This window comes from Acinetobacter sp. 25-47-122, assembly GCF_056779695.1.
On sequence record NZ_JBWYIJ010000009.1, the window covers coordinates 56,031 to 168,039 of the forward strand.

Here is a 112,009-nt window from a genome sequence, read left to right on the forward strand (position 1 = left end):
CTTGCGTAATACGTCCATCTGCCATCATTTCTCTAAAGACTTCACATACATCCCCACCACCCTTACCTATGCTTAAAACTAGATCTGTTAGCGCCGTATCTCTACATTCGGGAATCTGAGGAAGATCAATTGAGACCTTTCCGTGTTCAGCATTAAATGCTTGCAAAATTCTGCAATCCCCTGTGATCGCGATTAACTTTGAAGCTTCGACCAGCGTTAGATGATGTGTTTCCGTATTTGGATTGACTTTACTGTTCAGCACAGCAGGACTTTTAATACCAAGGCGTGGCGCAAGTGCATTTGCTCCGCCTGGATAATCGTGAACTGTGTTATATGCAGCATCAGTGATGTTCATTCGTATTCCCTTTGAACGTGTTTTTAGGCAGATGCTTTATTACTATTTTGGTTGTTTACTTCATTTCTAGGAATCAACCCAAAATGTTGCAAAATCTCGGTTTCAGATACTTGACCATTACTTGCTTGAGCCAAAGATTTTCTAAGATTTTTTCTTGGCTCTTTATAGCCATAAAGTAAGTGTGTTTTTAAATAACCCACTGTAGTACCAGCATTTTTTGCATAGATCTCTAAATCACTAGGATTTAATTCATTAATAAAATCTCTAAAATTCATAGATTGACCCTCTCATATGAACTCAAATATTACCTTTTAGGTAATGTAAATACAACCTTTTTTCTTGTTTACCTTTTTGGTGATAAATCTACAATTAGTAAATGTGTCTCGTCACACAGAAATAGGAATACTATGGACAGCAAATCAATCAGATACAAAAACACTCGCATCCTTGTTGATCAAGTCGGCGGAGTATCCAGTTTTGCTGAGAAAATTGGTAAAGGACAATCTCAAACCAGTCAGTTCGCAGGTACAAATCCTATAAAAGGAATTGGTAATAAGGTTGCTCGTGAAATCGAAGATGCATTCGATAAACCACATGGTTGGTTAGACATTCCGCATGTAGATGAAAAAGCAATATTAGAACCAAATATTTCTTCCCCAATCCCTATCGCTGGTCGCCTAGTTCCAGTTATTTCGTGGGTACAAGCAGGAACTTGGACTTCAGTCGAATCTGTACCAAATGGCACACAATTTGAAGAATGGTTGCCCCCTAATCCTAAGTGTGGAAAGAATGGGTATGGATTGGAAGTCGTTGGTGAATCCATGATGCCAGACTTCAGACCAGGCGATAAGATTTATGTAAATCCTGATTTTCAACCGGCGGATTTGAGAACAGGTGATCTTGTGATCGTTTCCTGTGAAGGTGATGCTGAAGCGACGTTTAAAAAATTAATACTAGAAAGTGGCAATGTTTACCTACAACCTTTAAACCCTCACTGGCCTGAACAAACAATCGCTTTAGTTGATGGGTGTAAGTTAGTCGGTAAAGTTGTTGGGTTGTACAGGGATGTTTAAACGTTGAGTTACTGTTGGCTTGGGGGATATTAGATGTGCAAACGATAGAAATCAATTCCCACAAGATCAGCTATGTGCTTTATCAGCACAACCTTCTGACAGTGGGACTTCAGACGGGTGAAAGATTTCTGTATCGCCTGATTGAATCTAGCACATTTGTTAAATTTATGGATTCGGCCGATAAAGACAGATTTTATAAAACAGAAATTGAAGCGAATAAAAAGTTTAAGCGTATTCAGCTTTTTATTTAATTAAAAAAACCGCTATATACGGCTTGGGTTTTATAATAATGGAGATGGGGTATGCTTAAAGTTCTTTCCGAGAACTCTTATCAAGCAACACTTGCAGAAATTGATTTGGGTCAAATTGGAGCTACTAAAAAAGCGAGCATTCTTTGGGAGGATGGGGTCGCAAGAAGCAGCTATGTAAAAGTTTATCAGCCAGAAGAGCGTTGCAGAAAACTTTGCAATGAGGCGATTGGGTTTATACTTGGCAATAGCCTGGGCTTGTTGCAACCCACCCAAGCTGCATTAATGCCAATTCCCGAATTCATAAAACCTGAATTTGACTTGATTTCAGATATTTACTCAGAAAATCAAGTGTGGGCTTGGGTCACAACAGAGTGTGGAAATTCTCTAAAAGCTCAATTTCGAATTAAGTCCACCCCCCTCCCTCATGAAAAAGAAAAAAATAATATATTTCTTTATGAATGCTTAAATTTTCTAGCCAAAAAGGAAGGCTTGCCGCCCATAATTGCATTTGATGACTATATTGCGAACAACGATAGAAATATTGGAAATCTAGTTATTGACCTGGATGGATCGATTGGGATTATTGACCATGGTGAAGTGTTAGGGAGGATTGATTGGCTGGAATATTTGTCATATCTTTATGATGATGAATATTTTGACAATGTTCTTTTAAAGATTGTGGATGACTTCTCTCCTTCTAAGTTCCAAATACGAGGGGCTTCGGTTTTAGCTAGCAAAGAGCACACCTCTGCTTATAAAAATTCTAAAGATGATTTGGAATACTGGTTGCGAGTACTTTTGCAGCTTAGTAAAAAAGATACGTTATTCCAAGAAAAGTGCTTGGCACGTCTGTTAAAATATTTATCAGTCAGAAGCTTAGAGCCTTCTGAATCATTTGCACAAAGAATAGGATTGGTGGCTTAAATGAATAATCCTAGTTTAAATCAATTAATAAAAAGTGTTACCAACCATCATGTTAATGGTGAGTGGATGGTGATCCAATGGACTCCCAATATTACTACTCGTGAATCATTTAATCTTGGTGTTGCGATCGATGCTGATGGGGCAAAATTTATAAAAACCATAGATCAGGATAACTTTTCAAGATTTGCTTGCATGTTTGGTGAGGATATTCTAGATCACGTTAAAAAAATAACTAAAATTGCAGAGTTAGCTTTTAATAATAATATATACGATCTATCAGATCAGATACGCTTTGATAGACGTGGCCCAATTAAGGGTATTAATGGTGCTTCACTGGTTGAACATCTTTTTGAATTAACTGTACCATTAGGTAGACCTAAACTCCCTTCAAAGCGAGTTAATTCTGGATTTTCGGCTATTAATTTACAAAGCTTAAGCAACAACATAATTGATGAGCTTAAGTTCCAAAATGGATTAAATTACTCCGAAATAGTAGCTCAAAATTCAAATATCACTATTAATGATAAATCCATTTATATGCCTTTAAGACCTAAAAACAAGAGGATTGTGGGCAATTGGGCCTCTGTAGTATACGCGGATATTAAAAGAGTTAAGACGGATTATTTGCAAGCTTTAAATGACCTTAGAACAGTTTCTAGCAGCTTAGATAGAGCACCTGCCTTATTCATTCTCAAACCAACACAAGAGAATTTTAATAAATTATCTCAGGCGCGAAAAGATGCGTGGGATGAGGCTGTAGACAAGCTTGATAGCTCTCTCAAACCTCAGGGGATTGAGCTTTTTTCCAGAAGCTCTTCAGCTGAATTAGCCCTTGATATTAATAACTGGTATAAAAAAGCAGGTTAAATTTTTAAATACTAAAAACCCCATCCAACCCATCCCTGTGATGGGTTTTCTTTTGCCTAGTATAAAATAAAAACACCTTAAAGATAATAAAAAGATAATTTAATAGTTGCAATTAATTACCTTTTAGGTAATATTTATCTCACAGACAACAAAAAGCCCCAGCGTTGCTGTAACAACCTGGAGCATGACCCACCCTAGTGAGTGAAATTATTATGAACCAATTACATCCAAAGAGTCAAACAACTCAAATCCTATACCAGCCACCTACTAAAGCTGAAATGAAACCTAAGTCATTCATTAAAGACACCATTCACAACATTGTTATGGCCTTAGTTGTAGTTTCAATTATGAGTGGTCTCACAACTGCTTGCTTATATGCAGCTGATAAAGAGACTGAATATCAACAAAGTCAAGGAGTGCAGCATGAACGCAATATCAATTCAAAGTGACTTGTTAGCGCCTTGTTTTCCAGCTTTTAAAGTTGAATCGGAAATTGTCTTAGGCGATCGAATCCAATTTGCTCTAAGCCTTGGTTGTTGTTCGATTGATTGCTCGATGCCTGTGCTTAAAACCACACAAAGCTTTTTGATTAACCACACTTCCGATCCACAAAACGAAATTGATTTAGATATCGACTCATACAAAGCCATTGAAAATACGCTTGTTGATGTGCTTGCAAGTGATGGTGTGGCGATTCAAGAGGGCCAGCAATTCATGCTCACAGATGACCAAATTTATCGATTAAATGAACGCATCGAGTGGGCTGTTGAAGAAGCTTTTGAAAAGGAATTAGCAGCAAAGAAGTTGGCTGCAGAAGAATACTGAGGGATAGGAAATGAATGCAAAATTTGAATTGGAAGTTTTGAGTGAAAACTCAAATGAGATTGTTGAGGCTTTTAAGACTGAAGGTGGTGCGCAATCCTTGTTTGATCGCATAGCAACCCAAGCTCGAACAATTGTTCCTGATTTATCGACTGATAAGGGTCGCAAAGAGATCGCATCGATAGCTCGTAAAGTTGCTTCCACAAAAACTGCTTTTGATGCACACGGAAAAGCCCTAAAGGAGCAATACACAGTAATTACTAACAAAATCGATGCAGATCGCAAGCTGTTCCGTGACCAGTGTGATGCACTACGGGATGAGATTCGCAAGCCGTTAACTGATTGGGAGAATGCTAAAAAAGCACGCGAAGCAGAGATTCAGAGCAAAATAGCTGAATTTGATAAAGGGCGTATCGATATTGGTTCTCCTGCTGAGCTAATTAAATCAGTAATAGCCGAAATCGAATCAATCGAGATAGATGACTCATTTGATGATTTCAAGGACGTTGCAAAGCTTCGTAAATATGAGTGCTTAGAGCACATGAAAGTCATATTGATCGAACGCGAAAAATACGAAGCTGAACAAGCCGAATTGGAGCGCTTACGCATAGCTGAGGCTGAGCGCTTACAACGTGAACATGAAGAGCGTATTGCCCGTGAAGCCGCTGAAAAAGCTATTCGTGAAGCAGAAGAAAAAGCCCGTTTTGAAGCTGAACGTGTACAACGCGAAAAACTTGAAGCAGAACAACGTGAAGCTCGACTGAAAGCTGAAAAAGAAGCTGCTGAACTGCGTGCTGTACAGGCTGCTGAAAATGAACGTAAGCGTATTGAAGCGGAGACTTTTGCTAAGCCTGAGGCAGAGCGCAAGGCTGAAGAAGCGCGCAAAGCCGATGTGGAGCATCGACGATTAATTAATCGTGAAGCTTTTGATGCGATCCAAGCGCATTGTTTGGGTATTTCAGAGGCTCAAATAAAAGAATTAATTGGTGCGATTGCTAAAAACCAAATTCCACACGTTTCAATCAAATACTAAAGGTGAATGATATGAATGCACCAGTACAAACAAATTTAATTACCGCACAGATCAGTCAACTTTCTACTGTGCTTGGTTTGCACAACGTTGATCCTGCTGAACTTGAACAAACTTTAATTCAAACCGCTTTTAAATCATCGACACAAATTACACGCGAGCAAATGGGCGCACTGCTGATTGTTGCAAGTCAGTACAAATTAAATCCATGGACCAAGGAAATTTACGCTTTCCCTGATAAGAGTAAAGGCATTATTCCTGTAGTGGGTGTTGATGGTTGGTCTCGCATCATCAATAGCAACCCAAACCTTAACGGAATTGAGTTTGTGTTTTCGGACAACATGGTTCGTATGAATAAGGCAAAGGTTGATTGCCCTGAATGGGTGGACTGCTTGATTTACCGCAAAGACCGTGAACGCCCTACTGTGGTTCGTGAATATTTGGATGAAGTATATCGTGAGCCAATGGGTGCTAATGGTTTTGCAGGACCATGGCAATCTCACCCTAAACGCTTTTTGCGCCATAAGGCTTTGATTCAGTGCGCACGCTTAGCTTTTGGTTTTGTTGGAATTTATGACCAGGATGAAGCGGAACGAATTCAGGAGAATAGCTCACCTAAAACAGTGAGTGGCTTCGATGAAAATACAATCCCTGATGGTTATGAGGAATTTGAGCTGCAGCATCTGAATGAAATGCGCGCCTTAGCTCTTGAGGGTCTTGAGGCTCTTCAAGCTGGTTTTGATTCACTACCTAAAGGTAAATGCCGTTCGCACTTCTGGACTATACATAAAGAGTCGCTTAAAGCAGCAGCAGAAAAAGCAGATCAATCACATGGAGAGACTTATGAACATTCTCCAGCGTAATGATGATTGGCATGCTCAAAGATGTGGAAAAGTTACCGCATCGCGCATAAAAGACATGGGTGCTAAGCCAACTAAAGGCAAGAAGTATAACGCCTTAACACTAACTATTCTTTCTGAGCGCATCACTGGTGTTCAGGAGGAATCAAAGCCGACCGCATTGATGCAATGGGGTATTGATCAAGAGCCTTTTGCAATTACTGCTTATGAAAATGAGCGTGGTGCTATTGTTTCAAACGTGGGGTTGGTTGACCACCCTGCTATTGAAATGAGTGGGGCGAGTCCAGATGGCTTGGTTGGTAAAGATGGTCAATTAGAAATTAAATGCCCATCCACGACTACACACTTGAACACCATTTTAATAGATGAAGTGCCTGCTGAATATATTCCACAGATCACATGGCAGTTGGCTTGTACTCGTCGATCATGGTGTGATTTTGTGAGTTACGACCCTCGCCTACCTGAACATTTACAGCTTTTTATTAAAAGAGTTTATGCAAAGGACTTAGATATTCAGGGTGTTGAAAATGAAGTGATTGCTTTTAATCGCAATGTCGATATTGCCTTAAAACAGCTACAGGCTTTCGAGGTGGCAGCATGAGCTACACATACAACAGTCAAACTCGCACAGTTGAAATCACATGCAGAGGCAGAGTTAAAACTTATCGGGATATCAATCTGTTCGGGATTGAGTCATGCATCAAAGACTTTGTGAGTACGTGGGGGTATCGAAATGGCTAAGTTATTACCAAATAGCATCTCAGGACCTTTTTTAGAGTGGCTTGAGCGTGGTGGTCACAAGATTACATTAAAGAAAGATTTAATGGTCATCACTAAAGATGGAAAGCGTGGCGCAATACCATTCAAGCGCCACAGAGTTAAAGACTTTTATCATTTGGATGAGTATTTAACTCAGCGTTACGAGTTATTTCTCACTCAATATTTTAAATATGGCAAAGATTTTATTCATGATTTGAGGCTCGGCATTGCGAACAGATATTTTCAGGCAGTTCGAGTTAATCAGTTGGCAAATTTAGCGAAGGTGGCGTAATGGATTTACTACCTCACGAACTCATCATAGATAATTTTGCTGGTGGCGGTGGCACAAGTACGGGGCTTGAGCAAGCATTTGGCCGTCCAGTTGATGTTGCTATTAATCATGACCCAAAAGCTTTAGCAATGCATCGTATTAACCACCCTAATACAAAACATTATTGTGAAAGTGTTTGGGATATTGACCCAATTGAAGCGACAAGCAATCAACCAGTTGGTTTGGTGTGGCTCTCGCCTGATTGTAAGCATTTTTCAAAAGCGAAAGGTGGCAAACCAGTTGAGAAGAAAATACGAGGTTTAGCTTGGGTAGCTTTGCGATGGGCTGCAAAAACTCGCCCTCGAGTAATAATGCTCGAAAATGTAGAGGAATTTAAAACCTGGGGTGATCTAGGTGCTGATGGTAAGCCATGTCCTAAAAATAAAGGTCGCACTTTTAATACCTTCGTTAATGCACTCAAAAGACAAGGTTATGTTGTTGACTGGCGTGAACTAAGAGCATGTGATTATGGATCGCCAACAATCCGTAAACGCTTTTTCTTAATCGCACGTCGTGACGGGTTAAAAATTCATTGGCCAGAACCTACCCACGGTCATCCCGATTCAATCCAGGTGCAAAAAGGTATTTTAAAACCTTGGCGTACTGCTGCTGAATGTATTGATTGGTCTATTGAATGCCCTAGTATTTTTTCTCGCAGTCGTCCGTTAGCTAAAGCAACTATGGATCGTATCGCTGCAGGTATTCATAAATTTGTCATTAATAATGAATCACCATTCATTGTTAACAGTATGGCACCTGTTTTAACCGAATGTGCTAATGCATCCAATAAGCGCTCGATGCCTGCAGATGAGCCATTAAGAACAATTTGTGCTCAGACTAAGGGTGGTCATCATGCATTAATTTCAGCACATATTGCTAAGAATTTCACAGGAGTTGTTGGTAGTGATATCACAAATCCTATTCATACCATTACAGCAAAAGATCACAATTCTTTAGTTGTGAGTCATTTGCAGGTAATGAAAAAAAATAGTGTTGGTCAAAATATTGATACACCCCTCAATACCTTAACTACCGTTAATGCATTTGCAGAAGTTCGTGCTTTTTTAACCGCTTTCTATGGGAATGAAAAAGATGGAAATAGTGTAAATAGCCCTTTAAGAACAATTCCCACGCGTGATCGATTTGGTCTTGTGAAGGTTAAGGGACAGGACTATCGAATAACTGATATTGGCTTTCGTATGCTCCAACCGGTTGAGCTTTTCAAAGCTCAAGGATTTCCGGAAACTTATATTTTTGAAAAAGGAATCGATGAACACGGAAATGAAATTAAATTAACCAAAACAGAGCAGACCCGCATGGTTGGAAACTCTGTATGTCCGCAACTGTCACGCGCTTTAGTTGAAGTGAACTTTAAACATGAATTGAAAATTGGAATGGTGGCATGATGGCTTTAAAAAGTTTTAAGAATATCAGTGAAGATGAACGTTCTAAATTATTAAAACCATTTTTAGATGCACCAGACGATCAAAAGTTTGGACAAGATTTGGTAGCGTTGTATTTAGATTGTTCCCCGTGGACATTGGCTAGAATGCGCTGTGATGGGTCTGAACTTCCCTACACCAAAATAGGTCGTAGAGTTGCTTATAGAAAAGCTGATGTTTTAGCTTTCGAAAAAAGCAGAACCGTCACCTGCACAGCTCAATATGCATAAATAAAAGGCAGGTTTATCCTGCCTTTAATTGTTTGAGTCTTTCATCCCATACACTTTCATAATTAAAACAATCAATTTTCCCTTGATATACAGCCTCAATCATATTCATGGATGCTCTTAATTCCTCCATCGGGATTTGAACATAGCCGCCCGTGACATCTAACCGTGGTCTAGCAGTATGGTTAAGGAGTCGTTTAGTCACATATATGTTAAATCTTAGTAAATTACATATCGTCGCGAAGGTGCGCCTAAAATCATGCATCGATACATAAAAATTAACCTGAGCACCTATTTTCTTGAGAGCAGTATCTACTACAGTAGCGTGAATATTATGGGAAGTTGGAAGTTTAGTCGCTGGGAATACCCAATCATTTTCTTTTAGTAAGTATCTTTCTTTAAGTATGGATAGTAAGTGGTCCCCTATTGGAAATTCATGATTAGAACCATTTTTGGTATCTCGAAAAATAACTATACCTTCTTTAAAATTCACATCTTCCCATTTAAGTCCGCAGACTTCTTGACGACGGCAACCGGTATACATGGTAAATAAAATGATATCTCTATGCGTGTTTGATCGTGCTGTATTTTCTAAATTGAGCTCATCCTCATAATTTAGAACGGCGTTGTAGTACTTATGAATGATACTTTTATCTAAGTGCCTATTACGACTTTCAATCTTATTCCAACCTTTAGTTACGGCAATAATATCAACTGGATTGCTTTTTAAAATTGGATTTTCATCGGTAGAATAAAGCACATGAATATATTTCCAGACTGTGCCAAGCAATGAAATTGCACCATTGGCTGATGACTTGCTGAGCTCAGATACTTCGATAAATTTATCCAGGACTTCTTTTTTTGTTATTTCGAAGAGCTTACGATCTGACCACTTTAAGTATAAATCAAAGTATTTTTTATACTGCCTAATTGTTTTAGGTTTGAAATCATTTCTATCGATATAAATCTTTAAAGCTTCATCGACAGTGATATTTAAAAAATCATTTACGCTAACTTTTTCATTTGGACTAATGTATTCCCCATTGGAGATTTGAGCCAAAATCATTTGGGCTTTTGCTCGAGCAGAATTTACGGATATTTCGTTCGCTTTCCCAATCACGACTCGATAAAGTTTCCCCTCGTGTCTTCGTTCTACAATATAGGATTTTGATTTCGTGGTGACTCGAATCGCGAAACCGATCAAATCTGTATCTCTGATAATTTTTTGACCAGAATCCGTCAATGGGATAGCATCAACATTAGACTTGTTGAGTTTCATGATTAATCCAATAAACCTTCAGTAAGTTTATTAAATCATGCTTCTCAACAGTCTACAAATAGTCTACACGTGATTTTTTAGGACTTTTATAGCATCGTTAAAATCAATATAAACCACTAATAAATATATAATTTTAAGTTAATGATATCCCACAATGGTGCTATAGAAAAAGTAGAATCCACCTAACCTACTTTGGATTGGGAATGTTTGGTGCATATTGAACCGTGCTTAATTTCGAATAGAACTATAATATTATAAAATAGATAATGAATAGTGATGAGAATGAGTAAGGCAGCTCAAGGCTGCCATTAAATTAATTCAGTGCGATGACTTTAACTAAGATTGTTTGTGATTCTTCAAAGTCATCAAATATTTGCTTTCGATTAAGTTCTTTTGACTTCACTTTAAACTCATGATTCTGGTACTGAATGACTGATGGAATTGAATCGAAATACGCATAGTCTGCCTCGATGGTTTCTTCAAACAATGGAGTGCCCAATTGATAGTCTTTGCTCTTCAGCACCACATATTTCACAGTCGTTTTCATTTCATACTCTTTTATTAACGCTTTATTTTTAGTTATATCACCTTTTGAAAAGTGTTCAATCAAAAATAGAAACGTTTGACTATAAAGGACTCAATCAATTATTTTTTAACGCCTTTAAGCTTAATTAAAGCAACATGACAAGCATCACCACAAAGAAAAATAGCAAAATAAGACAATAAATATATATTTTTTGATAACTGGTTAACATTTATATGGATTCTATGCTAAATTTAGCATATACAAAAACAACATCTATTTAACTGGTTGATAATAATGAAAGTTCAATTTATATCTATTCTTACTGCTCTTTCACTGAGTGGGTGTATCGTTGTATCCAATAAACCAAATGCAAGTTCTGCAAAAGCTTATGCATCTAATGTTATTGATTTTAAACCTTCAGAAAATGCCAAGCGAATTGAAACACGTGGTCAGGTGATTTGTGAACCGTTAAAACCATGTACTGAGTTAACATTTGATTGGAAACAGCAGAGCAATAACTTATTTAGAGTACATACAAATCTATTTGATCGAAAATCTTTTGATATCAAGCAAGTGATCTTCACGCTAGATGGTCAAACTTATCCTTATACAACTTTAACTCAAACCAATACACGATCAGTCAACAATTCAGATCTCATTAACTCTACAAATTACATTGATGTACCAATGAATTTTGTCGTTATGTTTGATCAGTCTAAATCTATCGATATTGCTGTAGTGACAGATCAAGGTGCTATTACGCATAGCATTTTAAAAGATGGGCATGCATCGTTTGCCTATCAAACATTTAAAAGTGGCTACCAACAATTTAAGCAAAAGTAAAAAAAGACCCACTATGGGTCTTTTTTTAATCATCGATACAAAACTGCAACGTGTTATTAGACTGCTAGGCATTTCATTTTTTAGAAATTTTCGTTAGATTTAACAAATTGTGTACACAGTTATAATAAACAAGACAATAGGTAAAATCATGAAAATCAAACTAGCGCTTATTTCAGCATTGGTTGTATTAACAGGTTGTGCAGGAAGTTATCCAGAACGTGTTGTAACCAAAGGACCTCTCATCTGTGCTACTGATGAAATTTGCCCTGAACTTGCACTACGTTGGAATGATGAAAAGCGTAATGGTTTTAAAATAACTGCAGATGTAAATGACACTGTACAGCACGATATAAAACAATTGAACTTTATTGTTGATGGTCAGCCTTATGTCTATTCAACAATTCAACCAACCCAATATGCAACTGTGGCAGGTGTAACAAATTCATCTAATTTTATTATCGTTCCTGTAAGTTTTTTAAACTCATTTAGAGACGCAAAACAAATTGATCTAAAAATTGTGACAGCTAACGGCGAAGTGACTCGTCCAATCTTGCAAGCTGATGGTCAGAAATCTTCTGCTTACTTAACCTTTATCAAAGGTTATACAGGTCAAACTATCGAATAAATGCATTATTCATTAAAAAGCCAGTTCGTTGAACTGGCTTTTTTTTAAGACTTACAACTTTTTTGATAACTTGTTCCTAAATCTTGGAATGATCGATCAAAAGAATTTCTCATTTTTCTTGCAAACAATGCTTCTTCCTTTGCTTTAGCCATATGAATATTCTTTTGTGCTAATCGTTCTAAAGCATTTAACGCATCTGCATATTCACAAGCTCTTTGAATGATCAACGAAATATTCTGCTTACTATCGACCGATTGATGTAATCGAATTTGACTCGCCTCAATCTCGTTATAAATTGACTTCACTTCAATATCAAACTGAGATTGCGTTAAGCCATTCGCATAACTATACGATAATCCACATAAGACCATCGCCCCAACCAATATCCTTATTTTCAATTGAATTCCCCATAAAACGTTCAATTGCAATTTTAAAATTATATTAAAAAGCCAGATAAATCATCTGGCTTTGACATCATACGCTTTTTTACTTCGGTTAAATTGGCTCAAATGGCGCAACAACGTCGGCATTTTGGGCACGATGACGCATAAAGTGATCCATTAACACGATTGCAAGCATCGCTTCAGCGATTGGTGTCGCACGAACACCCACACAAGGATCGTGACGACCTTTAGTAAGCACATCCGTATCTTCACGATTAATCGTAATCGTTTTACCTGGTGTAGTAATAGAAGCAGTAGGTTTTAGTGCAATTGATACACGAATATCTTGACCGCTTGAGATACCGCCTAATATACCACCAGCGTGATTCGCTAAGAAGCCATCAGTTGTCAGTTCATCACGTGTTTCATGACCAAATTGTTCAGCCACGCCAAAACCATCACCAATCTCTACACCTTTAACCGCATTAATTGACATCATCGCATGTGCGATATCAGCATCTAAACGGTCGAAAACAGGTTCTCCCCAGCCTACGGGTACTTTTGAAGCAATAATTTCAAGTCGTGCTCCACAGCTTGTTCCTTTTTCACGCAAAGACGTCACAAGTGCTTCAAAACGTGGTACAGCATCTACATCACCACAAAAGAATGGATTATTCGGCACTTCATTCCAATCTAGTTTTTCTGTTTTTTCAGTTCCGATTTGTGTTACATGCCCACGGATTTCAATACCAAATTTTTCAAATAAGAATTTTTTAGCAATTGCACCCGCTGCGACACGCATCGCTGTTTCACGTGCGCTTGAGCGACCACCACCACGGTAATCACGGAAACCATACTTTTGTGTATAAGTATAGTCTGCATGACCTGGACGGAAAGTTTGTGCGATATTACCGTAATCTTTAGATTTTTGGTCTGTATTACGAATTAAAAGACCAATGGATGTCCCAGTGGTTTCACCTTCGAACACGCCTGAAATAATTTCAACCTCATCTGGTTCTTTGCGTTGTGTTGCAAATTTAGAGGTACCTGGTTTACGACGATCTAAGTCTATTTGTAAGTCCTCAGCTGATAACTTCAGACCTGGTGGAACTCCATCTACAATCGCCATCAAACCAACACCGTGAGATTCACCACAAGTTGTTACACGGAACAATTGTCCAATACTATTGCCAGCCATGTTCAACAACTCCTTTATACTTGAACAGATTGAATGAATAAATCACGATATTGACGGCATTGTGCTGCAGTCAGTGCAAAAATACCTGACCCACCACGTTGGAATTGCAACCAGTAGAAATCAACAGTATTAAAGTTTTGCTTCATCGCCCATTCTGAGTTGCCCACTTCAATGACGATTAAACCATCTTCAGTTAAATAGTCTGCGGCTTGAGCCAGCATTTTACGCACAAGATCCAAACCATCTTGACCCGCTGCCAATGCCAACTCTGGCTCGTGATGAAACTCATCTGGTAAATCTGCCATATCTTCAGCATCGACATACGGCGGATTAGAAACAATTAAATCATATTGATTTTCGGCAGGTATTTTAGCGAAAAGATCAGATTCCAATAAAGCGACTTGATACTGTTTATTGTGATGCTCACAGTTGATTTGTGCAACTTCAAGGGCTTCTTTTGAAATATCAGTAGCATCGACTTCAGAATCAGGGAATGCATATGCCAAAGCAATCGCGATACAACCAGACCCAGTACACATATCCAAAATACGCTGTGGAGTTTTAGGATTTGGATTCACTGGCAAATTATTGACCGCCTCACCCATTTCACCATTTTCAGTCAAACAATAAGGTGCAAAACGATTTTCAATCAGCTCAACGATTGGTGAGCGTGGAATCAGTACACGCTCATCGACATAAAATGGTTTACCAAAGAAATAAGCAAGATTTAATAAATATGAAGTAGGAACACGGTCATTGATACGACGTTCGAGTAAGCTCAAGAATTCCGCAACTTCGCTTGGCAGCAATTTTGAGTCTAAAATCTCAGCATCGGCATTCCAGTCCAGTGACAGAGTTTGTAAAACTAAAGCAGAACTTTCAGCAAAATAATCTTCAGTACCTTGACCTAAGTGTGCATCGTATTGACGTAATGCTGTAACTCCAAAACGAATAAAATCTCGAATAGTTGTTAAGTTTTCAGCGGCTTCCTGTAGATGTTCAGGGCTAATAGTCGGTCGATCCACTTAAGGCGTCTCCAAGGTCAAATTTTTAAAAACGGTCTATGATACCTTGTTTTGTCCTATTAATAAAAAGTTCTATCCGTGTTATTCGGCAAATTTGTATTGAAAATTTGAATAGTTAGAATTATCTATTGAATAAGGTCTACTCATTCAAGTTTTAAAATAGCGAGAAAGTTGATTAAAACTAACGATATTGAAAATAATCGTGTATACTCGAAGCCAACTAGAAAATTTATGTTGTTTCATTAAATCTTTTATTTCGCAGTGTTAGTCATAATCCTACGTTTGGTTTCAGATTTTAAGTTTCATTTTTTTTCCAAGTTACATCATTGAGTTCAAACTCATAACATTAAAGTTTTATTAGGATTCCTATTATGTCTAATACTGTTAAAGGTACAGTTAAATGGTTCAACGAAACTAAAGGTTTCGGTTTCATCCAACAAGAAAACGGTCCTGACGTTTTTGCTCACTTCAGCGAAATCAAAGGTTCAGGCTTCAAAACTTTGGCTGAAGGCCAACAAGTTGAATTCAGCGTAACTCAAGGTCCTAAAGGTCCTAACGCTGTTGACATCGTAGCAGTTTAATTAACTGTTAAAAAAGCGGGCTTAGCCCGCTTTTTTTTCGTCTCTCGAAAAGTTCACCATACTTGAAAAAGAAAATTTAGACTCAAAATAAGAAAAGTTAAAGTGAATTTCAAAAGTTAAAGTATGAGTTATAAACACAATAATTTAATGGCAATGCGTCAAAATTACTGGAGTGATGATTCTTCCCCTCGTGTCACAACAGAAAAACAATTTCTTAAGCAATTTTTGATGGATCATCAAATTTTTGAAAATCCAAGTTCGGATGATGTTAAATATTTTGTCTTCAGCTTACCTAGCGTCATTATTATCAAAGCATATGCCCTTGGATTTATTCATGAAACTGTTGTCAACTTAATGAAGTTATTCATTTCAGAGTATCGCGTGTCTCTATCGGCTCGAGTTCAACTCCCAGTTAAATACCGACTTTAAAAAGCGTAGGCTATTTAAGTTTGAATAAATTGACCATTTATACACCTGATATTGAAATACTTGAACTATTTTAATACGTTCATAACATGTAATATTCAATACAATGATTTCTCTGCGCGATTCGCTTAAAGGACCTAAACTTCATGTCAGATCAGAATGAAAAGCTTAAACAATTAAAAACTTCTTCAATGGATCGCCGTCTTTCGATTGCGAAAGCTTCTCTACTGGCTGGCACACGCTGGGCTGCTTCAAGTGCGAGTTCTATTTTTTCAAGCGAGGAAGAAAAAGAAAAAAAACGTAAACAAGCGATGAAAGAACAAGCTGACTATCTCGTTGCTGAAATCGGTAAATTAAAAGGCTCTATCGTCAAAATTGGTCAAATGATGGCGTTATATGGTGAGCATTTTCTACCTGAAGAGATTACGCAAGCCTTAAACACTTTAAATAATCAGACCGTTGCCCTTGCCTGGCCTGCGATCCATGAGCAACTCCGCAACCAACTTGGCTCTAAACTCGATGATCTCACCATTGATCATGAGCCTTTAGGCACCGCATCATTAGCGCAAGTTCACCGTGCAACACGTAAGTCTGATGGTCTTGAATTGGTGCTCAAAGTTCAATATCCAGGTGTAGCAAGCGCAATTGACTCAGATATGAGCTTGTTTAAGAACATGCTCAAACTTACACGCATGGTTCCTCAAACTCGTGAATTTGATCAATGGTTTGATGAGGTTCGCGAAATGATGCACCGTGAAGTAAATTACAAAATTGAAGCTGAAACAACACGTCGTTTTAGAGCGCGTTTAAAAGATGATCCGCGTTATGTTGTTCCACAAATTATTGATCAATATTGTACAGATCAAGTGCTTTGTATGACTTTTGAGCGTGGTGTTCCGATTAATAGCCCAGTCATGCTTTCACTCCCTCAGGAACGTCGCAACAAATTAGGTGAAGCATCGCTTGAAATTGCCGTTCGTGAAGTATTTGAATGGGGCGAGATGCAGACTGATCCTAACTTTGGTAACTACCTAGTACGCTTAGGTGACGGCGCGCAAATTGAAGATAAAATCATTCTTTTAGACTTCGGTGCGATCCGTCAATTTGATGATCAACTCCTCAAGGTAGCTCGTAATTTAATTACCGCGGGCTATCATCATGATGCTCAAGCCATGGTCAATGCTATGACAGGTTATGAGTTTTTCGATGCAATGCCATTAAGCATTAAACCTGACATGGCAAAAGTGTTCCTTCTAGCTACTGAAGCTTTTAGTACTTATAGCAATAATCCAGACCTACCAACAGGCATTATGGATGAACAGCAGCGCTATGATTGGAAACAAAGCCAACTGCATAGCCGTGTGATGCAACGAGCATCCAAGTCGATGGCATCGCGCTATTTTTCAGTTCCACCGAAAGAATTTATGTTCATCAGTCGTAAGTTCATAGGTGCATATACATTCATGACTGTGATCGAAGCAAAAACAAATGTGCGCAAAATGATCCAATCATATGTTTAAGGAACAAAGACCATAGTGATCTATCGTGTCACTATGGTCAATTTATTAAATAAAAAATTTAATTACTAAAAAAAATATATCTTAAATTTCATTAGAATACCTATTGAATTACCATTTATCTGTTTGGTCAAAAAAGTCTTTTAAGCTAGTCATTTTCGACATAGTCATTTCACTAAACACATGTCACGATCTTGTTGTATAAAAAAACCATCAGGGAATTTACAACAATGAATGATATCGCAAACAAAGCGCAAGGTTTAGGCTTAGCCTTGATCACTAAGCTCGCAGGCAGTGATTTAATCGATCAATTAAAACTAAGAAAAATTATCGAACGCTCGCTTTATCAAGGTTCTAAGGCTGGATTTAAAACCTTGGGCTCTACACAGAAAATTTTTAAACAAAAATCCAATACTCCAACTCAACGTCTATCCAATCAGCAAAAAGGGTTATTTGATCTCAGCCTTTCTGAAGAACAACAGATGACTGTTGATGCGATGCAACAATTTGCTCATGAAGTTCTCTACCCACTAGCACATACAGCCGACCACCAAGCTACTTTTCCAGAAAACTTATGGGCTCAATTTAAAGATTTAGGTGTCAATTATTATGCATTGCCTGAACAATACGGCGGCGTTGCTTCAGAAAAGAATGTGGTTACAAATGTGCTGATCGCAGAGCAACTTGCACAAGGTGACTTCTCATTAACAGCTACATTACTCTCCACGTTCTCAGTCATTAATGCAATTACACAGTGGGGTTCAGCAGAGATTCAAAATAAGTATTTGTCGGCATTTAGCGAACAAGATGATCTATTTGCAACTTTTGCTGTTCAGGAAAATACACCTGCTTTCAACCCTTTCCAATTAAAAACAAAAGCGACACGCCAAGGCGATCATTTTGTCATTAATGGTGAAAAAACTATCGTTATTCTAGGTGAGCAGGCAGATCTTTTATTGGTTTCCGCAGATTTAGATGGAACAGCTCAAGTTTTCATTGTTGAGCGAAGTGAAACCATTTCATATAAAGCTAATCCAGCAATGGGGCTTAAAGCAACCCAATCTGTGAGCCTAAAATTTAACAACACACCAGCATTTAAACTGAGTGAGCAAGATTTTGATTATTCAGCGTTCATTGATCTGGGTAATTTAATGTGGTGTGCAATGGCAGTGGGTACATGCCAAGCGGTTAAACAATATTGCATTCAGTATGCCAATGAACGCACCGCATTTGGTGAACCAATATCCCACCGTCAAAGTGTTGCATTTATGATCGCGGATATGGCTATTGAAATTGATGCTATGAAAATGTTGGTTTTGAATGCTGCAAGCCGTGCAGAATCAGGTTTAAGTTTCCATCGTGAAGCATACTTAGCACGAATTTTATGCGCAGAAAAATCAATGAAAATCGGCACTGATGGCGTACAACTCTTAGGTGGACATGGCTTTACCAAAGAACATCCAGTTGAACGTTGGTATCGAGATTTGCGTGCTACTGCCATTATGCATTCTGGTTTACATGCTTAATCAAATAATAAAAATTTAAGGACAAAGATGATGAATTTAGAAAATCCGAAAAAATTTAAAATGCTTGTTGATCAAGCTCATCAGACAGCGTTAAACGTGCTTCGCCCTATTTCACGTAAATATGATAAAGCTGAACATGCTTATCCCAAAGAACTCGACATGTTAGCATCCCTATTGGATGGTATGAATGAAGGTGGCGATGGCATGAATGCTGGCGCTGCCGTCAATAAACGTGGAGATACGACTCAAGGCAACAAAAATGGAGTGAACATGTCTACTGCTTTGGGTGTAATTGAGATGTGTTATGGCGATACTGGTTTATTACTTACCATGCCTCGCCAAGGATTAGGTAACTCTGCAATTGCTGCTGTAGCCAATGAAGAGCAACTTGAACGCTTCAAGGGAACTTGGGCTGCGATGGCAATTACCGAGCCAGGCTGTGGATCTGATTCTGCAGCAATACGCACCACAGCGACTAAAGATGGTGATGATTATATTTTAAATGGCGAGAAAATTTTCGTCACTTCTGGCGAACGAGCTGATTCAGTCGTGGTTTGGGCAACACTCGATAAAAAACTTGGGCGTGCAGCAATCAAATCATTTGTTGTTCCTAAAGGCACGCCTGGCATGACCGTTGAACGTCTTGAACATAAACTCGGAATTAAAGCTTCAGATACTGCTGTCATTCGCTTTATCGATTGTCGTGTCCCTGCTGCAAATTTATTAGGCAATGCTGAAATCGATGTTGCAAAAGGTTTCGCTGGCGTCATGGAAACTTTTGATAATACACGCCCTCTTGTGGCCGCAATGGCAGTTGGGTGCTCTAAAGCGTCTTTAGAGCGTATCAAGGAAATTTTTAAAGACCAACTAGATGCTGAATATGCCACCCCCTACCTTCAATCCTCAAATATTGCAGCTCAGATTTATCGTATGGAAGCAGAATGGGAAGCTGCTCGTTTATTAACCCTAAAAGCTGCATGGATGGCTGACAATAAAAAGCCTAACTCGCGTGAAGCTTCAATTGCAAAAGCGAAAGCTGGACGAATTTGTAATGAAATTACATTGAAGTGTGTCGAACTTGCTGCAAGTGTAGGCTATACCGAAGATGAGTTGTTGGAAAAATGGGCGCGTGACTCCAAAATACTAGATATCTTCGAGGGTACACAACAAATTCAACAGCTTATTGTTGCGCGCCGTGAACTTGGAAAATCATCAAGCGAATTGAAATAAATCACGTTGAATTAAACTCAATTCCGATGAAACTTAGATATACTCTGTGAAGATTTACTAAGTTTCATCGATTATGTACTTTATTCGAACTATTCAACCCCAAGATAATCCCCATATTGCAAAAATCATTCGTGAAGTCTCAGTGGAGTTTGCTCTCGCTGCTGAATCAGGCTTCGCAGTAGCAGATCCAATTCTAGATCAACTCTATGACGTTTATACAAAACCTCACTCCATATATTGGGTTATTAGCAATGACCAACACGAGGTCTTTGGTGGTGGGGGCATTGCACCTTTGCTGGGCCAAGAAAACACCCTAGAGATACAAAAAATGTATTTTATGCCCTCAATACGAGGTTTGGGTTTTGCAAAACAAATTCTAGAAAAATGTATCCAATTTGCACGAGATCAGGGTTACACGCAAATTTATCTCGAAACCACAGCATCTCTTTGGCAGGCTGTAAAATTATATGAAAAATTAGGTTTTCAACATCTACAACACCCATTAGGAAATACTGGACATAGTGATGCATGTGAAATACGCATGTTAAAAGTATTATAAAAAAAACCGACCCATGGTCGGTTTTTTTTATTTTTGAGTGTTAGCCCAGTAATTTATCAATAACACCAAATTTTTTAAAAATTTTTGCTCGTCGTTTAGGATGAATATTGGCTTTATTTAAATCGCCACCATAATGGTCAAATACGCGCTTATCCATAATTTTAAACCATAACTTAGGTATTAAAACTGGGATCAACATCGTCGCATATCCACTTGGCAACACTGGCGCTTCTTCAAAGTTTCTCAATGCTTGGAATGGTCGTGTCGGATAAGCATGATGATCCGAATGGCGCTGCAACTGGTATAAGAATAGATTGGTTGTGATGTTATTATTATTCCAACTATGTTCAGGCATAGTACGCGAATAACTTCCATCTTCTTTCTTCTCTCGCAATAAGCCGTAGTGCTCAAGATAGTTGACCATTTCGAATAAAGTCACACCATAAAGTGACTGAATGGCTAAGAATGGTAAAATTTTCTTACCATACAGTTTTAGCATCGTTGCGTGAAAAGTTGCACTAATGGCTGCGCCGTGAAATAGTTCATTTTTCAGTGAAAAGAACGATTCACCTTTACGATTTAATCGATGTTTCTCAATCTGTATTGCCGACTTCAAGCCACCGCTAATGGTTCTTGGAAGAAACTCATAAAAGGTCTCACCCATCTTAGAGGTCGCTGGATCTTCTGGAGTAGCAGCACGTTTATGATGCCCATATGGGTGCTCAATACGGAAATGATTGTATCCAAGTGGTGCTAGTGTCACGTGTGACCAATAATGATCTGCACGCTTTGGACGATGGCATAGTTCATGGGCAGTATTCACACCAATACCGTTGATCAATCCCATTGTACAACCAATCAATAACTGATCCAACAATGGAGTTTCTTTACGTGAAACAACATATCCGGCAAAAAAATTGGCTGCATATTGTAAAGGAACAAACATTTTTACTATACGATCATAGTAAGGATCACTGACTAATTTTTTGATCTGCTCATCACTCGGATTATTCTCATCAGTACCGACCAAAGCATCAATGGTGGGAATAATTACGTGTAATAATAAAGGTCCACCTAATGCAAACAATTTTTTAGTTGCTTTAGGTCCGTATTGATATCCAGCCAAAAAGCCCATCCCTAATACAGGCAGTGCTGGACTAAGCAACCATAAGTAACGCTTCTTATCCAGTTGTAAGCCTTGCGCTATCGGGTTCTGACTCAATAACTCTTCAACTTTTACCTTTGCATTCACTTGCAATTTTCCTTTTCTATTTCTTATTTTTATCTTTGGTCATTTCAAATTTCAAATACAGTCGTAATCGTCCAAAAAAGCTATTGAGTCGTATTTCCACAACGATTTTGAAGATAAAATACATTATAGAAATCTTTACACATGTTAAGATTCAGCAATTGTAAGCGTATAGGGAATATACGAAAAACATGGATGCCCTCAGTCAAGTTTTTGAAGATATTCACCTCAAAAATACGGAATATCTCTACCTTCAAGCACAAGGTAAATGGGCTTTTGAGTTAAGTCATCAAACAGCCATGATTACCTATATTTTATTATACGGTGAAGCCTTTTTTAAATTTCAAAATGGCGAACAGCTACACTTAAAAGCTGGAGATATGGCAATTATTCCTTCTGGAATGTCACATCAAGCATATAGCCATCAAGAACAAAGATTAGTCAACATTACTCAAATAGATCATTTATTTAAAGGTTTAAGAGATGATGAAATTATCCTCGGTGACGAAGATGATAAATCTGAGAAATCTCTCATCTTCAGTATACGATCTAATATGGACAGTATTATGGGTGGACCATTGATTCAAGCCTTACCCACTTATATCCATTTAAACAATGCACTGAATGCTAGAGAGCCGGAGTGGTTAAGGATCGGGCTTTATTTCGTGGCTGATGAAACCAAGATGAACCGACCGGGTCGCCATAAGATTATGGATCACGTGGTGAGTATTATGTTAATCGAATGCGTGAGAGATTACATTTCCACGCTTACAGACCAGAATAACTGGTTAAATGCTCTTACTCACCCAGAACTGAGCCCTGCATTTTCAGCGATTCACAGCCAACCAGAACGAAACTGGACTGTAGAATCATTGGCAGAAACTTGCTTTATGTCGCGTTCAAAATTCGCTCATTTATTTCAAAATATGGTGAATGAAACACCATTAGCATACTTACAGAAACACCGTTTAAGATTAGCCAGTCAACTTTTACGCTTGAGCCAGCTTTCAATTCAACAAATCGCACACAAAGTTGGTTATTCATCAGAGACTGCATTTAGTCAAGCCTTCAAAAAACATTATCTATGCAGTCCAAGCCAATATCGTAATACTTATTTGAATTAATCGAATTGAATAAATCATAGCAAAATAAAAAAGCACCGAAGTGCTTTTTTATGAAGATAGAATTACTGGGTGAGTTACTTAATTTTTGCAACTGACTTTAAATACTCAGTGTAATCTTTAAGTAATTGTGTACCACGATAGTTTTGATAAAGCTGTGCAAGCTGCTGTTTTTCTTCAGCCGAAATCGAATCCATCGATGGTTTTTTTACCTCAGCCACACCGATAATTACCATTTCATTTGGTAATTGAGCTGTAGTCACAGACCACATTCCTGCTTTAGGTGCAGGCACACTAAATGCAGCACGTTCAATTTCTCGTTTAAGACCTTGAGAACGAGTAAAAACACCAGCATTTACGAAAGATTGCTGATGCTTAGTTAAAACCTGCTGTGAAGGTAGTGTTTTAAAATCCTTCAACATCGCAGCAACTTTTGCTTGAGCAGCTTCATATGCCTTTTGATTCAACAGCTTTTCTTTGACCTTCGCTTTGGCTACTGATAAAGGTTGAACACCAGCTTCACGGTATTCACGAACTTTTAACCAAACTGTATCACCATTCGCCAATTGTATATTGCTGGTCGCGTTACGATCACCATTTTTTACATCTTGACTAAAGATCTTAGCTTTAACAGCAGGATCCGCTAGGACTGTATTTTGAGTGGCAAGAGTTACATTATTCGCAGTAACCAATTTAGCCGATTTTAATTCCTGAGGAACTACATCTAGTGCGTCGCTACTAACAACGAGCTCATTTAAACCATTCACTAAATCAGAATAAGCATTGGCATTTTTAGATTTTAATAAATCAACTTCAAGACGTGCTTTTTCAGACTCAAAACTAGCAACATTCACTTGAGCAGCTTTAGCTTGAATAATATGTACACCAAAATCAGTTTTTACTGGCTTAGAAATCGTACCTTTTGAAGCTTGAACTGCATTATCAAAAGCATCACCGAATACACCGGCTTCATAACCATCAACTCGACCCGCATTATCTTTGGAACTAGAATCTTCAGAATACTGTTGAGCAGCCTCTGCAAAAGATAATCCTGATTGAATTTTTGCATAGACCTCATTGGCTATTTTTTCAGCCTCAAGCGCAGTACGATTATCTGTTGTAATCAAAATATGTTGGACTTCAACTTTGGCATTTTTATTTTGTTGAGTTACATATTGATCATAAGCTTGTTTTAATTCTGCATCTGTAACAGTTGTTGTGGCATTTGCTACCATAGCAGGCGTTACCAATACATAATCAAGATCAACTGAGGCAGGTTGCTTAAACAGCACTTTATGTTTTTCATAATAAGCAGCGACTTCAGCATCAGTTATTTTTACAGACGTTTTGTAATCATCCAATTTTACAGATGACATAAATAACGTACGTTGCTCACCTTGTAGATTTGCGATTTGCTGAATATCACTTTGGCTTACCAAAGAATTATCACGAATGCTTGAAACTAACATTTGAAGCGCATGATCTTGTCTTAAATTTTGGATTAGACCCTGGCTCGTCATATTAATTGATCGAAGATAGTTTTCATAAGCTTGTTGTGAAAATTTACCATCAACCTGCAGACTTGGCTGTTGAGCAATCATTTGTTCAATCTGAGCATCACTTAAACTGATGCCTAACTTTTCAGCCTGCTGAACCAATAAAGCACGATCAATTAAACTATCTAGAGCCAATTGTTCAATATACGATTGATTCAGAAGTGATTCATCACCTTGAACCATTTGTAAGAATTGATCTTTATAATTCTTAGTTTGAACTTCTAGCTCTTTATTAGAAATTTCTAAATCATTAACGGTTTTAGCAATCCCATCTTTGTTTCCACCACCGAAATAGCCTTCAATACCGACCAATGCCAATGGTGTCAAAAATAATACTAGAAGGACTTTGCCGAGCCACCCTTTAATGAGTTTACGAAACGATTCCATAGGTATTCCAATATTTTATTTCAAAGCGATTCTAACTGATAATCCAAACCGAATATATCAGATGAAGCCATAAATTTTCTTTTTAATAAAAAACGCGCCAAGTCGGCGCGTTTTGGACTTAATAAGAATTAAGCTACAGAATCTTTTAAACCTTTACCAGCTTTAAAGCTAGGAACTTTACTTGCTTTAATTTGTAATTCTTCGCCAGTTTTCGGGTTACGACCAGTACGTGCAGCACGATCTTTAACGCTGAAAGTACCAAATCCTACTAAAGTAACAGAGTCACCTTTTTTCAGCGCTTCGCCAATAGAAGCAATAGTCGCGTCCAATGCCTTACCAGCATCAGTCTTAGACAATCCCCCTTTCTCTGCAATTGCATCAATCAATTCTGATTTATTCATGAAGATTACGTCCTCTTATATCGTTTGTTTAAAATCCAAGGCTTGTATTTTAAAAGGCCATGACGACTTTATAGCAATGCTTTGGGGGGAAACGCAATACTGCTCGACCTGTTTTGATCAAAATAAGCGACAAAAAATACCAAAATTACAGTTTTATCTCTAAATCCATCATTTTTTTTCAAGTTTGGCTCGTAAAGCTTGATTTTCAGCAATGAGCACATCTAATTTCTGGTGAATATCTAAAATCATATTCTCAAGATGTTGTACATCTTTAGTTGAGACGAGCCCAATACGATTAAGCGAAGTACTCACCCCATGATCTAAAAGTTTTTCCACCTTATCTTTTTTATCCGTAACAGACTCTTTAGTTTTTTCCGCAACTTTGTTTACTGTTTGATCTGTAAATTCAACCGTTTTAGATTCAAGCTCTTCACCGACTTTGACTAAAGAGTCAAACATTTTATTACCTTCTTCCTCTGCGCGAGAAAAAGCACCTAAACCAGCAAGCCAAATTTGTTTAGTATATTTACGAAAATCAAGTGTGGACTTACGTTGATGCTTTGTTTTACGTGAGTTTGCAGGTTGTGAGTTGTCCATTAATTCCTGTTCTTTATTGTTATTTACATCTTGATCCACCGTTACACTCCTGTATATTTTAGCCTCTAAACTGACTATTCGTGCATAAAATACATTGATAATATCAAATATCGCTATTGAACCTTGTTCAAAACTGTTCTACAAAGCAATGATAAATGATGTAATCTTAGACTTAATTTAAGTTTGTGTTAATAGAACTTTTTAGATTTATTAAATTTGAATAGGATTTATTTATGAGTGAATCGCAACAACAACAAGGTCATACCCGTTTGTTGCTTAACATTGTTATGTTAGTTTTAGAGACATTCTATTCTTTCGTCTTAAAACATGACCGTGTTGTTCGCCTTCAAGCAAAAAAATTTGTAGAACAACAAATTACAATTAAAATGAATAGCTATATCCCCTATTTTGACTTTTATATCCAATTTACGGATAAAGGCATCTTATTTGACCTTCAAGCGCCAGAAAAAGAACCTAACCTCAAGGTAAGTAGTACTTTAGTCGATATCATTCAAATTTTCGGGTTTGCAAACCGCAGAAGTTTGAAAAAAATGCGTATTGAAGGTGATCAAACCCTTAAAGACGAATTCAGAGATTTAGCATTGCATCTCTCAACACCGAAATTACTTTCAGATTGGAAAAATTGGTTAACAACAGCTTCTGAAGACCAAGATACAAAGGCTTCGAGAAAACGCATTGCACCATTACTTGAAAAAATTGACTTACAAAGATCTAAAATCAATACACTTCAAGTAGAGGTAAAACAATATAAAAATCGTATGCGTCGCATGCAATCCAACCAAAAACGTATCAACATTGCATTCGGGATAGTTTCGGTTCTATTCGTGGCTTTAATCGTGTATAATTTATTGAATATTTATTAAAATAATAAAGTTTTATCTGTTTGAATCCTCGCCATATTTAATTCCGATTAATTTAGTTGGTTTTTAGAAAAAAATACTTGACTAAATTAGTCGGAATTCATAAAATTTCATCATCTAGCCTTTTACACGTGTATCGAATCATGCGCTTAACCACTCGCGGTCGCTACGCAGTGACTGCATTACTTGATCTAGCTTTGCAGCCGACTGAACAAACCATTACTTTGGCAGAAATTGCTACTCGCCAAACTATTTCTGTGGCTTATTTAGAACAACTATTTGCTAAATTAAAGCGTCATGGCTTGGTTTCGAGTGTACGTGGTGCTAATGGTGGATACCATTTAGCGCGTAATGCTTCTGATATTACGGTCTTAGAAATTATTGAAGCTGTAAACGAAACTGTTGATGCAACACGTTGTGACCACAAAGGTAACTGCCAAAATGGCGCAATGTGTCTAACTCACGATTTATGGCAAGAACTCTCCCTCCACATTGCCGATTACTTAGCTAAAATCTCTCTTGCTGATTTAGTTGCTCGCGATAACGTTCAAACTGTTGCGATCCGCCAGAATACAGCTCCATTAGATTCAGCCCTTTTATCGGTTACAGGTATTTGACATGAAACGTCCAATTTATCTTGATTATGCTGCAACGACTCCAGTCGACCCACAAGTTGCTGAGCGCATGATGGAATGCCTTACATTCGATGGGACTTTTGGTAACCCTGCATCACGTTCGCACGCATATGGTTGGCAAGCTGAAGAAAAAGTTGAATACGCTCGTGAGCAAGTTGCAAATCTTGTAAAAGCAGATCCACGCGAAATCGTTTGGACATCTGGCGCTACAGAATCTGACAACCTTGCACTAAAAGGTGTTGCACAGTTCTACGCTTCAAAAGGCAAACACATTATTACGAGTAAAATTGAACATAAAGCAATTTTAGATACTTGCCGTGAATTAGAACAAGAAGGCTTTGAAATTACCTATCTTGAACCAGAAGCTCAAACAGGTCTAATTACTCCTGAAATGGTTCAAGCTGCTTTACGTCCTGATACAATTCTTGTTTCATTAATGATGGTCAATAATGAAATTGGTACTGTGACTGATGTTGCCGCTATTGGTGAATTAACTCGCGCGAATAAGACATATTTCCACGTAGATGCTGCTCAAGCTGCTGGTAAAGTTGAAATCGATTTATCAACCATGAAAATTGATTTAATGAGTTTCTCTGCTCACAAAATTTATGGTCCTAAAGGTATCGGTGCACTTTTCGTACGTCGTAGTCCACGTGTGCGTCTTAAAGCTCAAATGCATGGTGGTGGTCATGAGCGCGGTATGCGTTCTGGTACGCTTGCTACTCACCAAATCGTTGGTATGGGTGAAGCATTTGAACTTGCAGGTAAAAACCTAGTTGCTGAACAAACTCGTTTACGCACTCTACGTGACAAACTTTGGAATGGTCTACAAGATCTTGAACAAGTTTTCTTAAATGGTCATCCGACTCAAAACGTAGCAAACTACTTAAACGTAAGTTTTAACTTCGTTGAGGGTGAATCTTTAATGATGTCACTTAAAGATGCTGCTGTTTCATCTGGTTCAGCTTGTACTTCTGCAACATTAGAACCTTCTTATGTTCTTCGTGCATTAGGCTTATCTGATGAGTTAGCACACAGTTCAATTCGCTTCAGTTTTGGTAAATATACGACTGAAGAAGATATTGATCATGTGCTAGAAGTAACTAAAGCTGCTGTAGAAAAATTACGTGACCTTTCTCCACTTTGGGATATGTACAAAGAAGGGATTGATCTGTCAAAAGTTGAATGGACAGAACACTAATTTAAACCAAACACATGCATCTTATTAAGCTTAAATATTGAAATTTAATAAGATGCACCCATATTAAATATTATCAGCCGACCCTGAGGTTTGGAGACGCATCATGGCTTATAGCGAAAAAGTGATTGATCATTACGAAAATCCTCGTAATGTTGGTGTTTTAGATAAAAACGCAGAAAACGTAGGTACAGGTATGGTCGGTGCACCAGCTTGTGGTGACGTTATGCGTCTTCAAATCCAAGTGGATGAGAATGGTGTAATTGAAGAAGCTCGCTTCAAAACTTACGGATGTGGTTCTGCAATTGCTTCAAGTTCACTTGTAACTGAATGGCTAAAAGGTAAAACTTTAGACCAAGCACAGCAAATCAAAAATATTGATATTGCAAATGAACTTGCGCTTCCTCCTGTAAAAGTACACTGCTCTGTACTTGCAGAAGATGCAATTAAAGCTGCTGTAGAAGACTACCGTAGCAAAAAAGCGAAAGCTTAATTTAGCGCTTGATGATTGAATGGAGTTTTCATGATCAATTTAACTGAAAATGCTGCAACTCATATCAGCAATTATTTATTGAATCGCGGTAAGGGTGAAGGTATTCGCGTTGGTGTGAAAACTTCAGGTTGTTCTGGATTGGCTTATGTTCTCGAATTCGTTGATGAAGTTGACGAACATGATCAAGTCTTTGAACAGTTTGGGGTTAAAGTTTTCGTTGATCCGAAGAGCCTTGTTTATCTAGAAGGTATGGAAATGGACTATGTTAAAAATGGTCTAAACGAAGGTTTTGAATTCAACAACCCAAACAAAAAAGGTGAATGTGGTTGTGGTGAATCTTTCACTGTTTAAGATAATCATTCTCTTTTTACCTGATTAAAACAGTGCCCTGCACTGTTTTAATTCTATTCAGCGCCCACTTTTATTTTTCACTATTTTGGAATTTCCAATCCATGAATCATTTTGAGTTGTTTAATCTCCCTGTAGCACTCGATATTGATTTAGCAACTTTGAAAGCTAACTTTCTAAAATTGCAGCAACAATATCATCCAGATAAAGCTGAAAATAAAGACCAAGCCTTGATCAAATCTAGCGAAATCAATCAAGCTTATAAAGTTTTATCTCAAGTTGACAGCCGTGCTGGATATTTACTTACACTCAAAAAACAAGACTATCATTTAGATCAATCCATCAATGATTTCGAATTTTTACAATCTGCATTAGAAATTCGTGAACAGTTAGATGAAGCTCAAAGTTCTGAACAACTTTCATCTTTAAAAACTGAAGTGCAACAATGGATTGATGGTTTAGTTCGCGAATTCAAAATAGACTATGAAGCTGAAGATTGGGCTGAGTCTCGCGATACTGTTCGAAAATTACGTTTCTTCCAAAAAGTGATGAATGATATACATCAAGCTGAAGATCGTATTCTCGATGATGAAGATTTTGACTTAGATGACGAATTCTAATTTTATTTTTTTGTTTTATTTTCAAGGGATTTAACACATGGCACTCTTGCAAATTGCTGAACCTGGACAATCAAGTGCGCCACATGAACATCGCATTGCTATTGGTATTGATTTAGGTACGACCCACTCTCTTGTAGCAACTGTGCTTTCTGGCAAACCTAAAGTTCTAAACGATGAACAAGGTCAAGTGTTACTTCCTTCTATCGTACATTATGCTGAAAACTCTACTGTGCTCGGCAATGACGCAAAACCGTTTATAACTCGTGACCCACAGAATACTATTGTCTCTGTAAAACGTTTTATGGGACGCTCAAAAGCTGATATTAAATTTCAACACCCATATCAATTGGTGGGTGAAGACAATCAGATGCCTGCTTTTGAAACAGCGCAAGGTCGTAAAACACCTGTCGAAATTTCTGCTGAAATTCTAAAAAATCTAAAAGATCGTGCTGAAGCAAGTTTAAAAAATCCCATAAATGGTGCTGTCATTACAGTACCTGCCTATTTTGATGAGGCACAACGTCAAGCAACACGAGACGCTGCACAGCTCGCTGGTTTAAACGTACTGAGATTATTAAACGAACCTACAGCAGCAGCTGTAGCGTATGGTTTAGATCAAGCAACAAATTTAAGTACAGATCAAAATTATGTGATTTACGACTTAGGTGGTGGTACTTTCGACGTCTCCATCCTACGTTTCTCACAGGGTGTATTTGAGGTACTCGCTACAGGTGGACACACTGCACTTGGAGGCGATGATTTAGATCGTCTTATCGTCAAGTGGGCTAAAAAATCACTCAATATCGAGACCTTAGATGATAACGAGTATGCACACTTCCTTGTTGCAGCACGTAAAGCGAAAGAAGCTTTATCGGACCAAGATCAAGTTAATCTTCAGCTTTTAGAAAACGAATTAACTTTGGATCGTTCAACGTTTGAAAGCATCATTAAAGTTGCTCTAGATAAAACGATTTCAGTGTGCAAACGAGTATTACGTGACGCTAAATTGAAATTAGACGATATAAAAAATGTCGTTTTAGTAGGTGGCTCTACTCGCTCTTATGCGGTACAAAAAGCTGTAGCAGAAGTATTTAGTCAAGAACCCCTGTGTACCATTAATCCAGATGAAGTCGTTGCAATCGGTGCTGCAATTACTGCCAACCAATTAATTGGTAATAGTACAGATGGTTCTCTACTACTTGATGTAACACCATTATCACTTGGTATTGAAACCATGGGTGGACTAGTAGAGCGATTAATTTCACGCAATACTGCAATTCCTGTCGCTCGTCGTCAAGAGTTCACCACGTATCAAGATGGTCAAACTGCGATGTTAATCCATGTTGTCCAAGGTGAGCGCGATTTAGTAGAACATTGCCGTAGTCTCGGACGTTTTGTTTTACGCGGCATTCCACCGATGACTGCTGGTCAAGCACGCATTGAAGTGACTTATCAAGTCGATGCTGACGGTCTCTTATCGGTATCTGCTCGTGAAACAACATCTAACGTCTCAGCTCAGATTGATATTAAACCATCATACGGTTTATCTGATACTGATATGGAGCGCCTACTGGTTGATGGTTTTAAATTTGCAGCAGAAGATAAAGCCCTTCGTCATTTACATGAAACTAAAGTTGAAGCTCAACGAGAACTTGAAGCTCTTTCTCAAGCGCTTAAAGCTGATATTAAACTCTTGACTGAACAGGAAGCTCAGGATTTAATTTCTGCACAAACTCATTTGGCTCAACAACTTGAAACTTCTGATATTGAAGCAATTGAAGCTGCTGTTGCTGCGTTAAAAGTTCATAGTGATGCATTTGCTGCAAAACGAATGAATCAACATATTGATCATGCTCTCAAAGGCACTAAGCTTGACGATTGGTCAAACTCAAACTAAACATAGGTAAAAATTTATGCCACGTATTAAAGTTCTTCCACATGCGCAAATTTGCCCTGAAGGTGCTGAGTTTGAAGTTGAGCAAAATGCCAATCTTTGCGAAAGCCTACTAAAAAATGGTATCAAAATTGAACATGCTTGTGATATGTCTGCAGCTTGTACGACCTGCCATGTCATTGTTCGTAAAGGTTTTGATGGTCTTGAAGAAATGAATGATGTAGAAGCAGATTTACTCGATCGTGCTTGGGGTCTAGAGCCAGATTCACGTCTTTCTTGCCAAGTAAAAATTGAAAATGATGATTTAGAAGTTGAAATTCCGAAGTACACGATTAACCATGCTTCTGAAAATCATTAATCATTTGTAAAACTATAAAAAAAGGTCACTTAAGTGACCTTTTTATTTGTGTAGATATAAAATCCTAATTTAGATATTTTACTTCATCAGATAGTTTTAATTTCACAATACCAGAAGAGTTGGTTAAATCCTGCTGAAGTTTAATACGTTCAATCATTTTTTCTAAAACTGCGATTAATTCAGCATATTCGTAATTTTGTACTTCTTCCATATTCAGCACCAGCTGAAACCCTTTGTACTCATAATCAAACCAATGTTGATGGGTTTGCTTGGTGCTATATTTTTCCATTACCTGCCAACTCTTAATCGAACCATGAATCCCTTTCAGTTCTACAGGTTCCTGAGGCGCACAAAGATAATAGTTTTTAACTAACTTATAAGTCTCATCCGAGATTAAAATTTCATCAATTTCTGCAGCATTTTGAAGTCTTGCAGCTAAATTCGCATCCCGCCCAACAATGGTATATGCCATTCGATGAACTGCGCCATAGTTACCAACGTGACAATAACCAGTACTAATGCCCATACGTATATGCAGTGCTGAGTATCCCATTTTCACCCAGCGTTCACGCAAAAATTTCATTTGTTGACGCATTGCCATCGCCATATCGATGCAATTTTTGGCATCTTGTTCAACCCCTTGCGAATCTGGATCTCCAAAGAAAATGAGAATCGCGTCTCCCATAAACTTGTCAATTGTTCCACCATATTGCTTGGCAATTTCAGTCATATGGCTCAGATAGTCATTCAAAACAAAAGCTAAGTCATCTGGAATAAGAGTCTCTGAAAGCTCAGTAAATCCCTGAATATCAGAGAAAAAAATCGTAATTTTTTTTCGTTTATATTCAAGTTTAGCTTCAGTTTCACCACGCATGATTGATTGCCACAATTGAATTGGTGCATAGCGGCTTAACTGATTCGATAACTCAATATATCGATTCATTTCTTTAAAATAAGTTTGACGTTGAACATCTAATTTTTTTACACGTCGATTCTGATAATAATTAGCAAAATTCACAAAAAGAATCGCACATATACACGAGACTACGGACAATTCGATTGAAGTTTGCTGGAAATAATCTTCAAAACCAAAAATAAAAATTGTACAAATATAAAAAACAATGATCGCAACTAAAATTGCAATCGAACTCACCATCATCGAAATTTTATTATTAACGGCGGTATACACTAATCCAAACAGGAAAACAAATGTTGGCAACAAACTTAAATGCACTGCTGCTAAGGCGGTAGCTACAACAACAACATCAATAATAAAGAACGCAAAACGTCTGGTTTTACTACCATAACGATATTGGATACTGTGTGAAATTCGGGGCGCTAATAGAATCAGCAAGAAAATAAATAGAGGGTATAAAATCTGATAATTTTGGTTTTGTGAAGTGAAATAATAGATCACAACAAGAATCGCGATCATCACATACCCCATCATCCTGAGGAGTACTTCAAATTGCTGTGGCTCTTTATCCAGCATTCGTTCAAATGGCAATTGCTATTACCTCAATTCACATTATTTTTATTCTTCCCTGAAATTGACGTATTTACTCCATACGCCAATCGAAAGGCATGTCACCTTGACCACGTAGCGCGAGCATGAGCGTTTGACGCATATGCGCTAAAACATCATTACTGTAAGGAACTGCAGGTGAAGCACCCCAAACAGGCTTAGGCCATGCAGAATCATTCTGATAACGAACTACATGATGAAAATGAAGTTGAGGAACCATATTTCCTAGTGCTGCAACGTTCATTTTATCCGCACGGAAAACTCGAGATAATTGACTAGATAACCAGCTAGATTCTCTTAAAAATTGTTCTTGGTCTGCTTGGCTTAATTCATATAATTCAGTTACACCAGGAACACGCGGCACCAAAATCAACCATGGAAATTGCATGTCATTCATTAAACGACAAGTTGAAAGTGGAAAGTCGCCAACAAAAAAAGTATCTTGAGCAAGTTGTGGATGCAAACTAAACATATATTTATAAATGACGCAAAAATTAAATGGATAGCTAATACTAACACAACAGTTTTAGACTGAGTATTATTAGTCATGTGTTTCGATACAAAAAAATATGTATTTCATTGATTTGAATCTCACTCATTCATTGCAACTCATCGCTAAAAAATCTACCTATAAGTTGACTGTCAGCCAGTGCATTTTGAGCAATGAACAAGTCTAGATTCAAGCCCAACTTAGATCAGTTGAGCCCTCTCATCAATTCATCTAAAAGATCATTAATAAACTGAATTCTTTTGTCATTTTCCTCAAGCATAACCATCACTTTCAGACGTTGACCACCGTCCATTCTAAAAAATGTCGGATGTTTTTGCATCATTTGGATAATACTCATCGCTTGAACAGGAGTATCAGGTGAAAATTCAATTTGGCCACCCTGCTTACTCAAGTCAATCTTGGTAATACCTAATTTTTCTGCTTTTATACGCACCTGATGAACAGTAAAAAGATATTTCACTTGTTGAGGTAGCACACCAAAACGATCGATAAGCTCCATACGGATATGATCGAGTTTTTCTTGTGTATCCGTATTACTAATTCGCTTATAGAACAATAAACGCTGATGCACATCACCTAAATATTCATCTGGAATTAATGCAGGCATATGTAAACTAATTTCAGCCGTGATTGACAAAGGGGCATCAAAGTTAGGAGTCTTACCATTTTGGATAGCTTTAGTCGCTTTCTCAAGCATTTCCATATATAGACTATATCCAATTGCATGCATTGAACCACTTTGTTGCTCACCTAAAAGCTCGCCTGCTCCACGTATTTCTAAATCCTCTGTTGCCAATACAAAACCAGCGCCTAAAGTAGAAGCACGCTGAATGGCATCAAGTCGTTTTTCAGCATCACCTTTTAAGCCTTTAATAGACGGAACCATCAGATACGCATAGGCTTGATGATGAGAGCGCCCCACACGACCACGCAGTTGATGAAGTTGTGCCAAACCTAGCTTGTCTGCTCGCTCGATGATAATTGTATTGGCATTTGGTACATCAATTCCCGTTTCAATAATGGTCGAACACACCAATACATTATATTCTTTATGATAAAACTGCTGCATGACCTGTTCTAACTCACGCTCACGCATTTGACCATGCGCAACTGCAACCCGAGCTTCAGGAACTAACAACCGAATATTTTCAGCCGCTCGTTCAATGGTATCCACTTCATTATGCAAAATATAAACCTGACCACCACGTAATAGTTCACGCAAGATCGCCTCTTTCATCGTGGCATCGGTCTGCTCATTGACAAAGGTCTTAACAGCGAGACGGCGTGCAGGTGGTGTAGCAATAATTGAGAGGTCACGCATACCTGAAAACGCCATATTTAAGGTACGCGGGATTGGCGTAGCGGTTAGCGTCAGCATATCTACATCGGCACGCATCGCTTTAATACGTTCTTTATCTCGCACACCAAAGCGATGTTCTTCATCAACAATCATCAATCCAAGTTGTTTAAACTGGACATTTTCCTGCAAAATTTTATGCGTTCCAATGACGATATCAACTTTACCCTCTGCCAAATCTTCGATCGTTTTTAAGTGTGTTTTATTTGAGCCAAATCGAGATAACACTTCAATACGGATAGGCCAATCAGCAAATCGATCTTTGAAAGATTCATAATGCTGTTGCGCAAGTAAAGTTGTTGGAACTAAAACAGCAACTTGCTTATTGTTCTGTACAGCAACAAAAGCAGCTCTCATCGCTACTTCTGTCTTACCAAATCCAACATCACCACAGACTAAACGATCCATTGGTTTAGCTTGTTGCATGTCGTATAAAGTCGCTTCGATAGCATTCGCTTGATCAAGCGTTTCTTCATAAGCAAAACCACTGACAAACTGCATATAAGTAGTGTGATCTAATTCAAATTGAATACCTGGTTTTGAGTGGCGTCTTGCTTGAATATGAAGAAGTTCGGCTGCAACATCATGTATCTGTTCTAGTGCTTTGCGCTTAGCTTTATTCCAAGCATCAGTACCAAGTTTATGCAGTGGTGCTAAATCAGGATCACCTCCACTGTATCGACTAATCAGATGCAAATTGGTGACAGGAACATAGACTTTGGCATCATCAGCATAATTAAGTTGCAAAAATTCGTGGTCTTGATCATCAATACATAAAGTCACTAATCCCGCATAGCGACCTACACCGTGATCAATATGAACTACAGGAGCACCTATACTTAATTCAGTTAAACTTTTAACTAAGAACTCTTCAGAAACTTCATGCTGGCGTTTTCTACGGCGTTGTACAACACGATGCTCATAGAGTTGATTTTCTGAAATGACAGATATTTGTCCTTTAATCTCCAAGCCACGCTCAAGTGGTGCATGCGTTACTGCTACTGAATATTGTTGATTAATAAACTCCTGATAATGCTCTACAACAGGAATTTCACCCATACTTGCTCGCAAGGAGTCCTTTAACGATTCACGACGTCCCGCACTTTCAGCGACGAGTAAGACAGGGTGTTGCGCAGCATCAATAAATGATTTTACAGCATGAAATGGCTGTTGATGTTTAGGCTCTACCGCTAAACGAGGTGGCTGTTCAGCAGAGGTATTAATTACACCCGCTTTAGGTTCAAAAACTTCGTCAGATGCGATAATACGAGGAAACTGATTGAGTTGTTCAAAAATTTGATTTTGTTGAAAGAAGATTTGTTCTGGAGCTAATAAAGGTTGATCAACATTATGACGTCGGTCTTCATAACGCTGATAAATATCTTTCCAAAATTGAGTTAATTCACTTTCAATATTGCGATCTGTAATGACAATGGAATGATTTGGTAAGTATGATGTAATACTACTTTGTTCTAGCATTTCTTTTTTTGAAAAGAACAGCGGAAAGTAATAGTCCAATCCCGGTGAAGATATACCCTCCATTACATCCTGATAAATTGGATTTTTTTTCGGGTTCGCCGTTGGAAACTCTTCAGCATAACGGTCTCGAAATTGAGCTCTACCTTCTTTTAAAGGAAACTCTTTAGCTGGTAAAACCTTAAAATGTTCAAGTTTCGTCGTGGTCCTTTGAGTTTCTGGATCAAAAAATTTTAAAGAATCAATTTCATCATCAAACAAATCTATTCGAATTGGAGCATCTTGCCCCGAAGCAAAAATATCAACTAAACTTCCCCGAACAGCAAATTCTCCATGATCATATACAGTATCGACCAAATGATAACCAGCCTGAATCAGGCGTTGTTTCTGCTTTTCTAAATCAAATTTTTGCCCAACGCTAATATCAAAATGCTCACCTAACACCCAAGACGTCGGCGCAACACGTTGTGCCAAAGTTGTGCTTGAAATGAGTAGTATCCCTTTTGCTGGCATATTAGAGAGCACTGATAATCTTTCTGAGACAATATCTTGATGCGGAGACAACCGATCGTAAGGTAAGATCTCCCAATCTGGAAAGATCGTGGGCTTCACACCATAAAATTCAAGTTCACTCTCAAGTTGAGCTAAATGTTGATTATTTCTAGCTACCAGAACAAAGAGTCGATCAGAGTTTTGACTTATTTCTTTTAAAAGCAAAGCGATGGCAGAGCCTTTAAGCGCCCCTAACCATCTTTTTTCGCCAGATTTTATTTGTGATAGATTAAGTTGAGAAATTTCTTTTTGGAACATGAAGATCGCTTTAAAAGTCTGGTAGGACATTGCACTATTTTATCATGTTCAAAATCGAGAATGAGTTATTTTTAGATATCACAAACATTCAGTCGCAAACATTAGCGCTCACGTTTGAATTCACGATAATAATCATTGAGCAATATCACGAATTTTTTTAACTGTTCTAGATTCTGTTGATTATTACCTAATCTCGTAGTAAAACGACCTGTATTCAACTCAAGATCTATTTTCTCTTTGATCAACATTCCCCGATAAAATAAATTTTCCAAATCATCAAAACGAGTAACCTTTCGGTTCGAAAAATATGACAATCTTTCATTTAGTTCATTCAAAACAACGTCATCGATAATATATCCTAATTCAGGATCATAACGAATTTGATGAGTCTGTAAATAAACTTGCTCAGCCGATGGTTTTTTTTGAAACAAATCAGAAATTTTTTTAAACATAGTTTGGGAAGAAAAGCTGAAAACTCAAAATGATGGTCTATCTTAGCATCTGGTCACGAATACACCTATATTCATGACCAAAAAGCACTCAAACTAAAATTAACCGTAATTTTTTCTTAAATATTCTACAATCTTCTTCGATTCGAACAATTTTACGCCTGTATTAGGATCAACTAAATACGGGACTTGTATATCCTTCCCCTTGCGATTCATTATCTTTACAACCTGCTCGCGTTTACCGCCAGCCAAAGGAATATATTTCCCAGGCTTCAATCGTAAAATCGCTGGTCCTTGATCCTGCCAACGTTCTTTAGCAACATTATGAAACTTAAATGGTAATTCAAGTTCTGTGAGTTCAGCGCGCACGATTCTGGTGTATGGACTCGCTTCAAACCCCCACAGCTCAATTAAATGCTCGGGTTGTGGTCTCTGCTTAATCGCTTTATTTATAAAAATCCCACGAGCACCATTAATCAGTGTTCCAGCTAGAGCAACTACAGGCAATTTGGGGTAGTGTGAGAATTGCTTCGGTGTTTGACCTGTCTCACCATAATGCTTAAAAAGATAGTGAATAATATCCTGAGACTCGTAAAGTTTAGCCCCAGTATTTTCATCAATTAAAAAAGGAAATTGAATCTTACCACCAAGTGTTTTTACTTGATCTCGATAGATCCTTCCACCTTTCGGACAAGGATACACTTCGTAGTCAAGATTAAGTAAAGTCAACACCTCTCTTACACGACGACAGAATGGTGATCCTTCAAATTCGTAAAGCTTTAATGCTTTTTCTGGCTGTTTAGGAAACGGTGTACCTGAAGTCCCACGTCCACCTTCTGCAACAGCTGAAGCTAGCGCCTGAGCCACTTTTAATTGATGAATCACCATACTGATTACCTCGTTTTTGTTTTATTTAAATTAATCGACTAATTTTGTCTTGGACACAATAATTCCATTATTGTCTGCATAGATATAATCACCTGGTTGGATTGTGATATTTCCAATTTGAATCGTGATATTGGTTTCGCCCACCCCTTTGCGATTACTTTTTTGAGGTATAGCCGCAAGTGCGTGCACGCCTAGATTTAAACTCGCAATGGCATCAACATCTCTAACACAACCATTAATAATGACACCACTCCATCCATATTTAACGGCAGACTCAGCAATCATATCTCCCATCAATGCACAACGCATGGAAGAACCACCATCTACAACTAAAACTTTGCCTTGCCCATCTGTAGCGAGTAACTCTTTTACTCGTGAATTGTCCTCAAAACATTTAACAGTGACAGCTTCACCCCCAAAGCTTTTTACACCGCCGTAACTTTTGAAGAATTTTCCATCAATAGATGGATACAATACTTGAATATCTAAATCAGGATGGTCATCCAGTAAATCACACGTCACAAATGTTGGCGTTGTCACTTTTTATACCCTCAGTTATGTTTTTGAATCTCTAAATTATCATAAATCTTAATTTTTTCATTTTGAGTTCTTGCGCTCACGACCATAGTATTAGCGACTTGCTCTGCTGTCACTGGCTTATATTTGAATGTATTTGGCAGAAATTGCGATACTCGCTTGAAAATACTCTGAGAAATATCTTCGAGTGTCCTTGTTTCAGCTCTTTCACCAATTAAGAGTGAAGGTCGAATGATCGCCAATTGATAGAGTGATAATGATTTTAGATAATTTTCTAACTTCCCCTTCACTTGATTATAGAAGAATGGAGATCTTTCATTCGCACCTTCCGCACTTACAATTGCAAAAAAAGTATCGGTATTCACGAGCAAATCAGCAAAATGAGCATTTATCTCAAAATCGATATTGTAAAAATTTTCTTTAGAGCCTGCTTTTTTAATTGTACTTCCTAGGCAACTAAACGCATGTGAGAATCCAGAAGCGTCCTCATCATTTAACATTAAAAAGTCATCAATGACCAACTGATCAACTTTAGTGAACTTTTCAAATTGTTCATCATGCTTACGAACAACTACGACAATTCTTTCGCAATCTACCAATTGATTCAAATGATTTACCAAAGATCGACCAACTAAACCAGTTGCCCCTATAACTATTGCACTTTTAATATTTTTAATCATTTTTTCGCCATTCCTTCCAATATTCATATAATCTAACGTGCTAACCGCATTTTATCTGCATCAAAAATGTTGTCAAAGCATGTCAAGACTTGACTTTGCCGCATCATTTAATCACAATATGGCACTTGTTTACGGGCTGGTGTAAATTCTTCTAATGTTTGTATTTAGTTGAAATTTCAGCCCGCCCAGACCAATCAATTTCAAGGAGTGCACGAGTGGCAAACTCTGCTCAAGCAAAAAAACGTGCTCGTCAAAACGTTAAAGCACGTAAACACAACGCAAGCTTACGTTCTATGGTTCGTACTTACCTTAAACGCACAGTAGCAGCGATCGCTGCAGGTGACTATGCAGCAGCTTCTGAAGCTTACAAAACTGCAGTACCTGTAATCGACCGTATGGCTGACAAAGGTATCATCCACAAGAACAAAGCTGCTCGTCATAAGAGCCGTTTAAATGCACAAGTTAAAGCTTTAGCTTCTAACTAAGTTGCGTTAAAAAAAGCCCTTTAAGGGCTTTTTTTATATCTTTAATTTATCAACAATACTTAAATAATATTAAAATTACTATCTTTCTTGCTCTACAAATTCACGAATAGATAATTCATTACATTCACCACGCCATATCCATTTCAATTTTGCATCTATGAATGCTTCACCTTCAAACCAAACAAACAAACCTTCCATCATTTCTGGCCAATCATGCTGACGAATCTGTGTTTTACCTGAAATCACAGCCAGAATACCAGCCAGAATAGTGTCATGGCTAACCGCCAAACTTAATCCATGATTCTGTTGAGGGTGAGTTTGATAAAGCAAATGTAAAACATCAACCACACCTGTAATTGGCTGCTTCATCCCAGGTAAGGTATTGTTTACAAAGCTATTAATAAAGCCCAAAGCACCTTGTTGCTTAAAATATGGCGCAGCTTGATCGATATCTAAAACGAAGCTACCAGGCTCGACCAAAAGCCCCTGCTCAACAATCTTAATATGATGGGTATTTGACTTAGGATTGATTTGATCAGCACCTTGAATCATCAGTGCAGCAGTATCAATACAACGTTGAATTGGACTAGAAATACAGTGTTCTATCATACGATCTGTTTGATCTATAAGATAAGCCCCCCAAGCCTGCGCCAGATCCTTACCTTGATCAGTTAATTGCAAATCATATCCAGCGAGTCCTTGACCCACCACCATTTCACGTATTGAGTGGCGAGTAAATAGTGTAACAGGCACAGCAACATCGGGCAGTAAGTCAACTGCTCTGAGCATACTTGGAGGAAGCAACTTCAGCGACATAATAATTCTAATAAATGAAATTAATTTGACTATAACACGATGAAATTATAGTTCCACTCCCCTAAAGTACATTTGACAACGCATCTAAAGCCAATTGCCTCATTTCAGGATCACGATATGCGATAAAACCATTATTCAAAACAGTATCACGCTGATTATAGGTAAATGGCACAGAATCTAAGGTCAATAAACCACCCCCTATACTCTCTAGCAAGCCTTGTCCAGCACTAGTGTCCCACTCAGAGGTTGGATGAAATCTTGGGTAAATATCTATCTCACCTTCAAGCATCATACAAAATTTATAAGCACTTCCAGCTTCACGACGTATAACCGGTATTTCTCTTTCAATATAATCAATATAGTGTTGATACTTAGGATTTTTACTACTATGACTGAGTCCAATTTGGATGGCATCGACTGGTGAGGCTTTAAATTTGCAATATTTTTCCCAAATATTGTTCATAAATGAATATTTATAAGGAAGATCCGTCAAATAGCCCATATACATAACTTGCTCTGTCGGCACGACTATGACTGAAAATACAGTTTGATGGTTCTGAATAAGACTCAGATTAATCGTAAATTCATCACGCTCATGAATAAACTCCTTCGTACCATCCAAAGGGTCTAGCATCCAACATTGAGGCCATTCATGTCGCTCCGAATAATCACTTTCTTCAGAAATGATTGGAATATCAGGTGTAAGTTTTGCAAGCTCTCTGAGCAGATATTGATTTACCTTTAAATCTGCTTGAGTTACAGGAGAATGGTCATCTTTTTCGTTGATTTTAAAATCACGTCCAGCACAATAGTTTTGATATTCTTCTAATAATATTTGGCTTGCAACAGCCAAAATCGGAACCAAATTTAACATTTGTTGATCTTGGGGAGCATGCGTTGTGATAAACATGGATAAAACCTATTTTTTCTGGCGCTACACACTCTAAGCACGACGATCATATTAAGAACCTCAGCCTAAAATGCAGCGTGATTTAATTTGCATTGTTGGATTTATATTAATAGTAGCAAACCTATAAAATATAACCACTTTGAAACACATAACCCATTTCAATCATAAGAACTCTAACACTTTTAAAACAAAATCCGAAGCGTGATTGCCAACAACCCTCAATACATCTTAAATAACACCCGCAATAGTTCCAAAAATCAGAGAGCGCCTTAGAGTCAGTATCAACATAAAAAAACAAGCCTTCTTAAAGAAGGCTTGTTTTTTATTTTTGCTCTTTGACTGGACTTTCAGGCTGTTCATTCGGTTTTTTTACAGGCTCTTTATTTTTAAAAGAGTCCTGATTCCCTTTATCCTCATTAGATTCTTTGTGTGGTTTCGAACTATTATCATGTTTTGTCATACTTCAAACTCCTATGCACCATTTTCAAAAAATATGATGCTTTCATAGCGACTTCTATACTATTTTTGTATTCATTCTCAATATCTAAATTTGTGACCTCACACATCTAATTCGATATAATGCGAATGGAATGAAATATAGAAGTCACCACGCACACCCATTCTTGAAGTTCAATTTTAAAATGCTGATGCGAGTTCAACCTTTTGCATCAAATGATGGTGTAAGTCGATATTTAAATAACGCCCATTTTGTTGTTTTTATTTGTGCTAAATTGCAACAATACCTGAGGAAAGATGAATGAATAAACCCATCATCATGTTTGACATGGATGGAACCCTACTCGATCTTGCTTTTGACGATTTAATTTGGAATCACAAACTCCCTGAGCGACATGCCAAAACTCATCAAATCAGTTTAGAGCAGAGCAATCAAATTCTATTTAAATTTTATCAAGATCATAAGCACACGCTCGATTGGTATTCTACGCGCTTTTGGACAGCCAAAGTCGGCGTTGATACTTTTCAGCTTCAACACGATCACAAAGAATTCATCAAGCCGAGACAGGGATGCATTGCGTTATTATCAAGCCTTAAGCAAGCTGGATACCGAATATGGTTAGTCACCAATGCTGATGAAAGAGGTTTGGCATTGAAAATGAATCAAGTTGACCTCACCTCTTATTTTGAAGTGATGATCAGTAGTGAAACAATCGGTTTTGCTAAAGAGCGTTTTGAATTTTGGGATCAATTACAGCAAATGCACCCATTTGAACCTCGTCACTGCGTTCTCGTTGATGATACTGCGGTTGTACTCGAAGGTGCTAAATCTTTTGGTATTGAGCATCTAATCACAATTACCCAACCATCTAGCGCTCAACCTGAGCGCGAAAGGTCTAAACTTCAGTATCCTGCAATTAATGATCTAAGATCATTAATCCCCTATTTAGACCAAATTAACCATGAGAAAGAAATGAATGTCAAAACAGCATGAAACTAAAATCACTGATTCAATGCGAATTGATAAGTGGCTTTGGGCAGCACGCTTTTTTAAAACCCGCTCAATTGCCAAAGCAGCAATCGAAGGTGGTAAAGTTCATCACAACAATGATCGTGTTAAAGTTTCCAGAGAAGTACGTGTAGGAATGGAGTTAACGATTCAGCAGGGATTTGAAAAGAAAACCGTCATAGTGAAAGCATTATCATCTGTACGAGGCGGGGCACCTACTGCACAATTACTCTATGAAGAAACTGAAGTCAGTATCGCGCGTCGTGAGTTGCTTTCTGCACAAAGAAAATTGCATAATCTTGCACGACCAGATCATCGACCAAGCAAAAAAGATCGACGTGATATTACAAGATTCCGTCAACAAAATGGTCAGCAATATGACGAAGTTTGGTCATACGATGATGAATAAGTTAAAGCGACAAATACTGTCGTTTTGAAGTTTAAAATTATAGAACAGTTCGATTTTTTCTGTCACTATAAATGCCGTGGACATTAGACTTAATTAAAGACATCCACTTAAGTTATCAGTGATTTACATCGTTTTGAGGTTATGAGATGGATGATAATAAAAGCAAAGCACTGAGTGCTGCTTTAAGCCAAATTGAAAAACAATTTGGTAAAAATACGGTAATGCGCCTTGGTGACAATACTGTTCAAGCTGTAGAAGCTGTATCTACAGGCTCTCTTACATTGGATATCGCACTAGGTATTGGTGGTTTACCTAAAGGCCGTATTATTGAAATTTATGGTCCAGAATCATCAGGTAAAACCACCATGACACTTCAAGCGATTGCGCAATGTCAAAAAGCTGGTGGTACTTGTGCATTTATCGATGCTGAGCATGCTTTAGATCCTCAATATGCTCGCAAACTTGGTGTAGATATCGATAACTTATTGGTGTCACAACCTGATCACGGTGAACAAGCACTTGAAATTGCAGATATGCTGGTACGATCTGGCGCTATCGACTTAATTGTTGTCGATTCTGTTGCAGCCTTAACTCCTAAAGCCGAAATAGAAGGTGAAATGGGTGACTCTCATATGGGTCTACAAGCACGCTTGATGAGCCAAGCATTGCGTAAAATTACAGGTAATGCAAAGCGCTCCAACTGCATGGTGATCTTCATTAACCAAATTCGTATGAAAATTGGTGTCATGTTTGGAAGTCCAGAAACCACTACTGGTGGTAATGCGCTCAAATTCTATGCTTCTGTACGCTTAGATATTCGCCGCATTGGTCAAGTGAAAGAAGGCGATGAAATAGTTGGTTCTGAAACACGCGTTAAAGTGGTGAAGAACAAAATGGCACCTCCTTTCCGTGAAGCATTATTCCAAATCATGTACGGTAAAGGTACAAATCAGCTTGCTGAATTGGTCGATCTCGCTGTACAACAAGAACTTGTTCAAAAAGCTGGTGCTTGGTATTCATACCAAGGCAACAAGATTGGACAAGGTAAGAACAACGTGATTCGTCACCTTGAGGAAAATCCTCAACTTGCGCAAGATCTTGATCGCATGATTCGTGAACAGTTGTTAACCACAGCGACACCAGCTCCAACTGAAGAAAATGACGAAGAAGCAGATTTATTTGAAGTATAAGTTTTCAAAAATTTGAAATCGAAGCGCCCAAATTCTGGGCGCTTTTGTTTAAGTGCATGGATTTAAAATGTCAGAGAAGTTTCCCAAGTTCATTCATTATGAGCAATTAAAATCAATAATGAATGAAGATGAACCTCAACATCTCATCAATGATCAACACTCGGCTAGTCAACACCTAACCGATCAAGCACCAGATGAATGTGATTTAGATGATACTCATTCTTCAGTTCTAGCACAGAATAAAAGCTTAACAGGGACTCGTTTGAGATCGTATGCATTTGCAGTCTTAACTCGCAAAGAATACTCAAAAAAAGACTTAATCGATAAACTTGCTTTGTATGCACAAAATAAAGAAGAGGTTTTGAGCTTAGTTGATGAGCTAGCGCGAGAAAATTATCAAAGTGATGCTCGCGTTGCAGAAATGACGGTACGCAGCCAATTACGTAAAGGAAAAGGCCCAAATCGAATAAAGCTAGCGCTTAAAAGCAAACACGTTGATAAAGCGTTGGCTGAACCAGAAATGGAAGAAATAGATTGGTATGAACAAGCATACTTATTGAAGGTCAAAAAATATGGCTATGAAGTTGCTCAGGACGCAAAATTAAAAGCAAAACAAATTCGCTTTTTACAATATAGAGGCTTTGAACTGGATGCGATTATGAAAGCTATAAAAAGAAAAGAGAATGAAGAATAAGAAATAAAATTATTATAATGGTGGCAACCCTACTAGCAAAACTCCGGCACATCATAGTTCTGATACCGTTGCTACCTTCCGGTCCTGGCGGGGTTCTCAGAGTACAATTGCGAAGCCACCAGCAGGGCTACCATTGCAAGAACAGAGTATAGAGATTTTTAACGATCTTGCAAGACCATAATGGGCTTTAAAGGCACTAAAAAAGTTCAAGTGAATATTTACTAATCTATTAACAACAAACTTGATATTTTTCATCTAAATAACTTCAACTTAAATTTCTTCATTTATACAGTTTCATTGTAAATTTATATTGATTTTAAATGCTATGACGTTTTTAATGATCTGATTATTAAGAATTGAAAATACTCAAAGTTCAAATTTGAGTATGGATACAAATGGAATAATGAACATGCTCAATAAGCGTACTTTTCTTGCACTAGCATTGATGAGCTCAACATCAGTTTTTGCCAATATTCCTATCGAATCAAAAGGATTAAGCCAAAATTCAAGTTTGAACCAAACAGCAGTCGCAGTGAATAACACCGCTACCGCTCCTACCAACACCAGTTGGCAACTTATCCAACAAAATCAACGCTTAGAAAATCAAATTCGTGCACTTCAAGGCAAATTAGAAGAACAAGAACATCAAATTAATCAACTGACCAACGAATTAAAAAATCGCTATACAGATCTAGATCAAAGATTAGAACTCCTTCAACAAAAAATTGATCCTGTGGAGGAGTCCAATACCGAAGATCCTAATGCTGCACCACCCGCTCCCAATGAGCCAACTGCACCAAGCACTAGCACTAACTCAAATACCACAGCATCACAAAATGCAACGAACTTGAATCAAACCAACCAACAAGAACTTGATAAAGCAGCTTATACAGTTGCCTTAGATGCATACAAGCAAGGTGGCGCAAAAAAAGCTATTGCACCTATGCAAAACTTTGTACGTAACAATCCAAATAGTGTGTATACAGGTAATGCCTATTTTTGGTTAGCTGAGTTCAATTTAGCAATTGAACCACCCAATTATGAAGAAGCAAGAAAACACTATGAAACTGTCGCTTCGAAGTTTCCAAATTCAGGGAAAGCAGCGCGATCTTTATATCAGCTGTATAGCATCGCGAAAGATGTAAATAAAAATGTTCAAACTGCTGAAATTTACAAAAATAAATTATTAAGCACATATCCTGACTCAGAAGAAGCTGGATATTTCAAAAAAAGTTAAATAAAAAAGACATCATAAGATGTCTTTTTTTATGCTAGCAAAAGCCCTTAACGAACAATACCGCGCTTAGATTCATTCAGAGAATCTATAAGGAGCTGTGCTTCAGAAACATTTGGTAAAATTTCAGCAGTAATCTGCTCAATGGCTTGTTGTGTCGTCAGACCACTCTTATAAATCAACTTAAATGATTCTCGCAAACCATTGATTACATCTTTGGACCAACCCTTACGACGCATACCTTCTACATTCATTCCAAATGCATGCGCCGGATTACCAGACACCATCACATAAGCAGGCACATCCTTCAAAATCAATGATGCTCCACCAATCATGCTGTATGAGTCGATCTTACAGAATTGATGAATACCTGAGTTACCACCGACAACAACGAAGTCACCAACATGCACATGACCTGCGACACCAACATTGTTTGCAAAAATGTTGTTATTACCCACCACACAGTCATGCGCAATATGCGTATTCACCATCAACAGATTATTACTACCAATTTTAGTAATACTTTGATCCTGCACTGTACCGCGATGCAGACTGCAATGCTCACGAATTTTGTTGTTGTCTCCAATCTCAAGCCAAGTTTCTTCACCTGCATACTTAAGATCCTGACACACCTCACCCACACTGGCAAACTGGAAAATTTCGTTTGATTTACCGATGCGAGTATATCCACCAACCACCACATGAGAATGTAATACTGTCCCACTATCAATCGTCACATGAGGACCAATAATCGAATAAGGACCAATTTTTACATCAGAAGCAATCGTTGCCGTAGGATCAATAATTGCTGTAGGGTGGATTAAATCACTGTTACTCATGCTTGCTCTAATTTCTGATGAGAGATAATAATTTCAGCTGTCGCTGCAATTACACCATCAACGCTCGCACTACAAAGATACTTGTAAATACCACGTTTCTGCATTACAAGCTCTGATTTTAACACGAGTTGATCACCAGGAACGACTTGTTTTTTAAAACGAACTTTTTCAGCGCCAGCGAAAAGAAAAAGTGAACCAGGTTTGGGTTTTTCATTGTTCATGATAAAGCCAAGAACGCCAGAAATTTGTGCCATCGCCTCAACGATTAAGACACCCGGCATGATTGGATAACCTGGAAAATGACCTTGCATAAACTCTTCATTTATGGAGACATTTTTAAATCCGACAATTCCATTCTCAGTCACTTCTGTAACACGGTCTACCAATAGAAATGGATAACGATGCGGCAAATATTCACGAATTGTTTGAATATTCATCGGCAATTCAGGAATTGAAAAAGATAAAGTAGACTCTGTCATATTATTTACGCAATTTTAAAGTTGATTCGATTGACTCTAACTGAGCCTGCATATCATCTATTTGTTTGACTAATTTGGTCAATGGCACATCTGCTAATTGTCTTAGACGAACAACTGTTCGTTTCCAACGAGAATTTTCGAGCAATCCCATTCCTGAAGAATATGTACCAGCTTCTAAAATGCTACCTGTGACCATTGACATTCCAGTTAGCGTCACATTATCTACAATTTTTAGATGTCCTGAGATACCACAAGCACCTGCAAGGATACAGTTTTTGCCAATCACAGTACTGCCCGCGATACCGCATTTTGCAGCAATCGCAGTATTTTCACCGATTTGAACGTTGTGTGCGACTTGCACAAGATTATCAATAATCACACCATCATGAAGTATAGTGTCATCCAAAGCGCCACGATCAATACTACAGTTAGAACCAATTCTGACATCATTTCCAATTTGAACAGACCCGAGTTGAGCAATTCGGTTCCACTTACCTTGATAAGGAGCAAAGCCAAAACCCTCTCCTCCAATTACGGTATTCGCATGGATACGAACACGTTTAGCAATTTTAGATCGACCCGTAATCGTGACATGCGAATCAATGAAACAATCCTCACCGATTTCAACATACTCATCAATTTTAGTTTGCGAATGAATTACTGTATTTGAACCAATCACGGCATGTGGGCCAACTACAACGTAATGACCAATGTATACATTATCTCCAATCATAGCACTCGGATCGATTACTGCGGTGGCCTCGATTCCACGTTGCACAGTTTTAGATTCGAACACATGAGTTAAAATCGCGAAAGCAAGATACGGATTTTGTACGACAATAAAATTATTATGCTGATTAAGCTGAGCCTGCATCTCAGAAGTGACAATTAAGGCACCTGCTTGAGATGAAATCGCTTCGTCTAAATACTTATCAGAATTTACAAAAGAAATTTGGTTTGAGTTCGCTTGAGTTAAACTTGCAAGACCCTCTAGCAACAGATCTGCATCACCAATAACTTGGCCTTGTACAAGTTTGGCCAAGTGATCGAGACGAAATTGATTTGATTTCATTGACTATTTGATTGCATTAACCTTTTGAATCATTTTAGCAGTTAAATCGTATTTTGGGTCATATGCCAAGGCAGCATTTTTATTTAAAACTAAATCAAGATTATTTTCTTTGCGCAATTGTTCAGCAATTTGTTTAATTCTTGAGTCAAAAACTTTGTTTGTATTTTGAATGGTGCTTTGAACACGTGATTGAACAGTCTGTTGTAAAGATTGAAATTCGTTCATCTTCGTTTGATATTGAGAGGATAGTTGCTGGGCATTCGATTGATTGGCTTGAGCTGATTTAGCCAACGCTTCAATTTCTTTACCTAACTGTTCCAACTTTACCGTTTGCGGTTTAATTGTCTGCTCAAGCTGAGCATTCTGCTGCTTTAAATACGTGCTATTTTCTACCACTTTTTCTAAATCGATTACCCCATATCCTGCTGCATGTGCAAAGCCAACTACAGATGTGAGTAAAGCCGTTGATATCATTGTTTTAAATATATTCATTATTATTCCTTTTAAGGCAAAAGGCCGTACTAGAAAGTACGACCAATTTCAAATTGAACAGACTTAGTTTCATCACCAGGCTTATCATTCAGTGGGTACGCATAGCTTAATGATAGTGGACCAATCATCGTAATCCATGTGAAGCCTACACCAACACTATAACGCATATTTCCGGCATCGAAGCCAAAGTTATCTTTACAGTACTGTCTAGCATCGAATGCCGTCGGATTGGTTGCGCCAAAATAAATATTTCCAGTAGGTACGTCACATTGAGTGTCGAACACTTGAGCACCTTCTGCAAAAATAACAGGACGGACCTGTCGCGCCCAGTCGCCTTTGAAAGGAACTGGTAAGATTAATTCAGTGCCAAATTGAACTAATGCATTACCCCCCACCTCTTCAGGGTTTCTATCTTCTCTAGTTAGAGCAGCATCTGTAATACTCGGATATTTTGGACCTAATGTACTATTATCGTAACCACGAACAGATCCATAACCACCAGCGTAATAGTTTTTATAGAATGGTAAATCATTACCGAAACCTACCTTACCATAACCACGCCATACAAAATCCTTTCCTAAAGGAATAAAGGCTTGAGTATCGTATGTTACCTTCTGATATTCAACATCACTACCCGGCAATGCAATCTCTGCATTAACACGATGAGACATACCCGACGTTGGGAAGCGTGGATTATTTAATGTGTTATAAGACCAACCTAAATTTAAACTATAAGTAAAGAAATCACCTTTAAACTCATTACCGTACTCAACTTCAGGTTCAGAGCAAGGTTCATAACCAATTACATTACCGTTATCATCTTTAATTGGCTCTAAGTCGACTGGACAATACTTACCAGTACTTGTTTCCCTACCACCATTGGCAAGTAAATAATCACGTACATAAGTAGAAACAAATGGACCAGTCGTTACTTCAGTTTGATCAATATTAATACCAGCACTTAAGCTCTGATTCTCATCAATTGGGTAACCAAAGCTCAGACCACCACCGAAGCTATCTGTAACATAATTGTTAACGTTATAGTCTTCGTCTAATTTCGTCTTACGATAATAGAGATTGTAACCACGGCTGACACCATCAATTGTAAAGTATGGATCAGTAACACTTAGGTTATAATAATCTTGTGTCTCAGAACGAGAAAGATCAATCGCTACACGGTTACCTGTACCTAAGAAGTTAGTTTGACTTAAGCCTGCTTGGAATGTGATACCACCATTTTGCGAATAACCAACAGCTAAAGTACTTGATCCTGAGTGTTGTTCTTCAACAGCGATATTCAAATCGATTTGATCAGGCGCTCCTGGAACACGTACCGGCTTAACATCAACTTTGCTGAAAAATCCAGTACGCATCAAACGGACTTTTGAAAGATCAATTTTTTCATTACTCGCTAATGCACCTTCCATCTGGCGCATTTCACGACGTAAAACTTCATCAGCAGTCTTGGTATTACCTGTAAAATTAATACGTCTAACCGTAACTTGCTGACCCGGATTGATGTAATAATTCAAATTAACTTTTTTTGTTTCATTGTCAATTTGAGGCACAACATTAATTTCCGCATAGTAATAACCAGCATTACCATACTTACGCTGTAATAACTGTTTTACTGCATTCACCAACTCTTGTGAGTAAGTTGCATCATCTTTATAAATCTTTAGTGCACGAAGATCTTCGTCTTTATATAAAGCATCACCTAAAAATTTGGTTTCACCAAATTTAAATTGCTCACCCTCATTCATTGAAACTTCAATGAAAATATTTTTTTTATCTTCACTGATATTCAAATTAGAGTTGATAATTTCAAAATTGATATAACCTTTATTAAGGTATAAAGCTCTTAATGCTTCAAGGCTTGCTGCCATTTTTTCACGCGCGTAGCGATCATTTCTGGAAATGACAGATAACCATCCGCTTTCCTTGACAGCAAAGACTTGCTTAATTTCATCGTCTTTAAATACAGTATTACCAATTAAATTAATTTCAAAAACTTTAGCTGGTTTACCTTCAATGAAATTAATATTGACATCTACACGGTTATTAGCTTTTGCAACAGTTTCAACCTGAATATCCGCATTGTAGCGACCTTGTTGTGAATACTGTTGTTCAAGCTCGGTTTCTAGCGTCTGAAGTGCAGATTTAGTGAGCACCTCACCTTCAGCTAGACCCATTTTCTTCAAGCCCTCTTCCAAGGCTTCTTTTGGAATGAGCTTATTACCCTTGAAATTGATTTTAGAAATAATAGGACGTTCAACGACTTTGAAAACCAGAACATCGTTTTCTTTGAAAGCTTGAATATCATCAAACGAATTAGAGGCATACAACGCACGGATCGCATTCGCAATCACTGGATCATTAATGCGATCCCCAGCATTCACCGGTAACATTGCGAGTACATTAGCTTGCGTTAGTCGAACTAATCCATCAACACGCACATCCCGCGCGATAAACTCGTCTGCTGCATATACTTGTTGTACTGCTGCCATTGCGCTAACGAGTGCCAATGGCATAAATAAATGTTTGTGCTGCATGCCTATTGTTTTCCAGTAAGTTAATTATCCATCTATAACGCTTATAAACGCATAAAATCATTAAATATTGCGAGAAACATCATACTTCCCAGCAACACCATACCAATTTTTAATCCAACCAATTGTATTTGTTCAGAAACAGGTTTACCACGAATTAATTCAATTATGTAATAAACTAAATGCCCACCATCCAACATCGGAATCGGAAGCAAATTTAATATCCCCAAACTTACACTCATTAATGCCATAAATGAAATGAAAGTTTGCCACCCCATTTCAGCACTTTGACCTGCAACTTTAGCAATCGTAATTGGACCCGAGAGATTATCCAAGCCAATCAATCCACGAATCATTTTGACAATTGAGCCAAGGATCATAGAAGATAATTGACCCGTTTTTTCAACCGCAACCACAAAAGCTTCCGCTGGATTATATTGAATTGTATGCTTATATTCAGCAGGAATATTGATCTGACCAGATTGAGCTTGCACTCCCAACATTCCTGTCGTGTTGCCCATATTGTCACGCTTTCCTTGCGGCATGACCTTTAATTGAACAATCTCGCCTTGACGCATCACTTCAATATTCAATAGTTTTTCTGGTGATTTTTGTACTATATCAACAACTTCAAACCAATCGTTAATTTTTTTATTATCAATCGCGACAATTACATCACCTTCTTTCATCCCTTGGCGTATAGCAGCACCATCTTCAGATAATTTATGAACAACTGGTTGAATATGAGGTCGATATGGTAAAAACCCCAAGACATCCAAAGGTGATTGAGACTGATCTTTTAGAAATTGCTGAATCGGTAAATTAAAAGTTTGTACCTGACCATCACGATCAGCTTGAATTTGAATCGTACCAGTTTCACCTACGCGATCAATCAGCGCATAATTCAATTTTTCCCAAGTTGGCGTCGCAGCTCCATCCACTGCTATGATTTTATCACCAGAACGCATCTCTACTTGTGCGGCTGGCGTATTTTCAATCACTTTACCAACTCGAGTGTTTAATTGTTCCTGAGCTGGTAAGAACAGAATCCAAAACAGTAAAACAGCAAAAATTAAATTAACAAGTGGTCCCGCAGCAACGATTGCAATTCGTTTTAAAGGGGATTGCCGATTAAACGCATAAGGTAAATCTTCTGCACTTACATTACCTTCACGCTCATCTAGCATTTTTACATAACCACCTAAAGGTAATGCAGAGAGCTGATATTGAATGCCTGACTTTTTAGAGGTCCACTTTAGAACTGTTGGACCAAATCCAATTGAATACACAAGAACCTTAACGCCAAGTTTTCGTGCTACCCAGTAATGTCCAAATTCATGAATTGCAATCAATGGACCTAGAAGCAAAATAGCCGCGACGATAATGAAAAGTATATTCATCTTAGGTACTCAGTGAATTCGTGAGTTGAATAGCATAACGACGTGAAAGCGAATCAGTCTCTAGGATTAGCTCTAAAGAATCAGCATTTGAATTTTGAATATGGTTCAAAGTTGATTCAACAACTTTAGGAATATCTAAAAATTTGATTTTATTTTTTAAAAATGCTTCAACCGCGATTTCGTTTGCAGCATTTAAGATCGCAGGGGCCAATCCTCCAGATTTCATTGCTTCACGAGCCAATTGCAGCGCTGGAAAGCGCACAGTATCAGGCTGCTTAAAATTAAGCGTATCGTTTACAAATAAATCTAGCGGAGGAACATGTGTTTCAATCCGATTTGGCCATGCAAATGCATGTGCAATCGGCGTACACATATCAGGATTACCCATTTGAGCCAAAGTACTACCATCAACATACTGAACCATTGAGTGAATAATACTTTGTGGGTGCACAACCACTGTAACAAAATGTTCTTGAATTGAAAATAAATGACAGGCCTCGATCAACTCGAGACCTTTGTTCATTAGCGTTGCCGAATCAACTGATATCTTCTGCCCCATAGACCAATTAGGGTGCTTACAAGCCTGTGCAGGTGTCACCTTACTGAGCCCATCTAGCGTATGATGCAAAAATGGCCCCCCAGAAGCAGTCAACAAAATTTGTGAAACACCTAACTGGGGTTTACCACCTGTATCTAATTGTAAATAATTTTGAGGCAGGCACTGAAATATTGCGTTATGTTCAGAATCTACAGGTAATAATAAGGCTTTATTCTCTTTAGCGGCCTTCATCATGATGTCACCAGACATCACCAACGATTCTTTATTTGCTAGAAGAACACGCTTACCCGCTTGAACAGCAGCGAGTGTTGGCAACAATCCCGCTGCACCCACTATGGCCGCCATCACAATATCCACCTGAGGATGCTCAGCAACAGCGATCAAACCCGATTCATCGGAGAGAATTTCGGTTGAAGTGATATTTTTTAATTTGAAAAATTGATGTAGTTCATCCACCTTGCCCGAAGGTACAACAGCATACTTTGGATGATATTGTTGACATATTTCGCTTAACTGCTCTACACGACTAAATGCAGATACCGCAAAAACATTGTACTTCTCTGGATGTCGATCAATGACTTTTAAGGTACTTTGTCCAATTGAACCCGTTACACCTAATATACATACTGATTGAGACATCTATAAATCTACACCAACAAGTTTTAAAACAAATATTCCCGCAGCAAAAATAGGTGCGGCAGCAAGCAATGAGTCAATGCGATCTAATACACCACCATGACCAGGCAAAATACGACCTGAATCCTTAATACCTGCACGACGCTTAATCATTGATTCAAATAAATCACCTTGAACTGAGCTAAATACTGTCAGCACAGATAGGAGCAAAAATAGAATATGCTCTACTGCGGTTAAATCTAAATAGTTAAATTGTACGAATAAGATAACAATGATGACTGTAATTACACCACCGATTAACCCTTCAATAGATTTATTCGGGCTCACCTCAGGTGCAAGCTTACGCTTACCAAGCTTCCTACCTACAAAGTACGCCCCACTATCAGCACCCCACACTAAGAGGAATAAATACATGAGCCACCAAGGTGAACTTATCCAGACTTCGTATATTGCCGATACTGCAGCACTAATAATCACTACACCAATCCAATTCAGTGAAGTGTTATACCACGCATCATAAAGAGGATATTTCTTAACCCAATAAATGGTAGTAACCCAAGTAATAATCGAAGCACTCCACAACAGCAGCACTAGATCATCAAAATAAAGCGCAATTGCAGAAAATACCGCAGTGATTACACCAAAGCATCCTGCTTTAAATTTATTCACTTGATCAGTTTGACGAGGCATGAGTTTAAACCACTCATAGCCAGCCCCCCCGGCAGCGATAATCATTAACGCTAACATTGGATAAATGGATGTAGTTGCAAACATACAGCTCAACACTACAGCCACTAAAATCAATGCGGTAATTATCCGCTCTAACATTATTAGTTCTCTATTTTCTCTTGTTGGACCTGCTCAGAAGTTTTTCCAAAGCGCCTTTCTCGCCCTAAAAACACACCAAAGGCATGATCCAATTCTTCTGTTGTGAATTCTGGCCACAACGTCTCAGTAAAATACAATTCAGCATATGCAGATTGCCATAATAAAAAATTAGACAATCGATAATCACCACCTGTACGAATCAATAAGTCGACTGGAGGTAAGTCACCTAAACTGACATGCTGAGCAAACAAATCAACATCAACTTGATCAACATCAATTTTTTGTTCTTTGACGAGTTGTGCTATTGTTTTAGCAGTTTGTGCGATATCCCACATTCCACCATAGCTCACAGCAATTGTGAGCGTCATTTCTGTGAAAGTAGCAGTCCTTTGTTCTGCTTGCAACATTAATTGTTGCAATTCTGGCGACAAACGAGAGCGATCCCCGATGAATCTTAGCCCAATTTGGAACTTAATCATTCGAGGGATTTGTTCATTAATCGTCTCTTCCAACAGTTTCATGAGCAAATCAACTTCGTATTGAGGTCGATTCCAGTTTTCACTTGAGAAGGCATAGACAGTAAGTGCTTTCACACCCACTTTACGACAATGCTCTACAATCGGATCAAGAACATTTTTTCCTTCACGATGTCCATCACCTTTTTGTAGATGTTTCTTTTTTGCAAAACGATTGTTGCCATCCATAATGATGGCAACATGTTGTGGCAGAAGCTCTGCTGAGATGGTCATTATATAGCTTAGACCTTCATCAACTCTGCTTCTTTTGCTGCTAAACGCTTTTCAACTTCAGCAACAAATTTATCTGTGATTTTTTGAATTTCATCGCCAGCACGACGCTCATCGTCTTCAGAAATTTCTTTTTCTTTCAACAACGCTTTAATATCACCTAATACATCACGGCGAATATTACGAATCGCAACTTTTGCATTTTCAGCCTCGTTACGTGCCACTTTTTGCATATCACGGCGTGTTTCTTCAGTTAATGCCGCCATTGGTACACGAATTGAATCAGCAGTAATTGGGTTCAAACCTAAATCTGACTCACGAATTGCTTTATCAATTGCAGCAACCATGGTTCGCTCGAAAGGTTGAACAAGCAATGTACGCGAATCTTCAACACCAATGTTAGCAACTTGGTTTAATGGCACATCAGAGCCATAGTAAGGAACCATTACGCCGTTAAGAATTGATGGATGTGCACGACCTGTACGAACTTTAGCAAAACCATGCTCTAATGAGTCCAATGATTTATTCATGCGCTCTTCAGCATCTTTTTTAAGATCGTTAATCATGTGATCTTCCTTACCTAATTCTCAAAATTTAAATCAAAATAGTGTTTAGTATAAATAGCTTTGAAAGCCACGTACATCAATTAGTAACGTGAGTACCTTCTTTTTCACCCATAACCACTGACAATAGCGCACCTGATTTATTCATATCGAATACTTGAAGTGGAACATTATGGTCACGGCATAAGCAAATTGCGGTTAAATCCATTACACCAAGTTTCTCATCTAAGACTTGGTCAAATGTCAATGCATCATATTTAATAGCATCTTCGTATTTGCTTGGATCTTTATTGTAGACACCATCTACTTTAGTCGCTTTAAGAATTAAGTTGGCCTCAATCTCAATACCACGTAAGCAGGCAGCGGTATCTGTTGTAAAGAATGGATTACCCGTACCCGCCACAAACACACAAACTTCACCATTATTTAAATGACGAATCGCATCACGGCTAGAATATGATTCTACAACTGTACCGATTGGTAATGCTGACATTAAACGAGTTTTGATATTACGACGTACCAATGCATCTCGTAGCGCCAAACCATTCATAACAGTTGCTAGCATACCCATTTGATCACCTGTTACGCGACCAACCAATCCATCCTGCTGTAATTGGCTACCACGATAAAGGTTACCACCACCCACAACGATACCAACTTGCACACCTAGACCAACCAAGTGAGCAATAGATAAAGACATTTGATCAAGGACTTGTGCGTCGATACCCATATCTTTATTGCCTGCTAGCGCTTCACCCGAAAGTTTTAGCAGAATACGACCAAAGCGTGGTTTTTTAGAATCTAACATTACAAACTCCAATATCCGAATTCATTTATATGTATTACTTCAAACAATTATGCGGTTTTAATTTCAATCAATTCTGCATAAAGGTCGTATTCATCCGCATCAGTGATTTTAACAACCAGTAAATCACCTGCTTTAATCTTGCTCTTATCAATATCTTCTACAAAGACATTTCCATCAATTTCAGGGGCATCTGCATAAGAACGCGCCACTGCAACTGGAAACTCTTCTTCTAGATCATCAACAAGCACGGTCATGGTTTGACCAATACGCTTTTGTAGTTTTGCAGCAGAAATTTCTTGCTGAACCTGCATAAAGCGTTCGTAGCGTTCCTGTTTAATTTCTTCAGGCACATGATCTGGCAGATCATTTGCAGTTGCACCTTCAACTGGAGAGTATGTAAAACAACCAACGCGATCGAGCTGAGCTTCTTTCAACCAATCTAGAAGTTGCACGAAATCTTCTTCAGTTTCACCCGGGAAGCCAACAACAAATGTTGAACGAATGACTAAATCAGGACACTTTTCACGCCAAACTTTTAAACGCTCTAGCGTGTTTTCACTATGCGCTGGACGCTTCATCAGTTTTAAAATTTTAGGGCTTGCATGTTGGAATGGAATATCTAAGTAAGGCAAGATCTTACCCTGTGCCATCAAATCGATAACCGCATCAACATGTGGATATGGGTAGACATAATGCAGACGCACCCAAATACCCAATTGACCTAATGCTTCACACATATCATAGAACTTAGTTTTTACAGGCTGACCATTCCAAAAATCAAGCTTGTATTTTGTATCTACACCATATGCCGAAGTATCTTGAGAAATAACCAAGACTTCCTTTACACCAGATCGTTTTAAAGCCGCCGCTTCTTCTAATACAGAACCAACTGGGCGAGATACGAGATCGCCACGCATACTTGGAATAATACAGAAGGTACAACGGTGGTTACAGCCTTCAGATATCTTCAAATATGCATAATGTTTTGGTGTTAATCGAATACCTTGTTCTGGCACAAGATCAATAAAAGGATTGTGCTTAGGAGGCTCAGGAACATATTGATGCACAGCTTCCATCACTTCTTGATAAGCTGCTGCACCAGTAACTTTAAGTACGTTTGGATGCATTTGACGAATTTTTTCTTCATCTTTACCCAAACAACCTGTTACGATGACGCGACCGTTTGCACTCATCGCCTCGCCAATCGCGTCTAATGACTCTTGTACTGCAGATTCAATAAAACCACAGGTATTAACAACAACTAAATCAGCACCGTCATAATCCGACGCTACATCATAACCTTCAGTTTTTAACTGAGTAAGAATTCGCTCGGAATCTACCAATGCCTTAGGACAACCTAAAGAAACAAAACCGACTTTGGGGGATTTCATGAATCTGCGCTCCACTAGAATCCGCGTATTGTATGTCTTTTCAATTCATAAAAACAGTTGAAAACCCCACTCTTTGCATAACGCACCAAAATATTCCCATAAATTTTAAAAAATATTGCAATCGCACCAATATGATGCATTATTAAATAACCCCAACTTTGCATGAATATTTTGCAATCGCTTCGCGCTTTTTTTCTTAATAAATGAGTTCATTTTAGTTGTATTTAACGATTTTAAACAAAGTTGGCTCATATTTTGCTTTATTTGAGGACGTTAAAATTAAATAACTCCCTCTTTGTGAGCAGTGATGGAAAAATACATAGATGCAATTGCTCTATTTTAAGACAGGATTTTGAGGTTAATGAATCAACAACCAACGATTGATTACCGTTTACTCGTAGACAACTTGAGCACTGCGATACTTTTAGTCGATAGTGAATTAAATATTTTTTATTTAAATTCCTCATGTGAAGCACTCTTTGATATCAGCTTATTGAGAGCATCAGGTCAATCTGTGCTCAGTATTTTACAATCTCCAGGTGATTCATTTAACACTGAAGAAGCACTCACAAATACGTTACTCACGGGGCAAGCTTATACCCGCCGTGAAGCGACTATTATTGTGAACTTTAAAGATGTACATGTTGACTATTCTGTTGCCCAACTTAACACTGGAAAAAGTTATCACCCCCTCCTTCTGATTGAACTCAATCCAATTGATCGAATGTTGAAAATTTCTAAAGAAGAAAATTTTATTCAACAACATCAGGTCGCACGCCAATTAATCAGAGGTGTCGCGCACGAGATTAAGAATCCATTAGGGGGCATACGTGGCGCAACTCAATTATTAGCACGTAGTTTAAATGACCCTGAATATAAAGAATTTACGGACATTATTATTAGTGAAGTAGATCGCCTGAGAAATCTTGCTGACACAATGCTCGGCTCTCGGCAGTTACCAAGCTATGAACCTGTAAATGTTCACGAGCCTTTGGAGCGTGTGCGTTCGTTAATTGTAAATCAAACGAAAAAGAAAATTAAAATTACTCGTGATTATGATCTTTCATTACCTGATGTTGAAGCAGATCGGGATCAACTTATTCAAGTGATGTTGAATATCAGTGTAAATGCTGTTCAGGCCATGACTGAAAACAAAGAGTTTTTTCAAGACACTCAACCTGAATTAACCTTGCGTACACGTATTCATCGCCTTGTCACGATTAACGGAACTTTACACCGCTCAACTGTTCGAATTGATATTGAAGATAACGGCCCTGGCGTTCCAGAAGAAATTTTGGAGTCCGTATTTTATCCATTAGTCACAGGACGCGCTAAAGGAACAGGCTTAGGTCTGAGCATCGCACAAAATATTATGCATCAACACAATGGAATGATTGAATGCCAATCCGTTCCGGGCAAAACCGTATTTAGTCTTTATATACCTTGGGAGTTAAACCATGTCGCGAAATAAAATTTGGGTAATAGATGACGATCGCGCCATGCGTTGGGTTCTAGAAAAAACATTTAAAGAAGAAGGTTTAGATGTTACCAGTTTCGAAGAAGCTCAATCTGCACTGGATCAGTTACTTGATGATACACCTGATGTAATTTTGACAGATATACGGATGCCAGGAATTGATGGTCTTACCTTTCTCGCTAAAGTCAAAGGTCATTATCCTGATCTACCTGTGATCATCATGACGGCACATTCGGATCTAGAGTCAGCAGTATCAAGCTATCAAACGGGTGCTTTTGAATATTTACCAAAACCATTTGATATTGATGAGGCTTTAGCACTTGTCAATCGTGCCATCATGCACATTAATAAGCTCCAACAACAAGAATCTGCGAAATCAACCGTACAGCCAATTCAATCAACTGAGATCATTGGAGAATCTCCTGCAATGCAGGAAGTCTTCCGAGCAATTGGACGTTTGTCGCAATCACACATTACGGTATTAATTAACGGTGAGTCAGGTACAGGTAAAGAGTTAGTCGCTCATGCATTGCATCGTCATTCACCTCGTAGCAGCAAGCCATTTATTGCGCTTAATATGGCTGCCATTCCGAAAGATTTGATTGAAACTGAATTATTTGGTCATGAAAAAGGTGCATTCACTGGCGCTAATACTCAGCGACAAGGTCGTTTTGAGCAAGCCAATGGCGGTACATTATTCCTTGATGAAATTGGGGACATGCCATTCGAAACCCAAACGCGCTTATTGCGTGTTTTAGCTGATGGCGAGTTTTATCGCGTCGGTGGACACATTCCAGTGCGTGTTGATGTCCGCATTGTCGCTGCGACTCACCAAGATCTAGAAAAATTAGTACATGATGGACGCTTCCGTGAGGATCTTTATCATCGTCTGAATGTAATTCGTATTCATATTCCTAAACTTGCTCACCGCTCGGAAGACATTCCGATGCTCGCACAACACTTTCTCGCACGAGCAGGTAAAGAACTTGGTGTAAGTCCAAAGATTTTACGTACAGAAACTATTGAATACATGAAACAGTTGCCTTGGCAAGGTAATGTACGTCAACTTGAAAACACATGTCGCTGGCTGACAGTGATGATTACTGGACGAGAGGTTTACCCAGAAGATCTTCCTTCTGAGTTAAAACAACTGCCAATCCAAAAATCTGATGATCCAAATCATCCACACAATCAAGCAGATCGTATCGCTATTCAGCATTGGGATGAGTTGCTTAGTCAGTGGGCTGTACAAAAACTCAAAAATGGTGAAATGAAATTATTGGATATCGCCACGCCTATGTTTGAACGCACCTTAATTAATGCGGCACTACAACAAACTCGAGGAAGAAAACGCCATGCTGCTGAGCTTTTAGGTTGGGGTCGCAATACCTTGACTCGTAAGCTAAAAGAATTAGGAATGGATACTGCTGAAGATGATGAAGATGAAGTCGTAAGCACTACAGCCGAGTAAACTTCTAGATTTAGGTTAATCAACACAATTGATTAACCTATTCTTCATCATAATTCTAAAATTTTAAATCATGCTCAATATAAGATACAAAAAGATGAGTCCAAATGAACAATAATCACTTAAAGCATAAAATTTATCTAGGTATCATCTTCTGCCTTATTTCTTCACCCTCCTTTGCCACAGTCGGCGGTCCCGAGACAATAGAAGTACTAGGTTCAGATATTAAAGATCAGAAAATATATTATTTACGCCATTACCATGATGAATCTGGTCGACCACCAACACTTTATTATTATTTGCTCAACAGCAGAAACCCACATAAAGCGATTGAGGTTCAATCCATTTATACCCCATTAAATAGCCGAAATCACATTACTGAAATTCAGCATGCGCTACGCAAAATTCAAAGTATTCAAGCTCGCCTTGTCAAACCAACACCATTAAGCCCCAAGACTGCTAAACTAAAATTCAATAGACAAAGAGAACAGACTGGAAATTTTTGGTTAAACGTGCCAGAAATTAAAGTAAGTAAATTCCAATCTCAGGTACAACTCAGCCAAAGCTCTGATCCTTCAATGTATAAAAGTCAACAATTCGAGAATATTCGATATCATCGTAATTTACCTCAGATCAAAAAACTTTACGCATTTCCTTACACTTTCCCCAATTATCGCGTTGCAGTCATTAGTTACATGGGTATTCCTACTGAAACAGGCTACGAAAAACAAGATGCCATTTTACTCAGCTCAACAAAATAAAAAGCTCCCGAAGGAGCTTTTTATTATGCTTTTTAAGCACGCTGTTCAATTGGTACAACTTTGCGTAATTCAGGTCCTGTGTAATCTGCACTTGGTCGAATAATACGGTTGTCCGCACGCTGCTCCATCACATGTGCCGCCCATCCTGTTACACGAGACATCACAAAAATTGGCGTGAATAGCTTAGTTGGGATACCCATAAAGTGATAAGCAGAAGCATGGAAAAAGTCTGCATTACAGAATAATTTTTTCTCTCGCCACATGACTTCTTCACAACGTACTGATACTGGATATAAAACTGTATCTCCTACATCTTTGGCCAAGCGTTCAGACCATACCTTAATAATCCCATTACGTGGATCATTGTCTTTGTAAATTGCATGACCGAAGCCCATGATTTTTTCTTTGCGTTCAAGCATACCCAGCATTTCACGCTCAGCTTCTTCAGGAGAGCTCCACTGCTCAATCATATCCATTGCCGCTTCATTTGCACCACCATGCAGTGGACCACGCAATGAGCCAATCGCACCTGTAATGCACGAATGTAAATCTGATAACGTCGAAGCACACACGCGCGCCGTAAACGTAGAAGCGTTAAATTCATGCTCCGCATAGAGAATCAATGAAACATTCATGACTTGTTCATGCAATTCATTAGGTTTTTCGCCACGCAATAAATGCAAGAATTGAGCACCAATTGAATCGTCATCAGTACTTTCTTCGATACGAACACCATCATGGCTATATCGATACCAATAACAAATAATGGCTGGCAATGTTGCCAAAATACGATCAGCTACATCTTGCTGCTCACCAAAGGACTGTTCTGTTTCTAAGTTACCCAACATAGAAACACCAGTACGCATAACATCCATAGGATGTGAGTCTGCTGGGATACGCTCAAGCACTTCTTTTAGTGCTTGTGGTAATGCTCTCAGTGATTTTAGTTTTGCTTTATAGTCCGCAAGTTGTTGCGCCGTAGGTAGTTCACCAAAGAAAATTAAATATGCAACTTCTTCAAATTGGCAGTTTTCCGCCAAATCCTGAACATCATAACCACGATATGTTAAGCCTGCACCACTTTTCCCAACGGTTGAAAGTGCTGTTTTACCTGCGACTTGTCCACGCAATCCTGCGCCAGTCAATACTTTTCCTTCAGCCATTTTTTTATTTCTCCTGAGTGAATAGCTTATCTAGTGTGTTTTCGAAAGTATGATAATCAAGGAACTCGTATAATTCTTTTCGTTGTTGCATTTTATCAATAACATTCACTTGCGTGCCATCTTTACGAATTGAATGCATTACTTCTAATGCTGCTTTCTGCATCGCACGTGTCGCAGACAATGGGTATAACACCATTGAAATCCCCTGTTCTGCTAGCTCTTCGGTTGTATAATAAGGGGTATCACCAAATTCAGTGATATTCGCTAGCACAGGCACACCTACAGCATCACAGACTGTTTTATACATCGTTATATCAGTCATCGCTTCCGCAAAAATAGCATCAGCTCCAGCTTCAACACATGCACATGCACGATCAATGACGGCTTGAAGCCCTTCTTTTTGCAGCGCATCCGTACGTGCCATGACCACAAAATTAGAATCAGTTTTTGCATCAACAGCAGCCTTAATACGGTCTACCATTTCTTGTTGTGACACAATTTCTTTATTCGGACGATGTCCGCAGCGTTTTTGCGCAACTTGGTCTTCAATATGAACAGCAGCAGCTCCAGCTGCGATCATTTGCTTGATACTTCGTGCAATATTAAACGCACCACCCCAACCTGTATCAATATCCACAAGTAAAGGTGTATCTACACGTTCAGTGATACGACGAACATCTTCAAGCACATTATCTAAACTCGTCATTCCCAAATCAGGAAGACCATAGGAATAGTTTGCAACACCTGCGCCCGATAGATAAATTGCTTTATAGCCAACTTGTTTTGCCATCATTGCTGCATATGCATTTACAGTTCCGATGATTTGTAATGGCTTTTCCACTTCTAATGCTTGTCTAAATCTTAAGCCTGCAGACGATTGTTCTGTCATATTCCTTTCCACAGTGTTTACTATAATTATCGAGTTTTTAGTATATCTATAAATTTAGTTTGATATATGACCGTTTAGTATTTTTGCTCTAAAACTTTAGTCATATAAAAGTGAATTGTCATTCATTTTTTGATTTTGTTATTATTTAGAGTGACAGGCGTTAAGTGCTTTAATTTGTTATACTCCATCTTCAAATTCATTTTCACTATTGTTACTGCATGCAACATCCATTTCCACATATTGAAACTTCTGGTTGTGATATGCCCCATACTCGCCGTGGTCAAGAACGACGTTTAGCATTATTGCTAAGCGCCAATACGCTATTCTTGGAACGTGGCTACGATGCTGTGTCTTTGGATGATATTGTTCAACATGCTGGAGGCTCCAAAGCATCTATTTATAAATATTTTGGCGGCAAAGAAGGCCTTTTTACTGCTATATGTGATTATCGACGTGAACTCTTTTTTAAAGATATCTGTGTTGCATATGATCCAGATCATGGCGATTTTAGATCTTATCTGATACATACACTACTTAACTTTCATCGCCACATTAAAAAAGAAGATCATACTGCCTTTATGCGCCTCGTGATTGAGCAATCCCAAAAAAATCCAGAACTTGCTCTTTATTTGCACGAAAAAGGCCCTAAACATATCCAGTTAGCGATCGCAAATGCATTAGAAAATGCGCATAAACTTGGTGTGTTAAAATGTGAAAATCCTTTATTTTCTGCTCAATTATATTTTGGAATCTTAAGAAATTTAGAATGGAAAATTTTAATGGGGATACCAGTACTTGAAACCGATCAAGAAACCATCGAATACATCAGCTATTCTGTCGATCGCTTCCTAGATGGGCACCAAAAAGTCTAGTTTTTTTGCAATTCTCTTTACATATAGTATATTAGTCGATTCTCGTTTTTTTTCATCAACCAACAATTATTGGTCGTCTCATTCACTATTTTGACGAAACAATGATTGTGGAGTAACCATGGCTCTACGACATTTTCTTACTTTACGTGACCTTTCAACTGCAGAATTAAATCGCATTATTGATCGTGCTATAGAATTAAAACGCATGCAGCATAATCATGAAGTCTACCAACCCTTTGTTGGTAAAGTAATGGGAATGATTTTTGAAAAATCGAGCACACGTACCCGTGTTTCTTTTGAAGCTGGTATGACCCAATTTGGTGGTAGCGCAATTTTCCTCTCGTCCCGGGATACGCAATTAGGTCGCGGCGAACCGATTGAAGATTCAGCTCGCGTTATTTCAAGCATGCTTGATATTGTGATGATTCGTACTTTTGGCCACGATATTGTCACACGTTTTGCAGAATATTCTAAAGTCCCAGTTATTAATGCACTGACCGATGATCACCACCCTTGCCAATTGCTTGCTGATGTTCAAACATTCGTAGAACACCGTGGCTCTATCCAAGGCAAAACCGTTGCGTGGATTGGTGATGGTAATAATATGTGTAACTCATATATCGAAGCTGCACATATGTGGGGCTTTAAACTTAAGATTGCATCACCAAAAGGTTATGAACCAAAACCTGAATTTCTCTCTGAATTCGCGCACTGCGCCGAAGTTGTAGACTCTGCTGAAGATGCTGCAGTGAATGCCGACCTTATCGTTACTGATGTTTGGGCCAGCATGGGACAAGAAGAAGAGCAAAAAATTCGTGAAAAAGCTTTTGCTGATTTTCAAGTCAATGAACGTCTAATGGATCTTGCTCATCCAGACTGTTTATTTATGCACTGTTTACCTGCCCATCGCGGTGAAGAAATTTCAGAAAATATGCTCGATCACAAAAATGCTGTGGTATGGGATGAAGCTGAAAACCGCCTTCACGCTCAAAAAGCACTTGTTGAGTTCCTCATCAATGAAAGCTTAAAAAAAGATTAATTTCATCCACTAAAAAAGCACCCTCGGGTGCTTTTTTATTTTCTAATTCTTAATGATCATCTTTTAAATATTTAGGTTCTTTGGGAAGTTGCCAACTACAAAAGAAACATACGATTAAAATAATGATCACGTAAATAAAAAATGAATTTTCAATTCCTGCGGCCTTAAACTGCAAGGCAACAGAAGGTGCAGAACCACCAAATACGGCATTACCTATCGCATAAGAGAAACCTACACCCAACGCACGTACATGCGGAGGAAACATTTCAGCTTTTACAATACCGCCAATAGAGGTATACAAACTAAGCAATAGCATCAGGAAAATCAGTAGCATCGCGACAATAAATGGAGTTTCGCTAAAATATCTCATCCCGATAGCCATGACTGGATAGATAAATATAGCCATCAGACCACTAAATAACAGCATAGAATTTCTGCGACCAATACGATCTGACAATGCACCAAAGAATGGTTGCGCCACCATGAGTACAAAAATGCAGGCTGTCATCATCAACCCTACCGTTTTAGGATCTATTCCAATATTGGTAAGGTAAGTTTTTGAGTAAACTGTAATCACATAGAAACTAAGAGAGCCTGCTGAAGTATAACCAACTACCAAAAGGAAAGTTTTCCAGTGATTTTTAAAAAGCTCACGAAGTGTACCAGAATCTTCTTTATCACTTTCATCACTGGATAAAGTCTCTTCTAATCTACTTCTCGCTAATAAAGATAAAATTGCTGCAACACCACCAATAATAAATGGAATTCGCCATCCCCCATCATAAAGCTGCTGTTCAGACATAAAAGCTAAGAATATTACACCCAATAAACTTGCAAGGAGTTGACCACCCGTGAGCGTTACGTATTGAAATGATGAAAAAAAGCCACGTTGACCTTTTAAACCCAATTCACTCATATAAGTCGCCACAGCACCATATTCACCACCAACGGATAAGCCTTGAAGCAATCGAACCATTAATAATAAAAACGGTGCAGCCATACCCACTTGCTCATACGTTGGTAACGCTGCAAACATGAAAGAACTTATAGCCATCAATATAATTGAGATGACCATTGATTTTTTTCGACCGTGTTTATCTGCAATTCGACCAAAAAGCCAACTACCGATAGGTCGCATAAAAAAGCTTGCTGCAAATACACCCCACACATAGATGGCTTGGGTAGAACTATCCATATCTGGCGCAGTTAAAGCTTGGGTAAAATATACAGCAAATACTGCATATATATAAAAATCAAACCATTCAACTAAATTACCAGAAGCTGCACCAATAATTCCTTTGATACGGCTGGTTTTTTCTTGCTTGGAATATGTTGTAGACAAATGAAAAATCCTTATTCTAATTACATTGTTTATTGTCGAATAATGATGAAACTCTGAAGTATTTCAAAATTATAGGCGGAAAATATATGCCTATTTCATGCCAATTTAAAAAGCCTTTATGTAAATTTTATTAAATAGGCTTCTAAATTTTTATCAAAAATATTCAAGGTCGATTTATTATTAATTTAATTAAACAGACTTTCTCCTATAACAGCTCACCGAATTAAGCCTTGTGGCTGTAAAATGATAATCAGCGCCCCGAAAATAACCACTCCGCCACCAATGATATCCCATTTAGTAAGATCCATTTGATCCACAAACTTTAACCACAACAATGCCGAACAAATATAAATACCTCCATATGCAGCATATATTCGACCTGATGCTGCTGGATGCAAAGTCAATAACCACACAAAAGCAGCGAGTGCGACAAAAGTGGGTAGCCACAACCAATGCGAACGCCCTTGATTTAGGATCAAATATGGAAAGTAACACCCTAATATTTCCATCAGTGCTGTCAGAAAAAATAAAGCTGTCGTAGATATTACTTTTGTAACTTGTATGTCCATACTTTCACCCAAAAATTAAAGCCCGTTTAAATAAACGGGCTTTAATACAATTAATAACACACTATGCTGGTTCAGCTGCAGAATCTTCAAATACTTCCAACTTTAATCCAACAGCTTTGCCATCTTCTTTTTTAACTGTTACTGCTACATTACCGCCGTTTTCAGCCAACTCACCAAATAAAATCATTTCAGCAAGCGGCTTTTTCAAATGCTCTTGAATCAAACGCTGCATTGGACGAGCACCCATCAGACGATCATAACCATTTTCACTTAACCAATCTCGTGCAGACTGATCTACTTCTAAAACAACTTTTTTGTCATCAAGTTGAGCTTGAAGTTCTGTAAGGAATTTATCTACTACAGAATCGATTACTGTCGTAGGTAGAGCTTTAAATTGAATAACCCCATCTAAGCGGTTTCTAAACTCTGGTGTAAATGCCTTCTTCATTGCTTCCTGATTATCACGACTATTATCTTGCTCTGTAAAACCAATACTTGTACGGGAAATACTTTCAGCGCCAATATTCGTTGTTAACACTATAATGACATTTCTAAAGTCTGACTTACGACCATTATTATCAGTTAATGAACCATGATCCATGACTTGCAGCAATAAATTAAACACATCAGGATGTGCCTTTTCAATCTCATCCAATAACAATACACAATGTGGATTTTTATGTATTGCGTCAGTCAGTAAGCCACCTTGATCAAAACCAACATAACCTGGAGGTGCACCAATTAAACGTGAAACCGCATGGCGTTCCATATATTCAGACATATCAAATCTGACTAGTTCAACACCGAGTAGTTTTGCAAGTTGTTTTGTTACCTCAGTTTTACCTACACCAGTAGGTCCTGCAAATACAAAACTACCAACTGGCTTATCTGGTGCTTTAAGCCCAGCTCGTGACAATTTAATTGCAGAGGATAATGCGGTAATCGCCTCATCTTGACCAAATACAACTCGTTTAAGATCACGCTCTAAGTGCTCAAGTACAGATTTATCATCTTTAGACACAGTTTTAGGTGGAATTCGTGCAATTTTCGAAACAATATCTTCAATATTTTCAACTGTAATCAAAGTGTTATCTTGATCAGCTCTCAAACGTCGTTGTGCCCCTGCTTCATCTATTACGTCAATCGCTTTATCTGGGAGGAAGCGATCATTGATAAATTTAGCCGATAACTCAACTGCAGAAACAAGAGCTGCATCATCATATTGAACTTTATGAAATTCTTCAAATTTAGACTTGAGTCCACGAAGAATATCAATTGTTTCATTAATTGATGGCTCATTAACATCAATTTTTTGGAAACGGCGTGATAATGCATGATCTTTTTCAAAAACTTGACGATATTCTTGAAACGTTGTTGAGCCAATGCAACGTAAAGTACCATTTGCCAATGCAGGTTTGATTAAATTCGATGCATCCATAGTGCTACCCATACTTGAGCCTGCACCAATGATCATATGAATTTCATCTATAAACAAAATTGCTTCGGGCTTCTTCTTTAGGGCATTTAACAATTGCTTTAATCGTTTCTCAAAGTCACCACGGTATTTTGTACCTGCAACAAGTGCACCGATATCCAAACTATAGACTTCCGCATTCAGCAGTGGCTTTGGTGCTTTATTGTTAACAATCAGCCAAGCCAAACCTTCTGCTATGGATGTTTTACCCACACCTGGATCACCCACCAAAAGCGGATTGTTTTTACGACGTCGACATAGAATTTGAGCTGCACGCTCAATTTCTTTTTCACGACCAATCAAAGGATCGGTTTTACCCTTTAAAGCTTCTGCATTGAGATTTAGGGTATAAAGTTCTAATGGACCTGCATTTGCTGAGGCTGAGTTTTCACCATCTAAGTCATCCGTTTCTTCTTCAGCTGGAACATCTTCCTTACGCGCACCGTGTGAAAGATATTGAGTTAAAGTAAGACGATTGATTTGGTGGCGTTTTAGCAAATAAACCGCAAATGAATCTCTTTCTGAGTACATTGCAACCAGTACATCTGCACCTTCAACTGTCCGATCTCCACCACTAGACTGAACATGGAAAATTGCACGTTGCAATATACGATCAAAGCTTTCTGTAGGATGAGGCGCTTGCTCAGCATTATCGCCTAATTTAGGCGTATGTTGCTCTACATACTCTTCAAGTTCTTTACGCAAACTGACAATTTCTGCACCGCAGGCTTTTAGTGCATTCACGGCAGAATCATTATCTAAAAGTGCGAGTAACAAATGTTCAACTGTAAGAAACTCATGTCTCTTTTGACGAGCCATGCTAACAGCCAAACGCAGTGATACTTCTAATTGACGACTGAGCATGTGATCCCCTTATTCTTGTGGCTCGATCTGGCAAAGCAATGGATGACTTTGAGAGCGCGCATAATTGTTGACTTGATTCGCCTTGGTTTCAGCAATGTCTCTAGGATAGACACCTGCGATACCTTTCCCTTGATAATGTACTGTTAGCATTACTTCGGTAGCTTGGTCAAGATTCAATGCAAAGTATTGTTGTAAAATTTCAATTACAAAATCCATTGGCGTGTAATCATCATTCAACAATACCACATTGTATAAGGGAGGTCGCTTAAATTGCGGTGGTGCTGTTGCTACAGCTAAATCGCCATCGGCTTCATCATTTTGTGCATCACTCAATCGTGGATTGAAGTGCCAATCCACCAATCCAGATTGTTGAAATGATAATTTAATGTCATTGAGACATTTATGACGTTTATTACTTCGCATAGCACTCTATAATCTATTATTGAGAATTTGCCGCAGCTTGCGGTACTTCAGCTGCAAATGCAGCAGTTGATTCGATTGCTTCACCACGTTGCCAACTAAAGCGCTTGGTTTGAGCACTTGAGCCTTTTACACGGATTTCAATAAATTGGGGCGTAAAGCCTTTTGGCATGGTCCAACGACCAGTTAATCGCTGATAATGGTCGAAATTGAATGATTTTTCTGAAATTGGAACAACCAAGACTTCCGTATCTTGAATTAATCTGATTTCAATTTCACCAGATGCTTTACGTTTATTCGGACTGACTTGAACTAAATCAACCTGATATTCATATACATTTTCTGGAAGCGACTTAACAGCTAAATTTTGCACAGTTAAACTCAATCCACCACGTTGTCTCAGCACTTCTCGGAAAATCGCACTCTGACCTTCAATTTGAAGTTTTTCAGCGTTGGCTTGATTTAATGCAGCATACATATCGTTTGAGTTAGTTACAGCAACATCACGTTCTTGAACTGAGGTATTTAATTTCTTATTCAGCTCAGATAATTCTTTTTTTTGTTTTTCGACAACTTCAACCAATTGTTCCGCGTCAGCATCATAACCAACTACAGTTAGACCTTGACGATGACCAACCGTATAGCCCAGAAGTAAACTGCCTGCACATAAGATGATCCCACCCGCCATAAGGGGTTTATTCGATTGAAAAAAACCGATATTTTTTTCATCTTTATGCTGTGACGTATTATTTGATTCTGAGTTTTGCATCGTCATCTCTAATTTATAAAATCAAAACACACATTTAACTGCAAAGTTAAATGTGTGTGAAGTCAAAAAAGGTTTTTTATGGTAATAAACCAATCACGTTAAGGCCTGCATTTTCCGCAAATTCAAACATTAAATTCATGTTTTGAACAGCTTGTCCTGCTGCACCTTTCACCAAGTTATCTTGGGCAACTAAAATGACTAACTTTGTTGGTTGTGGTTTATACAACGCAATACGTAAATCATTTGATCCACGAACAGAACGAGTTTCTGGTGAACTTCCTGCCGGCATAACATCAACAAACTGCTCGTTTTGGTAGAACTGTTCGTAAATTGTTTGCAAATCGGCTTGCTGACCTGCTTCTGTTAAGTCGATATATATTGTAGATAACATGCCACGAATCATCGGCACCAAATGTGGAACAAAAAGGATATTGTCAAATACACCTTTCTGTCCCGATATATTTTCAAGCGCTTCAACAATTTCAGGATGATGGCGATGCCCTGCTACACCGTAGGCTTTGAAGTTATCAGCATTTTCAGTATAGATCATGCCTAAACTTGCTTTGCGTCCAGCTCCAGATACACCAGATTTTGCATCAATAATAATACTTTCAGGTTTTACCAATACTTCTGAAGATCTCAGTACAGGCGCCAAACCAATTTGAACTGTCGTTGGATAACAACCAGGATTACCAATCACTTGGGCTTGTTTAATTTTTTCACGATTGAGCTCAGAAAGCCCATACACTGAATTTTTAAGTAGATCTGGACAAGCATGCTCCATACCGTACCATTTTTCAAATTGCGCTAAATCCTGCAAACGAAAGTCAGCGGCTAAATCGATTACTTTTGTATTCGCTGCTACTAATTCTTCAGCGTGTTTCATCGCTACACCATGTGGTGTCGCAAAAAACACAACATCGCATGACTTTAATAAATCTAAGCTTAAATCTGAAAACTCTAGATCGGTATGACCACGTAAACTTGGAAATATATCATCGACACGACGACCAGCCTCAGTACGAGAAGTCAGTGCTTTCACTTGAACATTTGGGTGTCGCAGCAAAAGACGCAAAAGTTCAACGCCTGTATATCCTGTACCACCAACAATACCAACTGAAATCACGATATCTACCTCTAAATGACTGTATTCGTTACAGGCAGTAGTATGACAGGAACTTGTGACTTTCTGAACCCTTTCATATGGGAATGCTGTTATTTTATAAGTTTAATAATTTAGATGGCTCTGTTAAGCATCTAATAAAGTCTATCATGTGACTTCATTGATTTACCTGCCAACTCAAATAGCATAAATACAGTGCAAATATAAACCCTGGGAGAGCAAGAAATACGATCGGATCCTGTTTCACAACAAAAGGAGTTACTCCCCATACCGAACATAACCCTCCACTCACGGAAAGCAATTTAGAAATCTTTTTTTTGATTTATCTATAAAATTGCCATGATCAATAATATCAACCACGCTATAGCCCCGCCAAAAAGCGATAAATAGTTCGTCCAATGAAAGTGAATAGGATTACTCGGGTTCAGTAGAATATACATGAGGATGCTATAAAGCATTAAAGCAGGTACAGACAAAATTAGAATCAAAAAAACACACACCAATTCGTCTTATGAGCATATTAGAGACAAACTAACCAAACAGAGCAATCATGATAGCCAAAATTTAGAATACCAGTCGCCAGATCAGACTAATTGACTAGCGCTAAACAATTGATTTTTTAATATCGACAAAGCAATCCCAGCATAATAATTAATTATGCATCCACCAATATGGCAACGGCGTTATTTTTAATTTTTTTCGGTTAAGGTTAAAATCTGGATCATACTTCGCCACTTCCGCCCAAAACTGAGCACTATGATCAAAATGCTTTGTATGTGCTAATTCATGCACACAAACATAGCGTGTTATTTCCTGAGGAAAAAGCACCAAAGCACTATTCAACATAATGTCATGACGTGCTGTACAACTTCCCCACCGCGTTTTTGGCTGACGAATCTTACAGCCATGATAAGCTAAACCACACTGATCAGATACTTGAGCCAGATATACAGGCAGATGCTGTTTAGCATAATCAATAACAAAGGCTTTTAAATATTGTTCAGGCTGACGATCACTCACACACAGCTCATTCATCACTGAATCAAACTTATAGTTGAATTTCTGCTGAATATATTGAATTTGAATAGGATTTTCTAAATTAAATAACTGTAAAGATAAAGGTAAAACGCGATCAATCTGTTGAATTTTACTTTGTTGTGCCTGCCAAGTTTGAACAATCCAAGCTTCTGAATCTTGAACAAACTGTTGTATTTGTTTATGGGTACAAAACCATGGCGCAGTCACACAAATTGACGTTCCATCTATACGTAGACGTAGTCTTTTCGATCGAATACTTTTGGTGATTTCAATATCAGGAAGGTCGGATAAAGTCATTGTTATTCTTTAATTATTAAATCCCCATCCCCCCCTTTAAGAAAGGGGGAAGAAAAGCCCTTCTATTTAAAAGAGGGAGTTTGGGGAGACCAGCTCGTCAAGGAGTTAAAATTAAACTGCTGTACGCTCTTCAATACCATTGTTGGTCGCAACAATCGCAATGTCTGCTTTATTCAAAGCAAAGATACCGTTGCATACCACACCAGGGATATCATTCAATGTTTTTTCAAGCTCAAGTGCATTTAAGATATTTAAGTTATGCACGTCTAAAATCACGTTACCATTGTCGGTCACTACACCTTCACGGTACGCTGGGTCGCCACCTAAAGAGACAATTTTACGTGCAACAGCAGAACGTGCCATTGGAATCACCTCAACAGGAAGTGGAAAATCACGCCCCAACTGATCTACCCATTTAGAATCATCTACGATACAGACGAATTTTTTTGCAATCGATGCCACGATTTTTTCACGTGTCAATGCCGCACCACCACCTTTGATCATGTGCATATGACGATCAATCTCATCTGCACCATCTACATATGCATCAAGACCACCCACTGAGTTCATATCTACCACTTCAATACCCAGCTTCTTCAAACGCTGCGCAGTCGCTTCCGAACTTGCAACTGCAGCTTCTAATTGAAGTTCAGGAAGTAAATCAATCAAAAAGTTAACAGTACTGCCTGTGCCTACGCCTAAAATGCCCCCTTTCGGTAAGTGTTTTAAAGCTGCTTGTGCTGCTGCTTGTTTTTTCTCATCTTGGGTTGCATATAGACTCATGACTTCACTCAACTAATTTGGACTTTTGCAGTTATTTTAAACCGCTAAGCCTTATGGTTTGTTACAATAAGCGCCTATTTTAAACTGTTAGATGGAAAATTAACATGCTGTCTCGTTTGGTTCGACAAATTTTACAAGCAACGGTATACGACGTTGCTATCGAAACCCCACTCGAAGCGGCACCACGAATTAGTGAACGTCTTAATAATAATATTCGTTTTAAACGTGAAGACCTACAACCCGTATTCTCTTTCAAACTCCGCGGTGCCTACAACAGAATCAGCCAACTTCCTAAAGCTCAACTAGAACGAGGTGTCATTACCGCTTCTGCTGGTAACCATGCTCAAGGTGTAGCTCTCTCAGGAAAAAAATTAGGAATTCGCGCGATTATTGTGATGCCTAAGACAACACCAGACATTAAAGTCCAAGCAGTAAAGCGCTTAGGTGGCGAGGTCGTACTTCATGGTGATTCTTTTGACATCGCAAATAAATACGCAATTCAACGTGCGCAAGATGAAGGAATGACTTTTATTCCGCCTTATGACGATGAACTCGTTATGGCTGGTCAAGGTACAATTGCCAATGAAATTTTACGTCAATGGCGAGATGTGGATTATGTATTTGTTGCCGTTGGTGGTGGAGGCTTGATTGCAGGTGTTGCTGCTTACCTTGGTGATGTAGCACCGCATGTCAAAATTATTCCTGTGGAATATGACGAGTCAGCTTGTTTAAAAGCTGCTTTAGAAGCAAATGAACGTGTGATTCTGCCTTCAGTTGGTTTATTCGCCGATGGTACAGCCGTGGCGCAAATCGGTGAAAAACCTTTTGAAGTGATTCGTCTGCAAAAATCTGACAATTCAGGTCCAATCGTAGAACCAGAAGTTGTTCTTGTGAATACTGATGAAATATGCGCAGCAATTAAAGACACCTATGATGAATGCCGTAGTATTGTTGAGCCGTCAGGTGCGATGGCACTTGCAGGGATTAAAAAATATGTGGCTGAGCACGGCTTAGAAGGTAAAAACATCGTTTCAATTGTATGCGGTGCAAATATGAACTTTGACCGTTTACGTTATATTGCAGAACGAACTGAATTAGGTGAACGTAAAGAAGCTATTTTTGCTGTCACGATTCCTGAACAAAAAGGTGCATTCCTCAATTTCTGTCGTGCCCTTCAAGGTCGAAATATTACTGAATTCAACTACCGTGCAAGTAGTGCGACTGCAGCGCAAGTATTTGTTGGAATTAGTTTAAAAAGCGGCGAAAAAGAACGTCAAGAAATATTCGAGACATTAAAGTTTCAGTATGATGTGGATGACTTATCTGACGATGAAGTTGCCAAATTACATATTCGCTACCTGATCGGTGGTCATGCTGATATTGAAAATGAACGTTTATTCCGCGTTGAATTTCCTGAACGTCCAGGTGCATTATTAACATTCTTGGAACGTCTTGGTCCAACGCATAACATTACCCTGTTCCATTATCGTAATCATGGTGCGGCTGAAGGTCGTGTATTGGTTGGACTCGAAGCTGAAGATGCACAACAAAACCCTGATGGTTTAGTTGAAACGTTAGAAAGTATCAATTATCCATACGAAGAAATTACCAATAATCTTGGTTATCAACGTTTCCTCAAATAAAATCAATACAGCCTGTCATTTTGACAGGCTTTTTTAATTCAATAATTGATATACAATTAAAATCGAAAGATAGAAAAAACGATCACTTTAAAATTTTAGATATTAAGATAAATCATGCAAATATGGTTCAGTTTTGTAGTAATTCCTTTTCTCATGTGGATCATCTTTTCCGCACTTCTGTTTATTTCGAAATATCTATATCCTGAAGTTACCACCTTAAGCAAATCCCTCGAAGTTTTTATTTTTTTAGGTTATGCAGCACTACCCTATATCATGTTGGGATTAGCACCTATTTATCGTTATCGTATGACGTTGATATATATGATGGCAATTGTGCTCATGACAAGTTTCGTTCATGCTAACTTTATGATCGATCATATTCATTTAACTTATATTTACTTAGCACTTTCATGGACATTGATTTCAATTACGATTTACTATTTTTATAGTGATCACAAATAATCCTCAATAAATGAATTGAATCAACTCAGATCAACAAGATAAACTCACTCGAAGCGAAATTAAAATCAAATCATTACTTTCTGATCTTTAAAATTTTAGGATATTCAATGGCGCTATTTGCAGTAATTGGCTTAGGCAGCTTTGGTGGTACAGTTGCATTAGAACTCACTCAATTAAAACATGATGTGATTGGAATCGATACTGAAAAAAAATACGTTGAAAATATCTCTGATAACATCAGTCATGCTGTCATCGCCGATGCCACAGATGAACATGTACTTCGAGAACTGAATGTACAGAATTGCGATGCCGTCGTTGTCGCAATTGGAGAAGATATTGAGGCCAGTATTCTATGTGTCCTCAACCTTAAAAATTTAGGCGTAGAAAAAATCCTAGTAAAAGCAAAATCGAAAGCCCATCATATGATTTTGACGCATCTCGGTATTGGTCAAATTATTCATCCAGAAGAGGACATGGGAATTCGCGTTGCACAATCATTAAGCTATCCAATGGTCAGACGCTATATGGCGTTGAATGATGACCGTTATATTGTCAAAGTGGAAGTGGGTGAAAAACTACAAGGTGTAGAATTTAAAGATATCATGGAGCACAGCGACGGCGTACAAACATTATTATTACAACGTGGCACACATGTAATTTATGACATCGCACCTGGTACATTACTGCAAAAAAATGACATTTTAATTGTTGAAGGTCCTGTCAATCTTTTACGTAAACTCTCATCGAGATTTATTTCGAAATGATGAAATTTTATGATCAATTGATCAATAAAAAAACGCAAAGTATTAATTTGAGTCCACCAAGTTTGCTTGCTTTGGGCTTTCTCAGTTTTATTATCATTGGAACATTACTACTAAAACTTCCCTTTGCTCATGAAGGAAATGTCTCTTGGCTAGAAGCCTTATTTACTGCCACATCCGCAGTGACAATTACGGGACTTTCTGTGGTCAATATTGGCGAGGCGTATACGACTTTTGGTCAGCTCATCATTATGCTACTCATCCAATGTGGTGGCTTAGGATTCATGACCTTCGCAATTTTGGCTGCATTGAGCCTTTCCACTAAACTTGGTTTAAAGCAACAAGTGATGGCTCAAGAAACAATTGGTCAAACCAGTTTAGCAAGGGCCTCGTTCACTGTTAAAGCCGTCTTATTGTATTCTCTATTTTTCGAAGGGATTGGAACATTCATCCTGACATTTACATGGCTTCAATACTACGATTTTAGTGATGCTTTGTTTTATGCAGCCTTTTACAGTATCTCAGCATTTAATAATGGTGGTTTCTCTCTTTTTCCAGACAGCTTAATGAGCTTTTCAGGTCAATATGCTGTAACTCTAACCATCAGTATGTTGTATATCATTGGTGGAATAGGTTTCGTGGTACTTATGGATATCAAACGCGCTCATAAGTGGAAAAAACTCTCAACCAACAGCAAACTCATTCTTTCTACTATCGCAGGACTCAATCTATTTGCCTTTATTATGATTTGGTGTTTAGAAGCAAATAATCCATTGACCCTCGCCCCAATGTCAATTGGAGACCAAGCATTAAATGCTTGGTTTCATGCCACAGTACCACGATCCTCTGGATTTAATAGTATTGATATGGCCAGTATGAGTGATCCAGCAACCTTGGTGACTATGCTATTAATGTTTATTGGAGGCGGATCTTTAAGTACTGCTGGTGGTATTAAAGTAGGTACATTTATTATTGTTGTATTGAGTGTGATCACGTTTTTGAGACGAGCTGACGAAGTCACTGTTTTTAAACACTCGATTCCCGCAACGGTCACCTATAAAGCTCTTGCGGTCATTAGCATAACTGCTATGCTCATTTTCATTGGTTTCTTTACGCTGTTAATTTTAGAGCCTAATAAACGTTTTCTAGATTTACTATTTGAAGCTGTTTCCGCGGCTTGTACAGTCGGATTATCTAGAGGTATTACTTCAGAATTACAACCTGCAAGTTTATATATGCTCATGATACTGATGTTTGCGGGTCGTCTCGGTCCTTTGACATTAGCATATTTAATTGCAACCCCTAAAAAAAGCAGGTTGAGTCATCCTAATGCTGAAATCCAAGTGGGTTAGATAGAATTCACTTGGATCTAAGGTGAAGTTGATCGATAAAACACGAACCAATCCAAAAGTAGATCAGATGTTTATAGCCATAAGTGCATTTTATGATAGCCGTGATTTATTAATTAAAAGCATTGAACTTATCATGAATTAACACAAACTTAGAACTTTGCAATCAGTATCAAAATACAATGAAATTAAAAGACTCAAGGAAACCCCAAGTCTTTTCACCATATGCGTGTGATTAAAAAAATTATGATTGGAAACCAATATAACGATTGAGGTTTTCGACACCCAATGCAACTTTATAAATTTTAAACTGAGGTAAATCAGAACGTGTAATCTCAGTAAACACATCCGAGTTTTCATCATCTGCATGAATTTCATCTACTGTGCGAGGCATAGTTGCTTCAAATTCATCTGAAATAAATTCAAATCCCAAGTCCATAGCAATAAACAATGTATGCTCACAAGGTTGAATATATTGCTCTTCATTCCAGTCGATAACAGCATGTTGACAATGCGGGCACTGTACATTTTCTTGAGGATCTTGAAGTTCAATTGTTGTATAAGCCATGTCAACCTTAAGTATTACGCGCTATAAAACATAAGTTTAACCATTGCTTTTAGATTTTTAAATAGCCCTGTTTATTCATTACTACATATAACAACCTTAGATTTTTGAGAAAACACAGCAACTCAATTGACTATTCAGAACAATAATGTATTTTTTAACAAAACGTCGCATATATGGAATGAATCCATGCTTTCAGATTTAGATGATTTTTATTGCTTTGCCCTTGTTGTCGAACATGGTGGTTTTAGCGCTGCCGAACGAGCAACCGACATTCCCAAATCAAAATTGAGTCGACGTGTTTATAATTTAGAAGAAAATCTCGGTGTAAGGCTTATTCAACGTAGTTCACGTCATTTTGCTGTCACTGATATTGGAATGAACATTTATCGCCATGCGCAAGTAATGATGAATGCTGCCCAATCTGCTCATGATTTGGTAGATCATTTAAGTGAACAACCAAGAGGCTTAATTCGTGTTAGTTTACCCGTATCAATTGCTCAGCATGAAATGACCAAAATACTGCCAAATTTCCTTAAGCAGTATCCTGAAATCAAAGTTCAATTGATGGTTACTAATCGACGTGTCGATATCATCAATGAAGGAATTGATTTAGCGCTTCGTGTTCGCTCAAGTTTGGATGATGACCCAAGTTTGGTCATTCGAAAATTTGAAAATATTGAACAACATCTTTTCGCCAGCCAGGCTTATCTTAATGAGTTTGGATCTATCAAAAAACCTGAAGAACTCTCAAATCATCGAATATTAAGTATGGTTGATGAACATACTGATCAACAACTCGTACTACATGATTCAAACAACAAATCGACTAAAGTCAAAGTGAGTCCAGTCGTGATGGGCTCTGATTTACTTATGCTTGCACAACTTGCAAGTGACAATTGTGGGGTAGCATTACTCCCAGACAGTATTGTTGTAGATTATATTAAAGATGGGCGTCTAGTTAAGGTTCTGCCTGACTGGAATGCACCACACGGTATTTTTCATGTGGTTTACCCTTCTCGCCGTGGTTTATTACCAGCTGTACGAGTGTTCATCGACTACTTAGTTGAGCACCTCACCAAAAGATAGTCACAACAGCATAAAGATTTAGAAGAATGTTGGCTTATTATTTGCTACCATTCACTCTGCTTTGTGCTAGTTTTTTTTAGATTTTATGACTTCTATTTATCAACAACAACTTGATGCAAAAATTGAACGTATCCGCAATCAATTTGCTGAATATCAACCACCTGAACTAGAAGTTTTTTCATCTCCTGAAAAACATTTCCGTATGCGAGCTGAGTTCCGTATTTGGCATACAGAAGATGATATGTTTTATGCCATGTTTGAACGCACGGAAGATGGTATTCAAAAGAAAGTTGTACGTGTTGATGAGTTTCCAATCGCGGATAAATCTATTAATAATTTAATGCCAGTTCTCCTGTCTGAACTAAAATCAAATGCAGTGCTCTCTAAGCGTCTGTTTGAAGTACATTTTCTTTCAACGTTGAACGGTGAAATGCTGGTTTCATTGATTTATCGTTGTCCGCTTGATCAAGACTGGGAACAACTAGCAAAAAATTTATCTTCAAAACTCAATATTAAGATTATTGGTCGCAGCCGTGGTCAAAAAATTGTATTGACGGATGAATATGTAGTTGAAGAATTACAAGTATTTGACCGTAAATTCAAATATAAACAAATTGAAAGTAGCTTCACGCAACCTAATGCGCAAGTTTGTCAAAAAATGCTGGAGTGGGCATGTAACGCAGCTCAAACCAGTGATAAAGATCTTTTAGAGCTTTATTGCGGTAATGGTAATTTTACCCTTCCATTATCGCTAAAGTTTAATCGCGTTCTAGCGACGGAACTGGCTAAATCATCAGTTTATGCAGCGCAATGGAATATTGAGCAAAATCAAATAAACAATATTCAAGTTGCTCGCCTTTCAGCTGAAGATTTTACTTTAGCCTTCAATGCAGAACGTGAGTTTAGACGTTTACACGAAGCCAATATTGATATTCAAAGTTATGACTTCGATACTGTATTTGTAGATCCACCTCGTGCAGGCATTGATGATGATACCTTGAAGCTGCTTCAACGCTTTAACCGTATTATTTATATTTCATGCAATCCAGATACTTTACACGACAATTTGAAGATGTTATCGGAAACTCATAAAATCACTAAATTTGCGCTGTTCGATCAATTTCCTTATACCCACCATGTCGAGTCAGGCGTTCTTTTAGAGAAAATTTAAACAATTTATTTCTTACTAAATGGACAGTTCTTACACTGTCCATTTTTTATGCTTTTTGAATTTCACTTAAAAATCATATAAATAAAGAAAAATTTAATTTTTCAATGTCATAATTTCGTTAAACTTTAGGTTTATCATCGAAATATTTATTTTAAAATGTGCCTTAAATCACGATTACAAACTTGCATTAAATTTTAAATCGACTATATTTCGACCTATCTTTGGTTGCAAATGAAGGCTCTATGAGTTTTTGGCAAAAGCTGTTTTCATCAGATTCGCAGCAGAACGAGCATAAAAATCAAATTGCTTGTGTTGAAAATGATTGTTCATGTAAGACTAACGATCAGTTGATCGAGGCTTTACAAAAGGCATCAGATGAAGATGTAATACGCGGAATCAAAAAAGTTCTTATTTCGCGTGGCTATTCAAAAAAAGATCTTACTGATTTATTGAGTAACAAAATCACCCTTCAGTAAAGAAAAAAAGCACTGCATAGACAGTGCTTTTTTTATGATAAATTTTCTGTTCAATTTAAAAATGTTCAATTAAGATAAGCTCATAGGATAATTAAAAATACATTTGGGGATTCAATGAAAAATATTCTATTCATTATTTTAGGGGCGACTTTCATATCGCTTAGTGGTTGTAATAAGCTACCTTCAGCATGTGAGGAAGTTTGGGGCAACATTGAAAAATTAGCGAAAGAGAGCGGTATTCCTCAAACTGCCATAGATCGTCAAAAAATCGAGTTTGAAGAGCAAATTAAACAGCTTCCTAAAGAAGATGCAATTAAAAATTGTGAAGCACAAAATGCTTTCTTCTCATAACTTCATTTGAGTTGAATAAAAAATTTAGGCACCTTTTTAGGGTGCTTATATTGTATTTATACCTCATTATTTATTTCCAATTCGGTTATACTGTGGACTCTCTTTCAATAAATGTACATCTGTAAAGTTATTGGAATATTTTATAAATGCGGCATAAACACGTCAAAACATTCCCTCTTGGTGCTCACTTAATTGTTAAGCATTTTGGTTATTCACATCATGGTATTTATGTGGGTAAGGGTCGTGTTATTCATTATTCAGGTTTTGCCCATCTCTTTAAAAAACATCCGATCGAAATTACATCTCTGCAAAAATTTGCACATGGCAAAAAAATTACGATTCGTCATTATAGTACCCCCAAATATTCAGGTCGTGCTGTCGTAAGACGAATGCGCTCTCGAATGCATGAAAATAACTATCATCTCATTATTAATAATTGTGAACACTTATGTTCTTGGGCGATCACGGGCATCGAAAGTAGTCCACAAGTCATCAAAATGATGAATAGGCTCACCACTATTGGTTATATCAGCTCACTCATGAGCTACTTAAATAGTCTTCTTTTAACTTTAGCAACCACCTGTTTTGCTTTGGTATTTTATATTAAGAAAAAGTTAAATGATCAGCGCAAACTGAAAGGCCCTGTGTATATCGCTTTACAGCAACATCAGAAACTAAAGCAAAAAAAAGCCCCGCTTAAGCAGGGTTTCGAGGAAAACAAAGTTTCAAATTAACCTTTCGGTTGAATTAAATATGCGCTTGAAAATCCAAATAGTCAAATATATATTTGAAATATAATGTTATTTTAGTTTTTATTTATAACTTATTAAATTATTCTTAAATACTCACCTTTATCTAATCATGTGAATTTAATCACAAAAATTATTTATTAACCTAAATTTGAATAAAAAAAAGCCTGAATCAATCAGGCTTTTTTTGATATTACCAAACTTTATTTTGCAGGCTTAAAACTATCTTTTAAATCCAAAATACGGTTAAAGACAGGTTTTTCAACAGTATGATCAAATTGATCAGCGACAAAATAACCTTCGCGTTCGAATTGGAATCGATCTTCAGGTTTCGCTTGAGCTAAAGCAGGCTCAATTACCGCTTGAACAATTTTTAGAGAATCTGGATTTAAATTCGCTAAGAAATCATCGTCCGCATCAGGTGCGGCTTCAGTAAATAGACGATCATAAATACGAACTTCAGCAGGAATCCCTTTATTTGCAGATACCCAATGAATAACACCTTTGACTTTACGACCTTCTGGATTCTTACCTAAAGTATGCGGATCGATAGAGCATTTAAGTTCAACAACTTCGCCATTTTCATCCTTAATCACTTCATCACATTTAATCACATAAGCATGACGTAAACGGACTTCACCACCAGGAATTAAGCGTTTAAACCCTTTAGGCGGCTCTTCCTCAAAATCTTTACGATCAATATACAATTCAGAAGTCAGTGGAATTACACGATTACCCATATCAACATTTGGATGGCGTGCGTGTGTTAAATCCATATCCTCTGGAAGGTTGGTCAATGTCACTTTAAGAGGATTCAATACCGCCATACCACGTGCAGCAGTATTTTCTAATGATTGTCGAATGCAGAATTCAAGCATTGCAACATCGACAATACCATCAGTTTTAGATACGCCCACACGCTTACAGAAATCACGTAAGCCTTCTGGAGTAAAGCCACGACGACGCATTCCCACGACTGTAGGCATACGTGGATCATTCCAACCATTGACATAACCACCTTCGACCAGCTTACGTAATTTACGTTTTGAGGTGATGGTATAATCAATATTCAAACGGCTTGATTCGTACTGGCGTGGAACTGCTGGAGAATTTACCTTAGCGACAACCCAATCATAGAACGGGCGATGGTCTTGGAATTCAAGCGTACATAGGGAGTGCGTAATGCCTTCAATCGCATCAGACAAAGGATGAGCATAGTCATACATTGGATAGATTTTCCAAGTATCGCCTGTTTGATGATGCTCAGAATGTAAAACACGATAAAGAATTGGATCACGCATATGTACGTTCGGTGATGCCATATCAATCTTGGCACGAAGTACTGCTTGGCCTTCTCCAAGCTCACCATTACGCATTTGTTCAAAACGTGCTAAGTTTTCTTCAACCGTTGCATCACGTTGCGGAGAATTTTTACCTGGTTCTACAAAATTCCCACGATTCAGCTTAATTTCTTCAGGAGATTGCAAATCGACATATGCATCACCTTGTTTAATTAATTGAATCGCCCATTGATACAATTGATCAAAGTAACTTGATGCGTAGCGTGGTTCACCATTCCAGTCGAAACCGAGCCATTTAACATCGTTCGCAATACCATCTACATATTCTTGTTCTTCTGCATCTGGATTTGTATCGTCAAAACGAAGATTACATAAACCAGAAAATTCTTCTGCAATACCAAAATTCAGGCAAATCGCTTTAACATGTCCAATGTGTAAATAACCATTAGGCTCTGGTGGAAAGCGCGTCACGACTTTATCTGTACGCCCTGCTGCAAGGTCTTCTGTAATTACTTGACGTACAAAGTCTAAGCCCGGTTGTTGTTCTTGCTGCGCAGCATCGACTGATGGATTGTTAGTCGTCGGGGTAATTGGCAGGGATGAAACAACATCATTCGGCTTCATAGTTGATAAATCACTTCTATAAGATAAAATAGGATAATTAAAACGCTATCTTCATATTATTAACAAAGAAAATAACGTTTTTGCTTGCCTTGTAGTTTACAGTTTGCTTATGCTTCTCTCAACCACAAACCCATGGCTTTTTGTCCATGATCAGGAGATTATAGAATGAGTTTTCCTCAAGTCGAATTAAACACCAATAAAGGACGTATTGTTCTAGAGCTTAACTCTGAAAAAGCACCTAAAACTGTTGCTAACTTTTTAGAGTACGTTCGTGATGGTTTTTATGATGGCGTAATTTTCCACCGTGTAATTGACGGTTTCATGATCCAAGGCGGTGGCATGGATGAAAACTTCAAAGAAAAAGCAACTCGCGATTCTATTGAAAATGAAGCTGACAACGGTTTAAGCAATGACGAAGGTACGATTGCTATGGCACGTACTCAAGCTCCTCACTCAGCATCTGCACAATTCTTCATTAACGTGAAAAACAATGCTTTCCTTAACCATACGGGTAAAACAGCTCAAGGTTGGGGTTATGCAGTATTTGGTAAAGTTGTAGAAGGTATGGACGTTGTTAATGAAATCAAAGGCGTTCGCACTGGCAACCGTGGCTACCACGCTGACGTTCCACTAGAAAACGTTGTGATCGAATCTGCTAAAATTATCTCTGAATAAAAAACCTATTCCCTAACTTATTAAGTTTTCAAGCACTGCTTTAAAACGAATATCATGTTCAAGGGATTGTTTCACCATCTAAAGTTGATGGGGATGTAGGCAAATAAGGAATATTAAGTGACCTATCTGTTTATTTCAGATTTACACCTGTCACCTGAACACCCTCGACTCGTTCGAGGGTTTTTAGATTTATTAGATCATTATCAAGACCAGCAAACCCAACTCTATATTTTAGGTGATTGGTTTAATGCATGGATTGGTGATGACTATACAGCTCCTTGGCTCGATGAAATCGTTGAACGCTTAAAAAGATTTACTGCTCAGGGAAATCAAGTTTTATTTTCTGTCGGCAATCGTGATTTTGCGCTGAATCAAATTTTTTTAAATAAATTTGGTGGTCAGTTGCTACCAGAAATTTCTTATTTACAAATCAACGATGTCAATATTCGTCTCGAACATGGTGATGCCTTGTGTACAGATGATGTCGCCTATCAACGTTTTAAAAAAATAATCAGAAATCCACTCCTCATTTGGATACTGCGGAAAACCCCACTTTCTTTTCGTACTCAACTTGCAAATGGATTTAGAAAAAAAAGCCACGAATCAAAAGAATTTAAATCTTATGATGTCATGGATGTAAATCAAGATACTGTCCACGATGCATTGAAAGAAGTTGATTTATTAATTCATGGTCATACGCATCGCCCATCGATTCATCAAGTAAATCATAAAGTACGCATTGTTCTTGGTGATTGGCGTCTTGATCATGCTCAGATTTTATTGATTAATCAGAATCAACTTTTTAAAAATCAATTAAGTTCACTTCAACTTGAAAACTGGACATATTGAATATTTTTGTAATGAAGCACCCTTTCGAGTGCTTCCATTTTTAGGATAAAACCTTATTTTCTTCTGCAACGCTTCTTGAAATTTCATTTTCTTGAATCGCATCCACATCAACTTTCGTTGGTTCAAATTTAATAATGAACCCGATAACAATAATTGGAATAATTGCGAAAACCGAAATAATAAGGAAAACATCTGTACTATATTTTGCCATCCAAATCGGTAACACAAATAGTGCGATCGCTTGAGCAACACCAGTCGTTGCACGATTAAATCCTACACCCACCCCACGAATATGAGCTGGATAAGCCATGGTTGGGTATACCATCATCTGAGCACCAGGACCAAAACCTTCTGCGAACAACCAAATACCAAGTAAAAGAATTGCACCATAGAGTAGATATTGATTTGATGGTTCACCAATTACTCCCAAGAGAATGAGTGCAAGAAACTGAAGCCCAAAGCCAGTTAACAATACGAATCGTGAACTAAAACGACTCGCCATATAAACACCCAACAAACCTCCAGTGAATGCAAAGGCTAAATTTAATCCAAGCGTGGTTGTAATCGTCGTTAAAGTATCGGTATTGAAAAATCTGGTTAAAATCGAAGGTAAAAAGAAAGCAATGGTCGTATATTGAAAAGCAACAGAAATGTGGATCACAATGCTTACAATTGTTCTATGCAAATATACTGGACTGAATAACTCTTTAAAGCTTGCTTGAGGTTTTTGAATTTTCTTGGTTTCCTCAACAACCTTAGCATCTGGATCTACTTGTGCATTGATATCATAAGATTCACGTAAAATTTTAGCAGCACCCTCAAGATCGCCTTGATTAGCGAGCCATATTGGAGATTCTGTTAAATATTTACCCCGAATAAAAATAATCAATAATGCGGGTACTGCACCAAAGATCAGTGAAATTCTCCATAACCAATTTGCATGTTCTGGCGGTAGAATAAAATAGAGAACTAAAACAATGGCGAAACATACACTAGATGCTGCATACCACATTGGGCACCACGCGGCTAATCGTGCTGCTTTGTTACTCTTACCATTAAATTTTGAAAATTCTGATAAGTACGACATTGCTACAGGTAAATCAACCCCGACACTGATGCCCATAATAAATCGGGCCGCAATTAAAACCCAGACATTTGGGGCCAAACCTGCAACAATGGCTGCAATCACAAAAAGCACCATATCCGCCATAAAAACACGGTATCGTCCAATTTTATCTGTTAACCAACCACCTAATAAATTACCAACAATTGTACCGACTACAATTGAAGATGCCACCACACCCGTCATTACAGGTGTCAATGAAAAGTCATAAATAACTTGCTCAATACCAAATGACAAAGTCGTGAGGTCATAGGCATCAATAAATACACCTATTAATGCTAACCAAATAACTTTATTCGTCTTACCCTGACCCGCATGCTTAGAAATAAGATTCGAAACATCTTCTGTTCTTTTGATCAGATAACTTTGTTCATCGTTGCTTAATGTTGACATAAGTCCCCCCTTGTGCGAGGAAGCTTAATCATTGAATATTATTTTTATAAATATTATATTATTAAAAATATTTTATTATTTTATATATATTAAATAATAATAAATTTTGAATTAAAATTATTATTAATATATAAATTTAAAGCTTCAATTTGACTAAAAGACTATTTTATATAATTAGAAAAATTAACTATGACTCATAACAAATAAATCAAAATTATTTTAAAGAAAATCAAAAATAATATTCTTTTTTTCTGCTATAGAATTTTTTACATATAAAATCCATAAAATAATATTTTTAAAATTAAATTTAAAACAATATATTTCAACAACTTCTATTGTTTTGAAACTTTCAGCAATGTTTGAAATCAAAAATCTTTCTAAAAGCTATCCCCTAAAAAATGGTGGTGAGGCTCATGTCCTCAAGGATATAAATCTAAAAATTTTGAAAGGAAAAATCACGGCGATCATTGGTCCGAGTGGTTCTGGAAAATCAACATTGTCGAAATGTCTAAGCTTGTTAGAAAAACCATCTCATGGTGAGCTGATACTTGATGGAATTAAATTAAATCATCTAAATTCTGAAGAACTTCGATTACAACGTCAAAAAATTGGCCTAGTGTTTCAATCAGCATCGTTACTCAAAAGAAGAACAGCTGCCGAAAATATAGCATTACCACTCGAATTTTTAGGCGTCGTTGAAAATCAAATTCAAGAACGTGTTGAATATTTACTTGAAAATGTCAAATTGATGGATCGGGCTCATCACTACCCAAATCAACTCTCTGGTGGTCAGCAGCAACGAGTGGGTATCGCACGAGCACTTGCATTACAGCCAAGTATTGTTATAGCTGATGAAGCGACATCAGGCCTAGATCCTGATTCCACACAATCCATATTGAAATTATTAACTGAGCTTCGTGACGAACTTGGTTTATCGGTCATTCTCATCACGCATGAAATGGATGTTGTTCGTCAAATTGCTGATGAAGTTGCAGTGCTCTCTCACGGTGAAATAGTAGAGCAAGGTCCAATTATTGATTTAGTTTTAGATCCAGAATCAAATGTTGGTTCGAAAATATTTCCTACACCTAAATCAGCATCTATAAGTGCAGATCATATTGTTATCAATGCAACGTATTCCACAAAAAAAGGAACACCTTTAGATTGGTTGACTCAAATCAGTATTGAACTCAATTTATCTTTTGAAATTAATGCCTCAACAGTTGAATCCATTAATGGCTATACAGTAGGTAAAACAGTTTTTAGTCTTCCTGAACATGTATTTGCTGCTCATGCAGAAAAAATTTATTCCAGATTAGACCAACTCAATATTCATTACGCTCCTATTCATAAACTTAATGTACAAGCTGGCCAAGCGGCGTGAGGATGAAAGATGTCTAATGATATTGTTTTAAATCAAAATACTGCTTGGGCTGATATTCCAAGCATGATCATTCCAGCTTATTTAGAAACTTGGACAATGGTCGGCATCGTAATGACTTTAGTCATTATTTTTGGCGGAATCATAGGAATAGCATTATTTAATAGCTCTAACCGTGGATTATTTGAAAATCCTAAACTTTATGCAGTCTTAAGCAGCATAGTGAATATAGGTCGATCACTTCCATTTTTAGTGCTCATGGCAGCCATTATACCTTTAACAAAATGGCTTACAGGCACAACTATTGGTATTGCAGCTGCTGTCGTACCTATGACTATTGCAGGGATTCCTTTCTTCGCGCGCTTAGTCGAAAACGCACTGAATGAATTACCGCCTGAAATTACTTCAGTTGGGCGTGTTTCTGGTGGTACTCCTTTACAAATTATTCATCAAGTTCAGCTTAAAGAATCACTACCAAGTTTAGTTTCTGCTGCGACATTAAATTTAATCGTGATGATCGAATACTCTGCAATCGCTGGCACTATCGGTGCTGGAGGCATTGGTTACCTTGCTGTTTTATATGGTTATCAGCGATTTGATCATCACATCATGATCGCAACAATTATCACGCTTATTATCACGATCCAAGCTGTTCAATTCACGGGTAATCGTATTAGCGCTTCTCTCAAAAATCATTAATGAGTTAAACCATGAGTTCTAAACAACATAACTTTGAAATAAAGAAAAAATCTAAACTCCCTTTCATATTGGGTGCACTAGTCGTTTTGATTATAGGAGTGATTGTTTGGTTCAATCTTTCTAAATCAGATGAGAAGAATGCATCTTTTGATGATGTTTTAAAGGTTCACTATGAGCCTGCTATGATTGGTGAAAAAAATCTAATTGAATATGCCAATGAAAATATTGCACCTGATTATGGCATTAAGCTTGAAGCTGTTGGTGTTCAAGATTCTGTACAAGCTAATCGTGCGGTGAATGATGGGGAGTTTGCAGCAACGATTCATCAACACCAATGGTGGTTGAAACAAGTAACCGATGCTAATGGTTTTAAACTCATTCCAACAACTGAAATTTATCAATGGGCTTTTGCGATTTATTCAGATCGATATAAAGATGTTAAGGATATTCCTCAAGGTGCTAGTTTTGCGATTCCAAATGATTTGGCAAATCAGGCTCAAGCATTGTGGCTTTTAGAGCGTGAAGGCTTAATTAAACTTGATCCAAGCATTGAACCACGTACAGCACGCTTAAAAGATATTAAAGAAAATCCACGAAACTTCGATTTTAAAGAAATTGAATTACTTTCGCTTGCTCGAACTCTAGATTCTGTAGATGCAGCGATTGGCTATGTTGCTCAATTTGATGCTGGTAAAGTCTCTCGTAGTAAAGGAATTCTCTTCCCTGCAGCACCTCGCACCTTTGCAGCGCGCTTAGTGATTGCTGAAAAACATAAAGATAATCCTCAAATTAAAAAATTACAGCAAGTATTCTCTGATCCACGAATTGAAGAATATTTAAAAACAACCGATGACGTCAATGTCAAAGGAATTTTGAGTCCTGTGTCAAAAAATTAATTCATTACATTCCAAAATATGAAAGAGCCCAAGGGCTCTTTTGTCCTAATTTTTGTATATATTTTTTTAAAAATAACTTATGATATTTTAATATTTTTCTTTTTAAAACAGTTATTTACAATACAAAAATCATAATGCCTTACAACCTAATCATGCTAAAAAAATCCTTAATATTAACCAGCTTACTCTCTGCTGTATCGGCATTCTCATATGCCGAAGAAAACAAAACTGATTTCGATTTGAATGGAACCATTCGACTCAAATATACCCACAATGATTATTTACCAGACAGTGGTAATACCATTGATTTTGCTGATGCAGTTCTATGGCTCAATTATAAAAATGACAACATTACGGGACATTTAGACTATCGAATTTATCAAGCTTATGGGAAATTAAGTGGTATTCATTTACCGGTCAATGCTTGGATTGATTATGAAGTACAACAAGATCACCATATAAAAGCAGGTCTACAATCTGTACCAGTCGGCTTAGGCAGATATCAAAGTAGCACCTATAATCTTACTCAACTCTACCATTTAGGCTTGGAAGATTTAAATAATTGGGGTATCAGCTATCAATACTCCCCTAAAGATTTAAATCTAACAGCAGCATATTTCTTTCATGATGCTGGGAGCTATACTGGTAAAAGTAAAAACTCTGCACACTATTCAAGTAATTTAACTGTTGAACCTGAATTTACCAATGGAACTCAATTAGATGAAAAGCATACCATTGCCCTTAAAGCTGACAAAGAACTCCATTACCAAATTAATGATACTCCAGTGCATATTAAAATAGGTGGTTCTTACTTATATAGTGAGCTTGATAATAAAATAAGTAATCAAACTGGTGACCGTCAAGTATGGAGTGTATTTCAAAATACTAAATTTAATAATTTTGGATTTAACTTAATATACGGCAACCAAAGTATTAATAATAAAGATAAAACATTCAATGATGTTTCAACTTTTGGATTTTTTGATGGTCAATATAATGTAGCGAATGAAGCTAATTTTTTATCAACCGAAATTAATTATACTTTAGCTTCAAGTTATAAAAACTTCAACCAACCATTATTTTATTCTAACTACTCACGCTATTTTAAAAAATCAAATGATTTTAATGATTCTGAACGATTCATTAATGGTGTAACTGTTAAATATAAGAAGAATTTTCAATTTTATTTAGAAAACATTACTTCTAAGAATGATACTGTGTTCGGCCCTGTTGCTGATGGCTATGCAGAAGGTAGTGAAAACATATGGAATAATTTGACCTACTTAAGCTTAGGCTATTATTTTTAATCCATATTGATCAATTCTTGTAGTTTAGTCATCAAGCTACAAGAATTTTAAATTAAAAATTTTGTATCAGAACAAATACTCAATTCTCAATCCTACATTATTTGAGCATGTGCACCTTGAATTAAAATCATAAGACTTGATAATTAAAGTTCAAATAAATTTGTGAGTTTATGATGTCTAATTTCAGCAATATCACTGTACAACACCATGAAGATGATAAAGTGTCATTATTAATCGATGGTAAAGCAATCTCAGAACGTTATGATGTACGCCTAGATGCCACAATTATTGATGAACTCCAAAATCTTGCTGATGGCGCTGCATTGACAATTTTTGAACAATTTATATTTTCTCATCAAGACCTCAACTTTGAGCATTCATATCAATATGTGACTAACATCGTAAACCATAATAACGATTACAAATTGATCACCAACCTTGTCTATAAAATTAAAGCCGCAGACCAAGCTCCGATTGAACATAATATCAGTAAGAATGGTCAGCCTATGACTGAAGAAGATGTACGCGCATTCATCAATCAACAAATTGCAATGTCATTAGAAAAATATACTGATTTAAAATATTCCTATTGATTTAAAGACAAGTCAGGCCTTTCATATCATTTAGCATCAACTATAGAAAATATTTCAGTTCGGACTCATTTAAAATTTTTAGATGAATATATTGTTAATAATCGGAGGATAATATGGATCTGTTAAACATCTCCCAATCTCGCTACACCACCAAAGCATACGATTCTTCAAAAAAGATCCCTCAAGAAAAGTTTGAAAAATTATTGGAATCTTTAAGGCTCGCACCTTCATCTATCAATATTCAACCATGGCATTTCTTTGTTATCGAAACTGATGAAGCCAAACAGCGCATTGCTAAAGCACTGGTTGGTAAGTATGTTTATAATGCACCAAAAGTCCTTGAATCTTCACACACCATTCTGTTTTGTACGCATAAAGACATTACAGACTCTCATCTAGATCAATTATTAAATCAAGATGAAATCAGCGGTCGTTTTAAAGATGACCAAGCAAAACAAGCTCAAAAAGATACGCGTTTAGGCTATGTTGATTATTATCGCAACGAAAAAGGCGATATCCAGCGCTGGTCTGAAAATCAAACTTTTATTGCACTTGGGCAAACCTTATTTGCTGCAGGTTTAGAAGGTATCGATGCCACTCCAATTGGAGGATTCGATGAAAAAATTATCGCTGAAGAGTTAAATCTTGACGCAAAAGGCCTGATTCCATCAGTGCTATTGGCGCTTGGTTATCGAAGTGAAAAAGATTTTAATGCCAAATTACCTAAATCTCGTTTGAATGCAGATCAAGTTTTCACTCGACTATAAATGTATTTGCCACAATAGCTTTCATGCTATTGTGGCTTTTCATTAAGCCGCTATTTTCTGTGAAATTTCTAAACTGATCATTGCAGCAGTTGCAGCTGACAGCGTCCAACCCAGATGCCCATGACCGGTATTATAAAAGACTCTCGGATGCTTTCCTTGTCTTACCACTGGCATCATATTCGGCATCATCGGTCTTAATCCAGCCCAAGGGACACAATGCTCAGTTGAAATATCAAAATTACGATTCACCCAATGAACCAAAGGTTGTATGCGATCCATACGGATGTCTCGGTTATAGCCATTAAATTCCGCAGTACCAGCAATTCTTAAACGACCTCGACCTAATCTCGACGTCACGATTTTTGCACTTTCATCCAATAAACTTACCCATGGTGCATGTTGTTGGCTATGTTCATCATTCAGCTGAACTGTAATCGAATACCCTTTCACCGGATAAACATTGACACGATCTCCAGCCTGTTGTGCTAAATGATAGCTTCCAACTCCACCACAAATAACCATTGCATCAGCTTGAATAAATCCATCGGGTATATCTTTATTTTTGGGATCACAAGCCCGATATTTAGCTGAAACTTGTTCTGTTGAATGATCCAGATTTAAATCTTCAACTTCTACACCGTATAAAAATTTCCCACCTTTATTCGCCACCACTTGGGCTAAATGCCTGGTGTATTTGTGTATATCTCCTGAGGCATCGTCAGGACAATAAAAACCACCGTAATATTCTCCCTTCAAACTTGGTTCAATACTGTGAATTTCTCCATTTGTAACTGCGTGACGCTCTAATCCACCTTTGCATAACAAATCATTCACTCTTATTGCGACATCATAATCCTGCTGATTATGATAAAAGTGCAAAATTCCACGCTTTTCCAAATCGAATTGAATATTTTCTTTCTGTGCAATTTCGAATAGCCGTTTTCTTGCCAATAATGCCAGCCTTACCGTTTCTTGTGTGTTGGCTTCGTAATGCTTGATATTACCCATAAATTCAATCAGCCAAGCGTATTTATGCAAATCAAAAGATGGGTTGAGTAATAATGGTGCATCTTTTTGGGTCATCCACTTGATACCCTTCAGTACCGTTGCTTTCTGATTCCACACCTCTGCATTACATGCAGAGAGTTGACCTCCATTCGCAAATGAAGTCTCCATTGCTGGGTATAAGTTTTTATCCAAAATCGTGACTTGATAACCAAGTTCTAACAATTCGTAGGCAGTGGTTATTCCTGTAATGCCAGCACCAATCACCATAATATGTGACATAAAAGCTCCTTGAAAATTTTATATTTTCAATGCCCCATCTGTCACGGTACCTGAGAGCTTCGGAAATCTTCATAACATATGATTATTTCCATCCCCTTCGGTGAGTCTAAACATCATTAGACTTCTCTCCAGATGATTGAGAATAATTACAGTCCTTTTGCCTGAGAGATTCCGGGGTCGTTGCTCCTTCGGCGGATCTACAGAAGACCTCTCTCCTGCAATATTCGTTTAATTCTTATTCAGCAATTAATATGCCATAGTTAATTTTTTTATACATCTACGAAAATCAATTTTAAAAAATATTTTTATACAAATGGATCACCAAGTTTAAGACAACAGCTAAGACAGGAATTTTTAGCTTGGGAAACGTTACAAAGATCATTGTTTAGCTCAAATTTTCTCTACCATCGATAAAAATTTAGTTATTACAAAAAAATGAGGAAATAAGTTAATTATTTTAGAGTTACTCTCTCAAATAGCATAGATCAACTTCCATCTACACTTTCATCTTCTTCAGCATAAAAGTGTAATGACTGATTAGAGCAATCATTGAAGCTCAAAGTTTCAATAGATGTGAGAGTAAGCAGAATGTGAGTTGAAAATTTGCTGTCAACCCTAGATGTTTTAGCGATGAGTATGTATAGACATTACAATGCCCATACCTGCAAGCGTTGCAATGACTGCCGTACCACCATAACTCATGAGTGGCAATGGATCACCCGTTACTGGAAGTATTCCACTCACCATTCCACTGTTCAAAAACACAAAGAAAAAGAAAGTTAAACCTGCCGCACCGGCATAAAGACGTCCAAAATTATGGAAGCTGTTCATGGAAATAATCAAACAACGAATAATGATCGCAGCAAAAATAACAAATAATACGAACACACCAAAAAAGCCAAATTCCTCTGCATAAGCAGACATAATAAAGTCTGTATGATGTTCGGGGAGATAACCTAAATGAGACTGTGTTCCTTCATTAAAACCTTTACCAAATAGTCCACCAGAACCAATCGCAATTTTAGACTGAATGATATTCCACCCTGCACCTAGCGGATCTGATTCAGGATCAAATAAAGTTAAAATTCGCTTTTTTTGGTATTCCTGTAGAAAGAAATTCCATAATAATGGTGCAACCACTGCAAACCCAGCGACCACAGCCCCAATCAAACGCCAAGAAATACCACTTAAAAAAATGACAAAAATTCCGGGAATAATTAATCCAATGTTTAAGTCAGGCTGTAATGCGACTAAAACAAAAGGAATCATCATCAGAAATAAAGCAAAGAGAATATGCATAAATTTGGGTGGTAAAGTCCGCAGACTGAAAAACCAAGCCATCATGAGTGGCATCGTAAATTTCATAAATTCACTGGGCTGCACACTCCCTAATCCAGGAATAGAAATCCAGCGTTTTGCGCCTAAGCGGACATCACCAATTAGCAATACCAAAAGCAGAAGCACAATCGAAAATGCATACAGATAAGGACTGACAATTTGATAAACTTTTGGAGGAATTTGTGCACAAATAAACAGCAAAATAAAACCGATACCAAAACTGGTCGCCTGACGAATCACCATGCTTGAATCATGATTGGTTGCACTATAAACAACCATGAGTCCAAAAGCTGCGTTTAATATCAAAAAACCAAGTAACCATGGATCTAAATGTAATTTAGTCCAACGTGACGAATCATGTTTGATTGTTCGTCCATCTCTCAAGGCATGACGCAAAAAACGGTACTGTTGTGAAGGTATCATTGGCTGAATTGCATATTCTAAGTGGCGTTATTATAAGACAATGTTTTGGCTATTTAAGCAAAGTCCCAAACATAAAACTAAATTATTTCGAGTCAGACTGTGACTGAAGAATCAGACGAGCAAGTTCTAAATCTTCAGGATAAGTAATTTTAATATTATCAGATCGTCCAATCACCACATCTACTGGATGATGAGCATATTCAAGCGCACTCGCTTCATCCGTGATTGTGATCTTGTGAGTTAATGCATGTTCAATCGAGGTTTTTAGCAATTTAATGGTCGACAATTGTGGAGTTTGTGCTTGCCACAATGCACTTCGATCAACAGTTTTTTCAATGGCACTCGACTGATCTACTCTTTTTAAAGTATCACGTACAGGCGTTGCTAAAATTGCGCTATGCTTAGATTCGATAACATGGCGAATTAAAGACTCTAAATTGCTCAAGCTGACACAAGGTCGAGCAGCATCATGCACAAACACCAGATCATTTTCATCTGCAATATTGGTTAAATACTTTAAACCGTTAAGTACAGAATCAACCCTCTCCTGACCACCTAAGCAGAAATGAAGGATTTCTGATTTAGCAAATTGAAGTGTCTGAGCAAATTGGTCATGCTCTGAGATTGCCAACACATAGCCAGCAATAGGCAATTGAGCAATACGTTCTACAGTATGCTCAAGTATAGTTTTATTCTGGATAATTTGATATTGCTTTAACGCTGATTTGGAAAATCGACTACCAGAACCTGCTGCCGGAATAATAGCCCATAATTTACGGTTGTTCAGATTCAGGTTGTCTAGACTCATTGGTTCTTAAATCTACGTTAGCATTTGGGTCGATGTAAATCGGCTTGTAATTCGTACTGATTGTACTCATTTGAATAAAAGTTTCATGAGGCTTAATTAAGCCAAGATCTAAACGTGCATGTTCTTCAATCGCCTCTACACCATTTTTTAGATCATATACTTCAGCAGCCAGAATACGATTACGCTCTTTTAACTCTTCATTTGTTTCAGCTTGTTGATTCATTTGCTGAAGTAGCGCCTGATGAGGGAAATATCCTCCTTCACCGAGCCAAAAGCGATATTGAAAGATGGCAATTAAAATTATTGCCACCAGCAAAATCACTTTACTTGAAGTAGTTTTAAAGACGTCTAACATTATATTTGAGGCTTAGTTAACATCATGAAATTAGAGCACTAATATACCCTAAAACAAAGAAAGGTAGTATGTGTAACTGTGTTAAATATGCAAATGTTAAACAAATTCACATTGATTGATTTCTTTTAAAAATATGTACTGTTAAATATCAAAAGTTATTGAATATTCTAGAGTCATTATATTTACACTTTTTATTTCATAGCTTAATAACAAAAAAAACCACTCTTTACAGAGTGGTTTTTTGAAATTCAAAATAATCTAAACGATTAATTTAAACCTTTAAACTCAGCTTTACCGCGGTAAATAGCATTCGTTAATTCTTCAATACGAAGTAATTGGTTGTATTTCGCTACACGGTCAGAACGGCAAAGTGAGCCAGTTTTGATTTGACCAGCACCAGTACCTACTGCAAGATCCGCAATTGTAGAATCTTCAGTTTCGCCAGAACGGTGAGAAATCACTGTAGAGTAACCATTTGCTTTAGCAAGATAGATCGCATCTAAAGTTTCAGTCAACGTACCGATTTGGTTATACTTAATCAGGATAGAGTTACCAACTTTTTCGTTGATACCACGTTGAAGGATTTTAGGATTTGTAACAAACAAATCATCACCAACCAATTGAATCTTGTCGCCAAGAATCGAAGTTAGGTAAGACCAACCTTCCCAATCAGATTCATCTAAACCATCTTCAATAGAGATAATTGGATATTGGTTTACAAGACCTGCAAGGTAGTCAGAGAATTGGTTGTTTGTGAATGCTTTATTGCCTTCACCAGCAAGGATGTACTGACCATCTTTGTAGAATTCTGAAGATGCACAGTCAAGCGCAAGCATAATGTCAGAACCCGCTTTGTAGCCAGTTTTTTCAATCGCTTCAAGGATAACTGTGATTGCTTCTTCGTTTGAACGTAAGTTCGGCGCGAAACCACCTTCATCACCAACAGCAGTATTTAAACCTTGTTTCTTTAAAACTGATTTTAAAGAATGGAAGATTTCTGCGCCTGCGCGAAGTGCTTCAGAGAATGAAGTGAAGCCAACTGGCTCAATCATGAACTCTTGGATATCAACGTTGTTGTCAGCATGTGAACCACCGTTTAAGATGTTCATCATTGGAACAGGCATTGTTAAAATGCTGTTGTTACGAAGGTCTGCGATGTATTGGAAAAGAGGAATTTTCTTTTCGTCAGCAGCAGCACGCGCAGCAGCCAAAGACACTGCCAAAGTTGCGTTCGCACCTAATTTTTCTTTGTTTTCAGTTCCGTCCAAAGCGATCATCGTATTATCGATGTCTTTTTGTTCGAATACTGATTTACCCACTAACGCGTCACGGATTAACGTGTTTACGTTGTTCACAGCTGTTTTAACACCTTTACCTAAGTAACGTGCTTTATCGCCATCACGAAGTTCTAAAGCTTCACGAGAACCAGTTGAAGCACCAGATGGTGCACATGCACGGCCAACTACGCCAGATGCTAAGATAACGTCTGCTTCGATGGTTGGGTTACCACGAGAGTCCAAAATTTCACGTGCACGAATGTCAACGATTTGGCTCATGAACAATTCCTCAGTTGATTAATAAAACGATGCGTCTAACGCTGCATCAGTGTGTATCTAATTTTTTGAAACCTTTAACCAAGGTATCCAATTCTTTAAGCTGAGCTAAGAATGGCTCAAGTTGAGACATTCGAAGAGCGCAAGGTCCATCACATTTTGCTTTTTCTGGATCAGGATGTCCTTCCAGAAAAAGACCTGCTAGACCTGTAGCCATACCCGCACGCGCTAATGTCGTAATTTGTGCGCGACGGCCACCTGCTGAATCTGCACGACCACCTGGGGTTTGAAGTGCATGTGTCACATCAAAGAAGACTGGCACATTCATTTCTTTCATGATGTCGAAACCAAGCATATCGACAACTAAGTTGTTGTAACCAAATGCTGAGCCACGCTCACATAAAATCAGCTTGTCATTCCCGGCTTCCAAACATTTATGCAAGATATGACGCATTTCATGCGGTGCTAAGAATTGCGCTTTTTTGATATTGATAATGGCTTGAGTTTTTGCCATCGCCTCAACAAGATCTGTTTGACGGCTAAGGAAAGCAGGTAATTGAATGATGTCAGCCACTTCAGCCACAGGTGCTGCTTGATATGGTTCATGAACATCTGTAATGATCGGAACATTAAAATGTTTTTTAATGTCAGCTAACCACTCAATTCCTTTTTCAAGACCAGGTCCGCGGAAAGAATTTAAGCTCGAACGATTTGCTTTATCAAAGCTTGCTTTGAAAACATATGGAATATCCAAACGTTTGCAAATATCAACATAAGTTTCTGCAATTTCAAAAGCTAAATCTTTTGATTCAAGTACATTCATTCCGCCGAATAATACAAATGGCAAATGATTTGCCATTTGTATATCGCCTAAACGTACAATTTCTTGTGCTTTTAATTGTGACATTTAAACTTCCTAGTTATGTCCTAAGACATTCATTATTTCGATTTTTGATACTGTTTTTTAGCAGCATCAATAAAACCAGCAAATAATGGATGACCATCACGTGGAGAACTTGTAAATTCCGGGTGGAATTGTACAGCAATAAACCAAGGATGTTGAGGAATTTCAACAGTTTCAACTAAACGTTGGATTGGTGAATAACCAGAAATTTTCATACCTTTTTCTTCTAAAGTAGGAATATAACGATTATTCATTTCGTAACGATGGCGATGACGTTCAATAATTTCTACTGAACCATACACTTCTGCAGTTTTAGTGCCTTCAACCAATTCTGATTTTTGAGCGCCAAGACGCATTGTTCCACCAAGGTCAGAATCTACAGAACGTTGCTGTACTTCACCACGTTCGTCTAACCATTCCGTAATTAAACCAATTAAAGGCGATTTAGTTGAACGGTTAAATTCTGTTGAGGTTGCATCTGCAATACCAGCAACATTACGTGCGTATTCAATGACCGCAAGTTGCATACCTAAGCAAATACCAAGGAATGGAATTCCATTCTCACGTGCGAATTTAATCGCTTGCATCTTACCTTCAGTACCGCGCTCGCCAAAACCACCAGGAACTAAGATTGCGTCAGCATCTTTCAACACTTCTGCTACATCTTGGCTTTCTAGTTCTTCGGCATTGACATAATCAATTTGAACTTTAACGCGGTTTTGGATACCTGCATGTAAAAGTGCTTCGTTTACAGATTTATAAGCATCTGGAAGTTCAACATATTTACCCACCATCGCAACACGAACAGTGTACTCAGGATTTAACAGTGCTTCTACGACATTATCCCAATCTGAAAGATCGGCTTCTGGTAAATCGTTATAACCAAAACGCTCGCAAATTAAATCATCAACGTCTTGTTCATAGAACGTACGTGGAATTTCGTAAATTGTGCGTGCATCTTTACACACCACAACTGCACGAGCTTCTACGTTCGTGAACAACGCAATTTTACGCTTTGTATCAGCATCAACATCGTGTTCAGTACGACAGATCAAAATATCTGGTTGAATACCGATTGAGAGTAATTCTTTCACTGAGTGCTGAGTTGGTTTTGTTTTCAACTCTGCAGCTGACTTGATATATGGCAACAACGTTAAATGCATCAGCATTGTGCGTTTGTGACCAAGTTCAACCATTAACTGACGAACAGATTCCATGAATGGGAGAGATTCAATGTCACCTACTGTACCGCCAATCTCAACAATAGCAACGTCATAGCCTTCGCCAGCGCGAAGAACACGTTCTTTAATATTGTCTGTAATGTGTGGAATAACTTGAACTGTTCCACCAAGGTAATCACCGCGACGCTCTTTATTTAAAACGTCTTGGTACACGCGACCAGATGTAAAGTTATTAAGCTTGGTCATTTTCGCACGACGCAAGAAACGTTCGTAATAACCCAAGTCTAAGTCAGTTTCCGCACCATCCTCTGTGACAAAAACTTCACCATGTTGGAACGGGCTCATCGTCCCTGGATCGACATTAATATATGGATCCATTTTCACCATGGTTACTTTTAATCCACGGGCTTCTAAAAGTGCAGCAACTGAAGCAGCTGAAATACCTTTACCTAGTGATGAAACAACACCACCAGTAACGAAAATAAAATGGGTCATTGGGTTTCTCGTACAATCGAGCCTAAATCGGCCTGCAATGTTGCGCAATTTTACTTTACTCTGTACCTATAAAGCAAAGTCAATCCGCATCAATTCAAAGAACAATAAACAATTGGTTATTCTATCATCATTTCCAATAAAGATTCACGCACACTTTCAGTGATTTTCATCTGTTAATTTGCTGTTATACTACGTCAGTCGATCTAGCTAGTTTGTTTTGAGCAACTATGAATAAAAAATTTTTAATCGGTGGTGCAATCTTATCTGCACTCCTCGTTACTGCATGTGTAAAAAAAGAAGCGCCTAAGGAAGAAGAACAGGAACAAACTGTTGAAACAACTGAACAGGCAGAACAAATTGAGAACATTGAGATTTCTGAACCAGAAATCGAACCTGAGCCACCAACTCAAGTTGAAATTGAGCATCAGGAAACAAACAATACGTCAGCGACTATTCGTCGTGAATACCGCGATGCTCCTGCACAAACGAATCCTGCCCCAGCACCAGCTGTTGAAAATGTAGAACGCCCTACACCTTCTCCAAGTGCATCAACAGGTGGTTCTCAATCTGAAGATGATGCTGTTGCCGCTGCTATTGCTGCTGCTACCCCTGCTTTAGAAAACTAATTTTCGAATTTAAAAAAACCGAGTGACAAGACTCGGTTTTTTTATGTCAACATAAATGAAAGTCAAATTGTTATTCATTTATAAACAACAAAAATTGTCAGGCTTTCTCTAATTCTAAAAAAAATTCTGCAATTAATTTGTGTGCCCAAGATTCTGGATTTTTATTACCTTCATAGAAACAGCAATGGCTTCCTTTTTTTGTGGTCACTACTGCCATGTTCGGCATATGTTGAATCACTTCTTTATAAGGCTCTAAATTGCGGATATGGCATACTGGATCGTCTTCCGAATTTAAAATCATCAACGGCACTCTAATGTTCTCAAAGACATAGATGGGATTTGTCGCTTTACAATATGCGTCATAATTTTCAAATCCAGCGAACTGATAATATGTTTTTTCAAAATCAAATAAATCTTTAGCAACACTCAGTTGCTTTAAACTTTCTAAATTTCGCCAATGTTGCTCATAAGGTTTTAAAAAATGTGCATTTAACTTTTTTGCCATCAAACGGCTATAAAAAGGATGAACATTTGAAAAACCAGTTTCCGTATTGTATCCAGGACAAAGTGCGAAAGCCGCTTGAATTGGTGTGGAGCTTTCTTCCTCACCTAAATATCGAACCAATAATCCAGTTCCTGCTGAAGACCCAACTGCATACAATTTAGAATATGGTAAGCGCTGTTGAATATGTTCAATCTGCTCTCTTAGATCTTGCGTGTTTCCAAAAAGATTAATTTTAGGAACTGAAAGTGGTAGACCTGCATGCCCTCGTCTTAAACACAATGCAATACGCCAACCAGTTACTTGATGTAAGTCTCTGACCAATTCTCTCATACTGGCTGGGCTTCCAGTAATGGTATGCAGCACTAAAATAGTAGGTGTTTCCGCAGGCAGATGCATGCCATACCAAGCAATACCCGTTGTTCCCCCATCAGACATTGTTAACTGTTCAATGAAGTCATATTCTAATTTTACGGTTTTCTTTCGAATTTTATCAAAATACACCAAGTGAGCATGCGTATTCGAGAGCCACGGCGTTGGTCTATATTTATAATGCAGACGTTTCAAGTTTGAAATCACATGCGCTAACTCACCTTGCGGATTAAAATAGATTGAAGGTATAGCTGCACCAGTAAAATAATCAAATTGGGTTTGAGTGAATTCCTGCACCCACTTGAAACGCTGATTAAGATTCATACAGACTCCGAATTTACTTACTCCAATTCATAAGCCAAAACATGCCTAATTTATTTTGGTAAAAATTGAGCCATACGTTGGCCCATTTGCAACGCCAAAGCTTCTAAACCACTTTTAGGCCGAATCATCACCTCAAAGTCAATAATTTGACCTTGCTCATTAAACTGGATCATATCAATCCCTTTTAATGTTTTTTCACCCACATTTGCGGAAAATTCAAGCACAACACTGAGCCCATCTGCTGTGTAGAACTCACGGTGATAACGAAAATTTTCAAAGATCTCAATCACATTGGTCAAAATAAAAGTAACAACTTGTTTGCCTGGATAGGGCTTAAATGCGACGGGTGATTTAAATACGACTTCTTCAGACAAAAGCTCATTCAATAGACTTAAATCATGCGTTTCAAGCATGTGGTGCCAACGTTGAATAGATTTTTGTGTGGTTTCGAGTGTCATTTTTATGTCCTTTTTGTTGTATCATTTCAACCTTTTAGAAGAAAAGGGAGAATACTGCGTCAAGGAGAGATCTCATTTAATTAAGTACCCTCTCCAAATCCTCTTCTCGCACTTTCATCTAGAATACAGGAGAGAAATTTTCTGGCTTAAATCTTGGCAGCCAATTCAGCACCTTGACGAATCGCACGTTTTGCATCTAGTTCACCCGCTTCTTTCGCCCCACCAATTAAATGAACTTTTTTACCTGCCTGCTCAAGTTGATCAAACATAGCCGTATATGATTCTTGACCTGCACAAATCACCACATGATCCACGTCTAAGACGGTAGTTTGTTCGTTTATTGTGATATGTAAGCCTTGGTCATCAATTTTGTTATACGTTGCACCTGGAATCATTTTTACATCGCGATTTTTTAATCCAGTACGATGAATCCAACCCGTCGTTTTACCCAAGCCTGCACCAACTGAAGTGGCCTTACGTTGTAATAAGTAGATTTCACGTGATGGCTGTTCTACTTGAGCAGGTTTTAAACCTCCTACATTAGAATATGATGTATCAATTCCCCATTCATCATAAAATTTTTGAGGATTCAAGCTTCCACTTTCCCCCTCATGGGTTAGATACTCAGCAGTATCAAAACCAATACCACCAGCACCAATAATCGCAACACGCTGTCCGACTGGTTTTTTCTCTCTTAAAACTTCGATATAAGACAACACTTTTGGATGATCAATTCCTTCAATATCTAAATGTCGAGGTGTCACACCTGTAGCGACTACAATTTCATCAAACTGATCTGTATTGAGCTCTTCAAAAGTTGCAGTATGGTTAAGTTTTAATTGAATTAAAGGCTGCAACTCAATTTTTCGCTTAAAGTAACGCAATGTCTCATAAAACTCCTCCTTTCCTGGAATCGTTTTTGCAATATTAAATTGCCCCCCAATTTGATCGGCTGCTTCAAAAATGGTGACCTGATGACCACGGTCAGCTGCATAAGTAGCAAAACTCAATCCTGCAGGACCTGCACCAATGACAGCAATTTTTTTAGGCGTATGGGTTTCTTTAAAAATGAGTTCAGTTTCATGACATGCACGTGGGTTAACCAAGCATGACGCAATTCTGAGTGAAAAAATATGATCCAAACACGCTTGGTTACAGCCAATACAAGTGTTGATTTCGTCACTTCTACCCTGTTCAGCTTTTAGTACAAATTCTGCATCTGCAAGCATTGGGCGAGCCATAGAAATCATATCTGCATGACCTGAAGCTAACACGTGTTCAGCCATTTCAGGGGTATTTATACGATTTGAGGTAATCAATGGAATATTGACTTCACCTTTTAGCTTTTCTGTCACCCATGTAAATGCTGCTCGCGGTACTTTCGTTGCAATCGTGGGTATACGCGCTTCATGCCAACCAATACCTGTATTAATGATAGTCGCGCCGGCTTTCTCAATTTCTTTTGCAAGATGGATGACCTCCTCAAGCGTTGAACCGCCCTCAACCAAGTCGAGCATCGAAAGTCTATAAATGATAATAAAGTTTTCACCCACCTCTGCGCGGGTACGTTTCACGATTTCAATAGGCAAACGAATACGGTTTTCATAACTCCCACCCCATTCGTCATCACGGTGATTGGTACGTGCTGCGATAAACTCATTGATGAGGTAACCTTCAGACCCCATAATCTCAACACCATCATAACCTGCATATTGAGCCAGCTTTGCACAGTTTGCAAAATCATCAATGGTTTGATGAACTTCAGCTGAGCTTAAAGCATGAGGTTTAACTGGATTAATTGGTGCCTGAATTGCTGATGGTGCAACATTTTCAGGCTGATATGAATATCGACCAGTATGCAAAATCTGCATTGCAATCTTACCACCAGCATCATGTACCGCTTGCGTAATGATTTTATGTTTCTCAGCTTCAGCAATCGAGTCTAATTTTGACCCTCCAGCAAAAGTCACACCAGCATCGTTGGGTGAAATTCCCCCCGTCACGATAAGACCGACCTGTCCTTGAGCACGCTCAGCATAAAATGCGGCCATACGTTCATAGCCACCTTCAACCTCTTCTAAACCTACGTGCATTGAACCCATCAATACACGATTTTTTAAAGTGGTAAAACCTAAATCTAGTGGTGCAAGTAAGTTTGGATAATTTGACATTCTGACCTCATGGCTCGCGTTTGCTTGCTATTATTGTGTGCTTCATGCAACTTGTTGCATAAATATATATTCTAATTTTGCTTTTTATGCAACATGTTGCATAATAAAGTTGATTCAAGATTTTACGATATATGATTTATGTCTTTAGCACATGTTTTGTTGACCAGTCTCATTGAAAAACCAAGTACAGGTATTGAACTTGCGCGTCGCTTTGACCGTTCTATGGGATTCTTTTGGAATGCAACTCACCAACAAATCTATCGTGAACTCAATGCTATGCAAAAAAAAGGTTGGATTTCGACTATTGATGAAGGCGATCCAAACTCGAGAAAGAAAAAATATAAAGTTGATGCTCTAGGTCGAACTGAACTTGCCAATTGGATGGTACAGCATAGTGAGCCTGCCCAACTCAGAGAAGAATTGATGGTGCGTTTAAGAGCTGAAGCACAATTAGGTGGTAATAATGTGTTGACAGAATTGGAATCTCATTTAGAGATTCATAAAAATAAGTTAAAAATATATCAAGCGATTTACGATAAAGATTTTGCCAATAAAGATAATGATGACCGTACACTCTATATTCATAAAATGATTCTTCAATTAGGCATTGAACTAGAGCAAGGTTGGATCAGTTGGTTAGAACGTGTAATTCCACAATTGAAAATAATGAATACAAAATAAAGGATATATCTATGCCATTTTTTACTATGCATGATAACGAAAAATTATATGTTCGTGAAATTGGTCAAGGTGAACCTGTTTTGGTGCTATCTGGTTTAGGAATGCAAAGTTGGCAGTGGATCCCTTTTTTTGCATTTAATTTAAAAAAATATAAATTCATTATTCCTGACTGGCGTGGTTTTGGTGGGTCTAAGCATTGTAAAATTCCAGATACTGATGCTATTTCAAGTCACTGGAACGATATTCAGGCATTGATCAGTCAACGCCCTAGACAACATTATAAAGTGATTGCTTATTCTATGGGGGCAACTACTGCCATGCATGGTATGCAATATGGTCAATTTGCTGATCAAATCAAAGCATACTTGCATATTGATCAAACCCCTAAAATACCTTCTGATGAAACTTGGAGTTTCGGGCTATTGGGCGATCGCTATCCAGAGTTCAAAAAGCTACTCATCGAACTTTCTTCTTTTTTACATCAACATGAAAATTATCAAAACCTGAGTGAATTACCTACTCACTTAAGCCGCGAATTAGTCGAGCTTTGGGTTAAATTTTTATCTTTACAAGATAATCATCAATTGAGCGCTAAAATTTTTAAAACAACGCTCAATCAACCGAAAATTCAAAAGTTAATCCTCCCTATGCAACGTCTCGACTATATGCGTTGGTACATTGACAACTATCTAAACCATAAAGAAGATTACAGAGCCGCGATCTCAAAGTTAGAATGCCCAGCAACTTTTTTTATCGGCGCTAAATCCGCACTCTATCCAGCGCAAGGGCAAAAGCTCATTGCTGAATCGGTTAAAAATCATCGTATCGTACTGTTTGAGCGCTCAGGGCATACGCCTTTGATCAATGAACCCATTAAATTCGCACAAGAAATTTCTAAATTTCTGAATCAAACTATATAAGCTCTAATGAATATTTGAATATTAAGTTGATCCAGACGTCATACGTGGGCATAAAATCAATAGGATGGAGATTGGATGAATCAGTCTAAAAAAAAGCTTGTGATTTTTTCGGGTGCTGGTATGAGTGCTGAAAGTGGTATCAATACATTTCGAGATAGCGATGGACTTTGGGAAAACCATCGCATAGAGGACGTCGCAACGCCTGAAGCTTGGCGTAACAATCCTGTTTTAGTACAGCGCTTTTACAATGAACGGCGAAAAAAAATTTTAGCATCTGAACCTAATGCAGCACATTTGGCGATTGCAGCACTTGAGCAACATTATGATATCCATGTGATCACGCAGAATATTGATGACTTACATGAACGCGCTGGTAGTAAAAAAGTACTGCATCTTCATGGAAATATAAGACTAGCCAAAACCTCGGGGCCAGATGCTCAATTCACAGACAAATTTTACACAATTGAAGGAATTGAACTGGATATTTCTCGTGACTTCTGTGACGCTGGATATCCGCTTCGTCCACATGTCGTATGGTTTGGTGAATCCGTTCCCGCTTTTGAAGAAGCAGAAGTGATTTGCCAGCAAGCTGAAATCTTTGTTGTGATTGGAACAAGCTTAGCTGTTTATCCTGTTGCAGGCTTAGTACACAGTATTTCACCAAGCTGTGATGCGTATTATATCGACCCTAAAGCCGATCTCGGCCGTGTGCCACAATACTATACATGTATCTCAAAATCAGCAACCGAAGGAATGCAAGATTTGGCCAAACTTCTTTCTTCAGTTCAGCCAAATTGAGGCATGGGCTTATTTGAGTTTATCAAAATAAGGTTTTAACCATCGATATAACAAGAAGCCAAGTAAGACAATCAAATACAAAGGCCAAATCATTAATAAAAACACCAAAAGATCGAGCACAAATTGCCAGCCATATTTGATGCTATTCCAAACACGCTGAATAAAGTGATCACCATTTAATCGCGCCACTGCATCAATATCAATATCAACCCTTTCTCGGACCAGTGTTGGTTGATTCAGTTGTAAACTGATCGTACTGAATTTAACACGGTCTTGAACTTCGAGTTGAGTGAGCAGTGTGATTTCATTCAAATGAGCTGATCGTGCTTGACTTGAAATAGTCTGTGCTTGATTCATTTTTTCTTGAAGAAGCTTCAATTCAAAACGTTGTGCACTATAGCGTTGCTGATTCAAAAAAAACATTAAAGGTAAAAGTTGATTAACAACATGTGGGGCACGCTCACTCGGTACACGTAGCACCATAAAAGATACAGGTTCAACTTTTTCAAATACTTTTACTTTGCCTTCTGAAATATTCTGACGTTTAAGATCAACCACATTGAAATCAATATCTTTTCTTTCAATAAATCCGCCAGCTTCAAGGGTTATTTTTTCAAACTCTAAACTGCTTTTCACCACATCTTTAACGGTAAAGTTAACTTGCGCCTCTCGAACCATACGACGAGTAAGATCAACCGAATTAACCTCTTGATTTAATATGACCTCAGGTTTTTACTCCTGGACGGGCAAAGTATTTGGTTCAGCTGCTTCTTGCATATCAACTTGCGTATCAGCAGTGTTTTCTTGAACTGCTTCAGCAGAGTGTTCCTCTATTTTTTTGAACAGGATGCCAGCATCATCGAACACAGCAGCGTGCTTATTACTATTCTTTTCATTCATTCTCTCTAAATTATAATGTTTGTATTGATAGCTCATAATTTTAATTATTATAAACATTAGATCTCTTTCATAAATCAAAAAACGATCTATTTCTTGCTGATTATTTGTACCGAAGAATTTTAAATATTCATGCATAATCTGCGGAT

Annotated in this window: 119 protein-coding genes, 1 other RNA gene and 1 riboswitch (1 of these 121 running past the window's edge); of the genes, 61 read left to right on the forward strand and 59 right to left on the reverse strand. The window is 37.9% G+C overall.

Annotation, left to right across the window (positions count from 1 at the left end; genetic code table 11):
• Positions 1 to 355, reverse strand: partial view of a phage regulatory CII family protein gene (locus AC1M9P_RS09650; protein WP_481587469.1) — the 5' portion only. 98 nt of this gene lie to the left of the window's left edge; only the first 355 of its 453 coding nucleotides appear in the window; it begins with the start codon at positions 353 to 355; the stop codon falls past the left edge of the window.
• 23 nt (positions 356 to 378) lie between these two features.
• Complete coding sequence (locus AC1M9P_RS09655) at positions 379 to 630, reverse strand: hypothetical protein (protein ID WP_481587470.1); 252 nt, start codon at positions 628 to 630, stop codon at positions 379 to 381.
• 132 nt (positions 631 to 762) lie between these two features.
• Here AC1M9P_RS09655 and AC1M9P_RS09660 point away from each other — a divergent pair, with 132 nt between their 5' ends.
• The 12 genes from AC1M9P_RS09660 to AC1M9P_RS09715 all read left to right on the forward strand — a co-directional run bounded on the left by AC1M9P_RS09660 (position 763) and on the right by AC1M9P_RS09715 (position 8,944).
• On the forward strand, positions 763 to 1,428 hold the full coding sequence (locus AC1M9P_RS09660; RefSeq protein WP_481587471.1) for a LexA family protein: 666 nt from the start codon (positions 763 to 765) through the stop codon (positions 1,426 to 1,428).
• A gap of 35 nt (positions 1,429 to 1,463) precedes the next feature.
• Positions 1,464 to 1,679, forward strand: a complete 216-nt coding sequence (locus AC1M9P_RS09665; protein WP_481587472.1) for a KTSC domain-containing protein — start codon at positions 1,464 to 1,466, stop codon at positions 1,677 to 1,679.
• Positions 1,680 to 1,730: 51 nt separating this feature from the next.
• Positions 1,731 to 2,603, forward strand: coding sequence for a hypothetical protein (locus tag AC1M9P_RS09670; RefSeq protein ID WP_481587473.1), 873 nt, complete (start codon positions 1,731 to 1,733; stop codon positions 2,601 to 2,603).
• Complete coding sequence (locus AC1M9P_RS09675) at positions 2,604 to 3,470, forward strand: hypothetical protein (RefSeq protein ID WP_481587474.1); 867 nt, start codon at positions 2,604 to 2,606, stop codon at positions 3,468 to 3,470.
• A 212-nt stretch (positions 3,471 to 3,682) separates the two neighbouring features.
• Positions 3,683 to 3,919, forward strand: coding sequence for a hypothetical protein (locus AC1M9P_RS09680; protein ID WP_481587475.1), 237 nt, complete (start codon positions 3,683 to 3,685; stop codon positions 3,917 to 3,919).
• On the forward strand, positions 3,894 to 4,295 hold the full coding sequence (locus tag AC1M9P_RS09685) for a hypothetical protein (protein WP_481587476.1): 402 nt from the start codon (positions 3,894 to 3,896) through the stop codon (positions 4,293 to 4,295). Before AC1M9P_RS09680 ends, AC1M9P_RS09685 begins: the two co-directional genes overlap by 26 nt.
• 10 nt (positions 4,296 to 4,305) lie before the next feature.
• A complete protein-coding gene (locus AC1M9P_RS09690; protein ID WP_481587477.1) occupies positions 4,306 to 5,325 on the forward strand; it encodes a hypothetical protein in 1,020 nt (339 codons plus the stop codon).
• Positions 5,326 to 5,336: 11 nt separating this feature from the next.
• Positions 5,337 to 6,185 carry a phage recombination protein Bet gene (bet, locus tag AC1M9P_RS09695; protein WP_481587478.1) on the forward strand — a complete coding sequence of 283 codons (849 nt, stop codon included), beginning with the start codon at positions 5,337 to 5,339 and terminating at the stop codon, positions 6,183 to 6,185.
• The gene (locus AC1M9P_RS09700) at positions 6,166 to 6,783 is read left to right on the forward strand and encodes a lambda exonuclease family protein (protein WP_481587479.1); all 618 of its coding nucleotides are present in this window, start codon (positions 6,166 to 6,168) and stop codon (positions 6,781 to 6,783) included. The genes bet and AC1M9P_RS09700 overlap by 20 nt, the downstream gene beginning before the upstream one ends.
• 132 nt (positions 6,784 to 6,915) lie before the next feature.
• Positions 6,916 to 7,233: a hypothetical protein gene (locus AC1M9P_RS09705; protein ID WP_481587480.1), complete on the forward strand. Its 318-nt coding sequence runs from the start codon at positions 6,916 to 6,918 to the stop codon at positions 7,231 to 7,233.
• Entirely contained in the window at positions 7,233 to 8,678 is a 1,446-nt protein-coding gene (locus AC1M9P_RS09710; RefSeq protein ID WP_481587481.1) for a DNA cytosine methyltransferase, read from the forward strand. Before AC1M9P_RS09705 ends, AC1M9P_RS09710 begins: the two co-directional genes overlap by 1 nt.
• On the forward strand, positions 8,675 to 8,944 hold the full coding sequence (locus AC1M9P_RS09715; protein WP_481587482.1) for a helix-turn-helix domain-containing protein: 270 nt from the start codon (positions 8,675 to 8,677) through the stop codon (positions 8,942 to 8,944). Before AC1M9P_RS09710 ends, AC1M9P_RS09715 begins: the two co-directional genes overlap by 4 nt.
• 13 nt (positions 8,945 to 8,957) lie before the next feature.
• Here AC1M9P_RS09715 and AC1M9P_RS09720 read toward each other — a convergent pair whose 3' ends face one another.
• Together AC1M9P_RS09720 and AC1M9P_RS09725 are read right to left on the reverse strand one after the other, a co-directional pair.
• A complete protein-coding gene (locus AC1M9P_RS09720; protein ID WP_481587483.1) occupies positions 8,958 to 10,220 on the reverse strand; it encodes a tyrosine-type recombinase/integrase in 1,263 nt (420 codons plus the stop codon).
• Between the two features lie 313 nt (positions 10,221 to 10,533).
• Positions 10,534 to 10,767 carry a hypothetical protein gene (locus AC1M9P_RS09725; protein ID WP_035270711.1) on the reverse strand — a complete coding sequence of 78 codons (234 nt, stop codon included), beginning with the start codon at positions 10,765 to 10,767 and terminating at the stop codon, positions 10,534 to 10,536.
• Positions 10,768 to 11,040: 273 nt separating this feature from the next.
• On the opposite strand from AC1M9P_RS09725, the gene AC1M9P_RS09730 reads away from it, so the two are divergent.
• On the forward strand, positions 11,041 to 11,589 hold the full coding sequence (locus AC1M9P_RS09730) for a hypothetical protein (protein ID WP_481587484.1): 549 nt from the start codon (positions 11,041 to 11,043) through the stop codon (positions 11,587 to 11,589).
• A gap of 148 nt (positions 11,590 to 11,737) precedes the next feature.
• Positions 11,738 to 12,214 carry a hypothetical protein gene (locus AC1M9P_RS09735; protein ID WP_481587485.1) on the forward strand — a complete coding sequence of 159 codons (477 nt, stop codon included), beginning with the start codon at positions 11,738 to 11,740 and terminating at the stop codon, positions 12,212 to 12,214.
• Between the two features lie 44 nt (positions 12,215 to 12,258).
• Here AC1M9P_RS09735 and AC1M9P_RS09740 read toward each other — a convergent pair whose 3' ends face one another.
• The 3 genes from AC1M9P_RS09740 to prmB all read right to left on the reverse strand — a co-directional run bounded on the left by AC1M9P_RS09740 (position 12,259) and on the right by prmB (position 14,820).
• Positions 12,259 to 12,612 carry a hypothetical protein gene (locus AC1M9P_RS09740; RefSeq protein WP_179998066.1) on the reverse strand — a complete coding sequence of 118 codons (354 nt, stop codon included), beginning with the start codon at positions 12,610 to 12,612 and terminating at the stop codon, positions 12,259 to 12,261.
• A 97-nt stretch (positions 12,613 to 12,709) separates the two neighbouring features.
• Positions 12,710 to 13,795: a chorismate synthase gene (gene aroC / locus AC1M9P_RS09745; RefSeq protein ID WP_481587486.1), complete on the reverse strand. Its 1,086-nt coding sequence runs from the start codon at positions 13,793 to 13,795 to the stop codon at positions 12,710 to 12,712.
• Positions 13,796 to 13,809: 14 nt separating this feature from the next.
• Positions 13,810 to 14,820 (reverse strand): 50S ribosomal protein L3 N(5)-glutamine methyltransferase, encoded by a 1,011-nt coding sequence (prmB, locus tag AC1M9P_RS09750; RefSeq protein WP_035263595.1) that lies wholly within the window; start codon positions 14,818 to 14,820, stop codon positions 13,810 to 13,812.
• Between the two features lie 371 nt (positions 14,821 to 15,191).
• On the opposite strand from prmB, the gene AC1M9P_RS09755 reads away from it, so the two are divergent.
• The 6 genes from AC1M9P_RS09755 (at position 15,192) to AC1M9P_RS09780 (ending at position 20,659) form a co-directional block, all read left to right on the forward strand.
• The gene (locus AC1M9P_RS09755) at positions 15,192 to 15,401 is read left to right on the forward strand and encodes a cold-shock protein (RefSeq protein ID WP_035263597.1); all 210 of its coding nucleotides are present in this window, start codon (positions 15,192 to 15,194) and stop codon (positions 15,399 to 15,401) included.
• A 123-nt stretch (positions 15,402 to 15,524) separates the two neighbouring features.
• Positions 15,525 to 15,830: a hypothetical protein gene (locus AC1M9P_RS09760; protein ID WP_092766328.1), complete on the forward strand. Its 306-nt coding sequence runs from the start codon at positions 15,525 to 15,527 to the stop codon at positions 15,828 to 15,830.
• A 143-nt stretch (positions 15,831 to 15,973) separates the two neighbouring features.
• Complete coding sequence (locus AC1M9P_RS09765) at positions 15,974 to 17,347, forward strand: ABC1 kinase family protein (protein ID WP_092766329.1); 1,374 nt, start codon at positions 15,974 to 15,976, stop codon at positions 17,345 to 17,347.
• A gap of 227 nt (positions 17,348 to 17,574) precedes the next feature.
• On the forward strand, positions 17,575 to 18,870 hold the full coding sequence (locus tag AC1M9P_RS09770; RefSeq protein ID WP_481587487.1) for an acyl-CoA dehydrogenase family protein: 1,296 nt from the start codon (positions 17,575 to 17,577) through the stop codon (positions 18,868 to 18,870).
• A 30-nt stretch (positions 18,871 to 18,900) separates the two neighbouring features.
• Positions 18,901 to 20,100 (forward strand): acyl-CoA dehydrogenase family protein, encoded by a 1,200-nt coding sequence (locus AC1M9P_RS09775; RefSeq protein ID WP_035263603.1) that lies wholly within the window; start codon positions 18,901 to 18,903, stop codon positions 20,098 to 20,100.
• Between the two features lie 73 nt (positions 20,101 to 20,173).
• The gene (locus tag AC1M9P_RS09780; RefSeq protein WP_481587488.1) at positions 20,174 to 20,659 is read left to right on the forward strand and encodes a GNAT family N-acetyltransferase; all 486 of its coding nucleotides are present in this window, start codon (positions 20,174 to 20,176) and stop codon (positions 20,657 to 20,659) included.
• 40 nt (positions 20,660 to 20,699) lie between these two features.
• On the opposite strand, the gene AC1M9P_RS09785 is transcribed toward AC1M9P_RS09780, so the two are convergent.
• The gene (locus AC1M9P_RS09785) at positions 20,700 to 21,911 is read right to left on the reverse strand and encodes an alkane 1-monooxygenase (RefSeq protein ID WP_035263607.1); all 1,212 of its coding nucleotides are present in this window, start codon (positions 21,909 to 21,911) and stop codon (positions 20,700 to 20,702) included.
• Between the two features lie 188 nt (positions 21,912 to 22,099).
• Between AC1M9P_RS09785 and AC1M9P_RS09790 the strand changes: the two genes are divergently transcribed.
• Complete coding sequence (locus AC1M9P_RS09790; protein ID WP_481587489.1) at positions 22,100 to 23,032, forward strand: AraC family transcriptional regulator; 933 nt, start codon at positions 22,100 to 22,102, stop codon at positions 23,030 to 23,032.
• A 74-nt stretch (positions 23,033 to 23,106) separates the two neighbouring features.
• On the opposite strand, the gene AC1M9P_RS09795 is transcribed toward AC1M9P_RS09790, so the two are convergent.
• From AC1M9P_RS09795 to AC1M9P_RS09805, 3 genes are all read right to left on the reverse strand, one after another.
• Positions 23,107 to 24,972: a SurA N-terminal domain-containing protein gene (locus AC1M9P_RS09795; protein ID WP_481587490.1), complete on the reverse strand. Its 1,866-nt coding sequence runs from the start codon at positions 24,970 to 24,972 to the stop codon at positions 23,107 to 23,109.
• Positions 24,973 to 25,100: 128 nt separating this feature from the next.
• Complete coding sequence (locus tag AC1M9P_RS09800; protein WP_035263613.1) at positions 25,101 to 25,373, reverse strand: HU family DNA-binding protein; 273 nt, start codon at positions 25,371 to 25,373, stop codon at positions 25,101 to 25,103.
• A gap of 168 nt (positions 25,374 to 25,541) precedes the next feature.
• Positions 25,542 to 25,970 (reverse strand): phasin family protein, encoded by a 429-nt coding sequence (locus tag AC1M9P_RS09805; RefSeq protein WP_092766445.1) that lies wholly within the window; start codon positions 25,968 to 25,970, stop codon positions 25,542 to 25,544.
• 233 nt (positions 25,971 to 26,203) lie between these two features.
• Here AC1M9P_RS09805 and AC1M9P_RS09810 point away from each other — a divergent pair, with 233 nt between their 5' ends.
• The 8 genes from AC1M9P_RS09810 (at position 26,204) to fdx (ending at position 32,397) form a co-directional block, all read left to right on the forward strand.
• Positions 26,204 to 26,854 (forward strand): hypothetical protein, encoded by a 651-nt coding sequence (locus AC1M9P_RS09810; RefSeq protein ID WP_481587491.1) that lies wholly within the window; start codon positions 26,204 to 26,206, stop codon positions 26,852 to 26,854.
• A gap of 140 nt (positions 26,855 to 26,994) precedes the next feature.
• Positions 26,995 to 27,468: an Rrf2 family transcriptional regulator gene (locus AC1M9P_RS09815; protein WP_035263618.1), complete on the forward strand. Its 474-nt coding sequence runs from the start codon at positions 26,995 to 26,997 to the stop codon at positions 27,466 to 27,468.
• A gap of 1 nt (position 27,469) precedes the next feature.
• Positions 27,470 to 28,687 carry an IscS subfamily cysteine desulfurase gene (locus AC1M9P_RS09820; RefSeq protein ID WP_481587492.1) on the forward strand — a complete coding sequence of 406 codons (1,218 nt, stop codon included), beginning with the start codon at positions 27,470 to 27,472 and terminating at the stop codon, positions 28,685 to 28,687.
• 103 nt (positions 28,688 to 28,790) lie between these two features.
• Positions 28,791 to 29,177, forward strand: a complete 387-nt coding sequence (gene iscU, locus AC1M9P_RS09825; RefSeq protein ID WP_035263622.1) for a Fe-S cluster assembly scaffold IscU — start codon at positions 28,791 to 28,793, stop codon at positions 29,175 to 29,177.
• Positions 29,178 to 29,207: 30 nt separating this feature from the next.
• On the forward strand, positions 29,208 to 29,528 hold the full coding sequence (iscA, locus tag AC1M9P_RS09830; RefSeq protein WP_035263624.1) for an iron-sulfur cluster assembly protein IscA: 321 nt from the start codon (positions 29,208 to 29,210) through the stop codon (positions 29,526 to 29,528).
• Positions 29,529 to 29,629: 101 nt separating this feature from the next.
• The gene (gene hscB, locus AC1M9P_RS09835; RefSeq protein ID WP_092766335.1) at positions 29,630 to 30,145 is read left to right on the forward strand and encodes a Fe-S protein assembly co-chaperone HscB; all 516 of its coding nucleotides are present in this window, start codon (positions 29,630 to 29,632) and stop codon (positions 30,143 to 30,145) included.
• Positions 30,146 to 30,182: 37 nt separating this feature from the next.
• Positions 30,183 to 32,042, forward strand: a complete 1,860-nt coding sequence (gene hscA, locus AC1M9P_RS09840) for a Fe-S protein assembly chaperone HscA (protein ID WP_481587493.1) — start codon at positions 30,183 to 30,185, stop codon at positions 32,040 to 32,042.
• A gap of 16 nt (positions 32,043 to 32,058) precedes the next feature.
• Entirely contained in the window at positions 32,059 to 32,397 is a 339-nt protein-coding gene (gene fdx / locus AC1M9P_RS09845; protein ID WP_035263630.1) for an ISC system 2Fe-2S type ferredoxin, read from the forward strand.
• Positions 32,398 to 32,461: 64 nt separating this feature from the next.
• Here fdx and AC1M9P_RS09850 read toward each other — a convergent pair whose 3' ends face one another.
• The 7 genes from AC1M9P_RS09850 to AC1M9P_RS09880 form a co-directional block, all read right to left on the reverse strand.
• Positions 32,462 to 33,904 carry an adenylate/guanylate cyclase domain-containing protein gene (locus AC1M9P_RS09850; protein WP_481587494.1) on the reverse strand — a complete coding sequence of 481 codons (1,443 nt, stop codon included), beginning with the start codon at positions 33,902 to 33,904 and terminating at the stop codon, positions 32,462 to 32,464.
• A gap of 52 nt (positions 33,905 to 33,956) precedes the next feature.
• Positions 33,957 to 34,394, reverse strand: a complete 438-nt coding sequence (locus AC1M9P_RS09855) for an HIT domain-containing protein (protein ID WP_035263634.1) — start codon at positions 34,392 to 34,394, stop codon at positions 33,957 to 33,959.
• A gap of 223 nt (positions 34,395 to 34,617) precedes the next feature.
• Positions 34,618 to 38,076, reverse strand: coding sequence for a transcription-repair coupling factor (gene mfd, locus AC1M9P_RS09860; protein WP_481587535.1), 3,459 nt, complete (start codon positions 38,074 to 38,076; stop codon positions 34,618 to 34,620).
• Positions 38,077 to 38,177: 101 nt separating this feature from the next.
• Positions 38,178 to 38,528: a hypothetical protein gene (locus AC1M9P_RS09865; protein WP_035263638.1), complete on the reverse strand. Its 351-nt coding sequence runs from the start codon at positions 38,526 to 38,528 to the stop codon at positions 38,178 to 38,180.
• Positions 38,529 to 38,627: 99 nt separating this feature from the next.
• Positions 38,628 to 39,413 carry a glutathione S-transferase N-terminal domain-containing protein gene (locus AC1M9P_RS09870; protein ID WP_481587495.1) on the reverse strand — a complete coding sequence of 262 codons (786 nt, stop codon included), beginning with the start codon at positions 39,411 to 39,413 and terminating at the stop codon, positions 38,628 to 38,630.
• 30 nt (positions 39,414 to 39,443) lie between these two features.
• Positions 39,444 to 39,953 (reverse strand): ribonuclease E activity regulator RraA, encoded by a 510-nt coding sequence (gene rraA, locus AC1M9P_RS09875; protein WP_035263643.1) that lies wholly within the window; start codon positions 39,951 to 39,953, stop codon positions 39,444 to 39,446.
• Positions 39,954 to 39,964: 11 nt separating this feature from the next.
• Positions 39,965 to 40,630, reverse strand: a complete 666-nt coding sequence (locus tag AC1M9P_RS09880) for a Rossmann-fold NAD(P)-binding domain-containing protein (RefSeq protein ID WP_179998082.1) — start codon at positions 40,628 to 40,630, stop codon at positions 39,965 to 39,967.
• 215 nt (positions 40,631 to 40,845) lie between these two features.
• Between AC1M9P_RS09880 and rpsT the strand changes: the two genes are divergently transcribed.
• Positions 40,846 to 41,115: a 30S ribosomal protein S20 gene (gene rpsT, locus AC1M9P_RS09885; RefSeq protein WP_035263646.1), complete on the forward strand. Its 270-nt coding sequence runs from the start codon at positions 40,846 to 40,848 to the stop codon at positions 41,113 to 41,115.
• A 78-nt stretch (positions 41,116 to 41,193) separates the two neighbouring features.
• Here the strand turns inward: rpsT and AC1M9P_RS09890 are convergent, their stop codons facing one another.
• The 3 genes from AC1M9P_RS09890 to AC1M9P_RS09900 all read right to left on the reverse strand — a co-directional run bounded on the left by AC1M9P_RS09890 (position 41,194) and on the right by AC1M9P_RS09900 (position 43,301).
• Positions 41,194 to 41,931 (reverse strand): histidine phosphatase family protein, encoded by a 738-nt coding sequence (locus AC1M9P_RS09890; protein ID WP_481587496.1) that lies wholly within the window; start codon positions 41,929 to 41,931, stop codon positions 41,194 to 41,196.
• Positions 41,932 to 41,992: 61 nt separating this feature from the next.
• Positions 41,993 to 42,841 (reverse strand): 3'(2'),5'-bisphosphate nucleotidase CysQ family protein, encoded by an 849-nt coding sequence (locus AC1M9P_RS09895; protein ID WP_481587497.1) that lies wholly within the window; start codon positions 42,839 to 42,841, stop codon positions 41,993 to 41,995.
• A gap of 322 nt (positions 42,842 to 43,163) precedes the next feature.
• The gene (locus tag AC1M9P_RS09900) at positions 43,164 to 43,301 is read right to left on the reverse strand and encodes a hypothetical protein (RefSeq protein ID WP_171076720.1); all 138 of its coding nucleotides are present in this window, start codon (positions 43,299 to 43,301) and stop codon (positions 43,164 to 43,166) included.
• A gap of 297 nt (positions 43,302 to 43,598) precedes the next feature.
• On the opposite strand from AC1M9P_RS09900, the gene AC1M9P_RS09905 reads away from it, so the two are divergent.
• The 4 genes from AC1M9P_RS09905 to AC1M9P_RS09920 all read left to right on the forward strand — a co-directional run bounded on the left by AC1M9P_RS09905 (position 43,599) and on the right by AC1M9P_RS09920 (position 46,599).
• A complete protein-coding gene (locus AC1M9P_RS09905) occupies positions 43,599 to 44,291 on the forward strand; it encodes an HAD-IA family hydrolase (protein ID WP_481587498.1) in 693 nt (230 codons plus the stop codon).
• A complete protein-coding gene (locus AC1M9P_RS09910) occupies positions 44,275 to 44,715 on the forward strand; it encodes an RNA-binding S4 domain-containing protein (RefSeq protein ID WP_035263651.1) in 441 nt (146 codons plus the stop codon). The genes AC1M9P_RS09905 and AC1M9P_RS09910 overlap by 17 nt, the downstream gene beginning before the upstream one ends.
• Positions 44,716 to 44,861: 146 nt before the next feature.
• The gene (recA, locus tag AC1M9P_RS09915; RefSeq protein WP_035263652.1) at positions 44,862 to 45,905 is read left to right on the forward strand and encodes a recombinase RecA; all 1,044 of its coding nucleotides are present in this window, start codon (positions 44,862 to 44,864) and stop codon (positions 45,903 to 45,905) included.
• Between the two features lie 67 nt (positions 45,906 to 45,972).
• Positions 45,973 to 46,599 carry a regulatory protein RecX gene (locus tag AC1M9P_RS09920; RefSeq protein ID WP_481587536.1) on the forward strand — a complete coding sequence of 209 codons (627 nt, stop codon included), beginning with the start codon at positions 45,973 to 45,975 and terminating at the stop codon, positions 46,597 to 46,599.
• A 27-nt stretch (positions 46,600 to 46,626) separates the two neighbouring features.
• Here the strand turns inward: AC1M9P_RS09920 and ffs are convergent.
• Positions 46,627 to 46,723, reverse strand: an RNA gene (ffs, locus tag AC1M9P_RS09925) — signal recognition particle sRNA small type.
• A gap of 285 nt (positions 46,724 to 47,008) precedes the next feature.
• Between ffs and AC1M9P_RS09930 the strand changes: the two genes are divergently transcribed.
• On the forward strand, positions 47,009 to 47,836 hold the full coding sequence (locus AC1M9P_RS09930; RefSeq protein WP_481587499.1) for a YbgF trimerization domain-containing protein: 828 nt from the start codon (positions 47,009 to 47,011) through the stop codon (positions 47,834 to 47,836).
• Positions 47,837 to 47,883: 47 nt separating this feature from the next.
• On the opposite strand, the gene lpxA is transcribed toward AC1M9P_RS09930, so the two are convergent.
• From lpxA to rimO, 12 genes are all read right to left on the reverse strand, one after another.
• Complete coding sequence (lpxA, locus tag AC1M9P_RS09935) at positions 47,884 to 48,672, reverse strand: acyl-ACP--UDP-N-acetylglucosamine O-acyltransferase (protein WP_035263657.1); 789 nt, start codon at positions 48,670 to 48,672, stop codon at positions 47,884 to 47,886.
• On the reverse strand, positions 48,669 to 49,151 hold the full coding sequence (fabZ, locus tag AC1M9P_RS09940) for a 3-hydroxyacyl-ACP dehydratase FabZ (RefSeq protein ID WP_035263658.1): 483 nt from the start codon (positions 49,149 to 49,151) through the stop codon (positions 48,669 to 48,671). The genes lpxA and fabZ overlap by 4 nt, the downstream gene beginning before the upstream one ends.
• Position 49,152: 1 nt before the next feature.
• Positions 49,153 to 50,223, reverse strand: a complete 1,071-nt coding sequence (lpxD, locus tag AC1M9P_RS09945) for a UDP-3-O-(3-hydroxymyristoyl)glucosamine N-acyltransferase (protein WP_092766345.1) — start codon at positions 50,221 to 50,223, stop codon at positions 49,153 to 49,155.
• A gap of 3 nt (positions 50,224 to 50,226) precedes the next feature.
• Positions 50,227 to 50,715: an OmpH/Skp family outer membrane protein gene (locus tag AC1M9P_RS09950; protein ID WP_035263662.1), complete on the reverse strand. Its 489-nt coding sequence runs from the start codon at positions 50,713 to 50,715 to the stop codon at positions 50,227 to 50,229.
• A gap of 29 nt (positions 50,716 to 50,744) precedes the next feature.
• Complete coding sequence (gene bamA, locus AC1M9P_RS09955; RefSeq protein ID WP_179998092.1) at positions 50,745 to 53,267, reverse strand: outer membrane protein assembly factor BamA; 2,523 nt, start codon at positions 53,265 to 53,267, stop codon at positions 50,745 to 50,747.
• Between the two features lie 41 nt (positions 53,268 to 53,308).
• Positions 53,309 to 54,664, reverse strand: a complete 1,356-nt coding sequence (gene rseP, locus AC1M9P_RS09960) for an RIP metalloprotease RseP (protein ID WP_481587500.1) — start codon at positions 54,662 to 54,664, stop codon at positions 53,309 to 53,311.
• A gap of 1 nt (position 54,665) precedes the next feature.
• Positions 54,666 to 55,862 (reverse strand): 1-deoxy-D-xylulose-5-phosphate reductoisomerase, encoded by a 1,197-nt coding sequence (gene ispC, locus AC1M9P_RS09965; protein ID WP_481587501.1) that lies wholly within the window; start codon positions 55,860 to 55,862, stop codon positions 54,666 to 54,668.
• Positions 55,863 to 56,687 carry a phosphatidate cytidylyltransferase gene (locus tag AC1M9P_RS09970; protein ID WP_481587502.1) on the reverse strand — a complete coding sequence of 275 codons (825 nt, stop codon included), beginning with the start codon at positions 56,685 to 56,687 and terminating at the stop codon, positions 55,863 to 55,865.
• 2 nt (positions 56,688 to 56,689) lie between these two features.
• On the reverse strand, positions 56,690 to 57,436 hold the full coding sequence (uppS, locus tag AC1M9P_RS09975; RefSeq protein WP_481587503.1) for a polyprenyl diphosphate synthase: 747 nt from the start codon (positions 57,434 to 57,436) through the stop codon (positions 56,690 to 56,692).
• 8 nt (positions 57,437 to 57,444) lie between these two features.
• Entirely contained in the window at positions 57,445 to 57,999 is a 555-nt protein-coding gene (gene frr, locus AC1M9P_RS09980; RefSeq protein ID WP_035263669.1) for a ribosome recycling factor, read from the reverse strand.
• Between the two features lie 76 nt (positions 58,000 to 58,075).
• Positions 58,076 to 58,804: a UMP kinase gene (gene pyrH, locus AC1M9P_RS09985; RefSeq protein WP_481587504.1), complete on the reverse strand. Its 729-nt coding sequence runs from the start codon at positions 58,802 to 58,804 to the stop codon at positions 58,076 to 58,078.
• Between the two features lie 47 nt (positions 58,805 to 58,851).
• Positions 58,852 to 60,195: a 30S ribosomal protein S12 methylthiotransferase RimO gene (gene rimO / locus AC1M9P_RS09990; protein WP_035263671.1), complete on the reverse strand. Its 1,344-nt coding sequence runs from the start codon at positions 60,193 to 60,195 to the stop codon at positions 58,852 to 58,854.
• Positions 60,196 to 60,556: 361 nt separating this feature from the next.
• Between rimO and glnL the strand changes: the two genes are divergently transcribed.
• The 3 genes from glnL (at position 60,557) to AC1M9P_RS10005 (ending at position 63,901) form a co-directional block, all read left to right on the forward strand.
• Positions 60,557 to 61,666 (forward strand): nitrogen regulation protein NR(II), encoded by a 1,110-nt coding sequence (gene glnL / locus AC1M9P_RS09995; protein WP_035263674.1) that lies wholly within the window; start codon positions 60,557 to 60,559, stop codon positions 61,664 to 61,666.
• Positions 61,653 to 63,143 (forward strand): nitrogen regulation protein NR(I), encoded by a 1,491-nt coding sequence (gene glnG, locus AC1M9P_RS10000; RefSeq protein ID WP_035263676.1) that lies wholly within the window; start codon positions 61,653 to 61,655, stop codon positions 63,141 to 63,143. The genes glnL and glnG overlap by 14 nt, the downstream gene beginning before the upstream one ends.
• A gap of 104 nt (positions 63,144 to 63,247) precedes the next feature.
• Positions 63,248 to 63,901: an aminotransferase gene (locus AC1M9P_RS10005; protein ID WP_481587505.1), complete on the forward strand. Its 654-nt coding sequence runs from the start codon at positions 63,248 to 63,250 to the stop codon at positions 63,899 to 63,901.
• 32 nt (positions 63,902 to 63,933) lie between these two features.
• Here the strand turns inward: AC1M9P_RS10005 and prpC are convergent, their stop codons facing one another.
• Both prpC and prpB read right to left on the reverse strand, forming a co-directional pair.
• Positions 63,934 to 65,064 (reverse strand): bifunctional 2-methylcitrate synthase/citrate synthase, encoded by a 1,131-nt coding sequence (gene prpC / locus AC1M9P_RS10010; protein ID WP_035263678.1) that lies wholly within the window; start codon positions 65,062 to 65,064, stop codon positions 63,934 to 63,936.
• 4 nt (positions 65,065 to 65,068) lie between these two features.
• Positions 65,069 to 65,953, reverse strand: coding sequence for a methylisocitrate lyase (prpB, locus tag AC1M9P_RS10015; RefSeq protein ID WP_035263679.1), 885 nt, complete (start codon positions 65,951 to 65,953; stop codon positions 65,069 to 65,071).
• A gap of 218 nt (positions 65,954 to 66,171) precedes the next feature.
• Here prpB and AC1M9P_RS10020 point away from each other — a divergent pair, with 218 nt between their 5' ends.
• Positions 66,172 to 66,825 carry a TetR/AcrR family transcriptional regulator gene (locus AC1M9P_RS10020; protein ID WP_092766355.1) on the forward strand — a complete coding sequence of 218 codons (654 nt, stop codon included), beginning with the start codon at positions 66,172 to 66,174 and terminating at the stop codon, positions 66,823 to 66,825.
• A 118-nt stretch (positions 66,826 to 66,943) separates the two neighbouring features.
• Positions 66,944 to 67,864 carry an ornithine carbamoyltransferase gene (gene argF, locus AC1M9P_RS10025; RefSeq protein WP_481587506.1) on the forward strand — a complete coding sequence of 307 codons (921 nt, stop codon included), beginning with the start codon at positions 66,944 to 66,946 and terminating at the stop codon, positions 67,862 to 67,864.
• A gap of 49 nt (positions 67,865 to 67,913) precedes the next feature.
• Here argF and AC1M9P_RS10030 read toward each other — a convergent pair whose 3' ends face one another.
• From AC1M9P_RS10030 to rpiA, 8 genes are all read right to left on the reverse strand, one after another.
• Positions 67,914 to 69,206 carry an MFS transporter gene (locus tag AC1M9P_RS10030; protein WP_092766357.1) on the reverse strand — a complete coding sequence of 431 codons (1,293 nt, stop codon included), beginning with the start codon at positions 69,204 to 69,206 and terminating at the stop codon, positions 67,914 to 67,916.
• Between the two features lie 215 nt (positions 69,207 to 69,421).
• Complete coding sequence (locus AC1M9P_RS10035; RefSeq protein ID WP_092766358.1) at positions 69,422 to 69,775, reverse strand: YnfA family protein; 354 nt, start codon at positions 69,773 to 69,775, stop codon at positions 69,422 to 69,424.
• 61 nt (positions 69,776 to 69,836) lie between these two features.
• Positions 69,837 to 72,113 carry an ATP-dependent Clp protease ATP-binding subunit ClpA gene (clpA, locus tag AC1M9P_RS10040; RefSeq protein ID WP_035263687.1) on the reverse strand — a complete coding sequence of 759 codons (2,277 nt, stop codon included), beginning with the start codon at positions 72,111 to 72,113 and terminating at the stop codon, positions 69,837 to 69,839.
• 9 nt (positions 72,114 to 72,122) lie between these two features.
• Complete coding sequence (gene clpS, locus AC1M9P_RS10045) at positions 72,123 to 72,536, reverse strand: ATP-dependent Clp protease adapter ClpS (protein ID WP_035263688.1); 414 nt, start codon at positions 72,534 to 72,536, stop codon at positions 72,123 to 72,125.
• Between the two features lie 16 nt (positions 72,537 to 72,552).
• Complete coding sequence (locus AC1M9P_RS10050) at positions 72,553 to 73,302, reverse strand: DUF6776 family protein (protein ID WP_481587507.1); 750 nt, start codon at positions 73,300 to 73,302, stop codon at positions 72,553 to 72,555.
• Positions 73,303 to 73,378: 76 nt separating this feature from the next.
• Positions 73,379 to 74,428: an N-acetyl-gamma-glutamyl-phosphate reductase gene (gene argC, locus AC1M9P_RS10055; protein ID WP_035263691.1), complete on the reverse strand. Its 1,050-nt coding sequence runs from the start codon at positions 74,426 to 74,428 to the stop codon at positions 73,379 to 73,381.
• Between the two features lie 648 nt (positions 74,429 to 75,076).
• The gene (locus tag AC1M9P_RS10060) at positions 75,077 to 75,760 is read right to left on the reverse strand and encodes a M48 family metallopeptidase (RefSeq protein WP_481587508.1); all 684 of its coding nucleotides are present in this window, start codon (positions 75,758 to 75,760) and stop codon (positions 75,077 to 75,079) included.
• A 111-nt stretch (positions 75,761 to 75,871) separates the two neighbouring features.
• Positions 75,872 to 76,543, reverse strand: a complete 672-nt coding sequence (rpiA, locus tag AC1M9P_RS10065; RefSeq protein ID WP_035263693.1) for a ribose-5-phosphate isomerase RpiA — start codon at positions 76,541 to 76,543, stop codon at positions 75,872 to 75,874.
• A gap of 104 nt (positions 76,544 to 76,647) precedes the next feature.
• On the opposite strand from rpiA, the gene ilvA reads away from it, so the two are divergent.
• The 4 genes from ilvA (at position 76,648) to AC1M9P_RS10085 (ending at position 80,761) form a co-directional block, all read left to right on the forward strand.
• Positions 76,648 to 78,186 (forward strand): threonine ammonia-lyase, biosynthetic, encoded by a 1,539-nt coding sequence (gene ilvA, locus AC1M9P_RS10070; protein WP_481587509.1) that lies wholly within the window; start codon positions 76,648 to 76,650, stop codon positions 78,184 to 78,186.
• Between the two features lie 114 nt (positions 78,187 to 78,300).
• Positions 78,301 to 78,648 carry a hypothetical protein gene (locus tag AC1M9P_RS10075; protein ID WP_481587510.1) on the forward strand — a complete coding sequence of 116 codons (348 nt, stop codon included), beginning with the start codon at positions 78,301 to 78,303 and terminating at the stop codon, positions 78,646 to 78,648.
• Between the two features lie 107 nt (positions 78,649 to 78,755).
• Complete coding sequence (locus tag AC1M9P_RS10080) at positions 78,756 to 79,412, forward strand: potassium channel family protein (protein ID WP_035263698.1); 657 nt, start codon at positions 78,756 to 78,758, stop codon at positions 79,410 to 79,412.
• Complete coding sequence (locus AC1M9P_RS10085; RefSeq protein WP_481587537.1) at positions 79,412 to 80,761, forward strand: TrkH family potassium uptake protein; 1,350 nt, start codon at positions 79,412 to 79,414, stop codon at positions 80,759 to 80,761. The genes AC1M9P_RS10080 and AC1M9P_RS10085 overlap by 1 nt, the downstream gene beginning before the upstream one ends.
• A 241-nt stretch (positions 80,762 to 81,002) precedes the next feature.
• On the opposite strand, the gene AC1M9P_RS10090 is transcribed toward AC1M9P_RS10085, so the two are convergent.
• The gene (locus AC1M9P_RS10090) at positions 81,003 to 81,326 is read right to left on the reverse strand and encodes a hypothetical protein (RefSeq protein ID WP_481587511.1); all 324 of its coding nucleotides are present in this window, start codon (positions 81,324 to 81,326) and stop codon (positions 81,003 to 81,005) included.
• A gap of 186 nt (positions 81,327 to 81,512) precedes the next feature.
• Here AC1M9P_RS10090 and AC1M9P_RS10095 point away from each other — a divergent pair, with 186 nt between their 5' ends.
• From AC1M9P_RS10095 to AC1M9P_RS10115, 5 genes are all read left to right on the forward strand, one after another.
• Positions 81,513 to 82,412, forward strand: a complete 900-nt coding sequence (locus tag AC1M9P_RS10095; protein WP_180027793.1) for a LysR substrate-binding domain-containing protein — start codon at positions 81,513 to 81,515, stop codon at positions 82,410 to 82,412.
• Between the two features lie 85 nt (positions 82,413 to 82,497).
• Entirely contained in the window at positions 82,498 to 83,583 is a 1,086-nt protein-coding gene (gene trmA, locus AC1M9P_RS10100) for a tRNA (uridine(54)-C5)-methyltransferase TrmA (protein ID WP_481587512.1), read from the forward strand.
• Positions 83,584 to 83,825: 242 nt separating this feature from the next.
• Positions 83,826 to 84,059, forward strand: coding sequence for a hypothetical protein (locus AC1M9P_RS10105; RefSeq protein ID WP_035263705.1), 234 nt, complete (start codon positions 83,826 to 83,828; stop codon positions 84,057 to 84,059).
• A gap of 114 nt (positions 84,060 to 84,173) precedes the next feature.
• The gene (locus AC1M9P_RS10110) at positions 84,174 to 84,410 is read left to right on the forward strand and encodes a hypothetical protein (protein WP_092766368.1); all 237 of its coding nucleotides are present in this window, start codon (positions 84,174 to 84,176) and stop codon (positions 84,408 to 84,410) included.
• Between the two features lie 146 nt (positions 84,411 to 84,556).
• Complete coding sequence (locus AC1M9P_RS10115; RefSeq protein WP_051586486.1) at positions 84,557 to 85,144, forward strand: lecithin retinol acyltransferase family protein; 588 nt, start codon at positions 84,557 to 84,559, stop codon at positions 85,142 to 85,144.
• A 218-nt stretch (positions 85,145 to 85,362) separates the two neighbouring features.
• On the opposite strand, the gene AC1M9P_RS10120 is transcribed toward AC1M9P_RS10115, so the two are convergent.
• Entirely contained in the window at positions 85,363 to 87,084 is a 1,722-nt protein-coding gene (locus tag AC1M9P_RS10120; protein ID WP_481587513.1) for a glutamine--tRNA ligase/YqeY domain fusion protein, read from the reverse strand.
• 165 nt (positions 87,085 to 87,249) lie between these two features.
• Here AC1M9P_RS10120 and AC1M9P_RS10125 point away from each other — a divergent pair, with 165 nt between their 5' ends.
• Both AC1M9P_RS10125 and AC1M9P_RS10130 read left to right on the forward strand, forming a co-directional pair.
• Positions 87,250 to 87,759: a peptidylprolyl isomerase gene (locus AC1M9P_RS10125; RefSeq protein ID WP_035263711.1), complete on the forward strand. Its 510-nt coding sequence runs from the start codon at positions 87,250 to 87,252 to the stop codon at positions 87,757 to 87,759.
• A gap of 117 nt (positions 87,760 to 87,876) precedes the next feature.
• On the forward strand, positions 87,877 to 88,608 hold the full coding sequence (locus AC1M9P_RS10130) for a UDP-2,3-diacylglucosamine diphosphatase (protein WP_481587514.1): 732 nt from the start codon (positions 87,877 to 87,879) through the stop codon (positions 88,606 to 88,608).
• A 40-nt stretch (positions 88,609 to 88,648) separates the two neighbouring features.
• On the opposite strand, the gene AC1M9P_RS10135 is transcribed toward AC1M9P_RS10130, so the two are convergent.
• Complete coding sequence (locus AC1M9P_RS10135) at positions 88,649 to 90,124, reverse strand: MFS transporter (RefSeq protein WP_481587515.1); 1,476 nt, start codon at positions 90,122 to 90,124, stop codon at positions 88,649 to 88,651.
• 355 nt (positions 90,125 to 90,479) lie between these two features.
• Here AC1M9P_RS10135 and AC1M9P_RS10140 point away from each other — a divergent pair, with 355 nt between their 5' ends.
• From AC1M9P_RS10140 to nfsB, 6 genes are all read left to right on the forward strand, one after another.
• Positions 90,480 to 91,508, forward strand: coding sequence for a methionine ABC transporter ATP-binding protein (locus AC1M9P_RS10140; protein WP_481587516.1), 1,029 nt, complete (start codon positions 90,480 to 90,482; stop codon positions 91,506 to 91,508).
• A gap of 9 nt (positions 91,509 to 91,517) precedes the next feature.
• Positions 91,518 to 92,204, forward strand: a complete 687-nt coding sequence (locus AC1M9P_RS10145; RefSeq protein ID WP_481587517.1) for a methionine ABC transporter permease — start codon at positions 91,518 to 91,520, stop codon at positions 92,202 to 92,204.
• 11 nt (positions 92,205 to 92,215) lie between these two features.
• Complete coding sequence (locus AC1M9P_RS10150) at positions 92,216 to 93,100, forward strand: MetQ/NlpA family ABC transporter substrate-binding protein (protein ID WP_481587518.1); 885 nt, start codon at positions 92,216 to 92,218, stop codon at positions 93,098 to 93,100.
• Between the two features lie 152 nt (positions 93,101 to 93,252).
• A complete protein-coding gene (locus AC1M9P_RS10155; RefSeq protein WP_481587519.1) occupies positions 93,253 to 94,407 on the forward strand; it encodes a hypothetical protein in 1,155 nt (384 codons plus the stop codon).
• A 173-nt stretch (positions 94,408 to 94,580) separates the two neighbouring features.
• Complete coding sequence (locus AC1M9P_RS10160; RefSeq protein ID WP_481587520.1) at positions 94,581 to 95,000, forward strand: hypothetical protein; 420 nt, start codon at positions 94,581 to 94,583, stop codon at positions 94,998 to 95,000.
• Positions 95,001 to 95,113: 113 nt separating this feature from the next.
• Positions 95,114 to 95,767 carry an oxygen-insensitive NAD(P)H nitroreductase gene (gene nfsB, locus AC1M9P_RS10165; RefSeq protein ID WP_179998114.1) on the forward strand — a complete coding sequence of 218 codons (654 nt, stop codon included), beginning with the start codon at positions 95,114 to 95,116 and terminating at the stop codon, positions 95,765 to 95,767.
• A 42-nt stretch (positions 95,768 to 95,809) separates the two neighbouring features.
• On the opposite strand, the gene AC1M9P_RS10170 is transcribed toward nfsB, so the two are convergent.
• From AC1M9P_RS10170 to AC1M9P_RS10200, 7 genes are all read right to left on the reverse strand, one after another.
• Positions 95,810 to 97,054: a D-amino acid dehydrogenase gene (locus AC1M9P_RS10170; RefSeq protein ID WP_481587521.1), complete on the reverse strand. Its 1,245-nt coding sequence runs from the start codon at positions 97,052 to 97,054 to the stop codon at positions 95,810 to 95,812.
• 139 nt (positions 97,055 to 97,193) lie between these two features.
• Positions 97,194 to 97,282: riboswitch (glycine riboswitch) on the reverse strand.
• 396 nt (positions 97,283 to 97,678) lie between these two features.
• The gene (gene rodA / locus AC1M9P_RS10175; protein ID WP_092766373.1) at positions 97,679 to 98,815 is read right to left on the reverse strand and encodes a rod shape-determining protein RodA; all 1,137 of its coding nucleotides are present in this window, start codon (positions 98,813 to 98,815) and stop codon (positions 97,679 to 97,681) included.
• Between the two features lie 82 nt (positions 98,816 to 98,897).
• Positions 98,898 to 99,623: a 2-C-methyl-D-erythritol 4-phosphate cytidylyltransferase gene (gene ispD, locus AC1M9P_RS10180; RefSeq protein ID WP_481587522.1), complete on the reverse strand. Its 726-nt coding sequence runs from the start codon at positions 99,621 to 99,623 to the stop codon at positions 98,898 to 98,900.
• Positions 99,589 to 99,978, reverse strand: a complete 390-nt coding sequence (gene ftsB, locus AC1M9P_RS10185; RefSeq protein WP_035263725.1) for a cell division protein FtsB — start codon at positions 99,976 to 99,978, stop codon at positions 99,589 to 99,591. The genes ispD and ftsB overlap by 35 nt, the downstream gene beginning before the upstream one ends.
• Positions 99,979 to 100,244: 266 nt before the next feature.
• Positions 100,245 to 101,534 (reverse strand): phosphopyruvate hydratase, encoded by a 1,290-nt coding sequence (gene eno / locus AC1M9P_RS10190; protein WP_180027787.1) that lies wholly within the window; start codon positions 101,532 to 101,534, stop codon positions 100,245 to 100,247.
• 46 nt (positions 101,535 to 101,580) lie between these two features.
• Positions 101,581 to 102,438 (reverse strand): 3-deoxy-8-phosphooctulonate synthase, encoded by an 858-nt coding sequence (gene kdsA, locus AC1M9P_RS10195; protein WP_035263729.1) that lies wholly within the window; start codon positions 102,436 to 102,438, stop codon positions 101,581 to 101,583.
• A gap of 32 nt (positions 102,439 to 102,470) precedes the next feature.
• The gene (locus tag AC1M9P_RS10200) at positions 102,471 to 104,111 is read right to left on the reverse strand and encodes a CTP synthase (RefSeq protein ID WP_481587523.1); all 1,641 of its coding nucleotides are present in this window, start codon (positions 104,109 to 104,111) and stop codon (positions 102,471 to 102,473) included.
• Positions 104,112 to 104,338: 227 nt separating this feature from the next.
• On the opposite strand from AC1M9P_RS10200, the gene AC1M9P_RS10205 reads away from it, so the two are divergent.
• The gene (locus AC1M9P_RS10205; protein ID WP_481587524.1) at positions 104,339 to 104,737 is read left to right on the forward strand and encodes an internalin; all 399 of its coding nucleotides are present in this window, start codon (positions 104,339 to 104,341) and stop codon (positions 104,735 to 104,737) included.
• A 97-nt stretch (positions 104,738 to 104,834) separates the two neighbouring features.
• Here the strand turns inward: AC1M9P_RS10205 and AC1M9P_RS10210 are convergent, their stop codons facing one another.
• The 3 genes from AC1M9P_RS10210 to AC1M9P_RS10220 form a co-directional block, all read right to left on the reverse strand.
• Positions 104,835 to 105,935: a YheT family hydrolase gene (locus AC1M9P_RS10210; RefSeq protein WP_481587525.1), complete on the reverse strand. Its 1,101-nt coding sequence runs from the start codon at positions 105,933 to 105,935 to the stop codon at positions 104,835 to 104,837.
• Positions 105,936 to 105,985: 50 nt separating this feature from the next.
• Positions 105,986 to 106,393, reverse strand: coding sequence for a nuclear transport factor 2 family protein (locus tag AC1M9P_RS10215; protein ID WP_481587526.1), 408 nt, complete (start codon positions 106,391 to 106,393; stop codon positions 105,986 to 105,988).
• Positions 106,394 to 106,539: 146 nt separating this feature from the next.
• Positions 106,540 to 108,564, reverse strand: coding sequence for a 2,4-dienoyl-CoA reductase FMN-binding domain-containing protein (locus tag AC1M9P_RS10220; protein WP_481587527.1), 2,025 nt, complete (start codon positions 108,562 to 108,564; stop codon positions 106,540 to 106,542).
• A gap of 138 nt (positions 108,565 to 108,702) precedes the next feature.
• Here AC1M9P_RS10220 and AC1M9P_RS10225 point away from each other — a divergent pair, with 138 nt between their 5' ends.
• The 3 genes from AC1M9P_RS10225 (at position 108,703) to AC1M9P_RS10235 (ending at position 110,963) form a co-directional block, all read left to right on the forward strand.
• Positions 108,703 to 109,245 (forward strand): PadR family transcriptional regulator, encoded by a 543-nt coding sequence (locus AC1M9P_RS10225; protein WP_481587528.1) that lies wholly within the window; start codon positions 108,703 to 108,705, stop codon positions 109,243 to 109,245.
• An 11-nt stretch (positions 109,246 to 109,256) separates the two neighbouring features.
• Positions 109,257 to 110,165: an alpha/beta fold hydrolase gene (locus AC1M9P_RS10230; RefSeq protein ID WP_481587529.1), complete on the forward strand. Its 909-nt coding sequence runs from the start codon at positions 109,257 to 109,259 to the stop codon at positions 110,163 to 110,165.
• Positions 110,166 to 110,240: 75 nt separating this feature from the next.
• Positions 110,241 to 110,963 (forward strand): SIR2 family NAD-dependent protein deacylase, encoded by a 723-nt coding sequence (locus tag AC1M9P_RS10235; RefSeq protein WP_481587530.1) that lies wholly within the window; start codon positions 110,241 to 110,243, stop codon positions 110,961 to 110,963.
• A gap of 9 nt (positions 110,964 to 110,972) precedes the next feature.
• Here the strand turns inward: AC1M9P_RS10235 and AC1M9P_RS10240 are convergent, their stop codons facing one another.
• Positions 110,973 to 111,641 (reverse strand): DUF4349 domain-containing protein, encoded by a 669-nt coding sequence (locus AC1M9P_RS10240; protein WP_481587531.1) that lies wholly within the window; start codon positions 111,639 to 111,641, stop codon positions 110,973 to 110,975.
• Positions 111,642 to 111,695: 54 nt separating this feature from the next.
• A partial coding sequence (locus AC1M9P_RS10245; protein WP_481587532.1) for a hypothetical protein occupies positions 111,696 to 112,009 on the reverse strand: 314 nt, incomplete at its 5' end.

Bases quoted from the DNA above. Each gene is read 5' to 3' on its own strand.
- AC1M9P_RS09690 (WP_481587477.1), top strand. From the start codon at position 4,306: ATGAATGCAAAATTTGAATTGGAAGTTTTGAGTGAAAACTCAAATGAG.
- AC1M9P_RS09880 (WP_179998082.1), bottom strand. From the start codon at position 40,630: ATGATTAAAAATATTAAAAGTGCAATAGTTATAGGGGCAACTGGTTTA.
- AC1M9P_RS09775 (WP_035263603.1), top strand. From the start codon at position 18,901: ATGAATTTAGAAAATCCGAAAAAATTTAAAATGCTTGTTGATCAAGCT.
- AC1M9P_RS10110 (WP_092766368.1), top strand. From the start codon at position 84,174: ATGAAAAATATTCTATTCATTATTTTAGGGGCGACTTTCATATCGCTT.
- AC1M9P_RS09700 (WP_481587479.1), top strand. From the start codon at position 6,166: ATGAACATTCTCCAGCGTAATGATGATTGGCATGCTCAAAGATGTGGA.
- AC1M9P_RS09870 (WP_481587495.1), bottom strand. From the start codon at position 39,413: ATGGTGATTCATCAATTAAAAGTGGCTCAGGCGCTAGCTTCAGCTGTT.
- AC1M9P_RS10005 (WP_481587505.1), top strand. From the start codon at position 63,248: ATGAACAATAATCACTTAAAGCATAAAATTTATCTAGGTATCATCTTC.
- AC1M9P_RS09920 (WP_481587536.1), top strand. From the start codon at position 45,973: ATGTCAGAGAAGTTTCCCAAGTTCATTCATTATGAGCAATTAAAATCA.
- glnL (WP_035263674.1), top strand. From the start codon at position 60,557: ATGAATCAACAACCAACGATTGATTACCGTTTACTCGTAGACAACTTG.
- hscA (WP_481587493.1), top strand. From the start codon at position 30,183: ATGGCACTCTTGCAAATTGCTGAACCTGGACAATCAAGTGCGCCACAT.
- AC1M9P_RS10150 (WP_481587518.1), top strand. From the start codon at position 92,216: ATGAGTTCTAAACAACATAACTTTGAAATAAAGAAAAAATCTAAACTC.
- prpB (WP_035263679.1), bottom strand. From the start codon at position 65,953: ATGACAGAACAATCGTCTGCAGGCTTAAGATTTAGACAAGCATTAGAA.
- AC1M9P_RS10105 (WP_035263705.1), top strand. From the start codon at position 83,826: ATGAGTTTTTGGCAAAAGCTGTTTTCATCAGATTCGCAGCAGAACGAG.
- clpA (WP_035263687.1), bottom strand. From the start codon at position 72,113: ATGCTCAGTCGTCAATTAGAAGTATCACTGCGTTTGGCTGTTAGCATG.
- AC1M9P_RS09675 (WP_481587474.1), top strand. From the start codon at position 2,604: ATGAATAATCCTAGTTTAAATCAATTAATAAAAAGTGTTACCAACCAT.
- AC1M9P_RS09790 (WP_481587489.1), top strand. From the start codon at position 22,100: ATGGATGCCCTCAGTCAAGTTTTTGAAGATATTCACCTCAAAAATACG.
- AC1M9P_RS10095 (WP_180027793.1), top strand. From the start codon at position 81,513: ATGCTTTCAGATTTAGATGATTTTTATTGCTTTGCCCTTGTTGTCGAA.
- ftsB (WP_035263725.1), bottom strand. From the start codon at position 99,978: ATGTTAGACGTCTTTAAAACTACTTCAAGTAAAGTGATTTTGCTGGTG.
- AC1M9P_RS10135 (WP_481587515.1), bottom strand. From the start codon at position 90,124: ATGTCAACATTAAGCAACGATGAACAAAGTTATCTGATCAAAAGAACA.
- AC1M9P_RS09800 (WP_035263613.1), bottom strand. From the start codon at position 25,373: ATGAATAAATCAGAATTGATTGATGCAATTGCAGAGAAAGGGGGATTG.
- AC1M9P_RS10215 (WP_481587526.1), bottom strand. From the start codon at position 106,393: ATGACACTCGAAACCACACAAAAATCTATTCAACGTTGGCACCACATG.
- ispC (WP_481587501.1), bottom strand. From the start codon at position 55,862: ATGTCTCAATCAGTATGTATATTAGGTGTAACGGGTTCAATTGGACAA.
- AC1M9P_RS09950 (WP_035263662.1), bottom strand. From the start codon at position 50,715: ATGAATATATTTAAAACAATGATATCAACGGCTTTACTCACATCTGTA.
- AC1M9P_RS10170 (WP_481587521.1), bottom strand. From the start codon at position 97,054: ATGTCACATATTATGGTGATTGGTGCTGGCATTACAGGAATAACCACT.
- AC1M9P_RS09970 (WP_481587502.1), bottom strand. From the start codon at position 56,687: ATGTTAGAGCGGATAATTACCGCATTGATTTTAGTGGCTGTAGTGTTG.
- AC1M9P_RS10140 (WP_481587516.1), top strand. From the start codon at position 90,480: ATGTTTGAAATCAAAAATCTTTCTAAAAGCTATCCCCTAAAAAATGGT.
- AC1M9P_RS10050 (WP_481587507.1), bottom strand. From the start codon at position 73,302: ATGCAAAACTCAGAATCAAATAATACGTCACAGCATAAAGATGAAAAA.
- rpiA (WP_035263693.1), bottom strand. From the start codon at position 76,543: ATGAGTCTATATGCAACCCAAGATGAGAAAAAACAAGCAGCAGCACAA.
- AC1M9P_RS10155 (WP_481587519.1), top strand. From the start codon at position 93,253: ATGCTAAAAAAATCCTTAATATTAACCAGCTTACTCTCTGCTGTATCG.
- iscU (WP_035263622.1), top strand. From the start codon at position 28,791: ATGGCTTATAGCGAAAAAGTGATTGATCATTACGAAAATCCTCGTAAT.
- fabZ (WP_035263658.1), bottom strand. From the start codon at position 49,151: ATGACAGAGTCTACTTTATCTTTTTCAATTCCTGAATTGCCGATGAAT.
- AC1M9P_RS09705 (WP_481587480.1), top strand. From the start codon at position 6,916: ATGGCTAAGTTATTACCAAATAGCATCTCAGGACCTTTTTTAGAGTGG.
- AC1M9P_RS10060 (WP_481587508.1), bottom strand. From the start codon at position 75,760: ATGACTTTATCCGACCTTCCTGATATTGAAATCACCAAAAGTATTCGA.
- rodA (WP_092766373.1), bottom strand. From the start codon at position 98,815: ATGATACCTTCACAACAGTACCGTTTTTTGCGTCATGCCTTGAGAGAT.
- trmA (WP_481587512.1), top strand. From the start codon at position 82,498: ATGACTTCTATTTATCAACAACAACTTGATGCAAAAATTGAACGTATC.
- AC1M9P_RS10075 (WP_481587510.1), top strand. From the start codon at position 78,301: ATGCAAATATGGTTCAGTTTTGTAGTAATTCCTTTTCTCATGTGGATC.
- AC1M9P_RS10145 (WP_481587517.1), top strand. From the start codon at position 91,518: ATGTCTAATGATATTGTTTTAAATCAAAATACTGCTTGGGCTGATATT.
- AC1M9P_RS10120 (WP_481587513.1), bottom strand. From the start codon at position 87,084: ATGAAGCCGAATGATGTTGTTTCATCCCTGCCAATTACCCCGACGACT.
- AC1M9P_RS10220 (WP_481587527.1), bottom strand. From the start codon at position 108,564: ATGTCAAATTATCCAAACTTACTTGCACCACTAGATTTAGGTTTTACC.
- AC1M9P_RS10235 (WP_481587530.1), top strand. From the start codon at position 110,241: ATGAATCAGTCTAAAAAAAAGCTTGTGATTTTTTCGGGTGCTGGTATG.
- glnG (WP_035263676.1), top strand. From the start codon at position 61,653: ATGTCGCGAAATAAAATTTGGGTAATAGATGACGATCGCGCCATGCGT.
- AC1M9P_RS09780 (WP_481587488.1), top strand. From the start codon at position 20,174: ATGTACTTTATTCGAACTATTCAACCCCAAGATAATCCCCATATTGCA.
- AC1M9P_RS09815 (WP_035263618.1), top strand. From the start codon at position 26,995: ATGCGCTTAACCACTCGCGGTCGCTACGCAGTGACTGCATTACTTGAT.
- nfsB (WP_179998114.1), top strand. From the start codon at position 95,114: ATGGATCTGTTAAACATCTCCCAATCTCGCTACACCACCAAAGCATAC.
- AC1M9P_RS09910 (WP_035263651.1), top strand. From the start codon at position 44,275: ATGTCAAAACAGCATGAAACTAAAATCACTGATTCAATGCGAATTGAT.
- argF (WP_481587506.1), top strand. From the start codon at position 66,944: ATGGCTCTACGACATTTTCTTACTTTACGTGACCTTTCAACTGCAGAA.
- rimO (WP_035263671.1), bottom strand. From the start codon at position 60,195: ATGAAATCCCCCAAAGTCGGTTTTGTTTCTTTAGGTTGTCCTAAGGCA.
- lpxA (WP_035263657.1), bottom strand. From the start codon at position 48,672: ATGAGTAACAGTGATTTAATCCACCCTACAGCAATTATTGATCCTACG.
- AC1M9P_RS09900 (WP_171076720.1), bottom strand. From the start codon at position 43,301: ATGACAAAACATGATAATAGTTCGAAACCACACAAAGAATCTAATGAG.
- AC1M9P_RS09865 (WP_035263638.1), bottom strand. From the start codon at position 38,528: ATGTTTAAAAAAATTTCTGATTTGTTTCAAAAAAAACCATCGGCTGAG.
- AC1M9P_RS09670 (WP_481587473.1), top strand. From the start codon at position 1,731: ATGCTTAAAGTTCTTTCCGAGAACTCTTATCAAGCAACACTTGCAGAA.
- AC1M9P_RS09930 (WP_481587499.1), top strand. From the start codon at position 47,009: ATGCTCAATAAGCGTACTTTTCTTGCACTAGCATTGATGAGCTCAACA.
- AC1M9P_RS09890 (WP_481587496.1), bottom strand. From the start codon at position 41,931: ATGTCGCTGAAGTTGCTTCCTCCAAGTATGCTCAGAGCAGTTGACTTA.
- AC1M9P_RS10230 (WP_481587529.1), top strand. From the start codon at position 109,257: ATGCCATTTTTTACTATGCATGATAACGAAAAATTATATGTTCGTGAA.
- AC1M9P_RS10080 (WP_035263698.1), top strand. From the start codon at position 78,756: ATGGCGCTATTTGCAGTAATTGGCTTAGGCAGCTTTGGTGGTACAGTT.
- AC1M9P_RS09730 (WP_481587484.1), top strand. From the start codon at position 11,041: ATGAAAGTTCAATTTATATCTATTCTTACTGCTCTTTCACTGAGTGGG.
- AC1M9P_RS09895 (WP_481587497.1), bottom strand. From the start codon at position 42,841: ATGTTTATCACAACGCATGCTCCCCAAGATCAACAAATGTTAAATTTG.
- AC1M9P_RS09725 (WP_035270711.1), bottom strand. From the start codon at position 10,767: ATGAAAACGACTGTGAAATATGTGGTGCTGAAGAGCAAAGACTATCAA.
- AC1M9P_RS09905 (WP_481587498.1), top strand. From the start codon at position 43,599: ATGAATAAACCCATCATCATGTTTGACATGGATGGAACCCTACTCGAT.
- AC1M9P_RS09805 (WP_092766445.1), bottom strand. From the start codon at position 25,970: ATGGACAACTCACAACCTGCAAACTCACGTAAAACAAAGCATCAACGT.
- AC1M9P_RS09760 (WP_092766328.1), top strand. From the start codon at position 15,525: ATGAGTTATAAACACAATAATTTAATGGCAATGCGTCAAAATTACTGG.
- AC1M9P_RS10200 (WP_481587523.1), bottom strand. From the start codon at position 104,111: ATGACCCATTTTATTTTCGTTACTGGTGGTGTTGTTTCATCACTAGGT.
- AC1M9P_RS09710 (WP_481587481.1), top strand. From the start codon at position 7,233: ATGGATTTACTACCTCACGAACTCATCATAGATAATTTTGCTGGTGGC.
- fdx (WP_035263630.1), top strand. From the start codon at position 32,059: ATGCCACGTATTAAAGTTCTTCCACATGCGCAAATTTGCCCTGAAGGT.
- AC1M9P_RS10115 (WP_051586486.1), top strand. From the start codon at position 84,557: ATGCGGCATAAACACGTCAAAACATTCCCTCTTGGTGCTCACTTAATT.
- AC1M9P_RS10085 (WP_481587537.1), top strand. From the start codon at position 79,412: ATGAAATTTTATGATCAATTGATCAATAAAAAAACGCAAAGTATTAAT.
- ilvA (WP_481587509.1), top strand. From the start codon at position 76,648: ATGCTGTCTCGTTTGGTTCGACAAATTTTACAAGCAACGGTATACGAC.
- AC1M9P_RS09735 (WP_481587485.1), top strand. From the start codon at position 11,738: ATGAAAATCAAACTAGCGCTTATTTCAGCATTGGTTGTATTAACAGGT.
- AC1M9P_RS09755 (WP_035263597.1), top strand. From the start codon at position 15,192: ATGTCTAATACTGTTAAAGGTACAGTTAAATGGTTCAACGAAACTAAA.
- AC1M9P_RS10020 (WP_092766355.1), top strand. From the start codon at position 66,172: ATGCAACATCCATTTCCACATATTGAAACTTCTGGTTGTGATATGCCC.
- frr (WP_035263669.1), bottom strand. From the start codon at position 57,999: ATGATTAACGATCTTAAAAAAGATGCTGAAGAGCGCATGAATAAATCA.
- AC1M9P_RS10090 (WP_481587511.1), bottom strand. From the start codon at position 81,326: ATGGCTTATACAACAATTGAACTTCAAGATCCTCAAGAAAATGTACAG.
- AC1M9P_RS09795 (WP_481587490.1), bottom strand. From the start codon at position 24,972: ATGGAATCGTTTCGTAAACTCATTAAAGGGTGGCTCGGCAAAGTCCTT.
- AC1M9P_RS09820 (WP_481587492.1), top strand. From the start codon at position 27,470: ATGAAACGTCCAATTTATCTTGATTATGCTGCAACGACTCCAGTCGAC.
- AC1M9P_RS10210 (WP_481587525.1), bottom strand. From the start codon at position 105,935: ATGAATCTTAATCAGCGTTTCAAGTGGGTGCAGGAATTCACTCAAACC.
- AC1M9P_RS09655 (WP_481587470.1), bottom strand. From the start codon at position 630: ATGAATTTTAGAGATTTTATTAATGAATTAAATCCTAGTGATTTAGAG.
- uppS (WP_481587503.1), bottom strand. From the start codon at position 57,436: ATGACCATCTCAGCAGAGCTTCTGCCACAACATGTTGCCATCATTATG.
- AC1M9P_RS10225 (WP_481587528.1), top strand. From the start codon at position 108,703: ATGTCTTTAGCACATGTTTTGTTGACCAGTCTCATTGAAAAACCAAGT.
- bet (WP_481587478.1), top strand. From the start codon at position 5,337: ATGAATGCACCAGTACAAACAAATTTAATTACCGCACAGATCAGTCAA.
- clpS (WP_035263688.1), bottom strand. From the start codon at position 72,536: ATGCGAAGTAATAAACGTCATAAATGTCTCAATGACATTAAATTATCA.
- AC1M9P_RS09715 (WP_481587482.1), top strand. From the start codon at position 8,675: ATGATGGCTTTAAAAAGTTTTAAGAATATCAGTGAAGATGAACGTTCT.
- AC1M9P_RS10160 (WP_481587520.1), top strand. From the start codon at position 94,581: ATGTCTAATTTCAGCAATATCACTGTACAACACCATGAAGATGATAAA.
- bamA (WP_179998092.1), bottom strand. From the start codon at position 53,267: ATGCAGCACAAACATTTATTTATGCCATTGGCACTCGTTAGCGCAATG.
- AC1M9P_RS09680 (WP_481587475.1), top strand. From the start codon at position 3,683: ATGAACCAATTACATCCAAAGAGTCAAACAACTCAAATCCTATACCAG.
- lpxD (WP_092766345.1), bottom strand. From the start codon at position 50,223: ATGAAATCAAATCAATTTCGTCTCGATCACTTGGCCAAACTTGTACAA.
- ispD (WP_481587522.1), bottom strand. From the start codon at position 99,623: ATGAGTCTAGACAACCTGAATCTGAACAACCGTAAATTATGGGCTATT.
- rseP (WP_481587500.1), bottom strand. From the start codon at position 54,664: ATGAATATACTTTTCATTATCGTCGCGGCTATTTTGCTTCTAGGTCCA.
- AC1M9P_RS10035 (WP_092766358.1), bottom strand. From the start codon at position 69,775: ATGGACATACAAGTTACAAAAGTAATATCTACGACAGCTTTATTTTTT.
- AC1M9P_RS09765 (WP_092766329.1), top strand. From the start codon at position 15,974: ATGTCAGATCAGAATGAAAAGCTTAAACAATTAAAAACTTCTTCAATG.
- AC1M9P_RS09720 (WP_481587483.1), bottom strand. From the start codon at position 10,220: ATGAAACTCAACAAGTCTAATGTTGATGCTATCCCATTGACGGATTCT.
- AC1M9P_RS09810 (WP_481587491.1), top strand. From the start codon at position 26,204: ATGAGTGAATCGCAACAACAACAAGGTCATACCCGTTTGTTGCTTAAC.
- AC1M9P_RS09660 (WP_481587471.1), top strand. From the start codon at position 763: ATGGACAGCAAATCAATCAGATACAAAAACACTCGCATCCTTGTTGAT.
- eno (WP_180027787.1), bottom strand. From the start codon at position 101,534: ATGAGCCAAATCGTTGACATTCGTGCACGTGAAATTTTGGACTCTCGT.
- prpC (WP_035263678.1), bottom strand. From the start codon at position 65,064: ATGGCTGAAGGAAAAGTATTGACTGGCGCAGGATTGCGTGGACAAGTC.
- AC1M9P_RS09685 (WP_481587476.1), top strand. From the start codon at position 3,894: ATGAACGCAATATCAATTCAAAGTGACTTGTTAGCGCCTTGTTTTCCA.
- kdsA (WP_035263729.1), bottom strand. From the start codon at position 102,438: ATGTCACAATTAAAAGCACAAGAAATTGTACGTTTAGGCGATATACAA.
- hscB (WP_092766335.1), top strand. From the start codon at position 29,630: ATGAATCATTTTGAGTTGTTTAATCTCCCTGTAGCACTCGATATTGAT.
- recA (WP_035263652.1), top strand. From the start codon at position 44,862: ATGGATGATAATAAAAGCAAAGCACTGAGTGCTGCTTTAAGCCAAATT.
- iscA (WP_035263624.1), top strand. From the start codon at position 29,208: ATGATCAATTTAACTGAAAATGCTGCAACTCATATCAGCAATTATTTA.
- aroC (WP_481587486.1), bottom strand. From the start codon at position 13,795: ATGGCTGGCAATAGTATTGGACAATTGTTCCGTGTAACAACTTGTGGT.
- AC1M9P_RS10205 (WP_481587524.1), top strand. From the start codon at position 104,339: ATGAATAAAAAATTTTTAATCGGTGGTGCAATCTTATCTGCACTCCTC.
- AC1M9P_RS10240 (WP_481587531.1), bottom strand. From the start codon at position 111,641: ATGGTTCGAGAGGCGCAAGTTAACTTTACCGTTAAAGATGTGGTGAAA.
- pyrH (WP_481587504.1), bottom strand. From the start codon at position 58,804: ATGTTAGATTCTAAAAAACCACGCTTTGGTCGTATTCTGCTAAAACTT.
- AC1M9P_RS09770 (WP_481587487.1), top strand. From the start codon at position 17,575: ATGAATGATATCGCAAACAAAGCGCAAGGTTTAGGCTTAGCCTTGATC.
- AC1M9P_RS09855 (WP_035263634.1), bottom strand. From the start codon at position 34,394: ATGTTTAGTTTGCATCCACAACTTGCTCAAGATACTTTTTTTGTTGGC.
- mfd (WP_481587535.1), bottom strand. From the start codon at position 38,076: ATGTTCCAAAAAGAAATTTCTCAACTTAATCTATCACAAATAAAATCT.
- AC1M9P_RS10125 (WP_035263711.1), top strand. From the start codon at position 87,250: ATGAGTTTTCCTCAAGTCGAATTAAACACCAATAAAGGACGTATTGTT.